Source organism: Bradyrhizobium diazoefficiens (genome assembly GCF_016616235.1).
Classification (GTDB): domain Bacteria; phylum Pseudomonadota; class Alphaproteobacteria; order Rhizobiales; family Xanthobacteraceae; genus Bradyrhizobium; species Bradyrhizobium diazoefficiens_H.
Genome location: NZ_CP067100.1, coordinates 6,834,810 through 6,950,152, shown reverse-complemented (window position 1 = coordinate 6,950,152; position 115,343 = coordinate 6,834,810). Strand labels below are relative to the sequence as shown.

At 60.8% G+C, this 115,343-nt stretch carries 102 protein-coding genes, 1 tRNA gene and 4 pseudogenes (2 of these 107 cut by a window edge); 78 read left to right on the top strand and 29 right to left on the bottom strand.

From position 1 onward, the window contains the following. The 3 genes in view from JJB99_RS32735 to JJB99_RS32725 are tightly spaced (each overlapping or abutting the next) and all read right to left on the bottom strand, a layout consistent with a single transcriptional unit that may run on beyond the window. Positions 1 to 653: the beginning of a DNA methyltransferase gene (locus tag JJB99_RS32735; RefSeq protein ID WP_200496240.1), read on the bottom strand. Its footprint begins 694 nt before the window's first position; only the first 653 of its 1,347 coding nucleotides appear in the window; it begins with the start codon at positions 651 to 653; the stop codon falls past the left edge of the window. Further along, on the bottom strand, positions 650 to 1,249 hold the full coding sequence (locus tag JJB99_RS32730; protein WP_200496239.1) for an RES family NAD+ phosphorylase: 600 nt from the start codon (positions 1,247 to 1,249) through the stop codon (positions 650 to 652). Before JJB99_RS32730 ends, JJB99_RS32735 begins: the two co-directional genes overlap by 4 nt. Continuing rightward, positions 1,246 to 1,866, bottom strand: a complete 621-nt coding sequence (locus JJB99_RS32725; protein ID WP_200496238.1) for an antitoxin Xre/MbcA/ParS-like domain-containing protein — start codon at positions 1,864 to 1,866, stop codon at positions 1,246 to 1,248. The genes JJB99_RS32730 and JJB99_RS32725 overlap by 4 nt, the downstream gene beginning before the upstream one ends. A 216-nt stretch (positions 1,867 to 2,082) precedes the next feature. On the opposite strand from JJB99_RS32725, the gene JJB99_RS32720 reads away from it, so the two are divergent. From JJB99_RS32720 to JJB99_RS32680, 9 genes and pseudogenes are all read left to right on the top strand, one after another. Continuing rightward, complete coding sequence (locus JJB99_RS32720) at positions 2,083 to 2,922, top strand: hypothetical protein (RefSeq protein ID WP_200496237.1); 840 nt, start codon at positions 2,083 to 2,085, stop codon at positions 2,920 to 2,922. Continuing rightward, the gene (locus tag JJB99_RS32715) at positions 2,919 to 4,025 is read left to right on the top strand and encodes a hypothetical protein (RefSeq protein WP_200496236.1); all 1,107 of its coding nucleotides are present in this window, start codon (positions 2,919 to 2,921) and stop codon (positions 4,023 to 4,025) included. Before JJB99_RS32720 ends, JJB99_RS32715 begins: the two co-directional genes overlap by 4 nt. Then, the gene (locus tag JJB99_RS32710) at positions 4,018 to 5,460 is read left to right on the top strand and encodes a hypothetical protein (RefSeq protein WP_200496235.1); all 1,443 of its coding nucleotides are present in this window, start codon (positions 4,018 to 4,020) and stop codon (positions 5,458 to 5,460) included. The genes JJB99_RS32715 and JJB99_RS32710 overlap by 8 nt, the downstream gene beginning before the upstream one ends. Further along, positions 5,457 to 6,824, top strand: coding sequence for an AAA domain-containing protein (locus JJB99_RS32705; protein ID WP_200496234.1), 1,368 nt, complete (start codon positions 5,457 to 5,459; stop codon positions 6,822 to 6,824). The genes JJB99_RS32710 and JJB99_RS32705 overlap by 4 nt, the downstream gene beginning before the upstream one ends. 95 nt (positions 6,825 to 6,919) lie before the next feature. Continuing rightward, positions 6,920 to 9,556 carry a hypothetical protein gene (locus JJB99_RS32700; RefSeq protein ID WP_200496233.1) on the top strand — a complete coding sequence of 879 codons (2,637 nt, stop codon included), beginning with the start codon at positions 6,920 to 6,922 and terminating at the stop codon, positions 9,554 to 9,556. 127 nt (positions 9,557 to 9,683) lie between these two features. After that, a complete protein-coding gene (locus JJB99_RS32695; protein ID WP_200496232.1) occupies positions 9,684 to 10,940 on the top strand; it encodes a DUF6035 family protein in 1,257 nt (418 codons plus the stop codon). 66 nt (positions 10,941 to 11,006) lie between these two features. Beyond that, positions 11,007 to 12,476, top strand: coding sequence for an RES domain-containing protein (locus tag JJB99_RS32690; RefSeq protein ID WP_200496231.1), 1,470 nt, complete (start codon positions 11,007 to 11,009; stop codon positions 12,474 to 12,476). 46 nt (positions 12,477 to 12,522) lie between these two features. Next, positions 12,523 to 13,965, top strand: a complete 1,443-nt coding sequence (locus JJB99_RS32685; RefSeq protein WP_200496230.1) for an AlbA family DNA-binding domain-containing protein — start codon at positions 12,523 to 12,525, stop codon at positions 13,963 to 13,965. Positions 13,966 to 14,220: 255 nt separating this feature from the next. Next, positions 14,221 to 14,980 (top strand): annotated as a pseudogene (locus JJB99_RS32680) (IS5 family transposase). A gap of 458 nt (positions 14,981 to 15,438) precedes the next feature. Here JJB99_RS32680 and JJB99_RS32675 read toward each other — a convergent pair. The 3 genes from JJB99_RS32675 to JJB99_RS32665 form a co-directional block, all read right to left on the bottom strand. Continuing rightward, entirely contained in the window at positions 15,439 to 15,738 is a 300-nt protein-coding gene (locus JJB99_RS32675) for a hypothetical protein (protein WP_200496229.1), read from the bottom strand. Positions 15,739 to 16,665: 927 nt separating this feature from the next. Further along, positions 16,666 to 17,415, bottom strand: coding sequence for a hypothetical protein (locus tag JJB99_RS32670; RefSeq protein ID WP_200496228.1), 750 nt, complete (start codon positions 17,413 to 17,415; stop codon positions 16,666 to 16,668). A gap of 2 nt (positions 17,416 to 17,417) precedes the next feature. Beyond that, complete coding sequence (locus tag JJB99_RS32665) at positions 17,418 to 17,978, bottom strand: RNA polymerase sigma factor (protein WP_200496227.1); 561 nt, start codon at positions 17,976 to 17,978, stop codon at positions 17,418 to 17,420. 157 nt (positions 17,979 to 18,135) lie between these two features. Here JJB99_RS32665 and JJB99_RS32660 point away from each other — a divergent pair, with 157 nt between their 5' ends. The 3 genes from JJB99_RS32660 (at position 18,136) to JJB99_RS32650 (ending at position 19,523) form a co-directional block, all read left to right on the top strand. Continuing rightward, a complete protein-coding gene (locus tag JJB99_RS32660; protein ID WP_246775083.1) occupies positions 18,136 to 18,396 on the top strand; it encodes a hypothetical protein in 261 nt (86 codons plus the stop codon). A 470-nt stretch (positions 18,397 to 18,866) separates the two neighbouring features. Then, positions 18,867 to 19,088: a hypothetical protein gene (locus JJB99_RS32655; protein WP_200496226.1), complete on the top strand. Its 222-nt coding sequence runs from the start codon at positions 18,867 to 18,869 to the stop codon at positions 19,086 to 19,088. 12 nt (positions 19,089 to 19,100) lie between these two features. Next, positions 19,101 to 19,523: a hypothetical protein gene (locus JJB99_RS32650; RefSeq protein WP_200471940.1), complete on the top strand. Its 423-nt coding sequence runs from the start codon at positions 19,101 to 19,103 to the stop codon at positions 19,521 to 19,523. 351 nt (positions 19,524 to 19,874) lie between these two features. Here the strand turns inward: JJB99_RS32650 and JJB99_RS32645 are convergent, their stop codons facing one another. After that, positions 19,875 to 21,032, bottom strand: a complete 1,158-nt coding sequence (locus tag JJB99_RS32645; RefSeq protein WP_200496225.1) for an MFS transporter — start codon at positions 21,030 to 21,032, stop codon at positions 19,875 to 19,877. A gap of 1,846 nt (positions 21,033 to 22,878) precedes the next feature. On the opposite strand from JJB99_RS32645, the gene JJB99_RS32640 reads away from it, so the two are divergent. Beyond that, positions 22,879 to 23,607, top strand: a complete 729-nt coding sequence (locus tag JJB99_RS32640; protein ID WP_200496224.1) for a hypothetical protein — start codon at positions 22,879 to 22,881, stop codon at positions 23,605 to 23,607. A 745-nt stretch (positions 23,608 to 24,352) separates the two neighbouring features. Here JJB99_RS32640 and JJB99_RS32635 read toward each other — a convergent pair. Continuing rightward, on the bottom strand, positions 24,353 to 24,658 hold the full coding sequence (locus JJB99_RS32635; protein WP_200496223.1) for a hypothetical protein: 306 nt from the start codon (positions 24,656 to 24,658) through the stop codon (positions 24,353 to 24,355). Between the two features lie 775 nt (positions 24,659 to 25,433). Here JJB99_RS32635 and JJB99_RS32630 point away from each other — a divergent pair. After that, complete coding sequence (locus JJB99_RS32630; protein WP_246775082.1) at positions 25,434 to 26,330, top strand: C13 family peptidase; 897 nt, start codon at positions 25,434 to 25,436, stop codon at positions 26,328 to 26,330. A gap of 153 nt (positions 26,331 to 26,483) precedes the next feature. Here the strand turns inward: JJB99_RS32630 and JJB99_RS32625 are convergent, their stop codons facing one another. Continuing rightward, on the bottom strand, positions 26,484 to 26,906 hold the full coding sequence (locus tag JJB99_RS32625; protein ID WP_200496222.1) for a hypothetical protein: 423 nt from the start codon (positions 26,904 to 26,906) through the stop codon (positions 26,484 to 26,486). 297 nt (positions 26,907 to 27,203) lie between these two features. Here JJB99_RS32625 and JJB99_RS32620 point away from each other — a divergent pair, with 297 nt between their 5' ends. The 16 genes from JJB99_RS32620 to ccoS all read left to right on the top strand — a co-directional run bounded on the left by JJB99_RS32620 (position 27,204) and on the right by ccoS (position 43,823). Continuing rightward, positions 27,204 to 27,413, top strand: a complete 210-nt coding sequence (locus JJB99_RS32620; RefSeq protein WP_200496221.1) for a hypothetical protein — start codon at positions 27,204 to 27,206, stop codon at positions 27,411 to 27,413. 1,660 nt (positions 27,414 to 29,073) lie between these two features. Continuing rightward, the gene (locus JJB99_RS32615) at positions 29,074 to 30,858 is read left to right on the top strand and encodes an outer membrane beta-barrel protein (protein WP_246775081.1); all 1,785 of its coding nucleotides are present in this window, start codon (positions 29,074 to 29,076) and stop codon (positions 30,856 to 30,858) included. Positions 30,859 to 31,232: 374 nt separating this feature from the next. Further along, entirely contained in the window at positions 31,233 to 31,433 is a 201-nt protein-coding gene (locus JJB99_RS32610) for a hypothetical protein (protein ID WP_200496220.1), read from the top strand. Between the two features lie 104 nt (positions 31,434 to 31,537). Beyond that, positions 31,538 to 32,980 (top strand): PAS domain S-box protein, encoded by a 1,443-nt coding sequence (locus JJB99_RS32605; protein ID WP_200496219.1) that lies wholly within the window; start codon positions 31,538 to 31,540, stop codon positions 32,978 to 32,980. Beyond that, positions 32,970 to 33,578 (top strand): response regulator FixJ, encoded by a 609-nt coding sequence (fixJ, locus tag JJB99_RS32600; protein WP_200496218.1) that lies wholly within the window; start codon positions 32,970 to 32,972, stop codon positions 33,576 to 33,578. Before JJB99_RS32605 ends, fixJ begins: the two co-directional genes overlap by 11 nt. 176 nt (positions 33,579 to 33,754) lie before the next feature. Further along, positions 33,755 to 33,982, top strand: a complete 228-nt coding sequence (locus tag JJB99_RS32595) for a hypothetical protein (protein ID WP_200298244.1) — start codon at positions 33,755 to 33,757, stop codon at positions 33,980 to 33,982. 13 nt (positions 33,983 to 33,995) lie between these two features. Next, the gene (hemN, locus tag JJB99_RS32590; RefSeq protein WP_246775080.1) at positions 33,996 to 35,330 is read left to right on the top strand and encodes an oxygen-independent coproporphyrinogen III oxidase; all 1,335 of its coding nucleotides are present in this window, start codon (positions 33,996 to 33,998) and stop codon (positions 35,328 to 35,330) included. 67 nt (positions 35,331 to 35,397) lie between these two features. Next, entirely contained in the window at positions 35,398 to 35,847 is a 450-nt protein-coding gene (locus tag JJB99_RS32585; protein ID WP_200496216.1) for a DUF6455 family protein, read from the top strand. 90 nt (positions 35,848 to 35,937) lie between these two features. After that, positions 35,938 to 37,563 (top strand): cytochrome-c oxidase, cbb3-type subunit I, encoded by a 1,626-nt coding sequence (gene ccoN, locus JJB99_RS32580; RefSeq protein WP_433995802.1) that lies wholly within the window; start codon positions 35,938 to 35,940, stop codon positions 37,561 to 37,563. Between the two features lie 8 nt (positions 37,564 to 37,571). Then, a complete protein-coding gene (gene ccoO / locus JJB99_RS32575; protein WP_200496214.1) occupies positions 37,572 to 38,306 on the top strand; it encodes a cytochrome-c oxidase, cbb3-type subunit II in 735 nt (244 codons plus the stop codon). Positions 38,307 to 38,318: 12 nt separating this feature from the next. Next, positions 38,319 to 38,483 carry a cbb3-type cytochrome c oxidase subunit 3 gene (locus JJB99_RS32570; RefSeq protein ID WP_200496213.1) on the top strand — a complete coding sequence of 55 codons (165 nt, stop codon included), beginning with the start codon at positions 38,319 to 38,321 and terminating at the stop codon, positions 38,481 to 38,483. A gap of 3 nt (positions 38,484 to 38,486) precedes the next feature. Further along, the gene (ccoP, locus tag JJB99_RS32565; protein WP_200496212.1) at positions 38,487 to 39,359 is read left to right on the top strand and encodes a cytochrome-c oxidase, cbb3-type subunit III; all 873 of its coding nucleotides are present in this window, start codon (positions 38,487 to 38,489) and stop codon (positions 39,357 to 39,359) included. A gap of 93 nt (positions 39,360 to 39,452) precedes the next feature. Next, positions 39,453 to 40,913, top strand: coding sequence for a cytochrome c oxidase accessory protein CcoG (ccoG, locus tag JJB99_RS32560; RefSeq protein ID WP_200500408.1), 1,461 nt, complete (start codon positions 39,453 to 39,455; stop codon positions 40,911 to 40,913). Between the two features lie 18 nt (positions 40,914 to 40,931). Next, entirely contained in the window at positions 40,932 to 41,432 is a 501-nt protein-coding gene (locus JJB99_RS32555; RefSeq protein WP_200496211.1) for a FixH family protein, read from the top strand. Between the two features lie 10 nt (positions 41,433 to 41,442). Beyond that, positions 41,443 to 43,632, top strand: a complete 2,190-nt coding sequence (locus tag JJB99_RS32550; protein ID WP_200496210.1) for a heavy metal translocating P-type ATPase — start codon at positions 41,443 to 41,445, stop codon at positions 43,630 to 43,632. Beyond that, the gene (ccoS, locus tag JJB99_RS32545; RefSeq protein WP_200496209.1) at positions 43,632 to 43,823 is read left to right on the top strand and encodes a cbb3-type cytochrome oxidase assembly protein CcoS; all 192 of its coding nucleotides are present in this window, start codon (positions 43,632 to 43,634) and stop codon (positions 43,821 to 43,823) included. Before JJB99_RS32550 ends, ccoS begins: the two co-directional genes overlap by 1 nt. A 190-nt stretch (positions 43,824 to 44,013) precedes the next feature. Here ccoS and JJB99_RS32540 read toward each other — a convergent pair whose 3' ends face one another. Next, positions 44,014 to 44,160 (bottom strand): hypothetical protein, encoded by a 147-nt coding sequence (locus tag JJB99_RS32540; RefSeq protein ID WP_200496208.1) that lies wholly within the window; start codon positions 44,158 to 44,160, stop codon positions 44,014 to 44,016. 228 nt (positions 44,161 to 44,388) lie between these two features. Here JJB99_RS32540 and JJB99_RS32535 point away from each other — a divergent pair, with 228 nt between their 5' ends. From JJB99_RS32535 to JJB99_RS32485, 11 genes are all read left to right on the top strand, one after another. Further along, positions 44,389 to 45,063, top strand: a complete 675-nt coding sequence (locus tag JJB99_RS32535; RefSeq protein ID WP_200496207.1) for a helix-turn-helix domain-containing protein — start codon at positions 44,389 to 44,391, stop codon at positions 45,061 to 45,063. Between the two features lie 466 nt (positions 45,064 to 45,529). Further along, positions 45,530 to 46,054, top strand: coding sequence for a thermonuclease family protein (locus JJB99_RS32530; RefSeq protein ID WP_200496206.1), 525 nt, complete (start codon positions 45,530 to 45,532; stop codon positions 46,052 to 46,054). Between the two features lie 227 nt (positions 46,055 to 46,281). Further along, entirely contained in the window at positions 46,282 to 46,464 is a 183-nt protein-coding gene (locus JJB99_RS32525) for a hypothetical protein (RefSeq protein WP_200496205.1), read from the top strand. Between the two features lie 417 nt (positions 46,465 to 46,881). Beyond that, positions 46,882 to 47,841: an ArdC family protein gene (locus tag JJB99_RS32520; protein WP_200496204.1), complete on the top strand. Its 960-nt coding sequence runs from the start codon at positions 46,882 to 46,884 to the stop codon at positions 47,839 to 47,841. A 101-nt stretch (positions 47,842 to 47,942) separates the two neighbouring features. Further along, entirely contained in the window at positions 47,943 to 50,051 is a 2,109-nt protein-coding gene (locus JJB99_RS32515) for a ParB/RepB/Spo0J family partition protein (protein ID WP_200496203.1), read from the top strand. Between the two features lie 260 nt (positions 50,052 to 50,311). Then, positions 50,312 to 54,607, top strand: a complete 4,296-nt coding sequence (locus JJB99_RS32510; protein ID WP_200496202.1) for a bifunctional class I SAM-dependent methyltransferase/DEAD/DEAH box helicase — start codon at positions 50,312 to 50,314, stop codon at positions 54,605 to 54,607. A gap of 298 nt (positions 54,608 to 54,905) precedes the next feature. Continuing rightward, entirely contained in the window at positions 54,906 to 55,958 is a 1,053-nt protein-coding gene (locus JJB99_RS32505) for a DUF7146 domain-containing protein (protein ID WP_200496201.1), read from the top strand. 263 nt (positions 55,959 to 56,221) lie between these two features. Next, a complete protein-coding gene (locus tag JJB99_RS32500) occupies positions 56,222 to 56,539 on the top strand; it encodes a DMT family transporter (RefSeq protein ID WP_200496200.1) in 318 nt (105 codons plus the stop codon). A gap of 804 nt (positions 56,540 to 57,343) precedes the next feature. Continuing rightward, complete coding sequence (locus JJB99_RS32495) at positions 57,344 to 58,273, top strand: DUF2493 domain-containing protein (RefSeq protein WP_200500407.1); 930 nt, start codon at positions 57,344 to 57,346, stop codon at positions 58,271 to 58,273. A 232-nt stretch (positions 58,274 to 58,505) separates the two neighbouring features. After that, positions 58,506 to 58,952, top strand: coding sequence for a hypothetical protein (locus JJB99_RS32490; RefSeq protein WP_200496199.1), 447 nt, complete (start codon positions 58,506 to 58,508; stop codon positions 58,950 to 58,952). Between the two features lie 485 nt (positions 58,953 to 59,437). Continuing rightward, the gene (locus tag JJB99_RS32485) at positions 59,438 to 59,758 is read left to right on the top strand and encodes a DUF736 domain-containing protein (protein ID WP_200496198.1); all 321 of its coding nucleotides are present in this window, start codon (positions 59,438 to 59,440) and stop codon (positions 59,756 to 59,758) included. A 453-nt stretch (positions 59,759 to 60,211) separates the two neighbouring features. Here the strand turns inward: JJB99_RS32485 and ftsZ are convergent, their stop codons facing one another. Next, on the bottom strand, positions 60,212 to 61,288 hold the full coding sequence (gene ftsZ / locus JJB99_RS32480) for a cell division protein FtsZ (protein ID WP_200496197.1): 1,077 nt from the start codon (positions 61,286 to 61,288) through the stop codon (positions 60,212 to 60,214). A 98-nt stretch (positions 61,289 to 61,386) separates the two neighbouring features. Next, on the bottom strand, positions 61,387 to 61,815 hold the full coding sequence (locus JJB99_RS32475; RefSeq protein ID WP_246775079.1) for a hypothetical protein: 429 nt from the start codon (positions 61,813 to 61,815) through the stop codon (positions 61,387 to 61,389). A 299-nt stretch (positions 61,816 to 62,114) separates the two neighbouring features. Here JJB99_RS32475 and JJB99_RS32470 point away from each other — a divergent pair. From JJB99_RS32470 to JJB99_RS32460, 3 genes and pseudogenes are all read left to right on the top strand, one after another. Beyond that, a pseudogene (locus tag JJB99_RS32470) lies at positions 62,115 to 62,329 on the top strand (DUF736 domain-containing protein); the annotation flags it as partial. Between the two features lie 529 nt (positions 62,330 to 62,858). After that, entirely contained in the window at positions 62,859 to 63,446 is a 588-nt protein-coding gene (locus tag JJB99_RS32465) for a type IV toxin-antitoxin system AbiEi family antitoxin domain-containing protein (RefSeq protein ID WP_246775078.1), read from the top strand. Next, the gene (locus tag JJB99_RS32460; protein WP_200496195.1) at positions 63,439 to 64,311 is read left to right on the top strand and encodes a nucleotidyl transferase AbiEii/AbiGii toxin family protein; all 873 of its coding nucleotides are present in this window, start codon (positions 63,439 to 63,441) and stop codon (positions 64,309 to 64,311) included. The genes JJB99_RS32465 and JJB99_RS32460 overlap by 8 nt, the downstream gene beginning before the upstream one ends. An 87-nt stretch (positions 64,312 to 64,398) precedes the next feature. Here JJB99_RS32460 and JJB99_RS32455 read toward each other — a convergent pair whose 3' ends face one another. Next, the gene (locus JJB99_RS32455; RefSeq protein ID WP_200496194.1) at positions 64,399 to 65,523 is read right to left on the bottom strand and encodes a Fic family protein; all 1,125 of its coding nucleotides are present in this window, start codon (positions 65,521 to 65,523) and stop codon (positions 64,399 to 64,401) included. Positions 65,524 to 66,506: 983 nt separating this feature from the next. On the opposite strand from JJB99_RS32455, the gene JJB99_RS32450 reads away from it, so the two are divergent. Next, a complete protein-coding gene (locus tag JJB99_RS32450) occupies positions 66,507 to 66,827 on the top strand; it encodes a DUF736 domain-containing protein (protein WP_200496193.1) in 321 nt (106 codons plus the stop codon). Positions 66,828 to 67,056: 229 nt separating this feature from the next. Here the strand turns inward: JJB99_RS32450 and JJB99_RS32445 are convergent, their stop codons facing one another. Together JJB99_RS32445 and JJB99_RS32440 are read right to left on the bottom strand one after the other, a co-directional pair. Beyond that, entirely contained in the window at positions 67,057 to 67,518 is a 462-nt protein-coding gene (locus JJB99_RS32445; RefSeq protein ID WP_200496192.1) for an RES family NAD+ phosphorylase, read from the bottom strand. Continuing rightward, positions 67,518 to 67,949 (bottom strand): antitoxin Xre/MbcA/ParS toxin-binding domain-containing protein, encoded by a 432-nt coding sequence (locus tag JJB99_RS32440; protein ID WP_246775077.1) that lies wholly within the window; start codon positions 67,947 to 67,949, stop codon positions 67,518 to 67,520. Before JJB99_RS32440 ends, JJB99_RS32445 begins: the two co-directional genes overlap by 1 nt. Positions 67,950 to 68,235: 286 nt before the next feature. Between JJB99_RS32440 and JJB99_RS32435 the strand changes: the two are divergent. From JJB99_RS32435 to JJB99_RS32420, 4 genes and pseudogenes are all read left to right on the top strand, one after another. Next, positions 68,236 to 68,447 (top strand): annotated as a pseudogene (locus JJB99_RS32435) (DUF736 domain-containing protein); the annotation flags it as partial. Between the two features lie 1,074 nt (positions 68,448 to 69,521). Continuing rightward, entirely contained in the window at positions 69,522 to 70,997 is a 1,476-nt protein-coding gene (locus tag JJB99_RS32430; RefSeq protein WP_200500405.1) for a coproporphyrinogen-III oxidase family protein, read from the top strand. 20 nt (positions 70,998 to 71,017) lie between these two features. After that, positions 71,018 to 72,208, top strand: a complete 1,191-nt coding sequence (locus JJB99_RS32425; protein WP_200496191.1) for a hypothetical protein — start codon at positions 71,018 to 71,020, stop codon at positions 72,206 to 72,208. A gap of 80 nt (positions 72,209 to 72,288) precedes the next feature. Continuing rightward, positions 72,289 to 72,783, top strand: a complete 495-nt coding sequence (locus tag JJB99_RS32420; RefSeq protein WP_200496190.1) for a GNAT family N-acetyltransferase — start codon at positions 72,289 to 72,291, stop codon at positions 72,781 to 72,783. A 182-nt stretch (positions 72,784 to 72,965) separates the two neighbouring features. Here JJB99_RS32420 and JJB99_RS36575 read toward each other — a convergent pair whose 3' ends face one another. The 4 genes from JJB99_RS36575 to JJB99_RS32405 all read right to left on the bottom strand — a co-directional run bounded on the left by JJB99_RS36575 (position 72,966) and on the right by JJB99_RS32405 (position 75,978). Further along, a complete protein-coding gene (locus JJB99_RS36575) occupies positions 72,966 to 73,613 on the bottom strand; it encodes a hypothetical protein (RefSeq protein WP_246775076.1) in 648 nt (215 codons plus the stop codon). A gap of 93 nt (positions 73,614 to 73,706) precedes the next feature. After that, positions 73,707 to 74,138 (bottom strand): acyl-CoA dehydrogenase family protein, encoded by a 432-nt coding sequence (locus tag JJB99_RS36570; RefSeq protein ID WP_246775075.1) that lies wholly within the window; start codon positions 74,136 to 74,138, stop codon positions 73,707 to 73,709. Between the two features lie 312 nt (positions 74,139 to 74,450). Then, positions 74,451 to 75,224 carry a class II aldolase/adducin family protein gene (locus JJB99_RS32410; RefSeq protein WP_200496189.1) on the bottom strand — a complete coding sequence of 258 codons (774 nt, stop codon included), beginning with the start codon at positions 75,222 to 75,224 and terminating at the stop codon, positions 74,451 to 74,453. Between the two features lie 463 nt (positions 75,225 to 75,687). After that, complete coding sequence (locus tag JJB99_RS32405; RefSeq protein ID WP_200298267.1) at positions 75,688 to 75,978, bottom strand: helix-turn-helix domain-containing protein; 291 nt, start codon at positions 75,976 to 75,978, stop codon at positions 75,688 to 75,690. A gap of 110 nt (positions 75,979 to 76,088) precedes the next feature. Between JJB99_RS32405 and JJB99_RS36565 the strand changes: the two genes are divergently transcribed. Further along, complete coding sequence (locus JJB99_RS36565) at positions 76,089 to 76,364, top strand: DUF2285 domain-containing protein (protein WP_200298268.1); 276 nt, start codon at positions 76,089 to 76,091, stop codon at positions 76,362 to 76,364. A 661-nt stretch (positions 76,365 to 77,025) separates the two neighbouring features. Beyond that, positions 77,026 to 77,154: a hypothetical protein gene (locus JJB99_RS37065; protein ID WP_433995742.1), complete on the top strand. Its 129-nt coding sequence runs from the start codon at positions 77,026 to 77,028 to the stop codon at positions 77,152 to 77,154. Between the two features lie 762 nt (positions 77,155 to 77,916). Here the strand turns inward: JJB99_RS37065 and JJB99_RS36840 are convergent. The 3 genes and pseudogenes from JJB99_RS36840 to JJB99_RS32390 all read right to left on the bottom strand — a co-directional run. Further along, positions 77,917 to 78,679, bottom strand: a pseudogene (locus tag JJB99_RS36840) (HipA domain-containing protein); the annotation flags it as partial. After that, a complete protein-coding gene (locus JJB99_RS32395) occupies positions 78,672 to 78,953 on the bottom strand; it encodes a helix-turn-helix domain-containing protein (protein WP_200500404.1) in 282 nt (93 codons plus the stop codon). The pseudogene JJB99_RS36840 and the gene JJB99_RS32395, both read right to left, overlap by 8 nt. A 548-nt stretch (positions 78,954 to 79,501) precedes the next feature. Next, positions 79,502 to 79,753 carry a helix-turn-helix domain-containing protein gene (locus tag JJB99_RS32390; RefSeq protein ID WP_200298271.1) on the bottom strand — a complete coding sequence of 84 codons (252 nt, stop codon included), beginning with the start codon at positions 79,751 to 79,753 and terminating at the stop codon, positions 79,502 to 79,504. Positions 79,754 to 79,914: 161 nt separating this feature from the next. On the opposite strand from JJB99_RS32390, the gene JJB99_RS32385 reads away from it, so the two are divergent. From JJB99_RS32385 to JJB99_RS32350, 8 genes are all read left to right on the top strand, one after another. Continuing rightward, on the top strand, positions 79,915 to 80,187 hold the full coding sequence (locus JJB99_RS32385) for a DUF2285 domain-containing protein (RefSeq protein ID WP_200496188.1): 273 nt from the start codon (positions 79,915 to 79,917) through the stop codon (positions 80,185 to 80,187). 165 nt (positions 80,188 to 80,352) lie between these two features. Continuing rightward, positions 80,353 to 80,547 (top strand): transcriptional regulator domain-containing protein, encoded by a 195-nt coding sequence (locus JJB99_RS32380; protein WP_200298273.1) that lies wholly within the window; start codon positions 80,353 to 80,355, stop codon positions 80,545 to 80,547. Positions 80,548 to 80,713: 166 nt separating this feature from the next. Then, a complete protein-coding gene (locus JJB99_RS32375; protein WP_200496187.1) occupies positions 80,714 to 81,124 on the top strand; it encodes a DUF2285 domain-containing protein in 411 nt (136 codons plus the stop codon). A gap of 132 nt (positions 81,125 to 81,256) precedes the next feature. Beyond that, positions 81,257 to 81,538 (top strand): helix-turn-helix transcriptional regulator, encoded by a 282-nt coding sequence (locus JJB99_RS32370; protein WP_008561544.1) that lies wholly within the window; start codon positions 81,257 to 81,259, stop codon positions 81,536 to 81,538. A gap of 22 nt (positions 81,539 to 81,560) precedes the next feature. After that, positions 81,561 to 82,442 (top strand): replication initiator protein A, encoded by an 882-nt coding sequence (locus JJB99_RS32365; protein ID WP_200496186.1) that lies wholly within the window; start codon positions 81,561 to 81,563, stop codon positions 82,440 to 82,442. A gap of 289 nt (positions 82,443 to 82,731) precedes the next feature. After that, the gene (locus JJB99_RS32360) at positions 82,732 to 83,196 is read left to right on the top strand and encodes a DUF2840 domain-containing protein (RefSeq protein WP_200496185.1); all 465 of its coding nucleotides are present in this window, start codon (positions 82,732 to 82,734) and stop codon (positions 83,194 to 83,196) included. Continuing rightward, entirely contained in the window at positions 83,193 to 83,705 is a 513-nt protein-coding gene (locus tag JJB99_RS32355; RefSeq protein WP_200500403.1) for a S26 family signal peptidase, read from the top strand. The genes JJB99_RS32360 and JJB99_RS32355 overlap by 4 nt, the downstream gene beginning before the upstream one ends. A gap of 142 nt (positions 83,706 to 83,847) precedes the next feature. Then, positions 83,848 to 84,624 carry a lytic transglycosylase domain-containing protein gene (locus JJB99_RS32350; protein ID WP_200496184.1) on the top strand — a complete coding sequence of 259 codons (777 nt, stop codon included), beginning with the start codon at positions 83,848 to 83,850 and terminating at the stop codon, positions 84,622 to 84,624. Between the two features lie 162 nt (positions 84,625 to 84,786). Here the strand turns inward: JJB99_RS32350 and JJB99_RS32345 are convergent, their stop codons facing one another. From JJB99_RS32345 to JJB99_RS36550, 4 genes are all read right to left on the bottom strand, one after another. Further along, the gene (locus JJB99_RS32345) at positions 84,787 to 85,095 is read right to left on the bottom strand and encodes a hypothetical protein (protein ID WP_246775350.1); all 309 of its coding nucleotides are present in this window, start codon (positions 85,093 to 85,095) and stop codon (positions 84,787 to 84,789) included. Positions 85,096 to 85,834: 739 nt separating this feature from the next. Continuing rightward, positions 85,835 to 87,361 carry an IS66 family transposase gene (gene tnpC / locus JJB99_RS32340; RefSeq protein WP_200496183.1) on the bottom strand — a complete coding sequence of 509 codons (1,527 nt, stop codon included), beginning with the start codon at positions 87,359 to 87,361 and terminating at the stop codon, positions 85,835 to 85,837. Between the two features lie 69 nt (positions 87,362 to 87,430). Further along, on the bottom strand, positions 87,431 to 87,784 hold the full coding sequence (tnpB, locus tag JJB99_RS32335; RefSeq protein WP_128956991.1) for an IS66 family insertion sequence element accessory protein TnpB: 354 nt from the start codon (positions 87,782 to 87,784) through the stop codon (positions 87,431 to 87,433). Beyond that, positions 87,781 to 89,064 (bottom strand): transposase, encoded by a 1,284-nt coding sequence (locus JJB99_RS36550; protein WP_246775070.1) that lies wholly within the window; start codon positions 89,062 to 89,064, stop codon positions 87,781 to 87,783. Before JJB99_RS36550 ends, tnpB begins: the two co-directional genes overlap by 4 nt. On the opposite strand from JJB99_RS36550, the gene JJB99_RS32325 reads away from it, so the two are divergent. The 15 genes from JJB99_RS32325 (at position 88,948) to JJB99_RS32255 (ending at position 106,987) form a co-directional block, all read left to right on the top strand. Further along, a complete protein-coding gene (locus tag JJB99_RS32325) occupies positions 88,948 to 90,729 on the top strand; it encodes a relaxase/mobilization nuclease domain-containing protein (RefSeq protein WP_200496182.1) in 1,782 nt (593 codons plus the stop codon). The two genes, JJB99_RS36550 and JJB99_RS32325, sit on opposite strands and share 117 nt — an antisense overlap. Positions 90,730 to 91,556: 827 nt before the next feature. Next, entirely contained in the window at positions 91,557 to 93,404 is a 1,848-nt protein-coding gene (locus JJB99_RS32320) for an NEL-type E3 ubiquitin ligase domain-containing protein (RefSeq protein ID WP_200496181.1), read from the top strand. A gap of 1,033 nt (positions 93,405 to 94,437) precedes the next feature. After that, positions 94,438 to 96,420, top strand: a complete 1,983-nt coding sequence (locus tag JJB99_RS32315) for a conjugal transfer protein TraG (RefSeq protein WP_200496180.1) — start codon at positions 94,438 to 94,440, stop codon at positions 96,418 to 96,420. A gap of 6 nt (positions 96,421 to 96,426) precedes the next feature. Continuing rightward, positions 96,427 to 96,855, top strand: coding sequence for a CopG family transcriptional regulator (locus JJB99_RS32310; RefSeq protein WP_200496179.1), 429 nt, complete (start codon positions 96,427 to 96,429; stop codon positions 96,853 to 96,855). 200 nt (positions 96,856 to 97,055) lie between these two features. Beyond that, positions 97,056 to 97,976, top strand: a complete 921-nt coding sequence (trbB, locus tag JJB99_RS32305; RefSeq protein WP_433995741.1) for a P-type conjugative transfer ATPase TrbB — start codon at positions 97,056 to 97,058, stop codon at positions 97,974 to 97,976. A gap of 77 nt (positions 97,977 to 98,053) precedes the next feature. Next, entirely contained in the window at positions 98,054 to 98,314 is a 261-nt protein-coding gene (locus tag JJB99_RS32300; RefSeq protein ID WP_246752404.1) for a TrbC/VirB2 family protein, read from the top strand. Further along, a complete protein-coding gene (locus JJB99_RS32295) occupies positions 98,314 to 98,577 on the top strand; it encodes a VirB3 family type IV secretion system protein (protein WP_200496177.1) in 264 nt (87 codons plus the stop codon). The genes JJB99_RS32300 and JJB99_RS32295 overlap by 1 nt, the downstream gene beginning before the upstream one ends. 9 nt (positions 98,578 to 98,586) lie before the next feature. After that, positions 98,587 to 101,028 (top strand): conjugal transfer protein TrbE, encoded by a 2,442-nt coding sequence (gene trbE / locus JJB99_RS32290; protein ID WP_200496176.1) that lies wholly within the window; start codon positions 98,587 to 98,589, stop codon positions 101,026 to 101,028. After that, the gene (trbJ, locus tag JJB99_RS32285; RefSeq protein WP_200500399.1) at positions 101,025 to 101,756 is read left to right on the top strand and encodes a P-type conjugative transfer protein TrbJ; all 732 of its coding nucleotides are present in this window, start codon (positions 101,025 to 101,027) and stop codon (positions 101,754 to 101,756) included. Before trbE ends, trbJ begins: the two co-directional genes overlap by 4 nt. Beyond that, positions 101,756 to 102,139, top strand: a complete 384-nt coding sequence (trbK-alt, locus tag JJB99_RS37060) for a putative entry exclusion protein TrbK-alt (RefSeq protein WP_200496175.1) — start codon at positions 101,756 to 101,758, stop codon at positions 102,137 to 102,139. Before trbJ ends, trbK-alt begins: the two co-directional genes overlap by 1 nt. Continuing rightward, positions 102,136 to 103,365: a P-type conjugative transfer protein TrbL gene (gene trbL / locus JJB99_RS32275; RefSeq protein WP_200496174.1), complete on the top strand. Its 1,230-nt coding sequence runs from the start codon at positions 102,136 to 102,138 to the stop codon at positions 103,363 to 103,365. The genes trbK-alt and trbL overlap by 4 nt, the downstream gene beginning before the upstream one ends. Before the next feature lie 484 nt (positions 103,366 to 103,849). Next, positions 103,850 to 104,533: a conjugal transfer protein TrbF gene (gene trbF / locus JJB99_RS32270; protein ID WP_200496173.1), complete on the top strand. Its 684-nt coding sequence runs from the start codon at positions 103,850 to 103,852 to the stop codon at positions 104,531 to 104,533. Continuing rightward, entirely contained in the window at positions 104,530 to 105,525 is a 996-nt protein-coding gene (trbG, locus tag JJB99_RS32265; protein WP_200496172.1) for a P-type conjugative transfer protein TrbG, read from the top strand. The genes trbF and trbG overlap by 4 nt, the downstream gene beginning before the upstream one ends. Continuing rightward, entirely contained in the window at positions 105,522 to 106,736 is a 1,215-nt protein-coding gene (locus JJB99_RS32260; protein WP_200496171.1) for a TrbI/VirB10 family protein, read from the top strand. Before trbG ends, JJB99_RS32260 begins: the two co-directional genes overlap by 4 nt. Before the next feature lie 5 nt (positions 106,737 to 106,741). After that, positions 106,742 to 106,987 carry a DUF2274 domain-containing protein gene (locus JJB99_RS32255; protein WP_200496170.1) on the top strand — a complete coding sequence of 82 codons (246 nt, stop codon included), beginning with the start codon at positions 106,742 to 106,744 and terminating at the stop codon, positions 106,985 to 106,987. Here the strand turns inward: JJB99_RS32255 and JJB99_RS32250 are convergent. Then, complete coding sequence (locus JJB99_RS32250; RefSeq protein ID WP_349628996.1) at positions 106,954 to 107,943, bottom strand: LysR family transcriptional regulator; 990 nt, start codon at positions 107,941 to 107,943, stop codon at positions 106,954 to 106,956. The genes JJB99_RS32255 and JJB99_RS32250 overlap by 34 nt on opposite strands. Before the next feature lie 10 nt (positions 107,944 to 107,953). Continuing rightward, positions 107,954 to 108,583 carry an acyl-homoserine-lactone synthase gene (locus tag JJB99_RS32245; RefSeq protein WP_200496168.1) on the bottom strand — a complete coding sequence of 210 codons (630 nt, stop codon included), beginning with the start codon at positions 108,581 to 108,583 and terminating at the stop codon, positions 107,954 to 107,956. 781 nt (positions 108,584 to 109,364) lie between these two features. Here JJB99_RS32245 and JJB99_RS32240 point away from each other — a divergent pair. Beyond that, the gene (locus JJB99_RS32240; RefSeq protein WP_283816004.1) at positions 109,365 to 110,090 is read left to right on the top strand and encodes an effector protein NopP; all 726 of its coding nucleotides are present in this window, start codon (positions 109,365 to 109,367) and stop codon (positions 110,088 to 110,090) included. Positions 110,091 to 110,789: 699 nt separating this feature from the next. Here the strand turns inward: JJB99_RS32240 and JJB99_RS32235 are convergent. Next, the gene (locus JJB99_RS32235; protein WP_200496166.1) at positions 110,790 to 111,512 is read right to left on the bottom strand and encodes a LuxR family transcriptional regulator; all 723 of its coding nucleotides are present in this window, start codon (positions 111,510 to 111,512) and stop codon (positions 110,790 to 110,792) included. 448 nt (positions 111,513 to 111,960) lie between these two features. Between JJB99_RS32235 and ald the strand changes: the two genes are divergently transcribed. From ald to JJB99_RS32220, 3 genes are all read left to right on the top strand, one after another. After that, positions 111,961 to 113,073 (top strand): alanine dehydrogenase, encoded by a 1,113-nt coding sequence (ald, locus tag JJB99_RS32230; protein ID WP_200496165.1) that lies wholly within the window; start codon positions 111,961 to 111,963, stop codon positions 113,071 to 113,073. 94 nt (positions 113,074 to 113,167) lie between these two features. Continuing rightward, positions 113,168 to 113,232, top strand: a tRNA-Ser gene (locus JJB99_RS32225). 800 nt (positions 113,233 to 114,032) lie between these two features. Then, positions 114,033 to 115,343 carry the 5' portion of an AIPR family protein gene (locus JJB99_RS32220; RefSeq protein WP_200496164.1) on the top strand. It continues 717 nt past the right edge of the window, so only the first 1,311 of its 2,028 coding nucleotides appear in the window; the start codon lies at positions 114,033 to 114,035; its stop codon lies beyond the right edge, outside the window.

The following is a 115,343-nucleotide window of genomic DNA, read 5'->3' as shown; positions in this document are numbered from 1 at the left end:
TGCGTCGCTGCAACGCGGGCGTCGGTCTCTTTCGGCACGCGCAGCCATGTCGGATTTGACGAGCGGAACGGTGCAACGAGCTTACGGCAGGCGGCGAACAACGCCACGTAGAGCGTCGCCGCCGTGCCTGAGATTCTGTCAAGATGAATCCCGTCCGGCGACTCGGTCATGTTGCCGACGAGACTGCGCCGAATATTCTGCTCAACGCCGCGGATAAAAGCAGCCGTGGATGGTTCGAACCAACCAAGCAAGGCGTCACTCGGGTCCAAAATCGGTGGCGACGAATACGCATGAGAGAGGATCGTCGCGGCGAGTGGCTTCAAATGATCGGCCTCGGTTGGCGGGAGCAATCGTGCGCGCGCGACGATGATCATCACGGGGTTCAGGTCGATGCCGATCGAGCTCAGGCCAAGACCGCTCGCAGCGTAGGTGGTGGTCCCGCTGCCATTCCAAGGATCGAGGATGACCGCACCACGGGGAAGCTCAGCGCTTTGTAGCAACTCTCGCGCAAACACCTCAGGGAAGCCGGCATAGTAGGGAAAGAACCCTTCCCAGCCGGTTTGCAGCAGCTTGTTACGCTTGGGCGAAAGAATGCGAAGTCGTGGCGCTATTTGCGCTGCCTTGCGCGCGCTCATCGGCACTGCGCGTCTCATGGCGTCGCGTATCCGCGCTTGCGGCGAACTGTGATGTCAAGCCGGGTAAGCTCGGTGGGCAACAGCGCTGCCTGGAGCAGGGCTACCGGTGGTGTGCCCGAAAGCGCGGAAAGGCCGCGATCATAGATCGCCACGCAGTCGCCAGTCGTTAGGCGCGAATTAAAAAGAATGCCATCAATGTCATTCATCTCGGCGTAAACTGCTTCGGACAGGGCCTGGCCGGCGCCATGTGCGCGTGCGCGATTGGCATCGGTGTCGATCCCGACTTCGTACGCGCCGCCCCCGCGCAGGTCGAGCAGCACCAACTCTCGGCTAGAACTGATCGAGGTCACGCACAACTGTTCGAGGTGAGGCCGATAGAGAAAGCGTTTTGTCTTGCCCTCAAAGCGGTCCCTCACTACGGCCTCCGCGAACGCAGTCGGGAAATTGTCGGCAGCGTATAGCACCCGGAACGCTCCTGACGGGCTTGAGAAGCGACTCGATCCGAAACCTGCGTTGGCAGGCGTCGAGCGGTGTCGGCTGGGGAGAATGCGCGGCCAGTCGGCGATGCGGGTCTCGATGACTCGCGCGCGAAGTTTGGAAATGACGATTTTCACGCGTAGTCAAATGCGCCTTCCGCCGCGCTCTTGACAAGCGGGAGATCACCATCACGTAGCTTGTCGATCGGTGGCTTGCCGTTCGTCATCCGGTTGGGGGAAACCAGCCATTCCCATGTCTCTTCAGGTGACGTGAAGAATGGTGCGATCACGTCGAGACCTTCAACGGGCCTTCGCCGCTCAAACTGCCGAAGTGGGTATAGGAAGTTGCGAAGCCCCTTCCGCAAAGCAATTATCTTATTCGCCTTTCGCCAGTTATCGAGCGTCCCACGCGAGATATTTAGTCGATTGACCAACTCTCCTGCACCAAGAAGATCGCTCTCGACCCAGTCTGCAGACTTGTCATCCGTTGTAATGGCATCGAGTAACCGACCGCCTTCTGTTGCCGATACGACTGGACCGATTCCACTGCCTTGTAGGACTCGGTCTTTCCGATTAGATGGTCGCGCCAAGGGCTTTCGCTCGCGTCCACGAGCCGTATTTGCCGATGGCGGTACCGGGACGTTTAAGGTCACGGCGAGCTCAAGCAGGCCCGCCATGTCCATCTGCTCGACCTTACTCTCGATGGCCTTGGTCAAAGCGGCTTTAGCTGGCTGCGCCTGTTTAGAAGTGCTCATGGAATATCCTCTGCAAGGCAAAATAGGCAAGTTAGGCAGAATATGCAATAGCGCATGGGGTAACTTCCGTTGGCCAAGCAAGCCTTTCGGGCTCAACCCTCGTCCAGTAATTCGCTACGAGGAAAGATTCGTTGAAGAATCAGTTACTTAGATACGTGGAGATACAAGGATAAGCGTGGTGTTGCATGGAAAAGCGTGGAGCGCTATATAGGAGCCATGCCTCGCGCCCTGACCCTAACTGAACAACTCGCCCGCAATGCCAATCGGCAGCAGGAGGCATATGCCGAGCTGACCAAGGCTTTGGGCGCGAGAGATGCGGTTGGCCGGGAGCGTGCCCAGGCCAAAATCACCGAGCTGTCTGCGGAATATCAGCGTCTCTCAGACGCCCTGCGTTTTAGTGAACTCGAAGCGCGCGATATCGCAACGCCCCGATCGAGCAAGCCTGCCAAACCCCTTCGCGAGCTAGCGCTTGATGCGCTCGACGATCTGGGTGTTCCAGCCGCGCCAGCGCTCATTGCGGATTTGACAGCGGCGCTCACCGGCAATCGGCCTTCGCCTTCGCGCTTCGCCAGCCTCCGGCGTGATGAGGAAAATGCTGCGCGGCGCAACCTTGCAGCGCGCCCCGCCTGGATCTTGCCCGCAATCAGCGCCGCCGAGCTTACCGCTATTCCAAGGCTGCTCACGAGTTCCACCTGGGCTCTCGAGCGCCGAATTATCGGCTCGCGTAGCATGCGTACCGACAATCTACGAATCGCAACCAATCTCGCGCATCGATTGGCTCATCTTCGCGACGTCGGGGCGGCCGAGGCAAAGGGCGTTGAGCGGCTGCTGTTCTCGTTCGCGCGATCAATCCCGGGCGCCAGTGACACGGGTCAGCCGATCGATCCAAAGCGTGTGACCGACGCTGCGCAGGCCGAACTGAAGATGCTCGACGAAGCCGATTTCGCCGAGCGACAGTCCGCTGCTGCCCGGCTCTCGTCGAGTGCCGCCTCTTTCAAGCTTTGGGGTCGTCCTGTCATGGTCGACACAAAGGCAGCCGAAAGGGCGATCAGGTGACTCCAGCCAATGCGCGCCTTTCCCGTCTGCGTGGCGGTATCCCGGCCGTGGAGGTTGGCGCGCGCGGCATTGAGAGCGTGGCGCGCAACGCCGGCTGCACTCGGCTGCGCGCGATTGTCATCGCAGGGCTCACGCCGACCGAGATTGCCAAACACGTACTGCGCACTGAACCCGACATCATGTCGCCGTTCGCGATGACGCTCAGCCAAGCCTATGAGCGCCGCCTGCTGGAGAACGGCGGGACCTCGCTCCTGACCGCCTATCGCGACAAGGGGCACCTTGGGCCGACCGAGGTCAAGATCTCATCGGTGGCCGATCATGCGCCTGGTGACGGGGTGCTCGCCCGCCAGCGGCGGGAACTCGAAACCCAGCGCCTTCTGGACATAAAGCATTCGGGCAATCCACTTGCCCCGAATCTTATTCTCAATCCTCGGCTGCCGCTCGCGCTGGTCGGAGTCACACACGCTATCGAACTCGACTATATGGTCGCGAGCGATGACGCGGTTTCCTACCGCATCGGCGTTATAAAGTCCTACGCAGATCGCGGCGGCAAGACTGACAAGGCCCACATAAGATCCGCGTGCCGGGAAGGGGCGGTGGGGACGCTCGCTTTGCGTCAGCACCTCGAAAGCCGCAATGATGATCCGGATCGAGCCGGTGATCGTATCGATATGGTGCTTCGAGCTCCCGGTTCGTTCGTGCCGCGGCTGTTTGCCTCCATGCGAGCTGAGTCCGAAATGGCATCGCTTGTACGAGCGCTCTCGGCCGCGCCCGCCGACCTCGATGAGGTCGAACGCTTGGTGCCGGCGGGCGCCAATTTCGCGAGCCGCGACGTCATCGACCAGATTCCCAATAACTACCGGTCTAACTGCAAAGAACATTGTGCCTTGTGGGAGCACTGTCGCGCTCAAGCGCTCGCCGCCGGTCAACCAATCATCCTGGGCGACGCTGCTGCCGAGCAGCTTGCCGCGGCGGGCTCGATCACGCGCGCGCTCGACTTGCTGGATGGGCGTGGCCGACCGCCTGAAAACCACGCAGAGGCTGCTCTTGGAGCCGAGCTTCGCGCCGCGGCCCTCTTACTCGATCGGATTGCGAATGGCTGACCTTGTCCATGTAGCAGGCCGCTTGCGGGCACTCCAGCGAGGCCAAGCCGTGCCGATTGTCGCGCAGCGCCAACTCGTAATCCAACCTCATGCGCGCATCCTGACGCTGCTCGCCATGGCCGGCGAGGACACCTCCGTGCATGCTACAGCGCTTGGCCGTTTCGGCTATTCGCCCGAGATTAACGTCGTCGCCGATCCTCGTCGTCGTGACGATCAATATGGTCTGCTACGCTGGCTGTTGCCCTTGTTCGAGAGCTATTATGCCGAGTGCCGTGCAGCCGGGACCTTTCCGCAGATTTGGGTGTCTTCCTCCGGCGCCCTCGGGCATCTCGACACACTTGCCGATCGTCTGCGCTTTACTGATGAAGACGATATCAAACGGCTCGGAACTTTATGGACCTATGCGGGCGAGCGATCGCCTGTGGCCGGGCAGCAGGTCCTAATTGCTGCTACTAAAGCACTCCGCGCGCACTTTGCGACTGGCCAGCAGGAAGCCGAGGACGAGCATCTCGGCTCGCTCCTGACGTGGATTGAGCCGCCCGCAGGGCGCGATATTTTTGCGGCCGTCGCGACCGCGGAGGCACAGCCGATGGCGGAGAAGACCGATCCGCGCTTCGACCGCACGTCGCTTCACCCCGCCATTCAAGACTATAATCGGGCTCGTTCTGCCGGCGAGAGTGAAGCCGTTCTCTCATTCTATCATGCGCGCATTCAGCAGTTGCTCGAAGGTGTGATTCGCCCAATCTATGCAGCTACCCAACGCGCGATGTCACTGCTGACGGCGCCACGCTGGCAGCCCAATCCTGCGCTTGATGCGCTGGCGGACCAAGAGGCACAAGAGTTCGAACGCTTCATGCTGGCGCGCGATCAGGGCTATCTTCTGCCGTATCATGACAAGCCGAAGGCCGGCGCCATGAAGATCGTCGCCCGCGAGCGCGCCGAGTCGAACCTGGAAGCGGGCATGCTTCGCCATGATCGGGCTGCGCGCGAAAAGGGGGTTGTCAGCGGCACCGTGCTCCGCGCGCAGATCGTCGACATTCGTCAACAGAAAGTTCGCGCACGCCTCTTCGAGTATGATTTCGTTCTGTCGAGCCATCAGGACAGCCTTCACCTTCGCGCCGGCGACGAACTGTGGACGCTGGATGATCCGAAGATGTCGTTGCGCGTCGACGGTGCGGAGCGGCGTGGCCCCTTCACCTGGGTCACTGGCAGGGTGCTCGTAGGTAAGAACGCGGCGAAACGCATGTCGCTTGGCACTACGCTCGACTTTGGTCCCAAGGCGCCCAACTGGCAGGAGATCGGCAATGAGCTCGCTCAGATGAGTGTGCGCCTCGCCAACGTGCCTTGGACGCACAGCGACATAACACCGCCAGCGGCGCCGGTTGGCCGGCCGATGCCTGCAGATCTGCTCGCCGCGGTGGAGAGGCTTGCATGACGGACGCCTCCGATCCTCAAGCTGCCGCCAACGCCGCCCTTGAGCAAGTGCTCGCCAGTCAATGGCAGGGTGTCCCCGCGTTGGTGCTGCGTTCGCCTCCTGGCGCAGGTAAGACGGGCGTCGCCCAGCGCGTTGCCCTGCAGAGCTCCACCATGCTCGATCAGCGCTGCATGATTGTGACACAGACCAACGAGCAGGCCTTCGATCTGACGCGCCGGCTCGCCCGAAATGCGCAGTCGTTGCCTATTCACTTGTTTGCCCGGCGAGGCTTAAGCCTGCCGGCCGACGTGGCGAGTTTGCCGAATTTGGTGGTGGTGCATGATGTGCCGAGCCTGCCGCAGCACCCGTCGATAACGATCGGCAACGCGGCCAAATGGTCATGGATTCAAACTACCGAGCCGTGCTTTGACTTGCAGATCGTCGACGAGGCATTCCAACTTCCTGACTATCGATTCCAGCTGATCTCCAATCTCGCCCCGCGTCACGTCCTAATCGGTGACCCAGGCCAGATCGACCCCTTCGTCAACTGCGAGATCGAGCGCTGGCGCTGCGATCCAGCCGGTCCCCAGGTCTCATGCCCAGCGGCATTGGTGAAACGTCATCCTTCCGTGCTTCAGCTCGACCTCCCGGTCTCGCGCCGCCTCAACGACGATACGGTACGCCTCATTCAGCCAGCATTTTATCCGGATATGCCGTTCCGAGCCATGAGTCAGGATCGGTCGGTCCGATTCGACGTTGCCGGGATCATGCCATTCGACGCCGCGCTTGACGCTGCCGCTAGTGGAGCATCGATTGTCATGGTCGAACTGCCCGCACAGATCACGGGAGAGGCCGATGGTGACCTTGCGCAAGAGCTTGTCGCCTCGCTTGCAAGGCTTCTGCGGCGGCGCGCATGGATGAGCGACGACGGTCGGGTTTCGGAAGTGACGCCAGACAAGATCGGTGTTGTTTGCGCGCATGTGAGCCAGGTCAACGCGGTGCGCGAACGGCTGGGCTCCGCGATGGCAGACGTGTTTGTCGAGACGGCCAACCGTTTCCAGGGGATCGAGCGGCCATTCATGTTCGTGCATCACCCCCTGTCTGGGAGGGCAGATGCAACGGCGTTTCACCTAGACGCGGGCCGTCTTTGCGTCATGTTGTCGAGGCACCGTATCGCGTGTTGGGTTTTCGGCCGTCAAGGCATTAGCCAACAGTTGATGCGCTTCTCACCATTGGGCGATCGTGCGCTCGGGATCGACCATGATCCCGAATATCGCGGGTGGCGGGCTCACCTGACGCTTATGGCCGCCTTGGCCCGTACTGGGCGCGTCTTCCCGGCGGTGAACGGACTGGCTCCGTCGACCGTCGGTCAGCTGGCGGGCTGACGCAAGGGCAATTACGGTACCAACATTGAGAGTATCTTCAGCAGACTATTAATCGTTGGGATTTCAGCTTGAACCGGTTACTGCGAGCGGCCCACATGGAACGGCTTGTCCCAAACATCGAAGCTATGGGACCGGGTCCTCTTTTTGAGACCTTCGGTACCCGGTTTCTCTCCCGGTTACTCGACATTCCCCTGGTGCAGCGTGGCGTCAGCGTTAGAGGCAATCCTATCGGCAGGACGGTGGACGCTACGGCTTTGAATGACAGCACAGTGGCCGAGTTCTCGACCGATAAGGGCTACTTTGCCGGCGACAAACCTATGAGTGACTTAGCCCACCTTGCTCACCGGCATCCGTCTGCGAAGCAGATCTACTTAGTTTCGTCTCAAGTCGCCCCAATCGGTTCCATCGATGCCTTCGTCGAAGCGAACAAAAGTCATGGACGAAGTGTGCACGTTCTTGATGCAAGACGAATTGCGGAGGAGATCGTTGACCGGCTAATGGTTAGCGACGATGCGATCGACGACCTGTCCGAGTTCATTCCGGTGCTGGCAACGGTGCGTGATGAACACGCACTCGATCTCAGAGCTCCCCGTCCCGGGTCTCGTCACATCCAAAGGCCCGACGTCGACGCTGCTATCGCCGAGGCCCTTGGACGATCACCATGCATCGCGATTTCGGGTATGGGAGGGGTCGGCAAATCTGAAGCCGCCGCGGCCTATGTCGAGACGCACCGCAGCGAGTACGTGCAAACGATCTGGCTGGACGGTGCGCAGATCGAACGGATCGAGGACCTATCGGCCGTCGCGATCAGAAGAGCGGGAGACGCTCTCAATGTCGTTGGACTTCTCAACAACAGGCGATGTTTGCTTGTCATTGACGACGCTAGGGTAAACCTTGAACCGGCTCAATTGTCGAACCTGTGCGGACAAGGCTCGCACATCATCCTCACTCGTCGTGTCGCGTCAAACAGTTACAGCCTACCATTGTTGACTGAGAATGAGTCCCAATCGCTCCTCGAAGCAGATGACGTTGATCCATGCCCGCGACCAATCTTCGAGAAAGTTTTGGCGACCGCAGGGGGCCATCCGCTGAGCCTGGCGTTGATCAACGCCGCCGTGGCCAATGGTACGAGTTGGCGCGACATCGCAATTGACTGCGAGGAGATCGGAAAGTTTACAGATGGAGATATCAGGCTCTACGAGCGCATTCTCGGTCGCCTGCGTTCGAACCTAGAAGGCGAGCTGGCGGTATTTGCCTGGGCTGACCAGCCGATTTGCGACACCGGGTTCTTAAGATACGCGATTAGGCCTGTCGGCGTCCGCAATCTTCAGTTGAACGCACTCACTGCAGTAGACAGAGCTTCCGTCTTAAGGCTCCATGAGATCGTTTTTGCCGCACTTCGTGGCGGCAGCTGGTGCAGCGATGCCCGAGCCGCTGAACTTGAGGACGCCCTCGAACTATACATAGCGTCGCTGAGTCGAGGCGACACGCACAACCTACAAACCGTCGCGGCAACGCATCGGAGAACACTCGAAGCGAGAATTGCAGCAGGAGATCGTCGGCCTGCCTACTTGTATGCTCTCATATTCGCCTGGGAGGCCGCCGATGCCGACGTGCCATCCCTGCCCGACCCAAACGACCTAGCCCGAGCTATAAGAGATGCTTCCGGGCCAACAAGAGACATGCAGCTGTTGCTCGTCATCGAAACAGTTGAAGCGCTGTTTCGTTACGAGCGCGAGATCGAGGGCTCTACCGAGGCAAAGCGGAAGTACCGCGAACGCCTATCGATATTTGACATTCTCGAGCGCGCTCCTGGCCTCAATTCCCGCCAAAGAGCCGAGATAATCCATCACAGGGGAAAATTGCATCGCTCGATCGGGGATGGCGCCGAGGCGGCAAAGTTGTTCGAGCGGGTGCTTGAAAGCGAAGTTCCGCTCTCCGAGGCAAAGCTGCAACTGGTTCGTCTTTATTCTAAGGAACCGAATCGAAATGTGGAGCGAGCGCAGCAATTGACCGAGGAACTAGTGGCCTCGATCGCCGCCGGCGGCGAAGGTCTTTCGAGCTCGGTGACACTCGGTCTCATTGAAGCGCTTCACTGGGCCCGGGAGGATTGGTCAAACAAGATCTTCGAAGCGAACTATGATCTGTTTATGGCTCACGTGTCGCGCGGGCTGCTGGCGGGTATTCCTCAAGCCTACGAGACATTGGCGTCGATTGTCAGAAATTGGGCATGGACGGATCCGTCGCGCCTGGAGATGCTCTCGGGCCTGATCGACACGGCGTCTGCACATGATATTCGCGAGGATCGCGGCCGTGGCGCATATGCTGAGATCCAGCAAAAGCTCGCCAAGACGCGATCAGGAGAGGCTGCGGACAAGCACCTAAAGTTGGCTCTCCAGGGATTCGAAGCGCTCAACCGGCCGAGTGCGTACCAACGGAGGAACCACGCAGAGACACTGCTGGAGCTAGGCCGATTCCTTGAAGCCGACGCTATCCTTCGCAACATCGTTGACCCGGAGAGCCTACCCTTCGTTGCCTTTTCGTTATCGAAGGCGAATCTTGGGCTGCGTAACTTTAAAGAAGCTCTCGCATTTGCCGACGAAGCTGTGGCTGCCGCAGAAGGCAGGAACGCTAGGTTCAAGCCAAGCTTTCTGGAGCAACGGGCGGCGGTAAGAAGCGAAATGGACCGCAGCGCGCTCGATGGTCCCAGCGTTACTATTAAAACGCCGTAGTGTGCAGCCGCGAGCGCTCTCACACGGGGCTCTACTCGAAATAGTCACCGTTCGCGCTAAGCGTTGGGGTCCAAGAACATCCGCTCCAACTGCTCGATGATCAGACCCGGGAAGGAAGATTCGGTAGATGATCGAGGCGATTCCCCGAAGAACACTCAAGAATGTGATTGACCTTGCATCAATGCATAGCATTACGAGTGATTCGCTCATTGCTATGAGCAAAGATGATTATCAGGTTCTCCGGCGCGCAGCGACTCGCGCCCGGCTCGACAGGAATCCGCGGTATGTCTGCGCGAAATGCGGGTATGCCGTCTATGCTCCGCGCGAAGGCCGCACCGGTCAGCCCTACTGGAAACACCACCCAGGCGCACCGCAAGCCTGTCCCTGGTGGACGGGCACACCGGTGAGCATCGACCTAGTTAGCGCGCAGCAATTCGACGGCGCGCAGGAAAGCCCGCTCCATGCTAAAATCAAGTATATCGTCGGCGAGCTATTGACAAATGACCAACGCACGTCGCCGGAAAGTGTCGTTGTCGACGAGTATCTAATTCGAGAGAATGGACGTCGACGTCCGGACGTGCGGGCGATATATGATGGCGTGCCGCTCGTCGTAGAGGTTCAGCTTGCAACCACGCAGATACCCATCATAGTGCAACGCGAAGACTTCTATGAGAACGCGTCTATTCGGCTACTTTGGCTAACCTGGAACTTTGAGCCACCCACGACCGGCCGATTACTTAGTTCATTTGAGGACATTTTCTATTCTCACGACAAAAACCTGTTCTCAATGGACGATGAAACGATATCGCTCTCGAAAGAGATGCGCGAAGTAGTCTTGCGCGCGTTCTGGGTCGACGGCAACGAGTGGCGCTCGAAATTGGTTACCCTTTTCGATCTCAACTGGATCCAGGGAGGGCGCGCGAACGCAGTGCCCTCGACACCACCTTGGCATCGTGACTTTCTCTCGCGATGGCGCGATGCACTCGGAGAAAAAGGTACGAAATGGAAAGTTCGCGAGGTGCTCTTTATTGAGCTTATCGCGAAAGTGGACGTCGCGTGCGACGTTGAGGACCTTCACAGGCTCGACGTGGATGCGTTGATCAACTGCATGTTGTCGCTGCTCGACGGTCTGCCGGTTGGATCGCGACAGCAGAATCTTGTCGAGGTGCTGAACTCCTTCCTCAATGTGGACCGACGACAGCGTTACGTCCGTTTAATCCGTAGCTTCGCTCGACTCACCAACAGGGACGCTCTTCTTGAGATTGAGAGTGTTCGCAGCAAGATCGTCAAGGCGCGCGCAGTCGCGCAAGATGACCGCCAAAGCGTTTCAGGCAAGATAGCGCTCGCCTTGTTCCCGGAGGTCTTCGCTTTAGCGACGAGTTGATGAATGCTGTAGGGTCTGTCGCGCGGCAGCGACCAAATAAGAGACGGCGGACCGAGGAGATATCGTGTGCAGTCTGAAGATATTGAAGCGCTCAAATCGAAGCACATTTGCTACGCTTGCATTGGTGAGCAGTATCTAAGCGATGAAGTTAGCGCGAAGGGAAAGCAAGCCAAGTGCAGCTATTGCGAAAAAACGCGTCGCACCTTCTCCCTCGATATGGTCGCCGACCGTGTGGCGACGGCGTTCGAGCAGCACTACTATCGAACTTCAGATCAACCGAACGATTACGAACATATGCTCCAGCGTGATAAGGAGCTGAGTTACGAATGGAGCCGACATGGCGACGATGTCGTGTACGCCATTCAAAGCGCCGCAGAAATCTCTAGTGACGCCGCTGGGGACATCCAGTCAATTCTGGAGGAAGAACATAGTGATTTCGACAGCGCGGCAATGGGTGAAGAGACCGAATTCGCCGGCGATAGCTATTATCAAGAGAAGAAGATTAGCGAAGGCGCTTGGCGCGAGGAGTGGCGTCGGTTCGAGAATTCTCTAAAGACCGAGGCGCGGTTTTTCAGTCGCACCGCTGCGGCGCATCTGACGGCAATCTTCGACGGTGTCGACGAGTTGCGGACAGGGCAGGGGCAGCCTCTTGTCGTTGATGCGGGGCCTGAAACGGGTTTCCATGCGCTTTTTCGTGCCCGGGTCTTCCAGTCCGATGACAAGCTCGAGCTGGCGATGTCCCGGCCCGATCAGCAGCTCGGATCGCCGCCGGCCCTATTGGCTGCCGCAGGTCGCATGAATGCGCGCGGCATTTCCGTGTTCTACGGTGCCAACGATCCCAAGGCCGCCATCGCCGAGGTACGGCCCCCGGTTGGAAGCAAGGTTGCTGTCGCGCAATTCAAGATCATACGAAAACTTCGACTGCTCGATCTGACGGCGCTCAAGAATGTGCAGATACGCGGAAGCATCTTTGATTTCGATTTTGCCCGCCGGTTGGAGCGAGCGCAATTCCTAAAATCTCTTAGTGGCCGTATCACACAGCCAGTCATGCCCGACGATGAACCCTTCGAGTATCTGGCAACGCAGGCCGTCGCCGATTTCCTGGCAACTGAATGCTCGGTACCCATCGACGGCATTATCTTTCCATCAGTTCAAGTCGCCGGAGACTTGCTCAACGTCGTTTTATTCCACAAGGCTGCCCGGGTCGAGGCGATGGAAATCCCAAACGGGACTGAGATCAGGGCCAGCACGGGCCACAGCAGCAACGAGGGATGGGAAGACGATTACTCGGTCATTGAGGAGGTGCCACCTGCGTTGAAGGTGGATAAGAAGCAGAAAGACACTCCAGCTTGGCCGGATTTCGCTGCCATGCCCGCGTTAGCGGGCAGAGACATTGGATCCGACCAGCGCGAGCCGGCTCTTCGCGTGATGCCAGACAGCGTTTGGGTGCACCATGTGGAGGGAGTCGTCTTCAAGACTGACGAATATCAAATTCGCCGTCTCCGCTGGGAGAAAGATGATCGATCGCCGTTTTAGATTCAAGCGTTGGGATATATGGCTCTGATCCAAGAGAGCGCCCGCCGTGAAGCGCAAGGTACGAATCGCAGTTGGTGTGATAGTTTTCCTGGCCATGATTCCCGACGACGACCAGTTGCGGGCCCTTGTGACCCGCCCGGGCGAAAGCCTCAACGTCGAGATCAAGCGATGGCTTGATCCGTCCGTACCGGCGGCTGCGTCAAAGATCGTGAAGGCGGCCTTTGCGCTGCGTAACCGCAATGGCGGCTTCCTTGTTATTGGCTTTGATGACGCAACGCTTCAACCCGATATCGCAAATGAACCTCCCGGCGTCCGCGCGAAATTTCACCAGGACGATATCCAAGGACTGATCTCGCGCTACGCTAACGAGCCATTCGAGGTGCACGTTGCGCTTTCCGAACGTGAAGACCGGGTCTATCCGGTCATTTCGGTTCCTCAAGGCGTGCGTGTGCCGGTGGCGGTGAAGACGTCCCTGATCGATGCTGGAAGCAAGTTACTTGAAGTCGGCGACGTCTACTTTCGAACGCTCGCCGCCAACGGCACGCCGAGCACGGCCAAGGCTCGCCCGCAAGATTGGCGCGACATTCTCGAGATCTGCTTCGACAATCGCGAGGCCGATATTGGGCGGTTTCTTCGCCGCCAGCTCGCGGGAGGCGACCTCGTAGAGGCATTGGGCGGACAGCCGACCCAACCGGTTGATAAGCTCCGCGAGCGATGCGCAGCCATCCTTTCCAGCGGTGAAGCGTCGTTTGGCAAAGCCACGGCGGAGCGGGGACTTGATGCCGACGAGCAGCCCCTGCTCGATGGGTTGACCTGGGAGGTCGCACTCGCCATTCATCCCGCCAAGGCGGGTGCACTTCCTGATAGAAATTTCTTCTCGGCCTTTGCCGCAAGCAACCCCAAATACACGGGCTGGCCTGTCTGGCTCGACGCCCGCGCGATGACCGATGAGCGGTCACGACCGGTCGTCCGATCAGGAGCCTGGGAGGCGCTCATCATCGCTCTTAGCGAGCACACGGCCAGCCGCCTTGAATTTTTCAGGGTCGATCCGAAAGGTGACCTTTATCTTCGGCGCCTCCTTCAGGACGACGCTGTGCCCAGGCGCGTTGAGCCTGGCACGCGCTTTGACCCGGTGCTGATGATTTATCGCATTTCCGAAGCCATCGCGGTCGGCCTCGCCGTTGCCAAGGGTCTAGGCTGGGATGAGGCCGCCAGACTCTGGTTCATGTTCCGCTGGCGCAAACTCAGGGGGCGGCGTCTCGATAGCTGGGCAAATCCCATCATTTACGTTCCCGGCGGCGGCCCGACCCAGCAAGACGAGATAACGACATTTATTGAAGTCCCGCTCGCGACCGCGCCGAACGCTATTGCATCCCTTGTAGAGGCTGCGACGCGCGATCTTTTTGTCACCTTCGACGGCACCACGTTATCTAAAGAGACCTACGAGGAGCAGGCGCGACGCCTGCTGGAGCGGCGGCTCGGTCCGTAGCGTGCAAAATCCCGCCGCGCTAGTCGAGCAAGCCGAATTTCAAATCACAGATCAGATCCCGCAGTGTATGACCGTTGCCTTCGAGAAACGCCTTCAGCGTTGACCAGCCAAGGTCTTCGTCAGGAACACCAATGTGCAACCGGGGCTCCTCATCGACGTCAAGATGGCCAAGATCATTGCGGCTAGGCCGTGTGGACTCTTGGGATTCTCAAATCAGCGGGAACGTGATTCAAGGCTTTCTTTTAGGAGGAAGTCTTGGGCGTCATGGATCGGCTCAGTCTGAGCGATGGGCAATGGGATCGTATCTCCGGCTTGATCATCGGTCGACCGGACCAGCGCGGTTCGACGGGCCGCGACAACCGCATGTTCATCGAGGGCGTGTTGTGGATCGTGCGAACCGGTTCGCCGTGGCGTGATCTGCCCGAAGCGTTCGGCGAGTGGAACAGCGTCTTTCGACGCTTCAGCCGGTGGAGTGCCAAGGGGGTCTGGCTGCGTATGTTCGAAGCGCTCGCAGATGATCCGGACTTCGAATACCTGATCGTCGACTCCACCATCGTCCGCGCCCACCAGCACGCCAGCGGCGGAAAAGGGGGGCTCAAAATCAGGCCATCGGACGTTCGCGCGGCGGCCTGACGACAAAAATCCATATTGCTGTCCGCGGTTTGGGCTGTCCGGTCCGCTTCTTCCTCACGGCAGGCCAAGCCGGCGATGCGCCTCAGGCCCAGCCGCTCATCGAGGGCTCCCGGCCGAGGTCGTCATGGGCGATGCCGCCTACGATTCCGATGCGTTGCGATCCACGATCGCCGCAAAAGGCGCTCAAGCCGTCATTCCGAACAACCCCTCACGGGCAATCAAGTATCCGCTCAACAACCCCCTCTATGCCGAGCGTCATCTGATCGAATGCTGCTTCTCGAAACTGAAGCGGTTCAGGCGCGTCGCTACGCGCTACGAAAAGACGGCACGAAATTACTTCGCCGTCGTTGCTATCGCTGCAACTCTGCTTTGGCTAAGGTAATTGTCCACACAGCCTAAGGGTCTTCGCAAGCTTGCCGAACCGATGATTCGGTAGCTGCTTGTTGTCGATGCGGATCGTCTTGAGATCATCGGGATGGACATTCGTTCTCCCGGCGCCCACCGAGCAAGATTCCTTTCTCGATAATGGCCCGGACGAGATCGCGATCCGCGTGCGTCAGATGCCGGAGGTGATCCACATAATCCGTGACAGTCTCGAAAGTACGGCTATCGATGGTGTGCGGGATGCGGTCCTTTTCGAGGAAGCGCTTATAGTCTTGCGATTCTGCCGCCGCAAGACAGGTGGCGGGTTTGTCGCAATCACGAGACCGCCCCTCGCGGGCGTCCCGTCTCGCGCGTACAAGGCGAGGTTAAGCACAGCCTCTCGAGCTGCAGTCGATCACCCTCGACGGACACACCGTCCGTGTTCAGATCCGCCGGACGGTAGAAACAAAGACCGGGCTACTGTGCAGCAGTCATCTGCACAAAAGCCCGGTCTAATCTTACTTTGCTGCGATACCGAACGGCCGCAAAGGACACTTCAGATCCTTTGGAGAGGTTTTCGCTTTGCGTCCGGGGTTGCGACAAAGATGTGGCAATGTCTCGGTCGCGGGTCGCGACTACTTCTTTTTCTTTGAGCTCTTCTTTGCCACCTTCTTGGTTGCTGCCTTCGTGGTCTTCTTTGCCTTCTTCGCTTTCTTGGCCATCTCGTCCTCTGTAAAAAACCGGCTCAGTGAACGTGCGCACGCCGTGCATCGACATGCGCAACGCTGAGACGATATCACAAATGCAAAACTGATACCAAGCGTCGCCGAAGTCGCTCTTGACTCGCTCGCCGGGGCGGTCCGGCCGCGTCCCGCCTTCGACGACCCTATGCTGACGTTCCTGCGGCTGCCGTAGTACATCTTGAATGCGTTCGCTCGAGAGGTGAACGATGACGGTGGCCGCATGATTGCCGCGGCCCGCCTCTCGTCCAGCCGCCCGAAGTGGGCAAAGTCATCGTCTAATTGCCGGACTCGCCGCCTGCACAGTTTTTGTGGCGCAACAGAACGCGCTGCGTGAGGGCCGATGGTCCCGAGTGCATTCTGGGCGAATGCTGGGTCTACGATAAGGACATCGGAGTGTTGCGCGACTATCGGGCCGAATGTTCAAGCGGCGAGCGTTTCTGGCTATATTCCAGACGCGCCCGCCGAAGCGGGCGGCCGCAGGTGGTTGTAGCCAGGACGAAGCATGAGGTGAGCCAAAACTTCGGGATACGAATCTCGCGCCAGTGGGGATCCGCGGTGTAGCGGCGCGAGCATCTCATTTGAAATTGCAATTTGCTTTCCTGGAGCAATCGCCATCGCGCGGTCCGAAATCCAGAACCTGGCTCGCCTTACTGAGTAGCGACAGGCTTGATGGAGGCGTTTTGATGCTTGCGGCGCAAGGATATATCGCAATTTCAGTCATCTATTTGGTCGTCGCCTGGGTCCATTGGCGCTCTTCAAACAAAGCTCACATTGCGACCGGCCAATCGACGGCGAACGAATCGAATGAGCAAGGAGCCAGAGAGTGAACAACGAGACCCTGATCATCTGCGCGAGTTACACCGCCATCGCACTGATCTACTTCGCGATGGCGATTGTTCATGCGGTAGGCATTTAGAAGAAGCCGGCGAGTGAGAGCACTCGCTGGCTTCATTGGTAGCTCTCAGGGCTGGGTTTTGTCGGTATTGGGCGAGCACCGAACACTGCCCATATAACCGAGTTTCTCAAGGTCGATGGACGAGTTAACGTCGCGATTCAATCTTGACATCTCCATGACCTTCGATGGCGATGGCACTGCATGAGCCAAAGACAATGTCCGATCCCTCACTCCGGCGGCTTGAGTCTCTTGGAGTGCAGGAGGGGAGAACATGACATGTCCTTCCCGATCGGCAAAGGAAGCCCGCACTGTCCTGATCTGTAACGCGATTTCGGAAATCTCATTTTGCCTGTTCTTTAGCTCTGCTGTGATTTCCTCTTGCTGCTTCACAAACGCGGCGAGGACATTCGACAGCGATTCCGAGCGCTCCGCCTTAAGAGATTGGTTGATCCAGTGCATCTCGGCGACTTCAGATCGCAACTGCAGCGAGAATACGCTCATCGTAATCGTACTCCCAATGAGAGCGACGCCAGTTATTCCAAACGCCAGACGCAAGCACCATCGACTAGTGAGTATGCCTGCAATGGAGTCTGCAGCAGCGCCGAACCGCCCATGTGAGTGGAGTTCCCGAGGCTTCGGATCGCCCTGAGACTTTCCCGTCAGCTCGCGCAGCGCTAGCGGCATTTCGGGGCGCAGTCCGGCTGCTCGCAGCTCCTCTCGAACGACGGCGTCCGGATAATCGAGGATATCCGTATGATCTTCCGGCGGGTTCGCATCGAGGCGAGCCAAGATTGTTTCGATAAGCGATTTACCCATGTTCACTCCTCCAGATCGGCGATCTTGGTGCCAGACGGCGTCTTGCGATTGACGCGCACCTCGTTTCCTCCAAGCTCCAGAATGATGCGGCGCAAATTCTTCTTGAGCCCGTCCACTTTTTGAGGAGAAACACTCATGGCCTCGGCTATTTCACGCGAGGTTCTCAGTCCTGCGAGCATATGCATCGCCACCTGGTTGGCCCCTGGATCCTGTTGTTCGATGAGTTGCGAAAGACTCGCGATCGACAGCGCGTCGTCTTGAGTGGGACGCGCCGGGAAGCGGATCACCGCTTCATCATCGAAATCGAACAACCTTGCGCCTGGTGACCTCATCTGATCGCTGCGAATGCTCCGCATGATGCCGACGAGATAGACGAAGAGCTCGTATCTTTTTAAGTCAACCGTCCTGGTTGTGAAGCTCCGCGTAATAGCTTCTTGCGCAAGTTGTTCGGCTTCGTGCCGCCTGTTCGCTCGGCCGGCACTCATCCGATAGGCGACAGCGAGGACTCTCGGATAGAGGTCGTCCCAATCGATGTCGTCCACCCAGTCCGGTCGTTTTTGCATTCTTCACCGCCTTGATCGAGGCAATTCTAATGCCCGCGCCCCATCGGGTTCGCGAACAGCTGAATCTCATTTGGGATAGGCGAGCCTGCGGCACGTTTTCATCGCCACTTACACCAAATAAATTCGAGAACATGAAAATCTTTGCAAAAACAGCGGCTTGTTGTTTTGGCAAGAGACTTCCAGCGCTACGGGCTCGGCGATCCGCGAGCTCGGCTTCGAGGTGTTCAGCTACGGGTTCTTCACGAACGGCACCGAGAAGGAGACGCTCATGGTGATCAATCAGCCAGTCGTCAGGTTGCCGTCCAGCCCGGGCGACATCGTCAGCGCGGATGATGACGGCGTGATGGTCGTGCCGAAGGCGACCAGCGCCGCCGTGAAAATCGCAGCACGAATTGAAACGCCGCTTTCCCGGGCGTGAAGTCCGCATGCTCGACATGAGCGCGATCTTCAACGGCGGGGGTAGCATCAGGCGCCTGATGCAGCCGGTGCCGATGTGAGCGCTCGGTCCAGTTGGCCTACCGGGCAGAGCTAGCCGTCGTGTGAGCGCCTGAGCCTCCCTACGAGTAACGCGGTCCGCGGCCCGTCACTTGCGAAACCACGGTTGGTTGGGCTTGTGCGGCCAAGCGCGACGGGAGCATTTGGTATTACCGCAAGCTCAGCGAGACTTTCGATGCCGTCCTGCCGGGCGCGCCGGCTCGGCAACTCGCTCTTACGGTTTTCATCTTCCCGCCTGATCAAATCGGCTCCGCGACGGATCATCCCGACATTGGCCTTTGGGCCTGATCAGGTCCAACGTTTGCGATGACATCTTCTTGTCTTGAAAATCCGCGAGTTCGGATGGATACTTGCCCCAAGTCCTTGGCCATCATTAATCCGAGGAAGACGATCATGGCGATCCAGATCGTGATGGATAGTACTGGCGACAGCCGTTACTTTTTCAATCCAAACGATGCACGAGAGCTCGCAAAGGCGGAGCGGCGGTTCTACGAGCTGACCGACGCCGGCTTCACCGCGGCGGCACGGACAGGTCCGGGTCACGTATCGCAAATGCGATCGTTCGCCCCCAACGCGGAAGAAACCGTCTTCTTCCCCAGGCTGGTCGGCGGGTGATCGGCCCACGCCATGTTTGGCTTCAGATCATCTCATCCGCGTGAACGCCGGCGCGCGAGAGCGATTCGGGCTCTCTTTATCAGACACGGCGCCGAGAGAACTCCGGAGGGCCGCTCGCTGCAGCTCTTGCGGAAGTGGCTATCGCCGGCCCAGCGTGCGCAGTTCGCGGGAAAGGGCTATTTCGAGGTCATCGGTGGCGAGACTGGCAGGCAATATAGGATCTACGCGGGTGGGTCGACGAACGTCTGCGAGGTCGACGAAAAGGGCTATCCGACGCGCGGCCTGTGTTTCATGCCGCGTGGCGATCTGCCGATCGGAGATGTTATGCTTTCCCAAAAGATCGCGCTGGAATGCTGCGAGAACCGCGCGCTCCAGGTGGCCAGGAGGTTCGCACCGACCGGTTTCATGTTCCGGCGAAGCCGGCTCCTTGGTTGAGCGCAACGGCCCTCGCTTGGACATCGGCGAAAGATGTTGCGTAGCGGAGACCAGGACGTGCTGAATTCGATCGGAACACCTGTGAGTGCCCGGATGACCACAGCAACTAAGCTGAAATTCGAGGCTCTACGTCCTGGGTGTCAATTTCTGAGTGCCATCTCCTTCGAGAGGCTCCGACGTGGTGCACACGGGGAGCACGAGATCGATCTTGCGGACGACGCCAGTCGACTCGAACAGGGTCTCGTGCGACTGCCGACCTGGCCGAGGGCGCGACACAGAAGGCGCAGTCCGAATTCGTTTTTCGGCCGAGCGTAGATCGGGCGGCCATTTCCCGTTCCCTGGACCGAAGGGTCAATCCCTCCCATTGGCGAAGCCAAACCAGGCGAACGGCAGCGCGACCACACATAGCGCCGCCATGGAAAAGAATGCCGCCCCGGCATAGGAAGCATATAGTGCGCCTGACAAGTAGATCAGTACTGCCGTTACCAACCCTGAGCCAAAGGCATAGAGAGCTTGCGCAGTTCCGGCGACGCTTGCTGCGACGAGCACCCCCATCATTCGCATGCAAGCGAGATGAAGGAGAGCGAACGTCAATCCGTGTAACGGCTGTATCAAGAAGAGCAGCAACACGGAGGTGGTCACGCCCGCTACGGACCAGCGGACGATTCCGGCCGCAGCTGCCAAGACAGCCGCGCCACGCACGCCAAACCTATCCAGGAGTGCTGGACCGGCAAGCATGAACACCAACACTTCAGCGACCACCGCTTCCGACCACAGGAAGCTAATCGTCGAAGTGCTGATGCCCGCATCGCTCCACCTGATGACTGCAAATGCATCATGCACTGCATGACTGCCATAGATCAAGGCTGATACGATGATCATGATTCGAAACTGCGACAGACTGATCAGCGCTTTCATCTCTGACACAGCAAAGGGCGGCGACCTCTGCGATCGGGCTTGCCCCGGTAGCAATGCAGTGGCGCCAGCGGCGGCGATCAGGAAGGCAGCGTTCATCCAGATAACCGGCGTGAGATCGGCTGGGCTTACGAGTCGTCCGGCGATCAGTGTTCCCAGGACGAAAGCCGCGGAGGCAGCCCCTCTTATCCAACCGTACTCGAATGGTCTTCCGGCAAGCCGAGGCCTCACAGTATTGACCGATAACGCATCGGCGATCGAGGTGGTGGGGGCGAGAGCGGCAGCCTGAGCCAACGCGACAACAAGCAATAACCAGAATGTATCAGCCCAGAGCAACGCGACGGCTGCTGAGGCCGCCACGGCAGCACAGCCTGCGAGCACGAGGCGCAATGACCCGAGCCGATCCCCCAGCATCGCAACTAACGGTCCGGAAACGAGCCGCGTCAGCATCGCGGCGGCGAGGATCAGACCGATCTGCTGAGACGCCAGGGCTCGCGTTTCGAAAAATTTTGGCCAGAACGGAGATGCGGCGCCGAACGCCGCGTACAGGGCAACGTAGAGCACTATATAGACGATTGGTGCGGGAATGCGCACAGGGAGGGCCCTATATCGGTTAGTGTATTGCGTGCACGACCCTGGGGACGGTTCAGGCGAGGAACGCAAACGAATCGGAGAACCGGCTGCGAAAGCGAAGTCTGGCCGTATCGCACCAGTCGGATCAAGTCGATCTACGCTGCTCGGTTCGCCAAATGACGGGCGCCTTGTCAGTTGTACCAGCACTCCGGACGATGCCCAAAAAAGAGTCCTGTACGTCAGTCATGCCGACCAAGGCCGATTACGGTCCGCTCAACGAGTGAGGACGTACCTTGAGTTGCTGATCCCGAGGATCACTTCGCCATCTCCCGAACAAATTATGCCGAATCTTGCCGAAAAGTAATTGGGCGCGCCGGCTCTTGAATGGGGCGGTCATGGAGAGTTCTGCGTTCTCTGCGTTTCCGCGCGTTGCGCTGGTACCGACCAGTTCAATGACCTTGTAGACGCTATCGGGCATGTCGTCCTCCTATTCGCTAGGCGCAGGAAATCTAGCATCGCGATCTCGAAGCTGATGCGTCTCGGAATGCCGCGGCAAAGAGTGCGATTGGCTGTCGCTTTCGTCTTTGAGCAAAAGCAGGACCCGGGCGGCCCTCGTCGAGGGATACGTTCGCATTTCAGCCCCCAAGGACGCTCACATGCAATCTCCTTCCCGCCAGTTAGCTTCAGCACATATTTTAGCCGGCCGCGGTCGTCGCGCCGAAACCGCGTGCCTCGTGTGAAGCTTGGCTCGATGCGCGGGTAAATTGACCCTGGGCCCGCCAGCTGCGGTGAGTGGCAACACGAATGCATGTCTCTTCGTCGCAAGCGTTTACGCCTACGGCGTCGAGATCAATCCACGAGCTGTTGCAACTATCCAGCGGTTGCCCCAGCGCACGATAGAATCGATTCGCCCGATGCCGGGGACCACGTCCCCGCGTGCTGCCATTCGAATCCCATCGGGTCCTTCGAGCACCGCCGTTCCGCCGCGAACCTCAAGGACTGCCCACCCCCCAATAGTCGTTGGTCTTGTCTCCGGGACAGACAGGAGTGGCCCCGCAGGCTCGAGCGAGCCGGTCACAGACATGTCCGCCTCCAAAACCGACGAGGCTGGGTTCGAAGCTTCCGCCGATTGCGCCCCACCCGACGCTTTGGCCAGAGGCTTCGGAGCAAGGCTCGCGCTGACTGTGGAGGGCCGAGCTAAACCGGGCGGTGTTCGCGAGCTTGCTGCTGATGCTATCTTTCGGGCGCTTTCGGCCTTACCGCCTGATTTTGTGTCCGGCAAGCGGCGCGAAGCCGGTTCTATCCGAGCATTCGGATTGAGAGCCGAGATGGTTGCAGGACCATACCAGGCACCAGCCCATCCCAATCCAAAACCTCCAGCCAATGCGACCGCGACGAGCCAAATAGTGGGTTTTGAATGACCGCTGGGTGCCAATAGCGCCAGGACCTCATCTCGATTGGAGGGCGAGAAATCCGATCGGTCGAGCGTGACGGGCCACGGGACCGTCTCGATTATTTCCAAGGTATTGGCATGGTGCAATTGCATGCTCGGGTCCCTTGTGGTCCCCAATGATCATGCCGGGAACTAAACCAACCCTTAACGACCGATGCACCTCAGCACGAATAAGACAGGCGGTTGATCGCGCAGAAAACTCAAGGAGTGATGTCCGGCGGCCGCCGCAACTCGACCACATGACGGTGGAGCTGTGTTTTGCAACCTTCAGAAGCTGGACCCGGATTTGTATTCGGACCCCTGGCTCACGTCAGGAGCACAATGAATCCATGGCCCCGCCAGATTTGAGCCGCATGGCCGCCTATGTCGGTACGAAGGGTCATGCCGGGCGGGGCGCAACACCGGGAGTTTTCGATGTCCGGTTATTTGCGAATGTACTTCGTCAGTTTGGTTCTCGTTGAAACTCTTTCGACGGGCCCTGCGTCTTCTAGTCCTCTTGCGGATATCTTCAATACTGCTGCACCCCAGCCTACGGTGACCTCTCCGCCGCAACCGGAATGCTTGGGACGCCCCGGCAACTCGACCCCGGATAGCCTGCATTGGGTCTACCGAATGGACGGGCACCACAAATGCTGGTTCCTGACCGAGGGTGTGAAGGTGAAGAAGATCGTTCGTCGGCACTTGGCGAAAGATAACACCGCCAGTTTGGACGAGAACGGAGCCGCGCGGCCAAGGCAGAGCGGGGTCGTTGATGCGCGCGCGGAGTTGCTGCGCTCTGCACCGGCCGAGCCGTCTCAGCCGCCTCACCCCGAAGTCAAGGTAGCTGACGCTGCCTCCGATCTCGATACGGGCTCCGCTCGAATGTCGGCGGCCCTCATCGCTGAGCACGGCCAGCCCGCGCACTTCGTGCCGAACCAAGTCGATGTTGAGCAACCTGTCGCGGCCGCGCCGCCCAACGATGTGGTGACTTCGTCCGAACCTCCGACTATTCCGATCGGCGTGCTTGTGCTCACTGCAGAGGCTCGTAACGAGGCCCCGAGCCGGACGGCAACTTGGCTTGGCGTACTACTGATGATGCTGGGGCTGCTCTCCATCTTAAGCTCGAGCCGCTCGCTTCGGCACGCGGTGAGATTGCGCCACTGAAGCGCACTACCAGCTTTACCTGACGCGTCGTCGCGCGGTCGATGAGGTCTAGCTCGCTGGTATAGCCGAATTGCCACACGTACAAAGGTTCCGCACCCATTCATTGAAGTTTGGCGCGGCCTGAGACGGACATTCGGGTACGGTGACGGTCCCCTTTGGGAGGGACTGCATCATGCGGTACAAGATGTTCGTGGTGGACAGCAGCCGGCGCGTGATTTGCGTCGCAAAGCTCGACTGCATGGACGAGCAGGCGGCGAGAAGTCGAGCCGAACAAATGTATGGCGAACACGACGTTGAGCTTTGGGAAGGTAATCGCCTCGTTGCTGAATTTCGAGGTGCAACGTCGACCAAACAATCGAGGCGACCGCTCCGTCCCACATAGACGGCCGGTCTTACCGCCGGGTTAGTTCGATTAGCCATGCCGGCGTAGCAGGTTGCCGACACCTCGCATCGAAGCTCAACGAACTAGAGACGCAGCCGCCAGATGCTCCCAGTACTGTGCCTCTGGGAGCAGTTTCGAACGTTGCTTACCAAGGTCTTCTTACGCGTTTAAGCGCATCTTCCCACCATGGCGCGCGTGTCCAGGAGCGTGCGGAAGGCAACGCATTCATGCGAAGCTCGGAAGCAAGCGTCCCAGTGCCGGAATCCGAACCGACCAAGCGCGAGCACTCTTCTCTTGGCGGTTGCTGAGAACCGAACCATATTGACGATCAGCACGGCGCAAAGGCCGGCTTGTTCGTCGTGCTCAGTGCTGCTTCCCGTTCAATTCTCTCAGTAGGGCATGTAGAAAGTCGCTGGCATGGTCGTATTCGACGCGGCCATCGGCAACCGCGCGGGCGCGCGGACATAGGACATTGCCAACAGTCTCGGGATCGAGTGTGTTGACGCGCTCAGACCACAGCTCGAGTAGACCGTCAGATATGTCGTCGCTAGATCTGAACAGCTTCGTGAGGCAATGCTCGCCGTCGTGCCTCTGATCGTGGTGTGCTTTGGCAGCATAAAAGGCGAACAGACCGCGGAATGCTTCGCGGGAAACAGCGATCCTGACCATTATTCCCCCCAAATCACTGAAGTGTCGCTACATTCTAGCAATCTAAAAAAGTAACCGAAAATAGCACAAGGCCGGATCGGGAAAAATAGGAAAGTGCGTCAGCAAAGTTGCCGCAGGGTTGGTAGCCCGCCCATTGCGTAGATGGAAAATCGGAGCTCGCGGGCCACTTCCCTTTTCGTTGCTTGACTTCTCTTGGGCTGGGACCGCGCTTGTCCCAGGATGGCAGTGTTCTACTTGATTCGGAAGCTGTGCCCGAGGTGCGGCAAGCCGAAGACGGCCGTCCCCCGACGATATAGCGCAGGGCAAGCAGCGCTACGTCTGCACAGTTTGCGATGGCGACCCGCTGCACGATCCCGCAGCGCGCAAGTGGGCCGAAAGTCCGCTGAAGCCCGCGAGGTAGCGCGCGAGTGTAGGCTCAGGGGAGCCGCGGAGCCAGAGCCAAGGCCGATGCGCCCTCAGGCGTGATCTCGTAGCGGTCGGCCTCCCGTTTCATCTAACCCGCGCGCACCATCACTTCCGCCATCTCGACGCGGCACAAACGCGCCCAATCGAGCATTGACGACGCACGGGCAGCGGAGATGACGCACGAAAGTGCTCATCCGGAAGTTGCTCAACTGAAACAATGCCTCGGCGGAGAAGGTGAAAGAAAGAGCGAAACGTGCACCAAGCATCGCAGCAGCTCAAATCGAACGCTGAAAAGGATTGCATGACCTCCGTTGTGGGTCAGTCGCATCATTGAAGGCCAGTTTCGGCGAGGTCCGGTCCAGACACGGAATTGGACATTGAAGCACTCGCTCCGGATCGACGCGAAGAGCCATATCCGGATCCATGCGCGTCCTATTCTGAAGGATGGAAATTTACTGGGTTTCCGCTATTTTGTGTTGAACCGCAGTTCTGTAGCGGCGATCTCGAAACGGTGTTTGCCATGACCTCCAGGTCCTCGATCAGGCGGCTCGGCGCGCCGCTCGTCGCTTTCTTTCTGACCATCTGGCCGTTGGTTGCGCCCGTAGATGCTGTTGAGGACGCTGGAAAGGTTGGCGTCGTGTCGTTTGGTCTATATGGGGATCAAGGCGTGTTTAGATCCGAGGCGACCGGCGCGGCTCAGGTCGTGGCCGGCCGTTTCGAGACTGGCCCGATCGACGTGGGGTACAATTCCAAGAATGGCGGAAGTGCAACGATCGAAGCTCTGACCAAGTCGTTGCAGACGGCAGCCAACCGCTTGGATGCCGAGAAAGATGTTCTCTTTTTGATTCTCACCTCGCATGGCTCTCCTGATGGCCTTGCAATCAAGGCGGGGCGGCTCACAGAAACGCTCACGCCATCTCGTCTCCGCGACATGCTCGCGAAGACAGGTGTGCGACACAAGGTGGTGGTCATCTCGGCTTGTTATTCTGGGGTTTTTATCCCGCGTCTGGCAAATCCAGATGTGCTGGTCATCACCGCGGCCGATGCCAAGCATCCGTCGTTCGGCTGCCAGGACAAGGCCAAGTGGACTTATTTCGGCGACGCTTTTTTCAATGTCGCGCTCCGGAATGCCACTAGCCTGAAGGAGGCGTTTCTCGATGCGCGCTCACTCGTCCGGAAGCGAGAATTGCGGGAACATTTCGAGCCGTCGAATCCGCTCATGGCGGGTGGCGCAAACGTGCTGCCGTTGCTTGTCGGACGCCCTTGAACTACCGGCTGCGAGCGCAGAGGCTAGTGCTCGCGGACGCATCGCCGTTCCGGTCTCCTCCGATAAGCAGACTGTTTGGCGGTCCGCTTAGGCTTCGCATTCCGGCCATGAGCCGACATCGCTCCAATCAAGCGGTGATACTTGTCAGACTTCTTAGCGGCCGTAGGGGAAGCAGCGGTGGCGGTCGAGTGTGAGACCGAAATGCGCTCCCAGCGCAGCGATGGCCGCGTCCTGCTCAGGATAAGGATCGGCATTGGATGCGGCAACGATGATGATCCGGAACCCGCCGCGATCCTTGCCACCCGGTGGCAGCATCGCTGTAGCCAGTGCATTGCCCTCCCTGTCGCGCAACGTGAGGAAAAGCGGCATCTCTCGCTTTACATGGGCCTCGAGGCCGATGTCGCGCTCGATCGCGTTGGGTCGCCCCGGATGCCAGGACTGGACTGCCTTCTCCCGCTCGCGGCGGAAATATTTCTCGACTGTGTGGCTCATCAGGCGCGACTCATGCATCGCTTCACCTTCCGTCTCGATACGGAACCACGTCTTGCCCTTCGGCGCGTCGCAAACATACTGCATTTCGCCCGTCCTGCGATCGACGCAATTCTAGGGCGGCGGGCCTGCAAAGCCAATATGAGACTCGCTCCCGTGTATAGGCGGACACCAAGTTGGGGTGTACCAAGCTGTACCAATCTTGGTTTGGGCACCTAATCATCGGTTTGGTTCAAGTTTAGCCTGCGCAGGATACGGCGTGTGAGAAGCAACCAAAATTGTTCTTGATACGAGGGGCTAAGAGTTCTTGATTGGACGTTGAAGTTCTAGTGAGCCCGAACAATACTAGGTCGACCGGAATAATCCTCTTCAAGGAGCGTCCCGATGCCTGACGTAAGGGAAAAGCAACGCGAAACCCGCCGGAAGATCATTCGTCAATGGGCGAAGCTTCCAAAGGATAAACGGGAGTCTATGGAGGGGATTTCTGAATTCGCCAGGACCGCCGCTCAGCAGAACGAGAACGCATTCGTCCGCAGTCGTCGCGATCCGTATCAGAAGATCATGAAATGGCTATTGCCGCGTGCTCATCTCTGAACGGCTGAGTCCTCTGCACATCCTTCGAAGGCGACACCGTGTTCTTCAGCTTGACCCGATGTGGCGAACGGCCCGCGCGATTTAGGGAGCAAACCACGCACCTCGTCGCAAACCACGTTGAGCTGGATTTTTTGACTCCGATCAGGCGACGGCCGATTTCCGTTTAGGGTCACACCAGCGGCGATCACGCTCGGGCCGACCCATGTCCGGTTGAGCCCAGAGAGCCGACCTACAGATCGCCTCTAGCTTTCGGCAACGGCCAATAGCAGATGATTTTCGGGTAGGATGATCATTGATGATCAGTCCTGCAATGCAAACGCTCGTGTAACGATAGGCAATCGACAACGGAACTCCACGAGCATCCGCGCCTTTGCTCACGAAGTTGTGGCGGAATTCGATAGGCTCTTCAACTCGGCCGACCGCGAGAGGCCGTACAGGCCGCCCCCACCGTTCACCAACATCCGCAACATGTTCTCGCTGCACTGGCACGCTGGTCGAGGCCAGAGAACCGATACCTCGCGCCGTTTACGGCATCCCTGAAGTAATTCGCGCTAGGCGCGCCAATTGGCGATGGATCGGGCTTGCATCAGTTCGCTCCAAATCCCGAATGCGGTGAACCAAAAAATCGCGGACGTTGCAGATTTACAACCCGCGTCGCCATTCGAGATACTAAGCTCATACTGAGCTCGTCCATTGAGACGACCGAAACATATTTCGTCTATTTCATACGAACGGCGGGAAAAAAAGTGTTTGATGTCTATTGCAACGGCAAGCGCGAGCTACTTGTTCTACATAACGGCTCTGCAATACCCGGCGTTTGCTCTCGGAATAAATGGCGCAAGAGCAGAACAAGAGTTCTGAAGGTCAGCGACGAAATCAAGGCAGCCGTTCAGAGACAAGGCTATTACGTTCGCAGCTTGCGGGTTAGCAAGGAGCGATTGCGCGGGACCGACATACGGGACTTCCCCTACTTGGAGAAGGGCTTGACGGTTTCATTTTCTCGAACAGCCTCGCAAGCCTCTGCTTGGCCTTGCTGACCTGCGGCACCGCCTTGTCCTCAATGTTTGTCGGCGTGCCGACTACGATCATGGCCATGCCCATTGCGTCATGGCGGCAGGTCCTTCACGTCCATAGACGCGAGCCTGATCGAATTTTACACTCAGATCTTCGCCATTCTTGCCGCCGAAGGGAGCCGCGCCGTCCGGCAGCATGCCGCTGATTCTAGCGGCATTGTGAAGGCCCGCGCCAAAAGTCGATCGAAGCTATCCCGCCCCTTCCAAAGAGTCATGGTCACTGTGCAGAGGCACGCGTGCGGTCGGAGGCAGGTAGCGGCGCCCCTAGCTGCTCATGTCCGAAAGCAAACGCACGGCTTGTCCGAAGCACGCAAAGCTGTCGCGAATGCGACATTGCGCGCGACAAGCCAGAGGCAATGAAGGCCGCTTTGGCGCTGGCCTGGATCCTGCAGTCGCGAAGGCTGCGTGTGTAGGGCGGCGTAACAGCATCAGCTAACGCAACGAGTTTGGACTGCGATGAGACCATCTGCCCGTCGCAGGCGGTGAGCTTCGACGCATTTCCATCTCGCTGTGTCGCTGATGCATGCGCTGTGGCGACGCGCCTGAAGCAGAGGTCGCACTCGGTCCACCGAACGACGGGAGTGCAAATGGCTGTGTGTCATCATCCTTCATTCGATGATGACGCGCATTGTGAGGTGATGATGCGATTTGGAGTTCTTAACTGGGCTGCCGCAACAGCTGCGCTCGTTGCAAGCGGAGCGGTCAATTCAACAGATCTTAAGCCGGCCGCAAAAGTCCCGCCGAAACTGTGGAGCTGGACCGGAGGATATATCGGCGGACACGCCGCGGGGGGCTACGGCCGGACGTCGTTCAGCGATCCCTATGGCCCATCGATTTACGGGGACGTCGTTGATACGCCTGCATTCCTGGCCGGCGGACAGCTCGGTTACAACTGGCAGAGGGACCGCTGGGTGTTCGGCCTCGAACTGGAAGCGAGCCGTGCTGTCTCGGACGGCACAAACACCTGTCTTGCCTTCTCCAGCGTTGTTGTGATTGCAACCTGCAACGCAGGTCCAAGCGTCCTTGCCACGGGAACCGCTCGTGTCGGGTACGCTTTCGGCCCGCAGGGCCACACGCTGGCCTACGTCAAAGGAGGCGCCGCTTGGCAAAACAATCACGGCGCGATCACCAATCACAACGAATTCCGGGACGGGACCTTTGCCGGATACCCGCGGCATACGACGCAGTTCGATGACGGTTGTTTCGGCGCGACCGTCGGCGTCGGCATCGAGCAGCAGCTCACGCCCGCTTGGTCCGTCAAATTTGAGTACGACTATATGGGTTTTGGCGGACCTCGTGTGGCGACCCCTCCAACCGTGCAGCGTCCGCCCCTTGCTATCATCCCCGCCAGCACGAGCAGCTTATCCAGCGATTATCACGTCGGTAAAGTCGGCTTGAATTACCATTTTGGTGTCGATCCGACCGCGGAATGGGCCGATGCGCCGCTGCACCCCGCAACAGCGACCGCCAAAGCCAAGCCCGTTCTATCTACGGGCGGCTGGTCGCTCGAGGGCGGCTCACGAGTCTGGCTCAGCCGGGGCGCTTTCCAGTGGGACTACACACATGCGCCCCGGTTTCCAGGAGATGAAAGCGTTCCCACTTCAAGGCTCACCTATCAGGGGCTCGACGGCGTGTCCGGCGAGATGTTCGGGCGCCTTGACAGCCCTTGGGGGATATTCCTGAAGGGCAATATTGGCCTCGGACGCTTCAACAAAGGAAAGCGGAACGACGAAGATTCGAGCCTCGGGCAGTGGGCCTATCTCAACGCGTTATCCGGTCAGGCGAACGGACGATTCACATACTACACGGCGGATGCCGGCTACGATTTTCTGCGCGGCAGCAATTACAAAGTGGGCGCGTTTGTCGGATGGACCTCCTACGGCGAGAAGTCGGATTCGATAGGTTGCGTGCAGACCGCTTCGTCCTCGCCGGCCTGGCCATGCACGGGGCCGTTCCAGCGGCAGGGGCAGCTCATCGGCACTCAAGACACCGATTGGAATGCGCCGCGCATCGGCGTTAGCGCCGAGGCTTTGGTGCTTGAGCGCTGGCGCGTGAGCGCCGACATTGCTTACCTGCCGTGGACCGAGTTCAGTGGTCGCGACAACCATCTCCTCCGCCCAGCGACAACGTTCTACGATCAGCGCGGAGACGGTGGCGGAGGCCTTCAGGTGGAAGGGGCGCTCTCCTACTTTCTCACCAAGAATGTCAGCATCGGAGTTGGTGGTCGATATTGGTCAATGTGGACCAAAAAGGACAGCGATGTGATCTACAACGCCAACTGGCAGGGCGGCCGAGATCAGGAGGCTGCTCTTGCGAAATACCGCATGGAACGGTGGGGCACGTTCATCCAGGCCTCCTACAAATTTGATTGAACACCCAGTGGCTCTGCACGGCGATTTTTGACCGGTCACGTGCGGCGGCGATCAGATGAGCTCTGGCAGGCTTTTGGGATCAGCAAGGATCCTGGTGCGAGAGAGATGTCATGTGCAGCCTTCCGATGGGGCCGGCTTCGCTCAAGTGTCAGTGCCATCTGGTGACCCGACGGCCGGTCGACGCGGAAATATTCCAGCATGTCGGTTCGGCCGGGAGCTTGCGATGCAGTTGAGTATCGAGGTGGATAAAAGCCGGACACTGTCCCTGCCTGGGCGTGAAGGGGTTTGCCGAATAGAAGTCCCAGCCAGGGCGCTGGATGCGCGACCGTTGCATGTTCCCCCAGCGGGCGAGGGTATCTTGTGAGATGAAGGCAATGGACGAGCAAGCTGTGTGGGAAGGAATTGCGACGGCCCCGTACGAACGAGCGCTCGAGCTCGCCGTTGTCGAAGGCAATCGCGTGCATGCGCTGGTCTTCGCCTGCCGTCGCACCCCGAGCGGCTGGATCAAGGAGACGACCCGTGAGCGGGTCGTCATTCATCCGACGCACTGGCGTCCTTGGCCCTCGAAAGACTAGTTTTGCTCCAGCCCACCTCTTGTCGAAAGGACGGCCAGCCCTGCTATGAGGCGATCACCGTCCATTCTTACAAAGACGCGTTCGTTTTCGCATCTGGCCACTGAATGACAGCACAAGGCCGATTTTTGCTTCGCTACGGGGCGGCGGCAACCGCCTCCGCTTTCATCCTCTGTCTGCGCCTTGCCTTGCATCACTCTTTCGAGGATCGGACCTTCACCGTGATCTACGTTCCGGTCGTCGTCTTTGCGGCCTTTGCCGGCGGCCGCGGGCCGGCCATCTTCGCCACGCTGCTCTGTCTTGGAAGCAGCGCCTATTTCCTCGGAACCAGCCTCTACAGCGACCCGGCGAACCTGATCGATGTCTCCTTCTTCACCGTCATGGGACCGATCCTCGGCGTGATCGGAGACCGGCTGCGGCAACAGTCCGAAGATGCCCGAAATCGGCAGGCCCAGCTTCAGTCAATCCTGGATACCGTCCCGGAAGCCATGGTCGTGATCGATGAGCGGGGCATCATGCAATCCTTCAGCGTCGCGGCCGAGCGCCTCTTTGGCTGGTCGGCCGCGGAGGCGATCGGAAACAATGTCTCCATCCTGATGCCGGGACCTTACCGACAGGAGCACGATAGCTATCTCGATCGCTACCGCGCCACAGGCGAGCGCCGCATCATCGGGATCGGGCGGATCGTGGTCGGCGAGCGCAAGGATGGCTCGACCTTTCCGATGGAGCTCGCAGTCGGCGAGGCCAAGGCCGGCGCCGAGCGGTACTTTACCGGCTTCGTCCGCGACCTGACGGAACGGCGAACCCAGGAGCGCCGCATGCAGGAGCTGCAGTCGGAGCTGCTGCACGTGTCGCGGCTGACCGCCATGGGCGAGATGGCGTCCTCGCTCGCGCACGAGCTCAATCAGCCATTGTCCGCGATCACCAGCTATCTGCGCGGCGCCGCGACCCTGCTGAAGCCGAAAGAAGTCGACAAGGAGCGCGTGCGCGAGGCCATGGACCGTAGCGCCGACCAGGCGTTGCGCGCCGGCGACATCATCAAGCGCCTGCGTGAGTTCGTCGCCAAGGGCGAGACCGAGCACACCATCGAGAATCCGGCGACGCTGCTCGAGGAGGCCGCGGCGCTGGCCCTGGTCGGGGCCCGGGAACAGGGTGTGCGCGTGTCACTGCGCTGTGACCGCGACCTTCCCGACGTTGTCGTCGACAAGGTCCAGATCCAGCAAGTCGCGCTCAACCTCATCAGGAACGGCATCGAGGCGATGGAAACGACCAGCCGGCGCGAGCTGACCATCGGCGTCACCCGCCAAAACAGGTTCGCCTTCTTCTCCGTCACCGATACGGGCACGGGCATCGCCCCAGAGATTGCCGAGAAGCTGTTTCAACCCTTCGTCACCACCAAGGCAAACGGCATGGGTGTAGGTCTTTCAATCTGCCGAACCATCATCGAAGCACATGGTGGACGCGTCGCGGCGCGTCCCAACGACGGCGGTGGCACCGTCTTTGATTTCACGCTGCCCATCGCCGAAACGGAGGCGGCTGATGAACGATAAGCCTGTCATTCACGTCATCGACGACGATGCTGCGATGCGGGATTCGCTGGCGTTCCTGCTCGACGTCAATGGATACAGGTCGCAGGTCTACGAGACGGCCGATGCGTTTCTGGCCGGCGGCGGGGCCGAGACTTTAAGCTGCGTCGTCTCTGATATTCGCATGCCGGGCATCAGCGGCATCGAGCTGGTTAGGAAGCTGAAGCGCGAAGGAGCAGCCGGTGCGGTCATCCTGATCACCGGCCACGGCGACGTCGCGCTCGCCGTGGAGGCGATGAAGGCGGGTGCTGCGGATTTCATTGAAAAGCCGTTCGATGATGCGGCGCTCTTGGACGCGATCCGCGCCGCGCTCGATACCCGTCCCTCCGCTCCGGGCGAAAATTCCGCGCGAAAGCAGGCCGCGGCACGGCTCGCAGACCTGTCGCCCCGCGAGCGCGACGTGCTGCAGGGGGTTGTGGCCGGCAAGATCAACAAGGTCATCGCGCATGAGCTCAGCATCAGTCCGCGCACGGTCGAGGTCTACCGTGCCAATCTCATGGCGAAGACGGGGGCGCGCAGCATGTCCGAACTGATGCGTCTCGCGCTCGCTGTGGGTCTGTGAGGCTTGGGGGCAGCCCGGCATCGGCCAGCCGCCGGTCGCCGGCCCGACCGATGCCAGTGCTTGCGCCGACGAGGGGCGTCGACTGCAGCGTCGGCGATCGGGCGCGATGTCTGATTGATCTTGCTCAAGGACTTCGCTCCGGTTTTGAGCAACATGTCAGCAAACAGGAGAACATAATGCCCTCATTCGATGTGCGCTTCATCAAGACCGTTTGCGACGATACCGGGCACGAGCATCGTGCGTGTCAGGCCGCGTTCACCGTCGAAGCTCCGTCCCTGACGGAAGCGGTGCGACGAGCGGAAGCCGATTTCTGCCGGCAGAGGCACGTCCATGACTGGACGATCTTCGCGGACGCCGTCGAATTCCGGGCGCCGACCGCGCTGGAGCGGGCATGGGCGTCTTAGCAGGGCGGATACCTTGTCACCCATCGTTCGCCGCTATGCCGGCTACAATGTGCCGCGCTATACGTCCTATCCGACGGCCGCCGATTTCTCAGCCGAGGTTGGCGCGAAAGACCACGAGACCTGGCTCGCCGGCCTCGGGGCGGATCAGGCCGTCTCGGTCTATCTTCACGTGCCTTATTGCCGAAAGATATGCCTGTACTGCGGCTGCAACACCAAAATGGCCGTCCGTGATGACGTGGTCGGCGCCTATCGCCGCGCGCTTGAGACGGAGGTCGATCTTGTTGCGAGCCTGGTCGGGGCAAGGCCCAAAATTGCCCGCCTGCACTGGGGCGGCGGAACGCCCAGCATTCTGGGACCTGACGGCCTGCGCTCCGTCATCGCCGCGCTCCGCCGTCACTTTCCGTTTGCGAACGGCTCCGAGCATGCGATCGAGCTTGATCCACGTCACGTGACTGTCGCGCTCGTGGAGGCCTTGGCGGAACTCGGCGTCAGCCGTGCGAGTCTGGGCGTGCAGGACGTCAATCCTCTGGTGCAGGCCGCGATCGGCCGCCTCCAGCCGCTGGCTGTCATCGAGACGGCCGTCGAACGATTGCGGTCGGCCGGAATCAGAAATCTGAACTTCGATCTGATGTACGGGCTGCCGCTGCAGACAGCCACCTCGATTCGCAAGACGTGTGCGTTGGTCGCCGCGATGGGGCCGGACCGCATCGCTTGTTTCGGCTATGCGCACCTGCCGCGGCTCAAGGCCAACCAGCGGCGTATCGATGAAGCCAAACTGCCGTCGCAGGATCAGCGCATCGAGCAGGCCGAGGCCTTGTCCGAGGAGCTGATACGTGCGGCCTATGTGCGAATTGGCATCGATCATTTTGCCAAGCCCGGCGATGCGCTCGCAAGGGCCGCGGCAGGCGGGACGCTACATCGCAATTTCCAGGGCTATACCGAGGATGCCAGCGGCGTTCTTCTCGGCCTCGGCGCCTCCTCGATATCGACCTTCGCGGACGGCTTCGCGCAGAACGCAGCCGATGTTCCGAGATATGTCGGTGCCATCGCTGCCGGCTCACTCGCCTCGGCCAGGGGGTGCCTGCGCGATGAAAACGACCGGCAGCGCGCGCACATCATCGAGCGGCTGATGTGCGATTTTAGCGTCGATCTCAATGTCGTCGCGCCAAATGCCGAGTTTCGCAATGAAATGGCGAGGCTGATACCGATGCAATCGGAGGGGCTGGTCGAGATCGATGGCGCGAGATTGACGGTGACGCAAGCCGGCCGGCCCGTCGTTCGCGTCATCGCCGCAACTTTCGACACCTATCGATGCGCGCGGGCCGCCCTGTTTAGCAGCGCAATTTGATCTGCATCAACGACAACGTCCCTTGGCCGATGTAACACATCACCGAAAAAGGGACCTAAATCGTCAAATGTTGATTGAAGCGGCCGCCAAGACATGCAGCACATTCTTCGGCAATCTCCGTGACCGCTTGAAAGGTGTCATGGATCGCAGCAACGAGTTGCAGCGGCTGGACCAGCGGGAGATCGAGGTTATCGCGCGCGAGCTGAATCTTTCCAGGACGGAGCTCGCTGCGCTGATCTTGAAACCTTCGGGTTCGCTTCAGTCCCTGAGCAGGCGCCTCTCCCATGCAGGCCTTGCCGAGGACGACGTGGAGGCATCTCACGGTGACGTGCTCCGCGATCTGCGACGCGTGTGCAGCCAATGCGCGTCCAAGGCACGCTGCGCCCGCGACTTGAAGCACGAGCGGCAAGCGACGCCGGCAAAATACTGCCAAAATGAGCAGACGCTGCGGGCGTTGGCGGAGGATGTGCAGCGGTGCGCCCCACAGAATCTGCCGGTCCCCGCCACCCGCAATTGATGTCGATCAACCCGGGCGCCGCGCGTGCCTCCCTGAGCCACTCCTCGAGGATGTCGCACCATGACGAACGTCTCCGCCGGCGCAAAATCGATGACGGTCGGAGAAGCGACGTTGTGGCCGCTGTTTGCGGTGCTCGCATTCCTTTGCCTGATCGGTGCGGGATTCGCGCACGACGCCCCGTTCGCCTTTCACGCCTCGCTTGGCTGCGCCGCCAGCATCGCCGCGGCGTTTGCGATCCTCAATCGCTACTATGATCGCCCGACCAAACTGCCCCCGCAGGAGATCAACGGGCGTCCAAACTACAATCTGGGACCGATCAAGTTCGCATCCGTGGCGGCGATGTTCTGGGGCATTGCCGGCTTTGCCGTCGGGCTGATCATCGCCTCGCAACTGGCATGGCCCGCGCTTAATCTCGATCTGCCCTGGACCAGCTTCGGCCGCCTGCGTCCGCTGCACACGTCGGCCGTGATCTTCGCGTTCGGCGGCAACGTCCTGATCGCGACCTCGTTCTACGTCGTGCAGAAGACCTGCCGCACCCGGCTTGCCGGCGATCTCGCGCCCTGGTTCGTCGTGCTCGGCTACAACTTCTTCATCGTGATCGCCGGCACCGGCTATCTGCTCGGAGTGACGCAGTCGAAGGAATATGCCGAGCCCGAGTGGTACGCTGATCTGTGGCTGACAATCGTTTGGGTGACTTATCTGCTGGTGTTCCTGGCGACTCTGGTCAAACGCAAGGAACCGCACATCTTCGTCGCCAACTGGTTCTATCTGGCGTTTATCGTCACGATCGCCGTGCTCCACCTCGGCAACAACCCCGCGCTGCCGGTCTCTGTGTTCGGCTCGAAGTCCTACATTGCCTGGGGTGGTGTTCAGGACGCCATGTTCCAGTGGTGGTACGGCCACAATGCGGTCGGCTTCTTTCTCACCGCCGGCTTCCTCGCGATCATGTACTATTTCATCCCGAAGCGCGCGGAGCGGCCGATCTATTCCTACCGGCTATCCATCATCCATTTCTGGGCGCTGATCTTCCTCTACATCTGGGCCGGCCCGCACCATCTGCACTACACCGCGCTGCCCGACTGGGTGCAGACGCTCGGCATGACCTTCTCGATCATGCTGTGGATGCCCTCCTGGGGCGGCATGATCAACGGGCTCATGACCTTGTCCGGCGCCTGGGACAAGCTGCGCACCGACCCGGTGCTGCGCATGCTCGTCGTCTCCGTCGCCTTTTACGGCATGTCGACGTTCGAAGGCCCGATGATGGCGATCAAGGTCGTGAACTCGCTCAGCCACTACACCGACTGGACGATCGGCCACGTGCATTCCGGCGCGCTTGGCTGGGTTGGCTTTGTCTCGTTCGGCGCGCTGTATTGCCTCGTGCCGTGGGCGTGGAATCGCAACGGACTCTACAGCCTCAAGCTCGTTAACTGGCACTTCTGGATCGCCACCCTCGGCATCGTGCTCTACATCTCCGCCATGTGGGTGTCCGGAATCCTGCAGGGCCTGATGTGGCGCGCCTACACCTCGCTCGGCTTCCTTGAATATTCCTTCATCGAGACCGTCGAGGCCATGCATCCCTTCTACATCATCCGCGCCGCCGGGGGCGCGTTGTTCCTGATCGGCGCGCTGATCATGGCCTTCAATCTCTGGATGACGGTCAACGCCGGCGAAGCCGAGGAGGCACGCGCCGCCGGCCGGCTCCAGCCTGCCGAATAGGTCGTGCTATGTCCTTCTGGAATCGACACAAGATCTTCGAGAAGAACGCGACCATCCTGATCGGTGGAATCCTCGTGGTCATCGCGATCGGTGGCCTCGTCGAAATCACGCCGCTGTTCTACCTCCAGAGCACGATCGAGGCGGTCGACGGCGTTCGTCCCTACACGCCGCTCGAGCTTGCCGGGCGCAACATCTATGTTCGCGAAGGCTGCTATCTCTGCCACTCGCAGATGATCCGCCCGTTGCGCGACGAAGTGGAGCGCTACGGCCACTACTCGCTGGCCGCCGAGAGCATGTACGATCACCCCTTCCAGTGGGGTTCGAAGCGTACGGGTCCCGATCTTGCCCGGGTCGGCGCCAAATATTCCGATGATTGGCATGTCCGGCACCTGATCAATCCGCGGGCGATCGTGCCGCAATCGGTGATGCCGGGGTATCCATCGCTGGCTGCGACCGAACTCGAGCTTGAGGACGTCGCCGCGCATCTGCGCACCAGCCGCGCGATCGGCGTACCCTATACCGACGACCAGATCGCTCATGCCAAAGCCGACCTCAAGGCGCAGCTCGATCCCGATGGTGCGGATGCCGAAGCGTTCCAGAAGCGCTACCCGAATGCGGCTGTCCGCAACTTCGACGGCAAGGCCGGCCAACCCACCGAACTCGATGCGCTCATCGCTTACCTGCAGATGCTGGGGACGCTGGTCGACTTCAAGCTCTACGACGAAAAAGCCAATCTGCGTTGAAGGCTGTTTGTGATGAAGGTGATTGTCTCCGTTGAGAACGTGGTCTCGCAGTTCGTGCTCAACTTCTGGACGCCGGTCTTCGTCGGCATCTTCCTTGCGATCGTCTGTTACGCGCTGCGTCCCCGCAACAGGGCGCTGTTCGATGCCGCGGCGAAAATGCCGCTGCGGGAGGATTGACGGATGAGCCAGCACAACGACACCGACCACATTTCCGGCCGGTCGACCACGGGCCACGAATGGGACGGCATCGAGGAGCTGAACACGCCGCTTCCCCGCTGGTGGGTGCTGACCTTCTACGCCACCATCATCTGGGCCTTCGGCTACTGGGTGGTCTATCCGGCCTGGCCGCTGGTGAGCGGCTATACGGCCGGGGTCCTGCACACCACCAATCGCGCCGCAGTTACCGCGAATCTGGCCCAACTCGAAGCTTTGCGCGGCGAAAAGATGAAGGCGCTTGGCACCGCGTCTCTTGCCGAGATCGAGAACGACCCGGCCCTCCTGGCCTTGGCGCGGGCGCGGGGCAAGACGGTGTTCGGCGACAATTGCGCGCCCTGTCACGGCAGTGGCGCCGCCGGCGCGAAGGGCTATCCAAATCTGAACGACGACGACTGGCTCTGGGGCGGCACGCTCGACCAGATCATGCAGACCATCCAGTTCGGCGCACGCTCCGGTCATGCCAAGGCGCATGAAGGCCAGATGCTCGCCTTCGGCAAGGACGGCGTGCTCAAGTCGGACGAGATCGTCGCGGTGGCCAACTATGTGCGCTCGCTGTCGGGCCTCTCGACCCGGAAAGGTTATGACGCCGCCAAGGGCGAGAAGATCTTTGCCGACAATTGCGTCGCCTGTCACGGGGACCGCGGCAAGGGCAATCAGGAGCTCGGCGCCGCCAATTTGACCGACAAGATCTGGCTCTACGGCTCGGACGAGGCGACCCTGATCGAGACCATCAGCAATGGCCGCGCCGGCGTCATGCCGGCCTGGGAAGGGCGGCTCGATCCTTCGACCATCAAGGCGATGGCGGTCTACGTCCACGCGCTGGGCGGTGGCAAATAGCAATGCCGGGCGAGGTTTGACCGGTTCACCCAGGTGAAGCTGTTCCGCCCTGGGGGAACGGTACCTTATCGGGGGATTTTGATGGGCGTTCCGATGACCAAGAACGTCACTTCGAAGGAGTTGATGGGTGGCGATGATGATCTGCCGCTCTATGCACCACAGAAGAAAATCTATCCGCAACGGGTTTCCGGCAGCTTCCGGCGGATCAAATGGGGGCTGATGGCGCTCTGCCTCGGCGTCTATTACCTGCTGCCGCTCGTGCGCTGGAATCGGGGCCTCGGCGCGCCGGACCAGGCCGTGCTGATCGATTTTCAAAGCCAGCGCTTCTATTTCTTCTTCATCGAACTGTGGCCGCAGGAGTTCTACTATTTCACGGGGCTCCTGATCCTCGCTGCCTTCACCTTATTCCTGATGAATGCGCTCGGCGGCCGCATCTGGTGCGGCTATCTCTGCCCACAGACGGTGTGGACCGACCTGTTTTACGTGGTGGAACGCTGGACCGAGGGCGACCGCCGCGCGCGCATCAAGGCCGATGCCGGTCCGCTGACGGCCGCGCGGCTGGCGCGGCGCGCGTTGAAGCAGGCGATCTGGCTGATCATCGCCTGGTGGACCGGCGGCGCCTGGGTCCTCTATTTCTCGGATGCACCGACCCTGGTGAAGGATCTCGCCACGTTCCAGGCGCCGGCGATCGCCTACGTCTGGATCGGCATTCTCACCGCATCGACCTATCTCCTGGCCGGCCACGCACGGGAGCAGGTCTGTCTCTACATGTGCCCATGGCCGCGCATCCAGGCCGCGCTTACTGATGAGTGGGCGCTCAACGTCACCTACAAATACGACCGCGGCGAGCCGCGCTGTTCGGTGAAGAAGGGGAGAGCCCAGCGCGCGCTGGGCGAGACGGCCGGTGATTGCGTCGATTGCAACCAGTGCGTCGCAGTCTGCCCGACCGGCATCGACATCCGCAATGGCGCGCAGCTCGGCTGCATCCAGTGCGGCCTCTGCATCGACGCCTGCGATAACGTGATGAAGAGGATCGGCAGGCCGACGCGCCTGATCGGCTACGACAACGACATCAATGTGCAGCGGCGGACATCCGGCAAGACGGAAGCCTTCAAGCCGGTCCGTTCCCGGACGGTGGTCTATGCCGCGCTGATCGCCACGGTTTGCGCGGTGATGCTGCATGCGCTGCTGACGCGCTCGCTGCTGGACCTTAACGTGCTGCACGACCGGAACCCCGTGGCGGTCAAGCTCAGCGCCGGCGCGATCCGCAACGGCTATACGCTGCGCTTCCTCAACAAGCGCGGATTTGATCGCGTGATTGCTGTCGATGTCGACGGCCCCGCCAATGCGCAAATCCACATCGTCGGCTTCGACTCCGTCACGCCGGACCGGCCGATGATCGTCCTTGCGCGCGATGCCACCACCGAGTTGCGGGTGCTGGTGACTGCGCCGTTCGACGACAAATCGGAGAAGACGGCGCCGGTGAAATTCCGCATCACCGACATCGGGCTCGGCGAGGTTGCCTCCGCCACCGATCATTTTGTGACGCCCTGAAATCTGAGGAAAACGGACATGACAACGTCTTCATCCGCCATACGGCCGATCACCGGGCGCTTCGTCCTGATCGCCGTGGTCTCTTTCTTTGCCGTCGTGATCGGCGTCAACGCGGTGATGATGCGGCTTGCCATTGCCACGCTGCCGGGAACCGACGTCGACAGTGCCTATGGCGTGAGCCTTGCCTATCAGAAGGAAATCCAGGCTGCGCATCAGCAGAACGGGCGCGATTGGAAAATCGATGCGCATATCGAGCGCCAGGCCGGCGGGACGGCCCGGCTGACTCTGGACGCGAACGCGCAGGACGGCACGCCGCTTGCCGGGCTGTCGGTCTTCGGCCGGCTCGAGCGGCCGACGGACCGCAGAGCCGACCAGGCGTTTGCGATGATCGAGGCGCGCGGCGGCAACTACCACGGCATTGCGCATGGCGTTGCGGTGGGGCAGTGGGACCTGGTGATCGAGGCCGACCGGGACGGAAAGCGCCTATTCCTGTCGCGCAACCGCGTCGTTTTGAACTGAGGGTGGAGGAATGCAATCGACCATCGATTTTTCGCACTTCCTGAAGAGGTCCGGCCCGGATCGCCTGCGCCTCGATCTCGCGGTCGACGGCATCTGTTGCGCCGGCTGCATGGCCAAGATCGAGCGCAACTTATCGCAGATCCCGGATGTCACCCTGGCCCGGGTCAATCTGACGGATCGGCGCCTGGCGCTGGAGTGGAAGGCGGGCGCGGTGGATCCCGCGCTTTTCGTCGTTCGTCTCGCCGAGCTCGGCTACAAGGCCTATCCGTTCGAGCCGGCGGGCGCAGAGACACGGGAAGCCGATCTCGCGGGCGCGCTGCTGCGGCGCCTGGGTGTTGCCGCTTTCGCGGCGATGAATGTGATGATGCTGTCGGTGCCGGTCTGGTCCGGCAGTGTTGGCGACATGCTGCGCGAGCAGCGCGACTTCTTCCATTGGCTCTCCGCGCTGATCGTGCTGCCGGCGGCAGCCTATTCGGCCCAGCCGTTCTTTGCGTCGGCCTATGCGGCGCTGCTCGCGCGCGGTGTCAACATGGATGTGCCGATTTCGATCGGCATCGTCCTGGCGCTGGCGATGTCGCTGTTCGAGACGGCCACGCATGCCGAGCACGCCTATTTCGACGCGGCGATCATGCTGATCGCGTTCCTGCTGGCAGGCCGCTATCTCGATCAGAACGTGCGGCGGCGCACCCGCGCCTTTGCGAGCAATCTTGCCGCGCTGAAGGCGGAAACGGCAACAAAATTCATCACTGACGAGGAGATCCGCACGGTTCCTGTCGCCGCGATCCGGCCCGGTGACATCGTGCTGCTTCGTCCCGGCGAGCGGTCGGCCGTCGACGGCGCTGTCCTCAGCGGCCGCTCCGAGATCGACCAGAGCCTGATCACCGGCGAGACACGCCCAACGACGGCAATCGCCGGAAGTGCGGTCTACGCCGGGACCGTGGTGCGATCCGGCGCCTTGCGCGTGCGCGTCTCGGCGGCCTGCGAAGCAACGCTTCTGTCTGAAATCTCGCGGCTGCTGGAAAATGCCCTGCAATCGCGTTCGCGCTATCTGCGCCTTGCCGAACGTGCTTCGCGGCTTTACGCGCCGCTTGTCCACGCGACCGCGCTTTTGACCATGATCGGCTGGCTTGTCGCGGGCGCCACGCTCCACGATTCGATCGTGATTGCCATCGCTGTCCTCATCATCACCTGTCCCTGCGCGCTCGGCCTCGCCATCCCGGCCGTTCAGACGGTGGCCTCCGGCGCCCTGTTCGGCTCGGGCGTGTTGCTCAATGCAGGTGAGGCGATCGAGCGGATCGCCGAGGTCGATCGGGTGATCTTCGACAAGACCGGCACGCTGACTCTGCCCGAGCTCGACGTCGCAAATGCCGCGTCAATTCCTGCCGATGTCTTCGATTTGGCCGGCCGCCTGGCGCTATCGAGCCGGCACCCGGTCGCCGCCGCGGTTGCGCGCGCGGCGGGCGCAAAAGCGCCGCTGCCGGGCATCGCGGAGGTGCCGGGGCAGGGCGTGTCCGGCGTGGTCGATGGTGTCGACATCAGGCTGGGGCGGCCGTCCTGGTGCGGCGCCGATGAGGTGGCGAACCAGATTCTCCAGAACGATCCCGAGGCATCCGTCGTCGCGTTTCGCCATGGCTTGATGCGCCATGTCTTCGCCGTCCGGCAGCGGATCCGTCCTGATGCGGCGAACACCGTCTCTGCACTGCAGCGGGTCGGCTTGAGCGTCGAGATGCTGTCCGGCGACCGGGAGCCGGCCGTCAGGGCCGCTGCCGAGACGCTCGGCATTCATCATTGGCGTGCCGAGGTGACCCCGGTCGACAAGATCGCCCGCATCGACGAGCTCGCGCGCCACGGCCACAAGGTGCTGATGGTCGGAGACGGCCTGAACGATGCCCCGGCCCTGGCCGGTGCTCACGCCTCGATGTCGCCGGTCACCGCGACGCATCTCAGTCAGTCGGTGGCGCATGCAGTGTTTCTCGGCGAGCGGCTTGCACCGGTGCAAGCCGCAATCGCCATTTCGCGCCAGGCGGTGCGGCTGATGCGGCAGAACCTCTGGCTCGCGGTGATCTACAACGCGCTCGCCGTGCCGCTCGCCATGGCCGGCCTGGTGACGCCACTGATCGCCGCGGCCGCGATGTCCACCTCGTCGCTACTCGTGATGCTCAATGCCTTGCGCGCGCGCCGGCAGAGGGAAACTGCCTGATGGAAGTCCTGCTCTATCTGGTGCCTCTTGCGATCGGGCTTGGCGCGCTCGGCCTTGCGGCCTTTCTCTGGTCGCTCAGGAACGGCCAATATGACGATCTCGATGGCGCCGCTTGGCGGGCGATCGCCGACGATGAGCCGGCTGAGACATCCTCAACCCCCGCGCACCCGGCGAGCGCCCAGCACCGTTAACACGATCTCCACCGGGACGAAGGCCACCAGCAGCGTCCATTAGGACGCCTGCGCGGCGGACCGAGCGGGATTCGACAGACGGGACGATCGCCACCGGTCAGCCATGGTCGCCCGACCGATCAACAGGAGCTGATCGGCGGCGTCATCCGCCGCCCGCAGTGCCTCTGCGTGGCGGTTACATCGACCTGCCTCAGCGTCTCTCGGGGCAGCCGGTGCCGTGACGCGGCATGAGGCCGGCGCACATGATGATACAGCCGTCCATCATGGCAACCTCGATCTCACGATCGCGCGGCGCACTGGGGATCTCGCGCCATTCGTCGCGCAGCAGGCGCGACAAGAATGCTCTTGGTCGAATCACGGCTGCATTCCGCCATGATGACGAATGGCGGAGATGGTAGCGCAAACATGCGTGAGCCGCCTTGAGCTGCCTAAGGGGCGCATCAACCGTCACAACCGGCAAGATTGCAGGTGCCTCCGGATTTATACTTAGGGGAAAGACACGAGTTTCGAAACGCGGGGAAGCGGGCAGACTGCCCTCATCAATCTTCGAAACCGGAGATATGCCATGCTCAGCGCCGCAGCCGCCGGGTCCACAATCCACGCGCGTCCGGCCGCTGCGGTTCGGTCGAACTCCCCGCCCGAAGGCACGCTCGGCTTGATCGGCGCTTCGGCGCGCTTTGCGCGCAACGCTGAAATTTACGCCGAAGATGATCCGGCTGAATACCTCTATCAGGTCATCTCCGGCGCGGTGCGAACCTGTCGCACGCTGGATGACGGCCGTCGCCAGATCGGCAGCTTCTATCTGCCCGGCGATATCTTCGACGTCGAGGCCAGCGAGGTGCATCTTGCCTCCGCGGAAGCGATCAGGGAGGCGCATGTCGTGGTCGCCGAGCGCAGCGCCGTGATGGCCCAGGCCGAGTACGAAAAGGATGTTGCCAAACAGCTCTGGTCCCTTGCGGTCCGCGAGCTGCAGCGTATGCACGAGCACGCAATGGTGCTGATGAAGAGCGCCGAAGAGCGGGTGGCCGGGTTTCTGCTGGAAATGGCGGGCCGCAATGCCGCCGCTCCTTCGATCGAACTGCCGATGCCGCGTCAGGACATCGCCGACTATCTCGGCTTGACGATCGAGACGGTGTCGCGGACGCTCAGCCAGCTGGCGCAGTCCGGAACAATCGCGCTGGAAACCTCGCGCTGTATCGTCCTCCGCAACCGCGTGGAGCTGAGCCGGATCAATGCCTGACAATCGAAGCTCCGTCCGCGGCGTTTGCTACCAGCTCTTTCGCCTTGTTGGGGTTGGCCCGGAGCACCGCGTCATCAATGGGATCGACGCGGTGAATGGCTCGAAAAGGCGAGGTCGTTACCATCTGATGCGTGCCGGGGACCTCCGCAATCAGCCTCCTGGAACTTTTGGCCGGTCACCCGGCAAATCGAACAGAACAGGGCGCCAGCGCTCACGCGGTGGTCATTCGTCACTCTCAAGCGCGATGAGATTTAAGATGAAATCAGCATCGCGGTTTAGATTGTTGTTTCAGGATCGTCTCCGCGCAAACGCGTTCCGCGTTTGTCGGGAAATCCGCTGCACAGTTTTCCCGATCATGCTTCACGCGCATGACTGCCCGGGCGCTGTGCTCATCTGGGCTCGTTGAAACCGTGTAGGAATTGGCCGCGATTTGACCCGCACAATCTGCGCTGACCACTGGAATCCAATGATCGTAAGCAGAACGCTCGTACTCACGTTCCTGCTCCTGTCCGGGGCGGCCTCGGCTGCAGATTTTGTCGGACAGGCCAGCGTCATCGATGGTGACACGCTGGACATACATGGAACCCGCATCCGGCTTTGGGGTGTCGACGCCCCGGAAAGCAATCAGCTGTGCCGGGGTGCCGACAGCAATTTGTACCGCTGCGGCGCGAAGGCGGCCAACGAGCTCGATAGTTTCATCGCCCGCCGTCCGGTGAGTTGCACCTCGGTTTCCGCAGACCAGTATGGGCGTACGGTCGCGACATGTCTTGTCGGGACTGCCGACCTCGGGGAATGGCTGGTCAGCAATGGTCTCGCGCTCGATTGGCCGCGCTATTCCCACGGCCGCTATTCCGCGGCGCAGCGCGATGCGGATCGTTCAGGCCGAGGGATGTGGGCTGGCAGCTATGTGGAGCCCTGGCTGTACCGCGCGTGCATTCGGTCGGGCGGCACGCCGTCCAATTGTTCGGATGACGCGAACGCACATCCTTGAGTCATCTCGGAGCGAATCAAAGCCTGCACAGCTTGGCCGCACAATCAACGTGTTGGCTAGGGCGTTTTCGAGCGAAGTGGATGCCGGTTCGCGTCAAGAGAACGCGTCAAAACAAGAATCTAGAGCCTCTTCCGATTCCATCGCAGGGGAAATGGCTCTAGCTGGCGCAAATTGGGCGACTCGGGGTAAGCCATGTCCTCGATCTCACCGTTGAGCAAGGGACGAAGATGGTTGCAGCTGCCCGAGAATTGCCAGCTTCAGGATATGCGCTCGAAGTAGACGGCCGACTCAAGGCCGAATTTGCGACGAGGGATGGGGCCAAGAGCGGTGCGGAAGAGCTGAAGAAGCGTTTTCCAATGCTTCGCATCAGAATCTATGACGCAGAGACAAAAACGCGCGAGGAGATCTAAAGTCCGATTGATCGGGACGAATCGTCATCGCGCTTTCGTTTTTGTTTGAGCATGATCTCTGCGCAAACGTGCTTCGCGTTTGGCGCGGGAGAAAACCGCTGCACACTTTTTTCGGATCTGCTCTGGTTTTCCAGGCGCCTGGTCGTTCCATCTGCATGGGATTTGCCGTGCGTCTCCCTGCGGGACCGGGCTGTCGGCTGCGCTGAAACCCCGACCTTTGGCCGGGTTTTCACCCTTCCGGGCTTCCATCCCTGACGCGAAGGCCGGAGCTCGTCCGAGCTCGCAGCGGCACGCCGCTCCTGCAACAGACACAACGCTTCCGCAACAAACATTGAGAGTGAGAGGGCTGGCCGGGTTCGGCCGCGACGGGTTGGAGCTGCGAGAGAGGCTTGCAGCGCCCGTCGCGAAAGATCCGCGATGTCCAGACATCCTCGCGCGCGCACCGGTCAGGACCGGGCAAGCCTTTATGACGAAATCACCGACAAGATCATCGCCGAGCTGGAGGCCGGCCGCGTGCCCTGGGTTCAACCCTGGGGGACGGAGGCAGCAAAGGCGCCGCTGTCGATGCCAAGGAACGCCGCGTCCGCCCGGCCCTACAGCGGCATCAACGTTCTCATCCTCTGGGGGGCGGTGATCGAGCGCGGTTTTTCGGGCCAAAGCTGGCTGACCTTCCGCCAGGCGCTTGCGCTCGGTGGTCATGTCCGCAAGGGCGAGCGCGGCACAACCGTGGTCTATGCCGACCGCTTCGTGCCGGCCGACGAACGGCGCCGTGCGCGTGAGACGGGCGAAGAGGCGCAGGCCGTTCCATTCCTGAAGCGGTTCACCGTCTTCAACACCGATCAATGCGACGGACTGTCTGCCGACGTCGCGACCACCGCGCCAATGCCGCTGCCCGGCATGATCGAACCGCAGGTCGAGGCCCTGATCAAGGCAACAGGCATCGACTTTCGCATCGGCGGCAATCGCGCCTTCTACATGCCGGCAGAAGATTATGTGCAGGTGCCGCCGCCGGCGGCCTATTTCGAGCCGATCAATTGGCATCGGACCGCCCTGCACGAGCTTGGCCATGCCAGCGGTCATCCTTCGCGCCTCAACCGTGATCTCGGCGGTTCCTACGGCACGAAAAAATACGCGTTCGAGGAATTGATCGCCGAATTGTGTGCCGCGTTTTCCTGCGCGTCACTCGGCATCGTGCCGACCGTGCGGCACGCCGACTATATCGGTTCCTGGCTGGAAGTCCTGCGTGAAGACAACCGCGCGATCGTGCGGGCGGCCTCGCAGGCCAGCAAAGCCGCGGATTATCTGCTTGGCTTCCTCCCAGCAGGTAATCCAACTGCTTCGGCCGATGCTGCCGCGGCAGATCAGGAGGCGGCGTGAGCGGAGCTAGCTTGCGAAACAGAGGAAGAGGGCGGCGCCGAGCGCCACGACGGGTTGAGGTCGAGAGAGAGGCTTTCGGCCGCCCGTCGTGGAGACGAAAAATGAGCAAGGCAGTCCAAAAGATCACGCTGTCGCCCTCGCGCGATATTCCCTTCAACAAGCTGGTGCTGAGCCAGTCCAACGTTCGGCGCGTCAAGGCGGGCGTCTCGATCGAGCAGCTTGCCGAGAGCATCGCCCAGCGCACGCTGCTGCAAAGTCTCAATGTCCGCGCCATTGTGGACGCCGATGGCAATGAGACAGGCATGTTCGAGGTGCCGGCCGGCGGGAGGCGCTACCGTGCTCTCGAGCTCCTGGTCAAGCAGAAGCGTATGTCCAAGTCGCAGCCCGTGCCCTGTGTCATTCGCGAGGGAGGCATCGCGGAAGACGATTCGATCGCAGAGAACGATGAACGGGTCGGCCTGCATCCGCTCGATCAGTTTCGCGCATTCCAGACGCTCCGCGACGTCGGCATGAGCGAAGAGGACATTGCCGCGCGACATTTCGTGGCGCCCGCGATCGTCAAGCAGCGCCTGCGCCTCGCCTCGGTCTCGCCGAAGCTGCATGAGGTCTATGCCGAGGACGGCATGACGCTGGAGCAGCTGATGGCGTTCTCGGTGAGCGGCGATCATGTCCGCCAGGAGCAGGTCTGGGACAATGTCAGCCGCTCCGGCTATGACGAGCCGTACCAGATCCGCCGCATGCTGACCGAGAACACCGTGCGCGGGTCCGATCGCCGTGCGCAATATGTCGGCATCGAGGCCTATGAGCGCGCCGGTGGCCCGGTCCTGCACGATCTGTTCGAGCATGACGACGGTGGCTGGCTCCAGGACGTAGCCCTGCTCGATCGTCTTGTCACGGAGAAGCTCAAGCAGGACGCCGAGGTGATCGCGGCGGAAGGGTGGAAGTGGATCTTGGTGGCCGTCGATTTTCCATTCGGCCACACCAGCGGCTTGCGGGAATTGGAGGGAACGCCGGCCGCGCTCAGCATCGAGGAGCAGGGCACGATCGATGCGCTCAATGCCGAGCATGACCGGCTCGAAGCCGAGTATCAGGATGCCGACGAACTTCCCGAGGAGGTCGACCAGCGCCTTGGCGAGATCGAGGCGGCATTGCTCGCATTCGAGGAGCGGCCAATGATCTACGATCCGGCCGACATCGCCCGCGCCGGAGTCTTCATCAGCATCGATTCCGACGGACGGCTGTCGGTGGATCGCGGCTATGTCCGGCCGGAGGATGAACCAACGGTCGATGCCGACCCCGGACAGGGCCGCGCAACGGTTGACGGGACGGAAGCTGTTGCTCCGGTGCAGCGTACCGCCATCACCGTCGGTGGCGCGCCAACCGAGCCGGCCGAAGAGGATGAGGACGATGCTGCAAGACCGCTGCCGGACCGGCTGATCACCGAGCTGACAGCCTATCGAACCCTGGCGCTACGCGACGCGCTCGCCGAGCATCCCTCGCTCGCGTTTTTGGCGGTGCTGCACAATTTCGTGCTGGCGAGCTTCTACAGGTTTGCATCATCCGGCAGTTGCCTCGAGATCGCGGTTCACACGCCGACATTCCCGGCCCAGGCTCCGGGATTGAAGGACAGCGCGCCGGCCAAGGCCATCGACGCCAGGCACGAAGCCTGGAAAGCGCGGCTCCCGAACGATGCGAAGGCGCTTTGGGATACGCTCTGCGCATTGGACGGCAACGCGCAAGCAGCCCTGTTCGCCCATTGCGCGTCGTTCTCGGTCAACGCCCTCTATGAACCGGTGAACCGCTACGCTCAGGGGCGGGTATCCGCTGATGGGCTCGCGCGCAGGCTCGGCCAGGCCGACGTGCTGGCGCGGGCGGTCGGGCTCGACATGGTGCAGGCCGGCTGGAGGCCGAGCGTCGATAATTACCTCGGCCGCGTCACCAAGCCACGTATTCTGGAGGCGGTGAGGCAAGCAAAGGGCGATGCCTCCGCAGAACTGATCGACCATCTGAAGAAGTCCGATATGGCTCGCGAAGCCGAGCGCCTTCTCGAGGGCACGGGATGGCTGCCGGAGCCACTGCGCCTCGCGGATGCGATCCGATCGGCAGAGCAAGACGCAGTCGCGGGTCCGCTTCCCGACTTCCTCGCCGGCGATGAGGACGCTAGCGGTACCGCAGACGACGTTCAGCCACACGGCATTGCCGCTGAATGAAGGTCCGGACGTAGCGCGGCAAACGCGTCGTGCGCGTCATTTGAACTTGCTTCCGAAGCCCGGCATCGCGCCGGGCTTCTCATTTTGGAATGCGGCTGCGGCGCACAGCCTTGCGCGCGGCGTGGCCCGCGTCCTCCTCCTGCGGTGGAGGCAAGGGGTGAGCAGAGTGAGAGATCGGCCGGGACAGGTTTGAGCCGGTCGGGCCTTAGAGAGCGCCCATCGGCCCGATCCTTCCCGCTCTCCTCGAAAGCTCGACGCCCATGATCAATCTGTCCTGCTCCGCGACCGCCGCGGCTGCGTCCTCCATCGCCCAAGCCGCACGGCTCATCCTCAGCAATCTCGAACAGGGGCGGCGCATCGATGCAGCGAATGTTCTGCGTTCCGCGATGGAAAGCGCCTTCGGCGGCTCGGATGCCGCCGGCGCCTGGCATTGGAAAGCCGCCTATGAGGCCTGTGAAGCCGCAACCGTTCTTTTCCTGCGCAAGCACGGCGCCGCCATGCGGACCAAGGCGGCATCGCCGGCAGCGCAGCTCTCGATGCTGGCCAAGGTTGCCAGCCTGCTTCCAACCCATACGCGCAGGTCGGAAGAAAGCGAGGCGCTTCAACAATTCTCGACGCCGATCCCGCTTGGCTTCGTCGCCTGCACCGCGGCCGGCATTGGCAACACAGACCTCGTGCTGGAGCCTTCGGCGGGCACCGGTCTTCTCGCCATCCTCGCCGAGATCTCCGGCGGTTCGCTCGCGCTGAACGAGCTCGCCGAAACGCGCGCCGGGCTGCTCGAGCTCCTGTTCCCAAACGAGACCGTCACGCGCTACGATGCGGCGCAGATCGACGATCATCTCGAGGCCGCTGTTGCCCCGAGCGTCGTGCTGATGAATCCGCCATTTTCGGCTCTGCCCAATGTGGACCGGCGGATGGCGGACGCAGCCCTGCGCCATCTCTCCTCGGCATTGGCCAGGCTTCGCGACGGCGGTCGCCTCGTCGCGATCACCGGCGCAAATCTCGCGCCCGACAATCCAGCGTGGACCGATGCCTTCATCCGTCTCCAGGAGCGCGGCCGCGTGGTATTTTCGGCAGCGATTGCAGGGGCGGTTTTTGCCAGGCACGGGACGGCGGTCGAGACGCGGCTCACGGTTATCGACAAGCAGCTCGCTCCGGTCAGAAATGTCGTTCCAGCATGTCCGGGCGTGGCCCCGGACGCAGCCACGCTGCTGGCATGGGTCCTCGAACATGTGCAGCCGCGGCTTCCGATCACGCCACCTGTGCTCGCTCCGGTCAGCTCGACCGTGCCGGTTCGGCCACCCGTTCGCGCCTTCGCCATGCGGCCGTCGCCCGGACAGCGGCTCGATGATCCGCAAAGTGTTGAGCTCACCTACCAGACGGTGGACTGGACCCCTCCGGACGGAGCTCATCTGACCGATGCCCTCTATGAGGACTACACCTTGCAATCGATCCGCATTGACGGATCGCAGCCGCATCCGACCAAACTGGTGCAGTCGGCCGCGATGGCCTCGGTTGCTGCGCCGAAGCCGTCATACCGGCCCCGTCTTCCGGAAAACGTTGTCGCAGACGGCCTGTTGTCGGACGCCCAGCTTGAAAGTGTGATCTACGCCGGCGAAGCACACGCGGCGTTCCTTGCAGGCGCCTGGACGGTCGATGCGACTTTCGATGTTGTGGCAGCTGCCCGCGACGACGCTTCAGATTGCGTCCGCTTCCGCCGAGGCTGGTTTCTGGGCGACGGCACCGGCGCGGGCAAGGGTCGGCAGGTCGCCGGCATCCTGCTCGACAACTGGCTGAAGGGCCGGCGCCGGGCGATCTGGATCTCCAAGAGCGACAAGCTGATCGAGGACGCACAGCGCGACTGGTCGGCGCTCGGCATGGAGCGGCTCCTGGTCACGCCGCTCTCTCGCTTCCGCCAGGGCACGCCGATCCGGCTGTCGGAAGGCATCCTATTTACCACCTACGCTACGCTGCGCAGCGATGAGCGCGGCGAAAAGCTTTCGCGTGTCCGGCAGATCGTCGAATGGTTGGGCTCCGATTTCGACGGAGTGGTTGTTTTCGACGAGAGCCACGCCATGCAAAACGCCGTGGGCGGCAGGGGCGAGCGCGGCGAGCAGGCCGCCTCGCAGCAGGGACGCGCAGGTCTGCGGCTGCAGCACGCCCTGCCCAATGCCAGGGTGGTCTACGTGTCCGCGACCGGCGCCACGACCGTTCACAACCTCGCTTATGCCCAGCGTCTCGGCTTGTGGGGCGGCGAGGACTTTCCGTTCGCGACACGCGCCGAGTTCGTCGAGGCGATCGAGGCGGGCGGCGTCGCGGCGATGGAGGTGCTGGCACGCGACCTCAAGGCGCTGGGTCTGTATGCGGCGCGTTCCCTTTCCTACGAAGGCGTCGAATATGAACTGATCGAGCATGAGCTCACCCCCGAACAGATCCGCATCTATGATGCCTATGCAGCCGCGTTCAGCATCATCCACAACAATCTCGACGCCGCGATGCGGGCGGCCAACATCACCGGCGAGACCGGGACGTTGAACGCCCAGGCAAAGTCGGCGGCCCGGTCGGCCTTCGAGTCCGCCAAGCAGCGCTTCTTCGGCCATTTGCTGACATCGATGAAGACGCCGTCCTTGATCCGCGCCATCGAGCGCGACCTCCAGGAGGGGCATGCCGCCGTCATCCAGGTCGTGTCGACCGGCGAAGCGCTGATGGAGCGCCGGCTCGCAGAGATTCCGACCGAGGAATGGGGGGATGTCCAGGTTGACATCACCCCGCGCGAATACGTGCTCGACTACCTCGCCCATTCCTTCCCGGTCCAGCTTTACGAGCCTTTCACCGACGGCGAAGGCAACCTCTCGTCCCGGCCTGTGTACCGTGATGGTCAGCCCGTGGAGAGCCGGGACGCCGTCGCGCGGCGCGACCGGCTGATCGAGAAGCTTGCTTCGCTCGCGCCCGTGCCCGGCGCCCTCGACCAGATCGTCCAGCGCTTTGGCACCGACAGTGTCGCCGAAGTCACCGGGCGCTCACGCCGGATCATCCGCAAACACGACCGCCTGATGGTCGAGAACCGCGCCGGTTCGGCGAACCTCGCCGAAACCGCGGCCTTCATGGACGATCTCAAGCGCATCCTCGTCTTCTCGGATGCCGGCGGCACCGGGCGCAGTTATCACGCCGAGCTGTCGGCGCGGAATCGCCGTTTGCGGGTGCACTATTTGCTCGAACCCGGCTGGAAGGCCGATGCGGCCATCCAGGGCCTCGGCCGGACCAACAGGACCAATCAGGCCCAGCCGCCGCTGTTTCGCCCGATTGCGACCGACGTGAAGGCCGAGAAGCGCTTTCTCAGCACGATCGCGCGCCGCCTCGACACGCTCGGCGCCATCACCCGCGGTCAGCGTCAGACCGGGGGCCAGGGGCTGTTTCGGCCCGAGGACAATCTCGAAAGCATCTACGGCCGTGATGCTCTGCGCCAACTCTACCTGCTCCTGGTTCGGGGCAAGGTGGATGGTTGCTCTCTTGAGATGTTCGAGAATGCGACCGGGCTGAAGCTCGTCGATTCCAATGGCATCAGGGATGACCTGCCGCCGATCACGACCTTCCTCAACCGTCTGCTGGCGCTGACCATCGAGCTGCAAAACGTGCTGTTCACCGCCTTCGAGCAGCTGCTGACGGCTCGGATCGAGGGCGCAATCGCGTCCGGACTCTATGATGCGGGCCTGGAGACCCTTCGCGCCGAAAGCTTCGTCGTCACGAATCGGCGCACCATCTACACCCATCCCGCGACCAGCGCTGAGACACGGCTGCTGACGATCGTGCAGCGCGAACGCAACCGGCCGCTCACTCTCGTTGATGCCCTCGCCCTTCTGTCGGACCGTCGCGCGGTCCTGCTGGTGAACGAACGTTCCGGCCGCGCGGCGGTGCAAGTCCCCGCTCCAAGCCTGATGCTGGACGACGGCGAGATCGAGCAGCGCGTCAAATTGGTCCGGCCGATGGAAAGCCACACTGTCCCGTCCAAGGCCATGGGCGAGAGCCATTGGATCGAGACAGACCGTGAGCAATTCAGTGCAGCCTGGACAGCTGAGCTCAAAGACGTGCCGGAGTTCACCGAGAGCACGATCCATGTCGTCGCCGGGCTCCTCCTGCCGATCTGGAAACGGCTGCCAAACGAATCGACCCGCGTCTACCGCCTCCAGACCGACGCCGGCGAGCGGATCATTGGGCGGAAGGTCTCGTCCGCCTGGGTGGCCAACGCGCTGTTGGGTGAGCGGCCGGCGCTCAAACCCGGAGACGTCTTCGCCGCCTTGCTCGAAGGCCGCGCGCTCGTCGAGCTTGCGCAAGGCCTGACACTACGGCGCGTCCGCGTCATGGGTGCGCATCGCATCGAGCTCGCGGACTTCAACGACACCATGCGCGACCGCCTGCGGGCCTATGGGCTGTTCAGTGAGATCATCTCCTGGAAGCTGCGCATGTTCGTGCCCACGGATGCAAGCGGGGCGGTCGTGCTTGGCAAGGTGCTCGAATGCTACCCGGTCGAGCGCATCTGCGAGCGCGAGGCCGCCTGATGCGGCGCGATGCTTTCGAACGGGCATGCCGTCTCGCGCGTGAGGCCGAGGCTGTGTGCCGCCGCTCTCGCTCCAACGCTAAGCGCGAGCGACGCGACTGGCTGCTGGGCGATGTCCACAACCGGCCAGTCCACTCCTTGTTCGTACGGCTCCCCGACTCACCCAAAGGACCGGCCGGCAAGTGGAGCCAAATGGGTGCGCGGCGGATGATGGTGCGCGTTCGCGCCTGGGTGCTGTCTCACAGACGATCGACAGCGTCTCCGCGGCCTGTTGCCAGCGCAGTGCGGGAGGTTGCGTGATGTCCCGCGATGCTTCTGAACTGGCGCGGCGGCTCGCCCGTGAGGCCGATGCGGTCTGCCGTCATTACCTGTCCAATGGACGGCGCCAGGGCCGCTATTGGATCGTCGGCGACGTCCGCAATACGCCCGGCCGCTCGATGTTCGTCCGGCTCAGCGGACCGGAGTGTGGTCCCGGCGCCGCCGGGCATTGGACCGATGCTGCCTCCGGCGAACATGGCGATCTCCTCGACGTGATCCGCGAGAGCTGCGGTTTCGTCGAGTTTCGCGATGTCGCCAGCGAGGCACGACGCTTTCTGCGTCTGCCGCGCACCGAACCCCGCCGCAGCCCAAAGCCCGTTCGCACACCCGTCCCCACCGGATCGGTCGAAGCGGCACGGCGGCTCTTGGCCATGTCGCGGCCGATCCGCCGAACGCTGGTCGAGACCTACCTCGGCAATCGCGGCATCAAGGCGGTCCACGATGCGGGCGCGCTGCGGTTTCATCCGCGCAGCTACTATCGCCCGGACGACGGTTCGCCGACTGAGACCTGGCCGGCGATGATCGCCGCTGTGACGGATCTTGCCGGCCGCATCACCGGCGCACATCGCACCTGGCTCGCCCCGGACGGCTCTGGCAAGGCGCCGGTCGACACGCCGCGACGGGCCATGGGCGGTCTCCTCGGCCATGCCGTGCGCTTTGGCGCGGCCGACGACGTCCTCGCTGCCGGCGAAGGCATCGAGACGATGCTGTCGCTGCGCTGTGCGCTGCCTGCCATGCCCATGGCCGCCGCGCTCTCGGCCAACCACCTTGCCGCCCTTCTGCTTCCGCCGACGCTGCGTCGGCTCTACATCGCCCGCGACGCCGATGCCGCGGGTGACATGGCGGTCGCGGCATTGACGCAATGCGCGAAAGCCGCGGGCATCGAGGCGCTCGTCCTGTCCCCACGGACCGGCGACTTCAACGAGGACCTGCATGCATTCGGGCTCGACGCCCTGCGGGCGGCACTGCGCATCCAACTTGCGCCGCAGGATGTCGTTCGCTTTATGCTGTTCGCCGAGGCCGGGACGGTTTGACTGATCGACCTGCGGCGCCGCCGGCAATTGGCAGATGATCTCGTGTTGTCGATGATGTTGCGGACGCAATCGAGTTTGGAAGGGCGCTCCAGCCGGCCTTGCCCAGCTCTGCCGAGATGCGCGGCGCACTTGGCAGTGACCTAAGCTGCAGCGACCGTGGCACTACCGAATTTGGTAGGTCACCTTTGACCAAAGCAGATCAGTTGATGGTCGTAATCGACAGGCGGCTTGTGCTACGCGACGCCTGATGAAAGGGATATCTGATGGCGTGGCTATACATACTTCTGGCGGACGTGTTCGAGATCGCATGGCCCTTCGTTTTGAAGCGCTCGGTCGGGCTTTCGAAATGGACAACAGTTTTGTCGGGGGTGGTCTTCGCTCTTCCTATTTTTCTTCTATTGGGTGAATCCGTAAAGTGCTTGCCCGCTTCGACGGTTTATGCGGCCTTCGCCGGAATTGCGACCGTGGGGACAGCGATTGTCGGTATCGCGTTTTTCGGTGAGAGCGCAAACCTTGCTCGCCTCTGTTCTGTCGTGTTGGTTGTTGTCGGTCTGGTCGGCGTGAAGCTTTATTCGGAATAGTCTGCACTTGCACCCTGCGTGAAGGGATCAAGACCATCGAGAACCGAATGCGGCTGTCGTGTGCGATCCAAACATGCACTCTGTCGCAGTTGGCGCGCTATGGAAAAACGCATTCCTGATGACAAGACTTGGAATGTCGCTCCCGCAGACACCCCGCACAAGATCCGCTTCCAGCCGGCTCTCCTGTCGCTGGCCCTCGACGAAACTGGTCGTTGATTCCGTCAGGGCTGGTGACGGTGGACATCGAGGCGGGATCTTTCGGGTCGCCTGCTGAAGTCTCGCCGGAAAAGCGATAGGGCTGGCGCTCATTGCTGCTGCCGAAGAGCAACTTACGACCTCGGCTGCGTCAAAGTCATCTCCAGGTGGTCGAATCCAACTCAGCCTTGGGTGCGCAACTCGTGCCCAAGGATATCGCCCGGTTTCTAGCGCGTCCGAGGGCCGCTACGGGAACGCGCCAGGCAATTTGAACGCGCTATCGTCATGACGGGTCATTGCGTGCGGTGCCTGTGCCAGACAGCGCCGCGCCCACGGCCTTCTAGAGGGCGATCGGACGGCAAGCGGCCCGGCCCGGCAATGGCTGCGGTGCGGCTATTTTCCGCCGGCGCTCACGCGCCTTTGCATCGCGAAACAAAATAGCCGCACCTCAGCCATCCTCCGCTTCGCTGCGGCCCTGCGCTTCCACCTGCGCCCTTCCGGGCTTCGGCGGATTGATCGCTCCGGGTTCTGGTCCGTTCCGCCCGCCGTCTGATGATCGCCACGAAGGCCGCGATGGGCGCGGCCGAACGGCAAAGGACCCAAGCCATGATGACCGAACACGACGACAAGCAGTTCGAACCGCCGCACGGCTCATCACCGACCGATCATATCCTCAACGAGCTTCAGCTCTATGGCCATCGCCCCTTTCACGACGAGCCTGACCCACGGCCGCTTCCCGACGCCAAGGCCATCACAGGCGCGATCGCCGACATCTTTGATGCGCTCGTGGCGAGCCTGAGCGACACACGGCTTGAACCCGACCTCGAAGATCTCCTCTGGTCGACCGTCAATCTCTTCCATCGCGCCACGGGCCGCATCGAGCGCGAACTCGACGACAACGAAAAAGCCCAGCAAAAGAGCCAGCGCGAGCAGAATGGATCGGAGGTGCGATCCGTCGAACTGGAAAAGCTCACGGCCGAAGGCGTCACTTTGATCGAACGCCGCAATGCCATGGAGCTGTTTCGCGATCTGGCGACTGATCAATTCGAGCTTCATACCGGCTCGCCCTGGCGCCCCCGTTCCGGGTCACTCGTCAATCATCGCACGCTCACCTCTGCGATGATCGACAGCCGCGATTTCCTCGCTGCCAGACGTCGCGCGGACACCGAGGCGTTGCTGCCGTCTGGACCCAAGATCGCGCTCACCGGTGGGCTCGATTGTAACGACGTCTCCCTGATCTGGGGCCGCCTCGACAAGGTCCACGCCAAGCACCCGGACATGGTGCTGCTGCACGGTGGCTCGCCGAAGGGCGCCGAGCTGATCGCCGCCAAATGGGCGACCAGCCGCAAGGTTCCTCAGATCGCCTTCAAGCCGGACTGGACCAAGCACGGCAAGGCAGCTCCGTTCAAGCGTAACGACGCCATGCTTGCAGTGCTGCCGATCGGTCTCATGCACTTTCCGGGCAGCGGCATACAGGACAACCTTGCCGACAAGGCCAGGAAGCTCGGCATTCCCGTCTGGAAGTTCGGCGGCGCGTAAGCGCCGTCGTTCATCGGCGCTTCTTGATCGAGCACCAAGTTCGCCAGCGCGGATCAGTGCAAATTCTCTGACGCGACCGATATAGCGATCGAGCAGAACGCTTCGTCCTTGTCCGATTCGACGAACGACGCCACGCACTCGCATAGCGGCGCATTCTGCGCTATGATTCTCATCGCGCCGTGGTGGTGGTGGAAGGCGCGAGCGTCATGTCTTTTGTCGCGGAGCCACCACCATGCTTATCATTGCACTCGTCCTCAATATGCTTGGCATCGGCCTGTTCTGCTGGCTGGGTCTCACCCTTGCTGTCTACGCGCTGCCCTGTTTCGTTGCGCTTTCCGCAGGTCTGGCGGCTGTTCACGGTGGCGCGGGCATTGCCTCCGCCGCTCTGCTCGCAATTCTTGCCGGCGCCGTGACCGTTCTCATCGGTCAAACCGCCTTGATCTGGGCGCGATCCACCTTCGTGCGCGCGGTGATTGCCGCAGCTTTCACCGCCCCGGCGGCTGTCGCGGGCTATCACCTCGCCCATGGCCTGTCGCAAATCGCGATGCCATCCTCATTTTGGCAGGCTATCTTCAGCTGGACCGGCGCCTTTGCCGTCGCCGGCATGGCTTGGAGACGGATCACCAGCTTTGCCGGGACTCCGGCATCGGGCGAGGCTTTGCTGGAGGAACATCAGTAGCCCCTCTCGGCCACGACGCGACAAGGATGAGCCTTGGGTCTCGACGGCTGCGGCACCTCGGGTCCAAGCGTTGGCTGGGTCGACGAGCTTGAGCGAGCGATCCTTGCGGCGTTCTCGGGGCGCTTGGCACCTGGCACTTGGCACTTGACCCTCCCTGCGCCTGAACGGAGCGACCTCTTGTGCAGCTCAACCGAGAGGCGCCACAACTTCTTCCGGAGATGCTGTTCAGCGCACGGACCACCTGGCCTCTTGATGGCTCGATCTGGCCGAAGATCGGCTGCGCCTCGATCGCCTGAACGCAACGCCAGCAGCGCGACTTTCTTCCCCTGGGCGACGCCCATTCCTCGCGAGGCAAGAAAGTCGCCCCGCTGGCGTCCTCCGCTGCGCTGCGGCCCGCGGGCGGGTGCGTCGTCGATCGTCTTCGGCCTGTAGATCGCCATCGAGGCCGCGGTGGTCGCGGCTCGAAACAGCAAAGGAGAAGTAACATGGCTACCATCGGTTCTTTCAAGAAGGTCGGCAGCGACTTCCAGGGCGAGATCGTCACCCTCAGCCTCCAGACCAAGGGCGTCCGCATCGTGCCCGAGGCCAACCGCACCAACGAGCACGCCCCGAGCCACCGTGTCTTCGTCGGCCGGGCCGAGATCGGGGCCGCCTGGTCGAAGCGCTCCGAGGAGGGCCGCGACTATCTCTCGCTCAAGCTCGACGACCCCTCGTTCAACGCACCGATCTACGCGAACCTGTTCAGCGACGAGGACGGCGACGGCTTCAGCCTGATCTGGTCGCGGCCCCGCAAGAACGGCGACTGAGGTCGCCAAAAAGCCCCGCCCGGTCCGCCGGGCGGGGCTTCTCTCTCACGTGCGCATCAAAGCATTGTTGAGGCCACTGCGCTTCGGCGCCTCGCGCTGGTCGCCCTTCGCGGTCATTTCCGTGAACGTCTGTCCGGCTTATGTCGTCGGAATTTTGGCTATCGTGCGGTTGGCTCCATCGCGAGTCTATCCAGCACACGGTCGATCTTGAAGAAGGACACCGCATGAACGCGCGCCTACGTTGCGATGGACAAGACCCTGCGATCGGCGCACTCGTTGTCTGTCGATTTGAGGTGCATGACGAACTGGCGTCAATCCGGCTGTCGATACAGCGTCCATCTGGGGTCCCTGCAATACCATTCCGTATGGGATCGAAACTTGATTCCGAAATTCTCCTGCAGTCAGTTGTCGACGTGAGCAGAAACTCACGCAGTACAGCTCGGTCAGAATCATTCAGGCCTGAACCGCTTGCCGCATCCTCGTTGGATTCGACGTTGCTGCATCGAACTGCGATTTTGAATCATTTGGTAGTTGGAAGGTGCTTGTCCCAGCAATGGACTTATTCGCCGAGTCCAGATTATCGATGCCAGTCGCCACGACCGAGACACGGACGAGACCCTCCAGGCGTTCATCGAAAGTGGCGCCGACGATGACGTTGGCGTCCGGGTCGGCGCCTTCGCGAATGCGGCTAGCAGCTTCGTCGACCTCGAATAACGTCAGGTCCTTGCCGCCGGTGATCGAGATGATGAGGCCACTGGCGCGCTTGATCGAGGGGGCCTCGATCAAGGGATTGGAGATCGCGGCCATGGCGGCGGTGAGCACGCGCTTCTCGCCAGAAGCCTCACCCCCGCCCATCATGGCTTTGCCCTTCTCGCGCATGACGGAGAGAACGTCGGCAAAATCGAGATTGATCAGACCTTCTTTGACGATAAGGTCGCTGATGCAGGCCACACCCGAATAGAGCACTTGATCGGCGATGGCGAAGGAATCGTTGAATGTGGTCTTCTCGTTGGCCACGCGGAGCAGATTCTGATTTGGGATGATCAGCAGGGTGTCAACCGCGTTCAGCAGTTCCGCGATGCCCGCTTCAGCAACGCGCATACGGCGCTGGCCCTCGAAGTGAAAGGGCTTGCTGACGACGCCGACGGTGAGAATGCCAAGTTCACGCGCGATCCTGGCTATAACAGGAGCCGCCCCAGTTCCCGTACCGCCGCCCATGCCAGCGGTAACGAACACCATGTTTGCACCGGTTAAATGATCCCGGATCGCATGAATTGCCTCTTCGGCCGCGGCGCATCCTACTTTGGAGTTCGAGCCGGCGCCAAGCCCTTCGGTCACCTTTGTGCCCAACTGGATGAGGCGCTTGGCCTTGGACATGGTGAGCGCTTGTGCGTCGGTATTGGCGACGACGAAGTCGACGCCTTCCAGCCCGGCCGCGATCATGTTGTTGACGGCATTGCCTCCGGCGCCACCGACTCCAAACACAATAATACGCGCTTTCATCTCGCGAATGTCGCTGATGTCGGTCACTTTTACCTCATGATTTCTTCGGCACGTTGGAATGGCGGACCCGGATTGCTACCGAGGAACCTTGCGGTCTGTCTCCACCAGGATCGCAGCTAGATATCCTAGTCCACGTGCGGCCTGTCCGTGGCTGTCGATCGTGCCGACTCGGTCGCCGGTCCGTAGAGCCGCCACCTCGTCCTCAAGCCGCGTCGTCGCCTCTCTAGCGGCATGGCGTCTGCGGTCGCCTGCAGCACTTTAACCATCAGGCGCTCGGCGCGCTCGCGTTCGCGCTCGAAATTCGCGCCGTAACCGGCCGTCCTTGCTTCGAGCTGCACAATTTCCGTCTGCGACGCATCAATGTTTTCCACGAATGGGACGATGTCGCCCGCGCGACGACCACCTCGTGGGCAGGGAGTATGCCTGACTTCAGCGAGATCAACGCTCAGGAGTGCTCTGCCATTATCCGAAAGTGAGCGCGGCGATCGGGCGGCCTCGAGTGAGATTTTCGGCCGGGCACCAAGTGCGACATATGTCTGGGCCTCAATGGGCATCGACTGTTCTCCTAGAACGAACTGGGAGGCAATCGGCTGTTAACCGAAAAGTAATCACAAGGTAGGCTGGGCTGGTTAATAAGTCGTTAACGGCTCAGTGCCGATTGCCACTTGAGTACGCGCGGGCCCAGGCCAAGGCGGCCGAGCGTCGCCCTCATCAAAGCTAACTCGATCAAGCGTTGGTGCGCCGATTGTGGACCGCACGCCAATTTACACATTGCCTTCTCGAAGAGCGATTGCTGGCGACGCGACAGCTTTCGGGAGGCGCACGGTTGGAGGCGTATGCTTGATCGGTAGTCAACCGCACCAACGAGAACGCCCCGAGCCACCGCGTCTTCGTCGGCCGGGCCGAGATCGGGGCCGCTTGGTCGAAGCGCTCCGAGGAGGGCCGCGACTCTCGCTCAAGCTCGACGACCCCTCGTTCAACGCACCGATCTACGCGAACCTGTTCAGCGACGAGGACGGCGACGGCTTCAGCCTGATCTGGTCGCGGCCCCGCAAGAACGGCGACTGAGGTCGCGAAAAGCCCCGCCTGCTCAGCAGGGCGGGGCTTTTCAATTCGAGGTAGTGCTAGTTCGGACCGCCGAGCCGCTCGGGTTCCCCACTGGCTATTCAGTCTGCCGCGCGTCTTTTGTTGGCACCCGTGCCAGACGGCGGGGCTCCAAAGCTCCGCCATCTCAACTCCCAAACTGCGCGCCAGTCGATTGACGACGTCGATGCCCGCCGCTTTGCTGTTGCGTGGATGCGTTTGAATTCGTTGGACGGTCTTCCGCTTCGCCCGCATATCGGCACGAGGAGATCCAGACGATCAGCACGAGGCACCCGGCATGGCCTTCCTAGAAGCCCCGCAAATTACGAGGCAATTGGAGCACTTCCAGTTCCTAAGGCCCTTGGAAATTGTTCAATTGTTTCAATCTCCTACATGATAGATTACCTTGCGCAATATCTTGACATTTGCAAGGTTTTCTATCATATAGAATTTCATGAGAATGGAACCGCAACGCCAGGAGGATAGAGCGACTTCGCTTCTCCGGGCGCGAGGCATGATGCGCCTTTCCGAATTCCTCAACGAAGGTATCACGGCAGCAACCATTTCCCGGATGGAGCGAAAGGGTGCACTCAATCAACTTGCTCGCGGCCTCTACCAACTTCCTGACGCGCTCCTGGACGGCAATCACACGCTCGCCGTTGCCGCGAAACTCGTTCCTATTGGAGTCGTTTGTTATGACTCTGCACTCGCCTTTCATGAACTGACAGACCGTATCCCGCGCTCTGTTTGGATGGCGATCCGCCCGCGCGATTGGCGGCCCAAGATTACACGTCCCCGTATTGAAATCGTGCGCTTCGGTCCTAAGGAGTTCGACAGGGGCGTTGAGCATCACACCATCGAAGGTGTCTCAGTGCCTATCTACACCCCGGCAAAAACCATCGTCGATCTATTCAAGAGCGGCCAGCGCCAAAAGGCGTTCTATAACACACCCGCAGGCATCACGCATGCCACGCAAGCGATGAAAGACGCTCTTCGACTGCACAAGGCGACGCCTTCCGAAATCGCAAAATACGCCGTCGATGCGGGCATATGGCAAAAACTCGTTCAACCGCGTCTTGAGACACTCACAATCGATGCGTAAGCCGCTGAAGAACGTCGGCGCTTCCGTCCGCGCCCGCCTCCTCAACCTTTCGAAAGAACGCAACGAGCCATACGACCTTCTGCTTACGCAATACGCGCTTGAAAGGTTGCTGTACCGGCTCAGCATCAGCAAGTACAAGGAACAGTTTGCACTCAAAGGTGCGATGTTGCTGCGCTACTGGCTCCATGATCCGCATCGGCCAACCCGCGATCTCGACCTGCTCGGCTTCGGCGAGAGTGACCCACAGCTGACGCGTGGCTTCTTCAAGGAAATTTGTGAAGCTCAGGCTGTCGACGGCGTGACGTTCGATACCGGCAGCCTTGAAGTCGATAGGGTCCGCGATGAGTCAGGCTATGGCGGGCTGCGCCTCAAATGCTACGCGACGATCGACGGGGCTCGTTTGCGCATCGTTATAGATATCGGCTATGGCGACGCTACCGAACCTGGACTGAATGAGATCGAACTGCTGACACTGCTCGATCAGCCAGCCCCGAAGCTGCGCGCCTATCCACCCGAAACCGTCATCGCCGAGAAGTTTCAAGCAATGGTGCATCTCGGGTTGGCAAATACGCGCCTGAAGGATTTCTACGATATCTGGGTGCTGACCCGAACCTATGAATTTAAGGACGACCGGCTTTCACGCGCAATCAAAGCGACCTTCACGCGACGCAAGACCAACATCCCCGAAGACCGGCCGGATGCTCTCACGAAGGCTTTCACCGACGACGCGACCAAGGTTCAGCAATGGAACGCGTTCGTTCAGGACGTCGCTATCGATCCTGGACCGCTTGCCGATGTTGTCACCACGCTTGGCACTTTCCTGATGCCGCATGCAGAAAAGGCGCGGAAGTTGAAGGACAATTGATGGAGCTCGCATGATTGCCTGGATCAACATAGCCCGGCGGAGCGCTGATGTGCGAGTTCGATTGTTCCGAGGCCTCTCCTCGCAGGACTACGGATCTGTGATCGTCGCCACGTCGATTAAGGAATAACTCGTGCTGCGACCGCCAGCCGCGTCTTTCGCCAGTATACACTTGGCAACAAGATCTTCGATGTCGCGCAGGGCGGTATCTTGCGAGGCTTTGGTAAGCTTGGCCCATTTCGATGAGTTAAGCTTGCCATCAAAACCCTCGAGCAGGCGCTCGACCATCGCCCGCTGGCGATCGTTGAACTTTTGGTTGGCGTGCTTCTTCCAGAAGCGCGCCTTCCTGAGGACGGACGCAAGGATGGTGTCGGCGCGATCGAAGGCGCGGTCAAGGCAATCGAGAAACCATGCCAGCCATTCGGTTATGTCGAGATCACCTTTCTGCGTCGCTTCCAGGATGTCGTAATAGGCGTTGCGCTCCTGCCGGATCTGAGCCGACATACTATAGAAACGCTGTGAACTGTTTTCCGATCGTGCCAGCGCCATATCGGCAATCGCGCGGGCAATACGGCCATTGCCATCCTCAAATGGATGGATGGTGACAAACCACAGGTGTGCTATCGCTGCCTTCAGCACCGGATCGATATCCTGCGGGCCGTTGTACCAGTTAATGAAGGCCTTCATGTCATCGGGTACCAACGCGGCCTTGGGTGCCTCGTAATGGACGCGCTCGCGTCCCATCGGCCCCAAGACGATCTGCATGGGTCCGGACTCTTCAGTCCGCCAGTCTCCAACCTTGATCTTCGTCATGCCGCTTCGTCCCGTCGGAAAGAGAGCAGCGTGCCAGCCAAAGAGCCGTTCGGAGGTGAGGGGGGCGTTGTATTTGCTCGTCGCGTCGAGGATCATTTCGACCACGCCTTCCACATTGCGTTCGGCGGGCGTCAACGCGCCGATGTCGACACCGAGGCGGCGCGCCAAGGACGAGCGAACCTGGTCGCGGCTGAGAACCTCACCCTCGATCTCGCTCGATTTGGTGACCTCCTCGGTCAGCGCCTCAAGATTGGCCTGTGTTTTCAGCCTGAAGCCCAACTCTTCCATGCGCCCGGTGAGGCGTCCCTGCCGGTGGCGGACAGATCCCAGCCTTTGGGCGATCTTCGCTGCATCCCAATTGAAATGGGGCCAAGCCTTCCGTTCGTGAATATAGGTCGCCATTCGCCGCATCCTTTGCGGAGAATATAGCGGCTATTCGCTGCAATGCCACGTTATTCTTCGCATGATGTGCGGTGAAAGGCGGCGGCATTCACCGCATATGAGGAAAATCAACGCGTTAACGGTGATTGCTTTTGGTGGAAACCATACCTCCGCGAACGGCCGAGCGCTTGATCTTCAGGCCTGGCCGATAGATCGAGCACCCGATCTGCCGGCCGCGACCTTACCGCATGCGATGAATCACCAGATATCCGCCAGGTCGGTTTCGACCAGGGGACGTCTGGCGAGATTGCCCGCCATGCTTACCCGTTCTCAGTCGCTCGCGTCCGCGCCCCTTGACCCCGATCGATCAGTTCATCGGCCCTCAAACGGCTCGGCCGGACCCCTGTTTTAACCTTCCGGATCGGTCCCGCAACGCTTCGAGTTTTGCCGCGCGAAGCTGCTCGCCTTCTTCGACAAGCCGCAGCCCTTCCCGCATGACTTCGCCGGCCGTGGCTTATCGGCCGCTAGCAATCGGATCTTGGATGAAGTTCTCGTAGTGCTTGCCGACGGTGAAGCTGGTGGCCACAGCTCCTCCTGTGGTCATAGCCAGGGGCATCTCATCGCGGCTGGCTCACGGCAAGCGCGTTCGCCCTTTCTTCGCTTTTGTTTCCCTGTCTACGCCTGACCGCAGCGACATCTTGTGCAGCCCAACCGAGAGACGCCACAACTTCTTCCGGGGATGCTGTTCAGCGCACGGACCACCGGGCCTCTTGATGGCTCGATCTGGCCGAAGAGCGGCTGCGCCTCGATCGCCTGAACGCAACGCCAGCAGCGACTTTCTTCCCCTGGGCTACGCCCATTCCTCGCGAGGCAAGAAAGTCGCCCCGCTGGCGTCCTCCGCTGCGCTGCGGCCCGCGGGCGGGTGCGTCGTCGATCGTCTTCGGCCTGTAGATCGCCATCGAGGCCGCGGTGGTCGCGGCTCAAAACAGCAAAGGAGAAGTAACATGGCTACCATCGGTTCTTTCAAGAAGGTCGGCAGCGACTTCCAGGGCGAGATCGTCACCCTCAGCCTGCAGACCAAGGGCGTCCGCATCGTGCCCGAGGCCAAAGGCAGCAACGAGAACGCCCCGAGCCACCGCGTCTTCGTCGGCCGGGCCGAGATCGGGGCCGCCTGGTCGAAGCGCTCCGAGGAGGGCCGCGACTATCTCTCGCTCAAGCTCGACGACCCCTCGTTCAACGCACCGATCTACGCCAACCTGTTCAGCGACGAGGACGGCGACGGCTTCAGCCTGATCTGGTCGCGGCCGCGCAAGACCGGCGACTGAGGTCGCCAACCCCGTCCGGTCCGCCGGGCGGGGCCTTTCTCTCTCCGGGCATCAAAGAAGTGTCGCGAGGCCACTGCGCTTCAGCGCCTCACGCTGATCGACTTTCGCGGTCTTTGTGAACGTCTGTGGATCGTCGGCATCCTTCCGTCTTGCGGGGAAGCACCGCGCCGGTTCGATTCCTCCGACGCCTCTCGTCGCGGAAGACTACCGATCTGTGGTCGTCTCTGACTCAGAACAGACGTGGGTCAAGAACGAATGGCTCTACAGAGATCACGGAGATCCGCGCCGCGTCCTTGTGAGTGTGGTTGATCAGGATGTTGACGTCGGGGGACTGATCTACAGGGACGATGGCAGAGGGAACGCGGAGCAGGGGTGTCGCGAGCGAGGCGTGCCATTGATCACCTCGTTGCTGCGTCCAAACTTCCTGGCGCCGCCAATCGGCGGGCAGATCGCTTAAGCCCAGCGTCTCGACGGCAAGGTCATCTGGCCCATCGTAGCGCACCATCACAAGCGCGGGCATGAGAGCCGGGTCCTCGATATGGACCAGTTTTTCCAATACGCACAGCGCAGGCGACGTGCTGCAGTAGGTCACAGGCCGTCCGACCGTATTCCAGCGTCCGTCAAAAAGCAGGCCATAGCCACCATCGAACATCTTGGCATGCTGTATGCCCGACAAACGCCAAAGCAGCATCAGGCGGCGGCGCCCCAGGCGATCTTGCCGAGTATGGTTTCGACCACGCGGGCGCCAGTTTCGGTTTGTGCTACCGCCAACGGCGACTCGCCACGAAGTTCTGCTAGCGAACGCCGGAGCCATATATTGGCCTTGTTGGCATCGCCGAAAGTCTCCTCGGCAAGTGTCTGTACGCGCAGCAATCGCACGGCCCGGTCGGATTCTTCGACGGTTAGCGGTTGCTTTTTCTCCGCGCGATGCCGGCGCGTTCGTTGCGGAATGACGAACAATTCGATTTCCTGCTCAGTAAGTCCCGCCTTCGCCAGCCCATGCAGCGCGGTCAGGGGAAGCCGCTTTCGCACCGCCAGGGCGAGGTCCGCCTGCGAGCGTATGACCGCTCCAAGGACCGAGCGTCCACCCAGCTTCCTTGCTACGATTTCGACAATGGACACAGGGCCCTCCCGAACGTGGCGGCAATATGCCGTGTAGATAGCGGCATATTGCCGAATTTGCAAGAGCTCCACACAGGCCCGCCTGTGAGGACCCGGACTGCGGACGGCGCCGTCGGGGCAGGGACTTTCGATGCAGGGGCATGTTGGCAGCGCTGGCAACCGCATATCCACGCACCAGGAACTGTCCTGAAGGACAAGTTCAGGAGCGCACCCCCTGGAGCGACTACCTTACCGCGCTTGAGAGCCGAACTCCGGCGATTCGAGCGCGCGGGATCATCGACACTACAGCCGCAGCAACGAGAATGCCCCGAACCACCGCGTCCTTGCCGGCCGGGCCGAGATCGGGGCCGCCTGGTCGAAGCGCAGGGCCGCGACTATCTCTCGCTCAAGCTCGACGACCCCTCGTTCAACGCACCGATCTACGCCAACCTGTTCAGCGACGAAGACGGCGACGGCTTCAGCCTGATCTGGTCCCGGCCGCGCAAGAACGGCGACTGAGGTCATCAAGAAGCCCCGCCCGGTCCGCCGGGCGGAGCGTTTCTCTCTCAGGGCATCAAAGAAGTGTCGCGAGGCCACTGCGCTTCAGCGCCTCGCGCTGATCGACTTTCGCGGTCTTTGTGAACGTCTGTGGATCGTCGGCATCCTTCCGTCTTGCGGGGAAGCACCGCGCCGGTTCGATTCCTCCGACGCCTCTCGTCGCGGAACAATGCGGCAGGATTCGTTGAGCGCTCCAACGGTTCATCCGCTGATGGCCAACTCGACATCAACTGTCATGCATGACGCGAGAGCGCTTGCACTCTGCCGCGCCTGATCGGGCTACTTGTGCAGCGATCAATACAATCACGATGATCACGATAGCATCTCATCGCATGCTGTCGGGAGACAGGCTACAAAGTCGAGACCATCGATGGATCAGCCAACTAGAACTGCGGCAAAAGCGCTGCAGCCCTAAGGTCGGCATTACGAACATCATCCTTGAACGCATGTACGCGTTAGATTCAGAAATAGCCGCCGTTACTCAATACTCGGGTTGTCGTGTTCGGTCGTGTCCACTCGAAGACGTTGATGTCCCTAATCGGACGCCGAGGCGCAAGTCTTCCGTCTTCGGCGCTCGCAGCATATGTTTTTAGGCTCTCTCCAAGCAAGGCGCGCTCGCTTTTGGTGGCACACCAATTGCTACTACACAGTGATGGAGTTCGTTGGGCCGTGTCGCGCAGCGCAAGCATGCAGCGGCGCGCCAATGTCGGCCGCGATTAAGAGGAAACCAGATGAAGCTCGATGTCCGTTTCGAACTTCGATGGCTCCCCGGGGGTGAGGGGGGCCGGACAGAAGATGTGCGCGAGCCCGCTGGACCGGCCCGAGTTCGCCCAGCGATTGCGCTTTCGTCACATCCGGGAGCTCGCGCATCGTTTTTGGAGGAATCCTTCAGCGCCGTGCTTGAAGCATTCTTGGGTGCCGCTTCGCAACAAACGAACAATGTTCGCCTCGGCTGCGACGTCTGATTGTCGTCATCGAACGAACTCAGCCGGTATCGTGCCCTGGCTGCACGCAAACGCTCAAGGAGTCCAAAAAGTGCTCGCGCCAAGCTATTCCGAAGCCCTGGAGTTCGCGATCGACCGGTCGTACGACATCAACATTGACATGTTGAGGTCACGAAATCTGCACCTCGACACGTTTAACGACTATCTCGTCGGTACATATCCGCCTCTTAAGGCGATGGGGGACCTCAATCCCGAAAAGTTGTTGAATCGGATTGCGTCGTCAATCGATCTGTATTTCCACATTCCCTTCTGTCATCAAAATTGCACCTTCTGCCACTTCGGCAAGGAGATCAATCCGCCTCCCGGGCGCATCGAACACTATCTAGCGGCTCTCGAGAAGGAGATGAGTTGGTCGGACAATGCGCTTGCCGGCAGAACCGTTGAGACGGCTTTCATTGGAGGCGGCACCCCTTCACTTTTGACGAACGATCAAATCAAAACGCTGTTTGGCATGATGAGGCAGCACTTTGATCTATCCAAGTCCGAAGTGAGTTTCGAATTGCATCCCTCTCTTGGGAAGCACGTGGATGCGGCAGATCGCGTATCGAGCTTGCTGGGAGGCGGCGTAAATCGCCTGGTTCTCGGAGTTCAAACTCTAGATCCAAGTATCCTGCGCATCCTAAACCGCGGGCACGGTGTCGATGAGGTGATGCAGACCGTAAAATTGCTGAACGACATGCGGGTCGAGAATCTGTCGCTTGATCTCATGTACGGGCTGCCGCAGCAAACGCTCAGAAGCTGGTACGACTCCCTCATCGGCCTTGTGGGCATGGGAATAGAGAAGTTCAACGTATTCCCATTGATGTTCAAATCAACGGACCCCATAGCCCGCCATCTGGCCAACGGTCGATATCAATTCGCCGGGGCTAAGGAGCGCATCATCATGCATTTCATGGCGGAGCACATCCTGACGAGCCTCGGCTATCGCCATGGGCCGATTTTCTATTGGACCAGGAGGTCGCAGCCGCACTCCGTTCAACAGGCCCGCAAATACGATTCCTGGAACGACAATAACCTGGTCCCGTTCGGGGTGAGCGGATTTGGTTATATGAGTGAGTGCCAGTTCTACAACGAGGTCGATTTAGATCGCTACTTGGACAGGGTTGAGGCCGGCGAGAAACCGGTGTGGAAGGGTGCCGTCCTGTCGCGAGACGATCTCATGCGCAGAACGGTGATCTTCGCCTTGCGCAGCAGCGGCGTGTTGCTCTCCCGCTTCAAGCAGGAATTTGGGGTAGCCCTCGAGGAATACTTTGCTCACGAGCTTAGAATCTTGAATGAAGCAGGACTCATCTGCATTTCAAATGATGGCCTGCTTTCGCTAACTGCTTCGGGCATTGTCAATTCGGGCGCAGTGTCGTTGCGGTTTTTCTCGGCCAGTGTGCTGGAGCAGGTCGCGTACAATGACAGCAGGATAAAGGACAAGCGAACCGATCCTCTCGAAAAGCACGATTACTCGCCGGCTGCAAGATACGGGTCAAGCGCCGAGATGAAGGCTGTTTTTCAATGAAGTCGTAGGTATCCTCGGCTATGATCGATACTGGTTCGTTTGCTGCCCCAGAACCGCCGCTCCTGGCTTCGCGGGACATATTTTCTCATCTGACCGATACGATCGATCGCAAGCAGCGAAAACGCCCGCTTGGATTGTTCAGTGATTTTGTCGTCGATCAACTGCCCCACCGTATTGCGGAGATCAAATGCAGTGAACGACCGAGCGAAGCGGTTAAGGCCCTTGGTCGTACCATAAACGCAATGACGGCGGAGATGGACTATGATGCGCTGCTGCTCAGTTTACCGCAGTCCGATTTCGAGGTCGCCAAGACAGACGTCCAGTATCTCGTCAATTCTGCTTATCAGCTGTCCGCGTTTGCCGGCCTCCATCCCTGGGACGCCGAACAGACCCTAGGTGTGGCATTGAGTCGTCTGGCGCGCTTGACTTGTGAACGGCAGCCCAGCATTGGCGTCCTCTCCTATGAAGATATGATCCTTACCAATCCGGTGCAAAGCGACCCTCGCGTCTATTGCCTTGGCGCGGCCGGGGTCGAGGAGCGCGATTTTTGCTTGGGCCATCAACTGATCGAGACCGAATTGCAGTCGGCAATTGAGGCGCTAGTTGAGTTGCGTGATGTTGCCGATGCGGATGCAGCTCAATGTCTTTCGCGATGTCTAGAGCACGTTGAGTCGGCAAATCGTGTACTGACGCGTTTTGATCAACATATGTCGCCGGACCTGTTTGGCCAGTTTCGCGTGTTCTACGAAAAAAATCCTTACAAAAATACACTTGGCCCAAGCGGCCGTTTCTCAGCCCGCGTTGTGGCAGTCTCGGTGCTGCTGATCGGCGAAGAGCTATTCCGCGAAAAGCGCCAATTTTATAAGGACGTATATCGGCTGTCCAAATATTACCCGCAGGAATACATTCGCGAGGTATTCCGTTGGCTGTCGCCAGACAAGGAGAGCACCTGGCTCCAGCCAGGTTGGCTAGAAGGGAAAATGAACTTTCCTGCCTCGGCAACCATTTCGTCCGTGACGGAGCAGGCTCACGGGGAAATCGGAGAGTTGCGCGCGTCTTGCGTTTGTGCGTGGGATCGTTTTACCCGGATGCACCGTGGTGCGGCTTTAAAATACACGGTTGGGCCCGGCCGATCACTTGTCGGCATTGAGGCGTCGGAAACTGTCGAGGCTGTCCTTTCTCAGCGGTTGTTGACTCCGGCGCGTCCGTAAGCCGGACGTTGTATTGTCCTGGCAGACGCAGAGGGTGCCGCAGTTAAGGGCCTCCGTGCTATTCGGAAGGTGATTGGTCAATGTTCCAGGACGAAGTGGTCGTTCGTCGCTTCGTGTCAGCCGACACGGATGACGTATGGCATCTGCATAGAACCGCATCGGAGGATGTTGGTGTGTGTGGCCCGGAAGGTGGGTGGGCGGATGATTTACGCAACATCGGGGAGGTCTACATTGCATCAGGCGGTGACTTCATAGTGGCGCATATTGGTTCCCGTCTCGTTGCCATGGGTGGGCTGAGACCTGTTGATGATGAAGTCGCAGAGTTGAAGCGTATGCGGGTCGATCCCGCGCTTCAACGACGGGGACTTGGAAAAAGGATACTCGGCGCATTGGAGGCGCGAGCCGTTGTGCTGCAATTCAAGTCGATCGTGCTCGACACGACAACGATCCAAGTCGGGGCGCAAAGACTTTATGAGAGCTCTGGCTACGTTCGACGCAAGCAAGGGATGCGACACGGATATGCGGTGATCTTTTACGACAAGCGGCTCACGGGCCAGGATGATCCTTCTGGATGACCAAAGACAAATAAGGGTTGGCAGGCGGCGTAATCCTCTAGCGCTGCAGATGGCGCTACAAAGCAGATCCGCCAATCGAGGCACTCGAGTGAGGGGATGGACAACTGGAGTTGCCTCGGCTGCCCTAGCCATCTCGCAACGTTCCCATTGCAGAGGTCGTGCGAAAGGGCCGTAAATTAGCTTCATGGAAAACCTGGTTGCGCGGGAAGCCCGAGCAGGAGCCGGCCCGCGCTCTGCAGCGTTCCCTCGCTGAAAAAGGCGTGCTGCGCTACCACAAAGCTGTCGCACATCGCCCGCGCTAGATTGTGCGTGGCGTAGACTGATCTGGCTCCGGCGAGACCGCAGGCGATCTTGGCGACTTCGGCGCTGCGTCGTGCGGCATTCGTCGCAGCGAGCCGCATCAGCATCACCGTGGTCGGATTTGCCGGGCCATTGAGCGCTTGGTTCCACAGCTCTTCGGTGGCCTCATAGAAGAAGGAACGGGCGGAGCGCAGCACGGCCTCGGCTCTGGCGATCTCCAGCTGGATGTAGCCGCGCTCGGCCATTGCGGGTGCGCCAGTGATCCAAGGGCCGCTGCCGGCCATGGCGATGACAATGACATCGTCCAGCGCGGAGCGAGCAATGCCGATGCCGACGATCGCAAGCACCTGCGCGGCGAACGCCACGGACGGATAGCGGTAGATCGCTGCATCGAGCGACGCCGGGCCGCCGCGAATCAGGGTCCATTCCTCGGGCACGACGACATCCCTGACGACGAGTTCGTGGCTGCCGGTGCCCTGCAGTCCGATCACGTCCCAATTGGAGCGGATTGTCACTTTGTCGGCCGGCATCACGGCAACACGCGGAAGGCCCTCGCTTGCGCCGCCTTCCACCGTGATGCCGACCCCGATCAGGTCCGCTGTGGGCGAGCCGCTGCCGAACGGCTACACCCCGTTGACGATGAAGCCGTCGGTGCTGCGCCGGGCCGGCTGCAGCGGGAAAAGCCCGCCTGCGTAGACCACGTCGGGTCCATTCGCATAGATCTTGCCAAGCGTTTCAATGGGGAGCGCGGCGAGATAGCAAGCGGCACCGCCGAAGCTCGCCACCCAACCTGCGGAGCCGTCCGCCGCGGAAATGCGCTCGATCATGCGGCAAAACGCCGCCGGCGTTCGCTCCTCGCCGCCGAAACACTTGGCGACCATTGCTCGATAGACGCCAAGCCGCTTAAAGCCGTGTATGATGTCGTCTGGGATCTTCTGCGCGGTGACGAACTCAGACCGGCGCGCCCGGATCTCGGCAAGCAGGCTCGACAGAGTTATCCCGCCTGACGTGCTTCTCGGCGCACGCTTATCCGGCTCTTTTTCCTGGCCGCTCATAACGGCACTCCGCCTGCTAGACGCTTTTCGAGAAAACCTTTCGCATTGCTGCCGAGCATTAAATTCTTCGCCAAGCCGTTAACGAGCCGAGCCGTGCGCATCACGCCTTCACGCATCCTCAGCGCAGTCTAGGTGCGGCCTCATGAAGACAATTAGGGAGCCAGATTCCTTGGTTTCTTCGGAACCCACGGAATGGCACGCCGCGCTCGATTTGACCGTGGGCAACATTAACCGGTCAACGATCCGGCCTAAATCGAATTTCGTCAGATCCCCACCTAGGCCTATGTATGCATTCCGCTTCCTCGATTGGTGCTAGTTCATGAAGTCAGGATCAGTCCGCTCCAGCATCCGTCTGAACGCAGCCCATTCGATATCAGCCATTCCCTGCACTTCGATGCTGTCGTAAAGATTGGCGTATTGCTGGGCGGTGTGACGGGCGACTCCTTCGGTGACAGGCGCAATTTCGGCGCGCGTAGCCTGGATCGCCAGCTGCGCGCGGCAGGACCGCTCGAGATTGTGCATCAATTTGAAGGCCTCGGCGACCGAGCGTCCGCAGGTCACCATGCCGTGGTTGCGCAACACCATCACCAACTTGTCGCCGAGATCGGCGATCAGACGAGCGCGCTCATCGAGATCGAGCGCGACTCCTTCGTAATCATGATAGGCGACACGTTCGGTGAACTGCAATGACCATTGATTGAGCGGCAGCAGACCCTCTTTCAGCGATGAGACTGCAACGCCCGCGATCGTGTGGGTGTGCAGCACGCAAATCGCATCTTTGCGCGCTGAGTGGATCGCGCTGTGAATGGTGAAGCCGGCCGGATTGATGCCGAGCCGGAGGGGGTCGTCGACAATGTTGCCGTCCATATCGACCGTGACAAGATTGGAGGCGGTCACCTCTTCGAAGCGCAGACCGAACGGATTGATCAAAAACCGATCATGAGCGTCGGGAAGGCTGACCGAAATGTGGGTGTAGATGCCGTCATCGAGACCGAGCCGGTGTACCAGCCGATAGGCTGCGGCCAGGTCGATCCGCCTCTCCTGCACTACGTCTCTGACGGCGGACAACGGCGCGTCTCTTGTCATGGCTTCTCAAAGCTTTCCGTTGTGACGATAGGACCAGATCAATGAATTCCTCGGCCGATGAGTGTTCGATCGCCCCGATCGTACGAATACTTGGCCGTGTTATAGCAACCGACGTGCCAGCAAAGATGTTGTGCGAGCCTTGCTTGAACTGAGCAAAGATCATGTGATTCGTGCCGCGTCGACAGAATGCTCGTGGCTCAGTGTCTGGTTCCGGACATAAACGTCGGTGAGCTGAACACCACAGCGCGGATGTTGACTGATAACGTCGCCTCTCAGACCGAACTCGAACGTCCGCTCGAGAATGATGTCTCCAACTGCGATCCGGACTTCAGACATGTCGCTGCACTGCGCAACTGAAGCAATGGAGTAGAACGTAGCCTTCCGGATCAGATCATCGTTCTCGTGTTGAGCGGGGACAGCGTCTCTGTTGTCCCGGGGCGATTGGATATCTGATGTCCTGGGCCTAAGCCCTCTCCCGCTTCTTGCGCTTCGTTCGGACCGGCTTTCGACCCTTAGGTAGCGTCTTGGGGGGCGCGGCTCCTTTGGGTGGCTGAACAAAGAACTCTGATAGTTCAACATCTAGCGTTTCGGCCAGTCGATCGAGCAGATCAATCGTCGGGTTCTCCGATTGTCGCTCAAGGCCGCCCATGTATGAGCGATCGATCCCGGCATCGTATGCCAATTGCTCTTGCGGAATGCCGCGATCAACGCGTATCCGGCGGACATTCCAGGCAACAAGCGCACGAGCTTTCATGCGCAAAAGCAGCCATTGGGCGGGCCATCAAACCACTGGCTATAACCGGCCTATTTCGTTAGATTGCTCGATGAGACAGGCATAGGCTCCAACGGCTGCTGTACACACATATGAAAGAACCGCCAGTAGATCCCGATGTCGCAGATGTGGCGCCGAACGAGACAGCGCTGACAGCCTATGACGAACAGCATGTCGTCACGTACATTCGCCTTCTGCAGGCGCAGGGTGAGGGGGCGGACTGGCGGGAAGTAGCTCGAATCGTCTTGCATATCGATCCGGAGCGGGAGCCGGACCGTGCGCGGAACGCATACCAGAGTCATCTTGCGCGCGCCAAATGGGTGACCGAGCAGGGACGCCTCTTACGAGGCACCGGATTGAGATCGTAAGCCGGAGAGAGCGACCATCCCGCCTTTCCCGACCACACATGGCGGGTGCTGTCCTAATTAGGACACCCGCAATTTGAAACTAGGACAGGAACGCAGGAACATTCCTGGACTTGCCAAGTTTTCCCGGTGCCCTTCCCCAAGGGCAACCCCGATCGGCCCCGGCTCCTCGCCCCCTTGCGAGCTGGGGCCTCTTTTTTAGATCAGATCCTGTGCCCGCATTTCGTTACGCCGCAGAGGGGAATTAGGACGCTGGGAAATTTACGGGCGGAGAAGCAAAAACGCCGCCCGCTTAAATGGTGCGCGAGCGGCGGCTTCCAGCCCCGGGAGGGAGATTGTAAAATCCCGATACCGGTGTGTCTGCAGGTGTCGTGCCAAGGTTCAATGCCCCGCGGCGAGACACTCGCGGAGGAAACTAGGACAGTGCCCATACTGCGCGAGAATTCAAAAATTGATTGCTATGGATGTCCGTATTTTATCCTCAGTTGAGGATCGCAGTGTCCTAATTCGTTAGAAACACCAAGTAAAGTCGGCGCTTAGTCGGCATGACACGCTATTATTTCGACCTGAGAGACGGCGACTATCTGGCCCCGGATGAAGAGGGGGGGGTGACCTTCCCGATCTGGTCGCCCTGCAAAACGAGGCCGCCCGCGCGCTTGCGGATTTGGCACGAGACACCATCCGAACGAGCCGCTCGTTCGGAGCGGCGCGCGGCTTGGTAATTGAGGCTCGGGACGAGAACGGCCCCGTGATGCGGGCTCGATTCCAGTTCGATATCGAGCGCTTGCAGTAAGGCGCCCTCAGTTGGCGGCCTCTCGCCACCCCCTCCAAAACATCCTCCCTCGGTACTCCAACTGGCTCCGTAGCCCCCCAACGCAGCCCTTTCCAGCGAGTTTGGATTGACGACGTAGACAAGTTTTTCCGTCTCAGTACCCAACGGAGGGGGTGGCAAGCAGCCGCCAATTTTTCCCATCATCGCAGGAGTATTGGCGCGCCTCCCTAAGTCGGGCGAGATCTGGCCAGTTGCGGAGCGCAAGCCATGGCTACAGCTGCTAGAGGCAGCTTTCGGCTGATTTATAAGGATGCTCCTACCTCTCAAGTACGGCCTGAACCAGTCGATAGTGGTCTCTTGGAAGCTGCTAGCAAGATGCCGTGGAGCGACGATCAGAAATGAAAGAGGCCGCCCACTGAGACGGCCTTAATCTCGAATGCCCTTAATTGATGGCTGAATCGTCAGACGGTAAGCAATCATCGTGCTTCCATCGAACCTCTCCAAGAGCTCGCCACATGCCGAGCAATGATACTCGCCCTCGGTGCCGCGCTGCGTCGGAAGTTCAAGCTCTAGGCGCCGGAAGCCAGCCCCGCACTCCGAACACGTTACGTCACCCTTTTTCATATGCCACCCGTGAAATCAGAGAGGCACCTTTAGCACGGGATGGCGCGGAACTTAGGGTATACGGAGGTTTATTCGGATGGGCAGCCCATCGACTGAATCCAAATCGGGCCGCGGCGAAATTCAGCTTAGGACACTAAGGGTTAAATACGGACAGTACCCCATGGCGGACAGGAACGGGACGCGAACGGCGTCATTACGATCGAAGCGGCGCGACAGCATGACGGCCTTGCCGGCGACCTCGATCAGTTCGTGTTGCGGGAGGGCGAGGCCAGCCTTGCTGGCGAGCCGCAGCGCAATCTCCTCCGAGGTCTCAATACTGTAGTAGCGGGTTTCCTTTGGAAACTTGGCGATCGAGAGACTGCCGTGTTGGTCGATGACCGAGGTCTTCGGCCGCCCGCCACCGGGGAGGAGCCGGGCCCGAAGATGAGCTGGAGAATCTTCGTCCGTTTCCTCGTCGCGGAGAATGCGCTCGGTGATCTGGAGCAGCTGCCCGAGCTCGATGAGGGCCGGCACCCCGGCGCGGGCCGGCGCCTGGAAAGTTTCGTCGCCGACCCAGCGGAAGCGAAGTGCGCCAAGTCGCGTTTCGTCGGCGACGCCGAGCAAATAGTCACTTTCTGCAAGCGTGCAAACGGCGCGGCCTTCGCGGTCGGCGAGGCGGCGTTCGGTGCGCTGCACGAAACGGCGACCCCAGGTGTCAGGCGCGGAGTCGCCAATGGAGCCGAAAGTCGCCAGTCCGGCAGGGAGCAAAGGCGCCGCGCGTCAGGGCGAGGGCGGGTTCCAGGGAGAACCGGTCCGAGTCATCAAGCCATGCGCCATCGTACTCGAAGAGGATGGTCACCTGGCCTCGAGCACGGTTGCTCCTCGCCAGTCCGATGCGGCGCGTGCGGCCGCCGAGATCGATATGCACCTCGAAGTCAGCCATCGCGTGAGGCTCCGGTCTTGTGTTTGAGATGGACGTGCCTGGGCAGTTCGGCGCTGGCGAGCGCTTGGCCGACGCTGTCGTTGCTGATGTCGGCGACCTTGATCAGGCCGAGCGCCTGGAGAACGCCGGCATAGATGCCGATGCTGACGTTGGTGTCGCCGGCTTCGACTCTCTGCAGCGTCGAGCGGGACGTGAAGGCGCGCTCGGCGACGACGGCCATCGGCAGCCGCCGATGCCGCCGGGCGTCATGGATGTCTGCGCCGAGCTTGCGCAGGGCCCGCCGAACGGCGGCAGGGGGATTGTGGGAGAGTAGGCATTTGCGCCCTTCATGCTACATATCTCGCGAATATGTAGCACGAAGACTCCAAATTTCCTTATCCCAGCAGGGGTCGGTACCTCCGTGTGGGGACGGCTAAGCGTTTCTCCGAAACTGATGCAGGTCTATCGCGATGGCGATCTGACGTCTGACAGTCGAACATCATCGAAACCGTTTTGGGCAAAGAACATCGCAAGCCGGAAAGCATCTTTGATTTCTTGCAGGCCATTACCGCATTTGCCCGCGGCAGGGCTCATCAAGATGCGTTGCCTCGAACTGGAGGGCAAAGCAAGCGCTTGATGGAACGGCCCATTTGATGACGTAAGTGGCGCGGTCGGGAACGTTCGCGCGGCCTCGCTTCCAAGGCCCTATGCATCGCTGCCAATCCCGCGAGCCGGATCGGCGGCGGCGACGCGTATCCACGTCCGGCGCGCTCGTCGGGCCTCCAGCCCGGCTGTCGCGAGAGTCATGGGTTACGATGACTTAAAATGATTTCGCCGACCCGATCATTTCCGTTTAGACGGCTTTGATCGGTCGCTTCGCGCGTCTTCGTCAGGAACTACCAATTCAACGTGGCTGACGCCTAACGTGCTGGCGAGCTCAAAAAGGGTTACGACAGTTGGGTTACGACGGCCGCGCTCCAGGTCACTGATATATTGCTGAGTGAAGCCGGACATTTCGGCGAATTTCTCCTGCGTGAAGCGCTTCTGCTTCCGCAGTCTTGCGAAATTCCGGCCGACCAGCTTGCGCATGTCCATCAGCGCAAGTTGCGTCTTTACATACTATGAGGTTTATCTCCTATAGTATGTATTTCGAGCGGCTCGCTGGTCGGCTAAGTCCCAATGGGGCTAAAATGAGACGTCGGGACAATCTCTGCTGCTAGGGAGATTAGAATCGTTCGCTGTTTATTGGGGTGGTCATGACAAAACCGCAGCTAGATCCTGACGTCGCGGATGTCGCGCCGAACGAGCTGGCGCTGACCGCCTATGACGAACAGCATGTTGTCACGTACATTCGCCTTCTGCAGGCGGAGGGTCAGGGAGCGGACTGGCGGGAGGTGGCTCGTATCGTCCTCCATATCGACCCGGAGCGAGAGCCGGACCGTGCGCTGAACGCTTACCAGAGTCATCTTGCGCGCGCCAAATGGGTGACCGAGCAGGGGCGCCTCTTACGCGGTGCCGGCTCAAAATAGACGAAAATCGCTGACGGGAGACTTGCAGCCAAAGCTATTTTCTCCGGCTAACCGGCGGTCATTCTCATGCACCACGTGGTGCCAAACTAGAGGCTTCCTACAACCGCTTCGTTCATAACTATTGCGCCGCAATCCTTGTTGGCTGCGTGCAATGGGACGGAAGCAATGCCTGAATTCGACTGGCGATCGCCAGATTCGTTCAAGAGCCTGGAGAATGCTGAGATCACTCACATCGCCTGGGAAGGGCTTCGTATGAACGTGGACTATCAACGCGACTACGAAGCGATGATTGCGAATAGCCCAGATGGCGAAGTGAGCGAGGAATTCAGGAGGAGGTGGGGTATCTGCTTTCGCCCATGACCCGCAAAAGTCCTCCAAAGATCAGGTCATTTTTTGGACACCTGAGGTTCTAGCGTCCGTTGTCCCCCTGACAACCGCGCCGCCCGATTCTCACAAATCAGCATCTCAGCCGCTGCTAGACTTTGCTGCCGGAGAGGTATGCCGCGCCGCCGACGGTTGGCATGCGGTGCTGCACATCGGCTCGGTGGAGCATCGCATCTGGTCGAAACAGCCGCTGACGTCAGGCGCCCGCTATGCAGCCGAGTTACCGCTCAATAGCAGTTTCGAGGCGCGGGCGCACGCGGCCACGCGGTTATGGCGCGCGATGAATGGGCGCGCGCCAGGACCTGCCTTCCACCGCATCTCGAAACAGCGGCGCGAACGCTTGTGCGCGGCTCTTCGCGCAGTCGCCGCGCATTTCGCCGGCGCGACCTATCGCAGCATCGCAGAGGCTCTGTTCGGCGAAAAGCGCATCCCCGAGCGTGCCTGGAAAACAGACCATCTGCGCAGCCGAATCATCCGCCTCGTAAAAAGCGGTCTGGCGTTCGTTCGCGGGGGCTATCGCAAACTTCTGGGACCCAAGCGCAGGGACGAGTAGCGCCGTCCCAGGGGGTGCCGAAAATCACCCCCTCAATATTCGGCATCCCCCTCCGAGATCGTGCTTCTCCATGATGACCGCACACACGCCGATGCCGCCACCCGCGGTGCGTTGTCCTCCTGGAGTTCTCAAATGCCCGATCCGATGGCCGGTCTTCCCCCGCGCTTCCTGCGTACACCTGAGGCCGCGCGCTATCTTGGCCTGTCCGGTCGCACCCTCGAGAAGCACCGCACGTACGGTACTGGACCGACGTATCGGAAGATTGGCGGGCGTGTCGTCTACGCCGTCGATGACCTGAAGGCGTGGGCCGACCGGGGCGCCAAGACGTCGACCTCCGATCCCGGGAAGGGGACCGTGCTGCCGGCCAAGAAGCATCCCGCGCTGCGCCCGTATGCGGGCCAGGAACGTCGCTGAAGGCCGCGTTAGAGCAACGACCATGCGACGCAAGCACCATTCCGAGCGAGAGCAGCTTGAGCTCTTTCGGGCATTGCCCGGTGATCTTGCGCCCCGCGACGCGCAGGATCTGATGGCTTATCCGTTCTTTTCGCTGGCAAAGACGAAGCGGATCGTACCGATCGATTTCCGTGCCGGTGCGATCGCAATTCGTGTCGAAGCCGTGCCGGAACATGGCATGGCGACTATCTGGGATGCAGACGTTTTGATCTGGGCCGCTTCGCAGATCGTCGAAGCCCGTGACGCCGGCTCCAAGACGTCGCGGCTGATGGCTGCAACGCCTTACGAAATCTTGACGTTTGTTGGCCGCGGCACCAGCGCGCGTGATTATGATCGGCTGAAAGCTGGTCTCGACAGACTTCAGTCAACGACCGTGCTGACGTCGATCCGACAGCCGGCAGAACGGCGGCGGCATCGCTTCTCCTGGATCAACGAGTGGAAGGAGACGGCCGATGCAAATGGTCGTCCATTTGGCCTCGAGCTAATCCTGCCGGATTGGTTCTACGCTGGCGTCATCGATGACGCGCTCGTGCTCACGATCGATCGCGCGTATTTCGATCTGACGGGCGGACTTGAGCGCTGGCTCTACCGGCTCGTGCGCAAGCACGGTGGTCGTCAGGACGGCGGCTGGAGCTTTGACCTTGTGCACCTGCATGCCAAGTCCGGCATCCTCTCTCCGCTCAAGCACTTTGCGTACGACGTACGTCAGATTGTCCAGCGCCAGACATTGCCCGGCTATCAGCTCGCGCTCACGCGCGATCCGAACGGCACCCAGCGGCTGAACTTCGCGCCGAGGCCTGCCGATCCCTTAACGGCACGCCTGCGCCGGCGCGGTCTCGTCTCAAATTCGGAGGACAACCTGTGAATCAGCTCGTGCTATCGGGGACCGCAACCCTCGTGCTATCGGGGACCCGATCCTCGTGCTATCGGGGACCGGAATCGCGCTTAAGAGCTTGTTTCTTCGCGATTTCCGGCTGCTCTAACTTTACTAACCAGAAATCCCTCGGATTTCTTCTAACGGACCGAGCTGGAAACCGCATCGGAGGCTACTGGCAACCGCAGGCCGTCAATCCTCCTTGTCGGCAGAAGCCGTACAGGCGCTTCACCGTCGCCCAAGCTTACGGCTCCTCATTCCGGTCTCCAGGAGCGGCGGCATGAGCGATCTCACCGAAGTGGAAGTGCTGTGGCTCGAGAAGCGCATCGAAAACCGCATTCGGTTCGGTCGCATCGTCAAGGAACGGAAGCTTGATCGCCACCGGCGCGTCCTGTCATTCGCGCCAGGCAGCATCTTTGGTTTCGTTCGCTGGACGTCCAATGACTTTGGAACGGTCATTTCCCGGATCGACATCCTGCGCGCGGTCGCGCCTGGACAGCGCTGCTCGACCGTCCCTTATGTGACACCCGGCGGAGAGATTCTGCTGCGTCTGTCCGGCTGGCCGAAGGTCGAGCGAGTGCTGCAAATGACCGATGCCGTTGAGGCACTCGGCATCGATCCTGCCGACGTCGCGCCGGATCATTGGCATCACGTTCATAACCGTTTGTCCGTCAACGAAAACCCGCGTCCATATACGAAAGCGAGACACCAGGCGTGGCTTCAGCGGCAAAGGACCATGCGATGACAAGTCCGTGGAAGACCTTGGCAATGATGTTCGCCAGCGCTGCTGCCCTTCTCGCACCGACGGTTCTCGACCTGACACCACTCTTCGTCTGGAATGCATCTGAGAGCGTGCCGATCGGGCTGTATCGTTTGCAGCCTGCGGAAAAGCTGTTCGTGACCGAATTGCTCGCCATTCAGCCGCCGGAGCCGCTTGCAACCTTCCTCGACGTGGGCGGCTATCTGCCGGCCGGGATACCGATGCTCAAACGCGTCCTGGCGCTTCCGGGGCAGACCGTCTGCAGAACCGGGCTCGCAGTGACCGTCGACGCGATCGAAATGGGCGAGGCACGAGATCGCGATGGCCGCGGCCGTCCCCTGCCGAAATGGCAAGGGTGCCGCGTCGTTGGCGAGGACGAACTCTTTGTCATGAACTGGCAGTCCGCCGACTCGCTGGACGGAAGATATTTCGGCTTTCTGCCGGCATCCGCCGTCCTTGGGCGAGCGCTCCCCGTGTGGACCTGGGAGGACTGACGTGCACGTGTTAGGACTCCGATCTTCCATTCCGCTGTTCGGCCGAATGTTGCATCATTCCTCCGTCCCGGCCAACCATCGCGGAACCGTCGCGCGCAGGGCCGGTCCAAAGCCTGCCCCGGACGTTGTCCGCGGGCGGCCGATGGGCCGGCGCCACGCGACCTTACCCGGGAGGAGCACGAACACGGCGGCATGCTGGCGTTCGGTCGGGACCGGCATTTGCGTTGTTGTCGTGTGGTTCTTGGCGCTGACGGTGGGTGACGCCGCTGCCTCCGCCGCGACACGATCCGCAGAGCACATGGCGGGATTTCGTACTCACGACCGGTTTGCGGAGTTCATTGACGAGGCCTCGCGTCGCTTCGGCGTACCGGCGTACTGGATACGCGCAGTCTTGGAGCTCGAAAGCGCTGGAGGTGTGCGGGCCAAGTCCCCGAAAGGTGCCATGGGGCTGATGCAGATCATGCCGGAAACGTGGGCCGAACTACGTCTGCGATACGGTCTTGGCAATGATCCCTACGATCCTCACGACAACATTCTTGCTGGTTCGGGGTATCTGCGCGAGCTGCACGACCGTTACGGTTCGCCGGGTTTCCTGGCGGCCTACAATGCCGGACCTGCTCGCTACGAAGAGCATCTCGCTGGCCGGCCATTGCCGATTGAAACTCTCGCCTACTTGGACAAGCTCGCGCCAAGGATCGGCGGCGACATGTCGGTTTCCAGGGCCATCGCCAACTTGCGGCCGTCGGCAGCGACGCTCTTTGCCGTGCTCTCCGAAACCTCAGAAAACTTCGCCTCGTCGCCGCCCCGCCGTGTGCCAGATCGCGGACCGATCGCAGTCTTCGGCCACGCCATTTCGGCCATTGCGCCCACGGCGATGGGGCTGTTCGTCACGAGATCTGATGCGGAAGTTCGGCGATGAGCGAACGCGTTAGCTCTCATACATTGGCGTACCCTGGAGAAGAATGGACGGTAGGGCGAGGGCAGGGGGAAGGCACGACGTATGCGTCCGTGGGCTGCACATGACGTCGGGCCTTGACGAGCCTAGCGGCCCCGGGAGGCAATGGGCCGAGTCGGCGAGCTTCTACTCTTTGCGGCGCTCAGCTATGGCCGCTTCCGCCTTCGCGATCACTGCTTCGGCGCGCTCTATCGCGGCGCGGAATTCCTCGCTCTTCCAAGTATCGACCGAATGGCCGTCGTCGAACGACTCGTCTGTGGCGTCTTGCGCACGCGAGACCAACTCACGAAGCGCCGCAATGGCCTCGGCGAACAGCTTGGCGTCCGCTCCGTTTCGGGAAGACTGCGTCACCTCTATAACCCCATCACATCGCAATTTTGGACCGCCATGCAGTATCGTTACAAACGACGACAGTTGCAATTGCCCGCTCGTCATCGCTGTCAAGCGGGATTCAGCTGCGCCGTCCTTAGCACTAGTCTTAGCACTAGCGGGCGGGCACCCGGATGAAGGTGCGTCCGCCAGTCGATTTCGACCTCGTTGGCGTCGATCAAATCGCGCCATCGCCTCAGGGTGTGCTGCGATATGCCATGTGCGCGGGCATAGGCTTGCATGCTCAGACCGCACGACTTGTCGCTTCAACGTGCATCGCCCAGAACGCTTGAACGGCTCTGCAGCAGAGGTCCTTCGACACTGGAGTCCGCTTCTTGCGGAGCCGCTCCCGACGTTCCTCACGACGCAATTCCGCACGTGTCTTCAACGTCTCAGCGTGGACCAGGGTTTGCTACTAAAGGACCCTCGCTCACGCGGGCAAGAGTTCGCGAAGGAGTGCGATAATGACGGGCAGATGCCATATGGGCGATGCCTTCGGCCCGCGCTCTCCTCGTCGCTTCGCTCCTCACCGAGCCACCCTACGGGTGTCTCGGCCCTTCGGGTAACGATCGCTATCGCAAACGCTCGGAAACAGTGGGGGCTTCGCAGGTCAACTGCCAAGCCGCGGCGGCTCTTTCGCAATCAATCGGCCACCAGCCGACGTGTTCGGGCCGGCGCTATTCGAGGATCTACCTCAATGACCCGAACTGCATTTTGTCGCAAATCGCCGCGAGTACCGAGAGTCTGTTGGCTTGGAAGCAGCGACCGGGAGAACACGAGTAAGCGTCCGGCCGCTGCACTTCGGTCAGCTCTTGACAGAATCTCTGGCTTTCCACGCCCACGGCAGCAATTCATCGAGGCGGTTGATCGGATGGCCATCGACCATGCGGGACAGCACGTCATGGAGATAGGCGTAGGGCTCGACGTCGTTAAGTTTGCAGGTCTCAATCAAGGAACAGAGAACTGCCCATCGATGACCTCCGCCGTCGCTGCCCGCGAAGAGATGATTTTTTCTTCCGAGAACAACCGGTCGGATCGCCCGTTCGACCGGGTTCGTATCAAGTTCTACGCGGCCATCGTCGAGGAAGCGGGTAAGGGCTGGCCAACGGGCGACGGTGTAGCGTATGGCATCCGCGATCGTGGAACGCTCAGGCACAAGCGCAAATTGTCGATCGAGCCATATCCGCAGATCATCGACAATCCGTTTCGATCGTTGCCGCCGTGCCGCCAGCCGAAAGGGTGGCGACTGGCCGCGGATTTCCTTTTCGATTGCGTAAAGTTCGCCGATCCGACGCAGCCCGTCTTGGGCAATAGGAGATCCTGTGTTGATCAGCACATCATAAAAATAGCGCCTTGCATGTGCCCAGCAGCCAGCGAGGATAACATCCTTGCGCGCGGCCAGCTTCTCGAAGCCGGGATAGCCGTCGACATGCAGAACGCCGCTGAAGTGCTCAAGATGCGAGGCCGGACGCTCGGCTTTGCGGTCCGGCGCGAACAAATAGACCGCAGCCGGCGGCTCCGGTCCACCCCAGGGGCGTTGCTCGCGGGCGTAGACCCACAGCCGTCCTGTCTTGGTGCGTCCGCGGCCTGGATCGAGGACCGGCACCGTCGTGTCATCGGCAAAGAGATGGTCCGACGCGAACACGTTGCTGGCCAGGCGTTCGTGCAACACCTCGAGCCACCAGCAGGCGCCGCCAACCCATCCAGCGAGCGTCGAACGAGGCAGATCGATGCCGTGGCGGGCGAAGATCTGCGACTGCCGATACAGCGGCGTGTGATCGCAATATTTGCTGACCAGCACCTGGGCAAGCAGCGCCGGCGTCGCCACGCCGCCGGCAATCAGTCGGTCTGGAGCTGGCGCTTGCACGACCGTCTCGCAGGTCCGGCAGGCGTACTTGGGACGGCTGGTGCGGATGACGCGCAGCTGCGCTGGTATCCAGTCCAGCATCTCGCTGACGCTTTCACCGATGATATGCAGCGCGCCCCCGCAGCAGACGCAGGTCGCGTTGTCGATATCGAGCCGCACATCCTCGCGCGGCAGATGATCGGGCAGCGGCTTGCGATGGGAAGATCGTTCAGTGTGTTGCTTCTCGACCCGAGAACGGCCCTCTTCGCGCGCGAGATCGCCGTCGAGATCTTCAAGCCCGAGCGCAAGCTGGTCGGGATCGAGGCGCTCGGAACGGCGGCCGAACTGCGCGCGCTGCAACTTCTTGATGATCGATTTCAGACGCTCGATCTCGCTGTCGCGATTCCCGATCTTAGCCGCGATATCGCGAACCAAGCGATGCAGAAGCTCTGTATCTGTCGGGAGATTATTGAGATCGAGCTGCATGTCCGAATCTACTCGAACACGCTGATTCGAAGAAGCAACTTCGTCTTATTTTACGCTGGTTTTTGCGATTCAGCCTGCAAGAAGCGGGCGCCAGAAACGCTCGGGTGCGCGCCAGTCGATGCCCTCGATCAACATCGCGAGTTGTGCCGGTGTCAGCGTCACTGTGCCGCCAGGCTCCGCCGCGCGTGGCCACATGAACGTCGCACGGTCGATACGTTTGGTGAACAGACACAGCCCAGTACCATCCCAAAACAGAATCTTCAGGAGCGAGGCATTCTTCCCGCGGAAGACGAACAGATGGCCCGAGAAGGGATCCTTCTTGAGGTGTTCCTGGATCAACGTCGCAAGTCCGTCGAGACCCTTGCGCATGTCGGTATGGCCAAGCGCGAGATGCACCTTCACACCTGCCGGAACTGCGATCATGATGCCTTCTCCCTCTCGGCGAACTGCCGCTTCACCTCCGCCGGACTGCTGCCCGCTTGCGCAAAGACGCGCCGTCCGTCATCCAGTGCGATCGCCGTCATCCCGTCCGGCGGCTTGACGAGATCGCGCAAGGCCGTGAGTGCCGCCGGCTCATTCGCCGCGCCATCGGCGAGCGTCACCGTTGCGAGTTGCGGTGCCTTGCGAGCGGTCAAACCGAACTCGACCCGCCAGCGGAAGAGCAGGCTGGTGGCGATGCCATGGCGGCGGCAGACCTCCGCCACGGCAACCCCCGGCTTCTCCGTCTCCTGCACCATCGCCCGCTTCTGCTCGTCGCTGAAGCGGCGCCGGCTCGACCGCCCATCCACCGCCTGCGGTGTCAAGCGGTATTTGCGCCGTGCGCAATTAGCAGCGCTGCTTAATTGAGCCCGGGCACTCGGATGAAGCAACGATCGCCAGTCCATTTCGCCGCCGGATTCTTCCAGCCGATCGCGCCAAATGCGCAACGCGTGAGGCGAAAGACCGAGTGCCGCGGCGTACTCGGCATGTCCCATGCCGCTCCAGTTCATCGCCTCGACATGCATGCCCCAGAACGCCCGAAGGGCAATCGGTTTGCTGTCCGTGCGCACGCTGTAGCGATAGCGCGGCGGCCTTTTGCGTCGCTTCGACGGACCTTTCTTGCCCTGCCGTTCAAGCTCTTTGCTGCGCAATTTCCGCAAGTATTCCACGCGTTTGCGCAGATCCTCCGCGCTCACCAGATGGCGCATCCACCGTTCGAATGTCGTGATCGAAAGCTTGCGCCGGCGGCAATATTCCTCCGCGTCCTGATGGCCGCGATACCAGGTCGCAACGTGTGTCGACCAATACGGATTGTTCGCTTTTGCCCAGGAACGGCGAGGCGCCATCGGAGATTCTCCACGCAGCAGAGAACCTGAAATGGAACGAGAACAAAATATCGGAAAGATGTGCAGGATTCGGACGCTTACGACAACGACGGCAGGACGGCGAGATAAAAGGGGCTCGCCGGTCGAACCGCAAGCCATTGGCATGGCTTGGGTCCTGGCGTGCCGGTCGGTCGGGGCGCGTGCCGCGCCGTGCGTTTTCATGAATGCAATCAATAACAATGTCGGCACTGTGGCTGCTTTCGATGGCTCGGAGGCCTGGCAGTGAGCAATGGCGACAGCGATCTGCGGATTCGGCCCGGGCGCATACGCAGCACCCGGGCTCCCAAGCCGAAGAGCTTCATCAATCAATTGCTGCGGGCCGCGAAGAAAGCCGGACACTCCTCGGCTCACGTTGGTGGCAGGCGTTCTTCCGCGGGCTATGGGCGCTCGACGTTTGGCCGCGGCCGGCTCGCTTTTGGCCGCAGCCGGCTGTTCAGCCCGACACGGCGCGTCGTGGTGAAGGCGCGCGTCGTACGTCACAAGGGACGTTCATTCCGCTCGGCGGCGCTGACCGCGCATCTTTCATACCTGAAGCGCGACGGCGTGACGCGGAGCGGCGAGCGAGCCGAGATGTTCGATGCCGCCAGCGATCGTGCTGATGGCGCGGCCTTCGCGGAACGGTGCCACGACGACCGTCATCATTTCCGGTTCATCGTCTCGCCCGAGGACGCCGGCGACATGACCGACCTCAGGGCCTTCACCCGCGACCTCGCCAAACAGATGGAGACCGATCTTGGCACGCAGCTCGATTGGGTGGCCGTCGATCACTGGAACACGGACAATCCTCACGTCCATCTTCTCGTTCGGGGCGTCGATAAGGAAGGAGCCGATCTCGTGATCTCGCGCGACTACATCAGTCGGGGTCTGCGCTCACGCGCCGAAGAGCTGGCTGCTATCGAGCTGGGTCCGAAACCGGAGCATGAGATTCGAAGTGCACTGGAGAGGGAAGTCACCGCAGAGCGGTGGACGCGGCTCGATCGGGAGATTCGGCTGTCAGCCGACGAAACCGGCTATGTCGATCTTCGCCCTGAGAATCCGCGCAGCTCCGATCCCGAAATCCGGCGCCTGATGGTCGGCCGCCTTCAGCATCTGGAGAAGATGGGCCTTGCTGCGTCAGCTGCGCCAGGGGAGTGGATGGTCGGGCTCGAGGCGGAACGTCATCTCCGCGACCTCGGCATGCGCGGCGACATCATCAAGACTATGCATCGCGCCTTTACCGAGCGTGGGGAGGCGCGCGGCGTGTCCGACTACGTCATCGAAGGTGGACAGCCAAGCTCCCAGATCATCGGGCGCCTGGTCGATCGAGGATTGCATGACGAGCTGACCGGCGAGGCCTACGCCGTGATCGACGGAACAGACGGGCGCGCGCATCATGTCCGCTTCCGCGGGATCGAAGCGTTCGAACCTGCGCCATCCGTCGGCGGTATTGTCGAGGTCCGGCGCTTCGGTCCAGCCGATGATCCGCGCCCGACATTGGTCCTTGCGACCCGTTCGGATCTCGATCTTGGTGAGCAGGTCACCGCGAAAGGCGCCACCTGGCTCGACCACCGGCTTGTTGAATCCAACCCCATGCCGCTCGCCATGGGCGGCTTTGGTCGCCAGACGCGCGACGCTCTCGAAGCTCGCACCGAGCATCTGGTACGGGAGGGTCTGGCGGTACGGGAGGGTCTGGCGGTACGGCAGGGCCAGCGCATCACCTTCCAGCGTGATCTCCTGAATACGTTGCGTCGACACGAGCTGGACGAGGTGGCAGCAAGAATCTCGGCGGCGACCGGCCTGCCTCACGTGAAGGGCGCCACCGGCGAGCACGTGGCGGGGACGTATCGTCAGCGCTTGACGCTCGCCTCGGGGCGTTTTGCCATGATCGACGACGGGCTCGGATTTCAGCTGGTGCCCTGGTCGCGCGAGCTCGAGAAAAGGTTGGGCCAGCACGTTGCCGGCACCATGAAGGAGGGCGGCGGGATCGAATGGAGCTTCGGCCGGAAGCGCGACCTCGGCCTGTAGCGATCTTGTCGCCGCCACCGCGAGGCTGATTGCGGTTTGCACGCCATCTCAAGATCACGGACCAGCCTGGCTGGTGATCTCCTATGGTTTCAACGCGGCGCCCTTTGAGCCTGTTCGAAAAATGCAGCTTCGTCTGCTGGAGGAGCGTTACCGCCTGGAACGCTCGACCCCATCCGCAAGCCAACGATTCCGTGTTGATGAAGCGAGCACAATCTACGGCGCTTCACCGGCGACTGAGGTGATGACGTGAGGTCGCTCCATGCATCCACGTCCGCGTTGATCAGGGGGCGACTCCGTGGTGGCATCAAATGTTAGCGAAGCGTCTCAACGACGCGTTTCGCGCGCGTTGCGTCGCGCCGCTATAGACACCAATCATGGCCCGCCGCAGCTCTCGGCAACGAGCCATTGCTTCCTCAATGTGCACTGGGGGCACCCCCCATCGCGGCAGCTTCCATCCACGAATCCCTCGACATAAGCGTGGCTGTTCGGCCAAGGAATTTTTCCGAGCCTCGTCAGCTTATCGACAGCCAAGCCTCATAAGTCAGCACGCATCTGTTCATACTAACGCGGTTTGCTTGATCTCTCCTTGATCTGGTGGCGGATAATGGAATGGATTCCTTTACAATACCAAACGAGTCAGCGACCCCGTGCGGGCGTACTGTGCCTGGCTGCAACTGCCCGCCGAACGAATGTGCATCGTGTTCGGCATCTGGTGGCAAGCCGCTTCTTGATCACCCGCAACACCATTCGACGATAATCACCCTCCACGCTGACAGCTATCGGCTGTTCCGGCGCATTTTCCTGATTTGGCGAAAGAGGCGACATTAATGGACGCAGGGCGGACCCAACGGGACATTGGCATCACTCCCGAAGCTTCCGAGCGCCCCCACCGGCAAGGTTGCCTGTGCGGTCTCGCTCGGACCGCAGCGGAGTGGGTCGGAGCATTGACCAGAGCGCGGGCCTCTGATGCCGGAGAGCCGTCGTCGGACCAACTCCTGGAGGGCTGGGCTGCCGAAGCGGGCCAGCGCGAACACGAAGACCGGCAAGAGGCAGTCAGACGAATGAGAGCTTTGCAGGAGGCGACAGCCAATGCGGGGGTGCCGCAGTCGCTGGAGATTTCGGTGCTGTCTTTGACTAGCTTGCCCGCTGTGCTCCCCACCGGACTCTGTCTCCGGGGTCTACACGTCGGATTCAATCGGCTGGACAGTCTGCCCGATAACCTTCCGGCGACGCTTCGAGAGCTCAATGCCAACGGCAACCGGCTGACCAGTTTGCCCAACTCACTTCCGCCAACGCTTCGGGAGCTCGACGCCAGCGACAACCGTCTTAGCAGCTTGCCCGACCTCCCGGCCGGGATTCGGCGCCTGAACGTCGATGACAATCAGCTGGACAGCCTGCCCGATAACCTTCCGGCGACGCTTGAAGAACTCAACGCCCGCAGCAACCGGCTGAGTAGTTTGCCCGAGACCCTCCCGGCTGGACTCCGGCAGCTCGATGCTGCCCGCAATCGGCTAACCGCGCTGCCCGCCCGCCTCCCAAGCGAGCTCAGTTTCCTTAGCGTCAGCGCTAACGAGCTGACCAGTCTGCCCAACACCTTCCCGGCTGGACTTGTGACTCTCTACGCCGACCACAACCAGCTGACCAGCCTGCCTGAGACACTGCTGACACAGTTCCGCTCTGAGGGCACCATTGATCTGGACGAGAATCCGCTGCCCGATCGGGTCCGGACCAATCTGGCCGCAGTCATCAATGCTGCGGACTATGACGGCCCCCAGGTCTACTTCTCTATGGGCCAAGGAGTGGCGCACGGTCAGGCGCGGCCCCTGGCCGAGGCCGTCGCGGACTGGCTTGACGATGAACCGGCCGCCGTGGCCGCGTGGCAGAGCTTCGCTGCTGAGCCGGGTGCCCAGGAATACTCACGCTTCCTCGACCGGCTGCGGGACACTGTGAGCTATGGCAATGACGTGTTCCGGCAGACGGTAGCAGAGGATCTGCGGCAAACGGCGACCAGGCCGCGGTTGCGCGAGCAGTACTTTCAGCTGGCCATCGGAGCGAGTGAGAGCTGCGAGGATCGCATCACTTTGACCTGGAACGACATGCAGACCGCACGCCTGAATGCTGACGTGGAGGACGGGGCCTATGATGAGCGGCTCGACAAGCTGCTGCAGCAGGGCCGCGTCATGTTCCGCCTGGACGCGTTGCAGGAGATTGCCCGCGACAAGGTCAGATCGCTCCGCTTCGTCGACGAGATCGAGGTCTATCTCGCCTATCAGGTCAAGCTGCGCGAGCCGCTTCAGCTGCGGCACATCGCTCCGGACATGCGCTATTTCGCCGTCTCCCACGTCACCGAGCGCGACATTGCCGCGGCCGAGACTTCGGTGCGAAACCAGGAGGCGACGGGATTCGCGGACTATCTGGCGACCCGCTGGCAACCCTGGGAGACGGTGGTGAGCCGCATCGCGCCCCAGGCCTATGCAGCAATGCAGGAGCGGCTCCTCGATGCGATGGGCACGGAGTTCGACAGCCGCCTGGCGCAACGGCTTGCCGAGAATGGCTTGACCGGCGACGCCGATGCCGAGCGGATGCTCGGCGCCCAGATCAGCAAGGAAATCGCCTGCGAGATCAAGGGCGCGCTCATGCATCAGGTGCTCGCAGACCGCGGCCTCGCGCTGTGAAGCGGGCTCTTTGGGAGACGCCGGCGAGGCTCGACCCTGCTCTGGTTGTTTACGTACCCCACCTTGCGCGGGGTACTCGACTCGACGATGGCTGCATGAACAGAACTGACTTGATCCGACTCCGTCGGATTTGCGGCCGGATAAAGACGACGAAACGGCTCGTGATTCAATGATAGGCCCCCCGCGGCGCATCAGCGCCAGCATGGGAAGCTAGTGCAGGCGCGTCGCCGCCGCGTAAGCGCATTTATGTGAGAGATGCTCCCCGCACTTCCCTAGCTTTCAATTGCTCACAAGTGCGCTTCACAATTCCACGCTCTCGATCGAAAACCTTGCAATGGATGAATCTCTTGTGATTCATTGCTTGGCTTCCTGAAGAGCAGCGAGGTGCTTCACGCGTTCGAACAGCGTATCAGCATTTCATTCAGTATACCCGATCGAAGCCGGGATCACGGTGATCGTACGCTCCAGCATTGGACTGAGCGTGAGATAATGATTGATCTTGTGATCTTAAGGATACCGCAGAGTGCTCCCACCCGCGGGCGAACACAAAGCCCGATCCCGTGCGCCGGAATGCGATTGGGGTCGCTCCCGTTTGCCAACCTGCGCTTTCCTCATCAATGATGCTCTTCCGTCACCATATGTCCGATCGATGGAGTTGCGTCCTTGTGTCGCGTAGGCGTCGCTGGCAATGATTCTCTCGGTCAGTTCGTTGATGGCTCGCGTCCCTACTCGAATGGGCTGATCAGAGGCGAGGGACGACCAAAGGCCTCGATCGCCTTACCGCAACGGCTGTGCCCGCGCCTTTTCCCCTGCCCCCCAGAAGAGGCATCCTCGCGGCACAGGAAGAAACAGCATCGTTGGGCGAGGAGTCGATCTTGGACTACATGACGCTGGCGAGGCGTACGCCCTGATCGACGCGATGGACAGTCGCGCGCAACAGCTTCGCTTCCGTGGAATCGAGGGCGTTCGAACCTGCCCCTTCCGCCGGCAGAATCGTCGAACTCCGATCGTCAATTTTCGAAAGGTGCTCGGGATGTCCGGAACCAAAATCCTGTGGGGACAGGTGATTGTCGTCGGCCTGATCGTCTTGCTGGCGATCTGGGGAGCGACCGAGTGGACGGCCTGGCGGCTCGCCTATCAGCCGGAGCTAGGACGGCCATGGTTCGAGCTGTCGGGCATCAAGATCTATTACCCGCCCGTCTTCTTCTGGTGGTGGTTCGTCTACGACGCCTATGCCCCTCAGGTCTTTGTCGAGGGTGCATTCATCGTGGCCTCGGGGACCTTCGTTTCAATCGCGGTCGCGATCGGCATGTCGGTGTGGCGGGCGCGCGAGGCCAAGAATGTCCAGACCTACGGCTCGGCGCGGTGGGCCGATGCGCGGGAGGTGCAGGCGGCCGGACTTTTGGGTGGGGACGGGGTCGTGCTTGGCAGGTTGGCGCAGGATTACCTGCGCCACAACGGACCGGAGCATGTGCTCTGCTTTGCGCCGACCCGGTCCGGCAAGGGCGTTGGCCTTGTTGTTCCTTCCCTCCTGACGTGGCCAGACTCGGCCATCGTGCACGACATCAAGGGCGAGAACTGGCAGCTCACGGCCGGGTTTCGGTCCCGACATGGCCGGGTGTTGCTGTTCGATCCGACCAATCCAAAATCGTCTGCCTACAACCCCTTTCTCGAGGTACGCCGCGGCGAATGGGAGGTTCGGGACGTCCAGAATGTTGCGGACGTGCTGGTCGATCCGGAAGGGTCGCTCGACAAGCGGAATCACTGGGAGAAGACCAGCCACTCGCTGCTTGTTGGTGCCATCCTGCACGTCCTCTATGCAGAACCCGACAAGACGCTCGCCGGGGTCGCGGCCTTTTTGTCGGACCCGAAGCGCCCGATCGAGGTCACGCTGAAGGCAATGATGACAAGCTCGCACCTTGGTGAGCAGGGCCCACATCCGGTTGTCGCCTCAACCGCGCGAGAACTGTTGAACAAGTCGGAAAACGAGCGTTCTGGCGTGCTCTCGACCGCGATGTCGTTTCTTGGACTCTATCGGGATCCGGTGGTGGCGCAGGTCACGAGCCGATGCGACTGGCGGATCTCGGACCTGATTGCCGATGCTCGCCCGACGACGCTCTATCTTGTCGTGCCTCCGTCCGACATCTCCCGGACGAAGCCGCTCATACGTCTCGTGCTCAATCAAATCGGCCGTCGCATCACCGAAGATCTCCAAGCCAAGAACCGCCGCCACCGTGTCCTGATGATGCTGGACGAGTTCCCGGCTCTGGGGCGTCTGGATTTTTTCGAGTCGGCGCTCGCGTTCATGGCCGGATACGGGATCAAGGCCTTCCTGATCGCGCAGTCGTTGAACCAGATCGAGAAGGCGTACGGGCCCAACAATGCGATTTTGGACAATTGCCATGTCCGCGTGAGCTTCGCAACAAACGACGAGCGGACCGCAAGACGCGTTTCGGACGCGCTTGGGACTGCGACCGAGATGCGAGCCATGAAGAACTATGCCGGTCATCGGCTGAACCCGTGGCTTGGCCATCTGATGGTCTCGCGGCAGGAGACCGCACGCGCCTTGCTCACACCCGGCGAGGTGATGCAGCTTCCTCCCGCCGACGAAATCGTGATGGTGGCCGGGACGGCGCCAATCCGAGCCAAGAAGGTGCGCTACTACGACGACAGGCGCTTTGCCGAGCGCATTCTCTCACCGCCAGAGCCGGCCAGACTGGGGCGGTCTTCCCGCGAAGATAGTTGGTCAAACCTCAAGCTCCCCGTGCGGAATGATTCAACGGTCCAGACCGGAGGGGCCGAAACCGATGCCGCCAACAGCGGTCTGCGCCGCGAACCCGAGCTTCCTGACCACGTCGCGATCGTCAAAGAGACAACCGATGTGACGCCGGCAGAAGAGTTCGCCGTGCTAGACGACGACGATGACGCCGTGCGTCAAGCCCGGCTTCTTCGCCAGCAGATGCGGGGCGTGGCCCGCCAGGCGGCGCTTGACCCGAACGACGGCATTGATCTCTGAGGTCCCATGCGCAACCGCATGAACGTGTATTTCCCGCCGGAGCTTCTGAAGCAGATCTCCGACCTTGCCGATCGCAAAAACATCTCGCGATCGGCCATCGTCGAGGCGGCCGTCATCTCGTTTCTGTCGCCGGATGGAGTCGATCGCAAAGAGGCGGCGTTCGCCCGCCGTCTCGACCGGTTGTCCCGGCAAGTGCAGCGGCTTGAGCGGGATGTCGGGCTGACGGCCGAGACGTTGGCTCTGTTTGTTCGGTTTTGGCTGACGATCACGCCTCCCTTGCCGAACGAAGCCCAGGCCGCCGCTCAGATCAAAGGACGTGAGCGCTTTGAAGGCTTCGTCGAGACATTGGGCCGCCGGCTGCAAAAGGGCCAAAGCTTCTTGCGGGAGATTCCGGACGATATCGTTCGTGAAGCGCCCGAGGAGTCCAGCAACTGATTGCGCCGGCCTTGCTGGCTGCTCCGGCCTTTCTCTTTCTACGCCAGACTACGATGGAGATGATCGCCTGGTTGCAGGAAGGTCATTGGTGGTTTTTCTAATGATCCCCATCCGAGGGCGCTGTTTTAGCCCTCGATCGGTGGGGGCAAGCAGTGGCAATCCATTCTCTTCAGTCGGAGGCGATCTCGCGCGGCGCGCGGATGCTCCGCAGCGCGCTGGGGCTCGCTATCGCGCGCTACCTCGAAGACGATGCGATCGTCGAGGTGATGCTGAACCCTGACGGCCGATTGTGGGTCGACCGGCTCTCCAGCGGATTGACTGACACAGGTGAACAATTATCGGCCGCCGATGGCGAGCGCATCATTCGCCTGGTGGCGCATCATGTCGGGGCCGAGGTCCACGCCGCCGCGCCCCGTATTTCTGCCGAACTACCCGAGACCGGAGAGCGGTTTGAAGGCCTGTTGCCGCCTGTCGTCACGGCACCAGCATTCGCCATTCGCAAGCCCGCCGTCGCGGTCTTCACGCTCGACGACTATGCCAGGGTAGGCATCATGACGGCCGATCACGCCACGGCACTGCGCCAGGCCGTGGCCTCGCGCAAAAACATCCTGGTCGCTGGCGGTACATCAACGGGCAAGACCACGCTCACAAATGCATTGCTTGCTGAGGTCGCGAAGACCAGTGACCGGGTCGTGCTGATCGAGGACACCCGCGAGTTGCAATGCAAAGCGCCGAATCTGGTCGCGCTGCGTACCAAGGATGGCGTGGTCTCGCTCTCGGATCTCGTGCGCTCCTCACTTCGGCTGCGTCCGGACCGCATTCCCATTGGCGAGGTGCGGGGCGCTGAGGCTCTTGATCTGCTCAAGGCGTGGGGCACCGGTCACCCCGGCGGGATCGGCACCATCCATGCGGGCACTGCACTCGGCGCTCTACGCCGGCTCGAGCAGCTTATCCAGGAAGCCGTGATGACCGTGCCGCGCGCCCTGATCGCCGAAACCATCAACGTCGTTGCGGTCCTGTCCGGGCGCGGTGCCGAGCGCCGGCTTGCCGCACTCGCGCGCGTCAACGGCCTCGGAGCGGCGGGGGATTACAGCCTTTCACCAGCAGGAGACTTCACATGAGCAACCGAAACATGAGCCATCGAAACCGAGTGCCGTATTGGAGCGTTTCCATCGCGCTACTCGGTGCGGTCCTGTTCATGAGTCCGCCCGCCTGGGCCGCCGGCTCCAACATGCCCTGGGAGCAGCCGCTCAATCAGATCCTGCAGTCGGTTGAAGGACCGGTCGCCAAAATCATCGCAGTCATCATCATCGTCGTCACGGGCCTGACGCTCGCATTCGGCGATAGCTCGGGCGGCTTTCGCAGGCTGATTCAGATCGTGTTCGGGCTTTCGATTGCGTTTGCAGCCTCGAGCTTCTTCTTGTCGTTTTTCTCATTCGGCGGCGGGGTGGTGGTGTGATGGACGAGCCTGTCGCAGGATTTATCGCGCCGGTGCATCGGGCGCTGACGGAGCCGATCCTGATGGGCGGAGCACCCCGGTCGGTCGCCATCGTTAACGGCACGCTCGCCGCAGCCCTTGGGCTCGGACTGCGCTTGTGGATCGCCGGTCTCCTGCTCTGGGCCATTGGTCACGCGGCAGCTGTCTGGGCTGCCAAGCGAGACCCCACATTCGTCGAAGTGGTGCGCCGTCACCTGCGCGTCCCAGCCCATCTCAACATCTAGAGCTCCCCCATGATGAATCTCGCGGAATACCGCCGATCGAGCACGCGGCTTGCCGATTTCCTGCCGTGGGCGGCTCTGGTCGACGCGGGCATCATCCTGAACAAGGACGGCTCGTTTCAGCGAACGGCCAGATTCCGCGGACCGGATCTGGACAGCGCGGTCCCGGCCGAACTCGTGGCCGTGGCCGGTCGTCTCAACAACGCTCTGCGCCGCCTGGGATCCGGCTGGGCCGTCTTCGTGGAGGCGCAGCGCCATTCCGCAGGAGCGTATCCGCCGGACACATTTCCGGACGTTGCATCGGCGCTGGTTGATGCCGAGCGCCGCGCGCAGTTTGAAGAAGAGGGCGCCCATTACGACTCGAGCTATTACCTGACTTTCGTCTACCTGCCGCCGGCGGAGGATGCGGCGAGGGCGGAGCGGCTTCTTTATGAAGGCGGCAGTCGCACGCCAAGTGCCGACGCGCGCGAAGTTCTCAGCGGCTTTGCCGACCGAACCGACCGCGTGCTGCAGCTTATCGAGGGCTTTATGCCCGAATGCGCCTGGCTCGGCGACGAGGCGACGCTGACCTACCTGCATTCGACGATCTCAATCAAACGGCATCGGGTTCGTGTGCCCGAGATTCCCATGTATCTCGACGCATTGCTCGCCGACCAGCCCTTGACCGGTGGTCTCGAGCCGATGTTGGGCGCGGCACATCTGCGCGTTCTGACCATCGTCGGGTTTCCGACAGCGACCACGCCCGGAATTCTCGATGACCTCAATCGTCTCGCTTTCCCGTACCGCTGGTCGACCCGGGCGATCATGCTCGACAAGACGGATGCGACAAAGCTCCTGACGAAAATCCGGCGCCAGTGGTTCGCCAAGCGGAAGTCGATTGCTGCGATCCTGAAGGAGGTGATGACCAACGAGGCCTCCTCGCTTCTCGATACCGACGCCCACAACAAGGCGATGGATGCGGACGCGGCGCTCCTGGAGCTAGGTTCGGACCAGATCGGAGAGGCGTTCGTGACGGCGAGCGTTACCGTTTGGGGACGAGATGCGCGCTCGGCCGACGAGAGATTGCGGCTCGTCGAGAAGGTCATTCAGGGGCGCGACTTCACCTGCATGATCGAGACGGTGAATGCCGTCGAAGCGTGGCTCGGCAGCCTGCCTGGACACGTCTACGCCAACATCCGGCAACCGCCCATTTCGACCCTCAACCTTGCGCACATGATTCCGCTGTCGGCCGTCTGGTCCGGCGAGGCGCGAGATCATCATTTCAAGGCTCCGCCCCTGCTTTTTGGCAAGACAGAAGGGTCAACTCCCTTCCGTTTCGCGCTTCATGTCGGGGACGTCGGACACACGCTTGTGGTTGGTCCGACCGGGGCCGGCAAGTCGGTCCTGCTGGCGCTGATGGCGCTCCAGTTCCGCCGGTATCCCCAGTCTCAGGTGTTCGCCTTTGATTTTGGAGGCTCAATCCGAGCGGCAGCCCTCGCGATGGGTGGCGATTGGCACGACCTCGGCGGCGCGCTGTCGCAAGATGCGTCCGAGCCGGTCGCGTTGCAGCCATTGGCCTGGATCGACGATACGGCGGAACGGGCCTGGGCCACGGACTGGGTCGCCTCGATCCTTGCCCGCGAGAAGATCGAAATCACGCCGGAGGCAAAGGATCATCTATGGTCGGCGCTGACCTCCCTTGCTTCAGCGCGCCTGCCGGAGCGGACCCTGACAGGGCTGTCCGTTCTGCTCCAGTCGACGACCCTGAAACGCGCTTTGCAACCCTATTGCCTCGGTGGACCCTATGGCCGGCTGCTCGATGCAGAATTCGAGCGAATTGGCGAGGCGTCGGTTCAGGCGTTCGAAACCGAAGGACTGATTGGAACGGGCGCGGCACCCGCGGTGCTGGCCTATCTGTTCCACCGCATTGGCGACCGCCTCGACGGCAGGCCGACGCTCATGATCGTCGACGAAGGCTGGCTTGCGCTTGATGATGCGGATTTTGCCGGCCAGCTGCGCGAATGGTTGAAGACGCTGCGCAAGAAGAACGCGTCTGTGGTGTTCGCCACACAGTCTTTGTCGGACATCGATGGATCTGACATCGCTCCTGCCATCATTGAGAGCTGCCCGACTCGATTGCTTCTGCCGAATGAGCGGGCGATCGAGCCTCAGATCACCGCGATCTACCGCCGCTTTGGGCTCAACGATCGCCAGATCGAGCTCTTGAGCCGCGCGACGCCGAAACGGGACTATTACTGCCAGTCCCGCCGCGGCAACCGCATGTTCGAGCTCGGGCTCGGTGAAGTCGCGCTCGCCTTTGCGGCTGCATCCTCCAAGACGGACCAGGCCGCGATCGATCGATTGGTCACAGAGCACGGGCGCGAGGCCTTTGTGCCTGCTTGGCTCCAGCACCGCGGAGCCGGTTGGGCCGTGGACCTTATTCCCAATCTTGGCAATCTGGAGAAATCGCAATGAGCCCTCGTCGTCTCGCTCTGGCGATCAGCATCGTTGCTGTCTCGCTGCTGGCAACCGCGCCCAGCGGGGCGCAATGGATCGTCTTTGATCCCAACAACTACGTCCAGAATGTCCTGACCGCAGCACGAGAGCTGCAGCAGATCAACAATCAGATCACCTCGTTGCAGAACGAGGCGCAAATGTTGATCAACCAGGCGAAGAACCTCGCAAGCCTGCCATATACCTCGCTGCAGCAGCTCCAGAGCTCCATTCAGCGCACCCAGCAGCTTCTCAACCAGGCCCAGCGCATCGCCTATGACGTGCAGCAGATCGATCGGGCCTTTGCCACGAGCTACGGACCGGCAACCAGCAGCCAATCCGATTCAGCGTTAATCGCAGGTGCGCAATCGCGCTGGCAGAATTCGGTCGCGGCGTTTCAGGACGCGCTTCGTGTGCAAGCCGGCGTTGTCGGAAATCTCGACACAAACCGTGTTCAGACCTCAGCACTGGTGAGCTCAAGCCAGGGTGCAAGCGGGGCCCTGCAGGCCACGCAAGCCGGCAACCAGATCCTGGCACTACAGGCAGCGCAGCTCGCCGACTTGACCGCGACCGTGGCGGCGCAGGGCAGAGCTCAATCGCTCGAATCCGCCCGGCGCGCCGCGGCTCAGGACCAAGCGCGCGAGCAGCTTCGGCGCTTTCTGACGAGCGGCCAGGGTTATCAATCCTCCAGCGTGCAGATGTTTCATTGATGAGCGATCAAAAGGCATTCCAGGCAGTGTCGCTCGCTGTCACGGTGATTGGCGGAGCGGCACTCATCGTCGCATGCACGATCCAGCTACGCGGCCCGGACAAAGTCATCGGTTCGACGCCATCGAGCATAACGGCCACCCGGCCCATGGAATCCGATCTCACCCGCTGCCGTACCGTGACGTCAGAGCATTCTCCGGCGTATCGGGATTGCCAGAGGATCTGGGCGGAGAACCGGCGCCGGTTCTTCCGTCCAGGCGTGAGCTCGATTAGTCCCGCAGCCAACGATCGAGCCGGCTCCCCGGTGCTGTCAGCGCCGAAAGATCAGAGCCGAATGCCCCAAGGCGATCCCTCCGTCGCGTCGCCTGAGGGAGGTAATCAATGACGGGCACGGGAATTATCGATCAGTTCCTCGAGACCTTCACCCGCTACATCGACAATGGCTTTGGGCTTCTTGGCGGCGAGGTGGGTTATCTTGCGACAACGCTGGCTGCGATCGACATCACCCTGGCCGCCCTGTTCTGGAGCTGGGGCACGGATGAGGACATCGTCGCGCGGCTCGTCAAGAAAACCCTGTTCGTCGCTGTCTTCGCCTACCTGATCGGTAATTGGAATCATCTCGCCCGTATCGTCTTCGAAAGCTTCGCCGGTCTCGGATTGAAGGCCTCAGGAACAGGCCTTTCGGCAGGCGATTTCGTTCACCCTGGAAAAATCGCACAAGTCGGACTCGATGCCGGCCGGCCGATCCTGGATTCGATCTCAAACCTGATGGGTTACATCAGTTTTTTTGAGAACTTTGTCCAGATCGTTGTCCTGCTGTTCGCCTGGGCCGTCGTCCTGCTCGCCTTCTTCGTTCTGGCAATCCAGCTTTTCGTCACCCTGATCGAGTTCAAGCTGACGACCCTGGCAGGTTTCGTGCTGCTTCCGTTCGGCCTGTTCGGCAAGACGGCGTTTGCGGCCGAACGCGTCCTCGGCAATGTCGTGTCGTCCGGCATCAAGGTGCTCGTGCTGGCCGTGATCGTCGGTATCGGCTCGACCTTGTTTTCCCAGTTCACCTCCGGCTTCCATGGCGGTCAGCCGACGATCGAAGATGCCATGACTCTGGTTTTGGCCGCATTGTCGCTTTTGGGTCTTGGAATCTTTGGACCCGGAATCGCGAACGGACTGGTATCCGGTGGTCCCCAGCTCGGAGCGGGCAGCGCGGTCGGTACCGGATTTGCGGCCGGCGGGATGGCTGCAGCAGGAGCCGGTCTGGCTGCCGGCGGTGTCGGCCTCGCCGGCGGAGCGATCGCAGGTGCGGCGCGGGGCGGCAGCGCGATCGCAAGCGGCGCGGCGGCCGCCTACCGGAGCGGCGGCATCGGTGGTGTTGCCGAGGCTGCTGCTTCCGCTTCTGTCAGTCCGCTCCGCAGAGCCTCCACGGCGATCCATCGCGGCAGCCAGTCGACCGGCACGACCTCTGCCAGTTCGGGGGAAGGTCCGCCGGATTGGGCGCGGCGCATGAAGCGCGCGCAGACAATCAGCCATGGAGTTTCGGCGGCAAGTCATGCCGTTCGGTCGGGAGACCATGGGGGAAGTGGCAGCTCGATCGATCTGTCCGACGGAGGGCGCTAGATGTCAAAGTGCCCGTTTGCTGAGAAGCCGCACGAACACGACCACAGGACTGACCAGCCAAGTTCAAGCGCGCGCCCTGGGCGGCGCGCCTGGCATGGCCCGGCGTGGCAAGCTCTGGTGCTGGCTTCTCAAGCACTCTCGTTGAGCCTTACGCCCGCGCTTCTCTGGCAGGCCATGCATGAGCAGTCCACATCAATGAGAGCGCCACTGCACGAGAGGCAACAAGTGTTCGAGATGCCGACCATGCAGGATCGGCGGGACGCCCTCGTTACGCTGCCGCTCGGGCATTTGCTGCCTGACCTCCGCGGTTTGTGCTCAAGCGTTCGCCGACGGCAGTGCAGGGCCTGCCGTGTCTCGCGCTGCCTTTGCGTGTTCAGACACGTCGTGCGCGTCGAGCAAGCGACGTGATCGCGCCCCTCCGCACCCGTCGCTTGGCCATCGAGCAAAACGCAACTCGCAATTCCGTTCCTTGGGGAAATCACTGATGTTCAAGAGGTCTTCGGTTCACTACGGGCGAACGCCCGCGCCGGTGACGCCCTACCAGAAGGCGGCGCAAGCGTGGGACGAGCGCATCGGTTCGGCACGTGTGCAGGCCAAAAATTGGCGGCTGATGGCATTCAGCTGCCTGACGCTCTCGTGTGGCCTCGCGGCAGGGCTGGTCTGGCAATCCACGCAAGGAACGATCACGCCGTGGGTCGTCGAAGTCGATCGTCTCGGCCAGGCGCAAAGAGTGGCTCCCGCGACAACCGATTTCGAACCCAGTGATGCGCAGATTGCCTATCACTTGGCTCGCTTTATCGAGGACGTCCGCGGTCTGCCTGCAGACGGCATTGTCCTGCGCCAGAACTGGCTGAGGGCGTACGACTTCACCACTGACCGCGGGGCCGCTGCGCTCAACGAATACGCCAGGAGCAATGATCCCTTCGCAAGGCTCGGGAAGACGCAAGTCTCAGTCGAGGTCTCGAGCGTGATCCGCGCCTCAACGGAAAGCTTCCGTGTCGCCTGGGTCGAGCGCGGCTACGAGAACGGATCGCTTGGTTCAACCGAGCGCTGGACCGCCATTCTGACGATCGTCATTCAACCCCCTCGCGATGCCGATCGGTTGCGGAAGAATCCTCTCGGCGTCTACGTCAATGCAATCAGCTGGTCGAAGGAGCTCGGGCAATGAAGCCGCAATCCTCTCAAGTGGCGACCGGCATCTCTCCAGGGTCATCGGGTAGGGCGGCCGTTTCAGTGCTCGCGGTGCTCGCGTGCATCCTTGCCGCCTGCTCGACCTATATTCCGCCCCAGATCACCTATGACTCCGACGTGCCGCCACTGCCGCCGCTACCGGCCGATGTCGATGATCGGAGCCGGCCACTTCACGTCCCGCCCGCCTGGAACCCGGCGCTCGGCGGCAAATCGGGGGCAAAGGAGGAAGCCGAGCCGGTCGAGAGGGTCGAAGCGGCCAATAGCGCAGCTCGCGTCCAGCCACGCAAACGCGGGTATTTCAACGCCGCGCAGATCTACAGCTTCAGTCCCGGTGCCCTGTACCAGGTCTACGCAGCGCCGGGTCAAATCACGGACATCGCGCTGGAAGAGGGCGAGCAGCTGGTCGGGTCCGGCCCGATTGCGGCCGGTGACACGGTGCGCTGGGTCGTCGGTGATACCGAGAACGGAAGCGGGGACACCCGCCGCGTCCATGTCTTGGTGAAGCCGACGCGCGCCTCGATCGAAACGAACCTCGTCATCAACACGGATCGGCGCACCTATCTCATTGAGCTTCGCTCACGCGAAAAGCCCTACATGCCCTTGGTTGCGTGGTACTACCCGCAAGATCGGCAGGGCAAAAGGCAATCAGCACCTTTGACACCTGCTTTGCCCGACATCGCGCAGCGCCGGTTCCGTTACCGTATCGAAGGTGACAACGCTCCGTGGCGTCCCATTGCGGCCTATGATGATGGTCGCAAGGTCTACATCGAATTTCCACAAGGCATCGTACAGGGCGAAATGCCTCCCCTGTTTGCCCTCGGCCCTGACGGCAAGACCGAGATCGTCAACTATCGGGCCTATGGCAATCTGCTGATTGTCGATCGGCTGTTCGCAGCCGCCGAACTTCGCCTGGGCGGAGAGCACCAGCAGAAGGTCAGAATTATTCGGACCGACGGGAGCTCGACATGACCGACCGTCAGGATGAAGAACAACCGGCCGGCACGCAGCGGACGTCTCAGGATCAGGCAGAGCTGTTTCGGCTCCGGCCGGAATACCCGCGCGTGACCCGCCTTTCGCGCAAGGTCCTGTTGACCGGAAGCTCCCTCGCAGTATTCCTTGTGGCTGGGGCGACCTTCTGGGCACTGCAGAAAAACCAGCCACGCGGTCCCAGGCCAGAAGAGCTCTACAGCACGGATCATCACAACCTTGCGGAGAGTATCACTGCGCTTCCGCAGGATTACGCGAAGGTGCCACGCCAGGTGCCGCAGTTGGGCCCGCCGCTTCCAGGCGATCTTGGCCGCCCGATCCTCTCTGCTCAAGGGCAGCCAGCCGGTACCGCGCAAGGTTCGCCCGATCAGGAGCGGCAGCGAGAGAACCAGGAGGCAGAGGCGGCGCGCATCAGCCGTTTGTTTGCCACCATGAATGCGCGAGAGGCCTCAAATCCGGTTGGCACCGGTCAAGCAGTCGATCGCGCGAACGTGGCTGCGCCAGCGTTCAGCGGCGAGGAGGGATCTGGGCAGAATGCGCAGGACCGCAAGCTTGCATTCGTGAATGCTGCTGTGGACAGGCGGACCACGAGTCCGGATCGGATTACGAAAGCTGCTTCACCCTATGTGGTGCAGGCAGGAACGGTCATTCCCGGAGCCTTGATCACGGGGATCCGCTCCGATCTGCCGGGACAAATCACGGCTCAAGTCACGGAGCACGTGTATGACACGCCGACGGGCCGCTTTCTGCTGATCCCGCAGGGCGCGCGTCTCATCGGTATCTATGACAGCCAGATCAGCTTCGGCCAGTCACGTGTGTTGCTGGTCTGGACCCGGCTGATCATGCCGAACGGGCGCTCCATCGTCCTCGAGCGGCAACCCGGCGCGGACCCATCAGGGTATGCAGGGCTTGAAGACGAGGTCGACAACCACTGGGGTGAACTCTTCAAGGCGGCGGCACTTTCGACCTTCCTGGCCGTCGGCACAGAATTGGGAGCTGGCTCCGATACCAACGGCAACGATAGTGCGATCATTCAGGCGTTGCGGCATGGCGCGGCGGATTCGCTCAACCAAACCGGACAGCAAGTGGTTCGGCGCAGTCTCAACATCCAGCCCACACTCACTGTCCGGCCCGGGTTTCCGATCCGCGTCAATATCAACCGTGATCTCGTTCTGGAGCCATATAAAGGGTGATGCACATGCCAAAACTCAAAATCGGAGCGATCCCAGATGAAAAACCCGTCAAGATCAGTGTTGATCTGCCGGCGTCCGTGCATCGAGATCTTGTCGCCTATGCCGAGACCCTCTCGCGTGAATCGAACCAGTCAGTGGATCCCACCAAGCTGATTGCGCCGATGCTGGCACGGTTCATGGGCACCGATCGCGGTTTCAGAAAGCTCAGGCGTTCAAGTCACCCCTCTGCCGTTGAAGGCGGCGAGGGATAACGTTCGGCCAGGAGATCCAGGAAGCGCATAAGCGCCGGGTTCTCATTGTCCTTTCGCCAGTACGCGTTGAAGCCCATACGGCTTGGTCCAGAGCCGTCCTGGATTTCGCGATAGACCACGCCGGTGAAGTTGGCTCCGACGTCAGCTTCGAGCACCAGACTTATTCCAAGCCCCAGGCTGACGAGACTCTTGATGATACCTCGGCTGACATCATGCCGCTCGATCTTTGGTCGCCTCTCATTGGCAACCAGCTTTGAAACCAGCAGCTCTTCCATATCGCTTCCCGGATCGCGTTGACTTAGAAGGACCGTCTCGTTGAAAAGATCGGTCCAGTAGATAACGGTGCGGGTGAGCAGAGCATGATCCTTTGGAAGCACAACGAGAATGCGTTCGCTCCAAACCGGCAGACTCTTCTGACCGGCCAGCGTACGTCCTCCAGGCACAACGGCGACATCGGTCGTGCCAATGCGAACAGAATCCATCAGGCGCGTGCGCGACTGTTCGGCCGTGGTGAGCGCGACCATGGGAGCTCGCTTCCTGAATTCGGCGAGAGTGGCACGAAGATTGCCCGCAGATATCGAGGTGCAGAAACCCACGGAAAGGTGGCCCGCCTCGCCGCGGCCGCTCGAACGTCCCGTTGCGACCAGCGTGTCGAGCTGCTCAAGGATCATTCGCGACATCTGCAGGATCGTTCGACCGGCCCGCGTTGGCACGACCCCGCCAGTCGAACGGTCAAAAAGAGCCACTCCGACCAGGTGCTCAAATTGACTGATCGAGCGACTGAGCACTGAATGCTGCACGGACAGGAATTCGGCCGCCTGTCGAAAGCTTCCGCAGTCGGCCGCAGCAACCGCGGCTCGCAAGTGATGTAGACTGATATTGGTCGATTGGGCAGGGTGAGACATGTCTCTTGAAATAGCGATCGCTAATGGTTGGGAGGTTGAGCGGGCTGACATACGGTACCCTCTACGCAGCTTTCAGCGCCGGCTCCCAGAGCACAGGTGAGCGGAGTGTTCCGGTGTCGCGGACCCGGGATAGTGCGGCCGCTGAAATTTCGAGATAGCCAGCAACTGCTTGGGTGTTTCCCAATGTCCTTGCCTGGCCGACCCGCCGCAGAGGCCACCCGGCGCGACGCAAGATGCGCTCCATCCGGGCGTCGGTCACCGTGATGATTTCGGTGAGCTGCCTCGAAAGGCCGAATTCGATCATGCCGGCGAAGAGCTCATAGGTCGCGCTGGTCAGCCCGCGCATCGTTCCCCGCGCTTCAGCGTCAACATCCAGCGCGAAGCGGCTGCTTTCCCAGACTGAAGGATTCGCTTCGAAGAGCTGCCCATCGAGCAGTACAGGAAACGTATCACGCAACATGGTTGGTCCAGTCGATGGAAGCAGTCGCACGCACCCCTGAACGCTGTAATTGCTCGATCGCTGAATCAGGTAGACGGGACCGAGTGCGTCGAATTCGTCGATCTCCATGTCTCCGCTGGTCTGAACGTCCCATGCGAGTCGTTCTTTGAAAACCCGGTATCTAAGTTTGTGCATCTCACAAAGGTCTTCAGCAAAGGCTCCATAGAATTCCTGTGTAATGATCTGCATCATAATCGTGCCTCCAAAGCCGCAGGGCGGGCATTGAAGGCGAATTGCTGGGGATGTGCAGCCTCCTCAGTTAAGGAGGGTGTGATAACGAGATCCGACTGGCTAGGTCAGAACCTTTTGGCTGCATAGCGCCACCCGTTCGAGCTCGTAGCGGCGATCATCGCCTGTTCCAGTTCTTCTGCCGATTGAAGCATCTGCTGGATCCGTTCGGGTGGAGTCGTGAGACCACGTTCGGATGGCCTAAGGCGCCGGAGGCGCATGGCCGTCCACGATGAGCGCACCGTGGTGCTGGTATTCCGGTTCCGAGGATATGCCAAGATGAAAAGCCGTCAGCTGAGGTTGCCTTACTCCATCGGTTTACATCCGAGGGTCTTTTTGCTCGTCCAACTCGGCAACAGAACGGCTATTTCGGACAGGTCTCCCGATCCGTCATGCGCGAAGCGATTGCCGTTTGGTCACTGATCGCCCGACTCTTCAAAACCAATTCTTCGAGTGTGAATAATCACGCGTTGTATCCCGGAGCTGAGTTCGATTGTCTCCAGCACGTCAACCAGCTGATATTCTCGCTGCAGTTCCAGGACCCATCCCCGTCAGCTTGCGGTCAGAAAGCCTGATTATCGACTTCTGTGGGGCCCAATCAGCCTGAATCAACACAAGACTCTCTGCGCCTTTAGGAGGGCGAATCCTCATGTACGGTCGAACTGCTGGATATGACGCAACACACTCGTGGACATCCTACGAGGATCAATCGGATTCAGAAGATTTCGCGGACAGGTTCGCGAAAATGGACCTGGGCGCATCGGCGTCCAACTCCTCTTCTGCAGCGCAGTCTTATTCCCTTGTGAGCGAACCTCCGATTGTGGCGATCGACAAGGCGACATTTCGGAGAGAAGCAAAGGTCTTCCAAAATGATGAGGAAATAAGGCGGATCGCCAGGAATCCTCAAGAGTACTCGCGTTTCGTGTCCAAGCGGGCTGAAAACGTCAGAGAGGCTGCAAAGGACTACGGCACGACGAGAGATTCGGAGGACGCGCGGTACTACAGCTACAAACTTGGAGACACAACTGCCGCGCTGCTACGAACGGAAGGCGGATTCAGTATGACCGAGCTCCACGACGACAGGTGGAGGGACTTGTTTCCCGGGCGAACTCACATCACCTCCGTCGTCGATCTGCAGCTTGCCCACCCCCTGGTTGAGAACGCAGGGGACATTCTGCTCGAGCATCAACTTCGGCGGGATGCGGGCGAGGGCGAAGAACCGTTGCTCAAATGGTTTCCACTCAGTGAAGAATCGAAAGCCCGCGCGGCGAAGCTGGGCTTCGTCGAGGTCGACGACTGCAACATGGTCCTTGATCCTACGCAGCATCCCGACAAGTGGACAACGAACAGCGCAGGTGAGTGGCAGCGCGCAAACAAGCCTGAACTCTATCTGGCTAAAGCGGAGGACGGCGAGCGCGATGATGCCACTGTAGCAAGCTCGGGGTACGAGTATGAAGATGACTACATGTGATCGGAGAGCGATCGAAACCGCCGCGGATTGAGAAACTGATCGATCTCCTCTGTTTTTCGATCCTCGAAGAGCTCGCAAACCATACGCGGAGACGGCAGTGCGCGCCTCGAGCGCGGCTGCTCATCCGCCGCACGATGTGCCCTGGGTCTCTCCATAGGGAAGACCTCGCTACGGCCACGCGCGCTCAATTTAGGCGGGAACGCTGCCTTGTTAGAAGGAGCAGAACGGGTCGGCGCGATCTTGCCCGCGACCTAGAATTGCGGCCCGCTACTGAGATCTTCCTGTCCTCTGCTGGTGTGTGCTGAATCACCTCGGGTCCAAAGGAATCAGGGCGCGCCAAGTAGGTCGCAGAATGGATTTGCGCCAGGTTCGCCTCCAGGATTTGTTTTCTGAGTATGGACGCCGCTAAGACGATGCCGGAACGCTGAGACCAGCGATGGCGTGACGTACGGAAGGCATCGTTGGTTGAGCCGAGGCCAGCAACAGATCCCAGTTGCCTGTAGCAAAGCATTCTGCAATCGGCTGAACGCTCTTGCGATCACAATTGCCGGGTCTTATGACCCAAGCCATCCCAAGAGCTTGAGTCAGCGTCAGAATTCGTCTCCATTCCACTATGGCCAGTCCTCCAAAAGCATCATTGGAAAATCGATTGGGGAAGCCTCCTGAAGCGCCCAATCCAACAATCGGCCAAAGCGGTAGCTAGAGTTTTCGACCAGCCGCAATATAACGCGCGACCGCTTGGGTCGTCGATCGAACGCCCAGCTTGGCCTTGGCGTTGTCCAGGTGAAACGCGACCGTATGGTGAGAGATGCCCATGATCCGGCCAATTTCCCAGGACGACTTGCCCTGAGCGGCCCAATCCAGACATTGGATTTGCCGCCGAGAAAACGTGACACCATCAATCTGATCGCGGTCGCGCAGCTTACGTTGCGCGTGTGCATGGAAAGTCGTTGCTATAAAGGGAAGTATTCGAGCATGCCGGCGTACGGAACGTCCAAAGGACGCATCTCGTTCACTGGCAGCAAATGTGATCGCGGCAACCGCGACGCCGCTCTCATGAATCGGAACGGTGAAGCCGCAGCGAATCCCAAATCGGGCGGCCTCCTCGAAAAGCTGACGCGCAGGCTCCGAATGTGCTTCTGGTCCGAGACCAAGGCCCCACTCAAAGGCCTTGTCCCGGCGAACAGATTGCATAATCACAGGATCGAACCGATGATACCGCTGCTGGACGTAATGCGAGGTCCAGCTTGATGGATAAGTCGAAATCAGAAGCGGCTGCGCACCTGGTCTGGAAGGCAAACCGAGGTAGGCGAAAGAAGACAGCTCAAGCGCGGCGGCAGTTTCGGCCATTCCGAGCCTAAGGTCATCAACGTCATTACTTTCGATGAGTTGATCGACGAAAGCCTGAAAAATGTAGCGCATTGTCCTTCTCGCTGTAGACACTCGAATGACTTTCGCCTCGATCAACAAATTCACATGGCGGGTTCAAGTCACTTCGTCGCGCACGGACAAGTCCTGTGACGTCTTTCAGGATCATGCGCGAACGCGGCGAAATCTGATCGCCTGCCTCCAATGATGAGATCAAGTCGGCTCGGGTCAAGTCGTGCTCGACATCTTGTGATTGTTTTGATGCAGCGTCCTATAGCCGCGCGATCGCAGTGGCAAATGGTTTTCGCTCGCCACGAGAATGTGCTCCAGTAATCCGCCGCTTGCAGCGGCGCATCGGCGGTCGCCGTGTCCGTCTCGTTTGCTTCTTTGAAATCCTGCGCGATCGCGCAAAGAATCGCGGAATTTCCGCGCGACTTGGCTCCACTTTCGCAAGTTTGCACCGCGATTCCCACTAGAAGGGGCCGTCAAAGAGGAGATTCAAATGAAAGTCGGTGTTCCCAAGGAGATCAAGACGCACGAATACCGCGTGGGCCTGACCCCTGGGGCTGTCCGCGAGTACGTGGCTGCAGGCCATAGCGTGCTGATCGAGACGGCGGCTGGCGCTGGCATCGGCGCAACAGACGATCAGTATCGCAAGGCTGGCGCAACGATCTTGGACTCCGCTCGGGAGGTCTTTGCGTCGAGCGAGATGATCGTAAAGGTCAAGGAGCCCCAGCCTTCGGAATGGACCCAGCTGCGAGAGAACCAGATTCTCTTCACATATCTGCATTTGGCGCCGGACCCGGAGCAGGCTAAGGGCCTCATAAAGTCCGGATGTACCGCCATTGCCTACGAGACCGTGACTGGTCCGGCTGGCGGGCTTCCGCTGCTTGCGCCAATGAGCGAGGTTGCGGGCAGACTTGCGATCGAAGCAGCGGGCGCGGCGCTGAGGCGCTACTCAGGTGGGCGGGGGCTATTGATCGGCGGTGTGCCCGGTGTGCAGCCGGCCCGTATCGTTGTGATCGGAGGCGGGGTTGTTGGTGCACATGCCGCACGGATGGCAGTGGGACTGGGTGCCGAGGTCACGATCCTCGATCGTTCGATTCCCCGGCTTCGCGAACTGGACGAACTATTCGAGGGGCGCGTTCGCACTAGGTTCTCGACCATAGACGCCGTTGAGGAGGAAGTCTTTGCAGCGGACGTTGTCATCGGTGCGGTGCTCGTTCCCGGCGCCAGCGCGCCGAAGCTGGTCAGTCGCGGCATGTTGAGCTCGATGCGCAAGGGCTCCGTCATCGTGGACGTAGCTATCGATCAGGGCGGATGCTTCGAGACCTCGCGTCCGACGACGCATGCGGATCCAACCTACGAGGTGGATGGCGTCATTCATTACTGCGTCGCCAATATGCCCGGAGCTGTCCCGCTCACCTCAAGCCAGGCATTAAACAATGCCACGCTGCCCTTTGGTTTGGCTCTCGCCAACAAGGGATTTGCAGCCGTGCTTGAGAATCCGCATCTGCGCGCAGGCCTGAATGTCTATCGGGGCCGGCTAACTTATAAGGCCGTGGCCGAGAGTCTCGGGCTGCCCTTCTCACCGATCGAACAGGCCGCGGCCTGATCCCCAGAGGCTCCTTAGGGGGCGTTTTCCTCCCTGACTTTGGCCACTCCTTCGGGAGTGGCCCTTTTTTGAGGGCGGAATGGCACAAGTCTGCGCAAGACGGTGTGACATGTCCTCCGAAGGCAAAGGTCACACGTTCGAATCGTGTCGGGTGCGCCATCTGGAAAGCCGGAATAGAAGGCATCAGCGACTTAGGCCCTCACCGTGTCACAGCGAGAAAAAACCTGGCCACGATCAGGCAACGAGGCAAGAAATGGTAGATTCAAGTCAGGCGGACAGGCCCAGGCGCCATGTGAAAATCCTTCCTTCGAAGGAAGGATGCGGACGCTTGGGCCAGGAAATGGAGATTCGGGCGGACCGCTCCGAATTGCCGGCCGATAGCGCCGTTCTCAAGACCATCAGATTGGCCGACTTTATTACGCGCTACCGCAAGGAAGTAACGCCTAAGAAGCGCGGCAGGAAGATCGAAGACGGGGTGCTCGCACAATTATGGCGACCGCCGACTGGCTTACATCTGCACCAATCCCGGGCACACTTTGCATGTGGATGTTCAATTGGCGAATGACGAAGTGACAGATAAGCGATTTTCGCGAATGCGACGGTCGCTGGCGCCATTCCGCGCAGTTTGGCCATTTCCGCAACCACATTGGCTCTATCGGGAAGAGTTGCTGCAAGCACGCTGTGGAGTGATCGCAGATAGGCAAGCTTGATCCTTGTCCGTCATAAGACTCTCCTAACGTCCTATTCCTCACCCCCCTACCGGCCACCACACTGAGGCCGGATTGGCCGCACTAATCTTGTTCGGTAGCAGCGCCACGAACGCGCCCCGCTTATGCAGATAGCGGACATAGGTGGACGGGCCGTCAATAGGGCAGGTTGTGACCCCATGCGGACGTTGGCTATTGCTTTCAACCACGAGTCGCGGTTGATTGCTACAACACCACCATACTGCGGAACCCATGGCAAAGAACGATAGCATCCTCATTGACGGCATCATCGCCCAGAGATTGGCAGACAAGAAGCCCTCGAACGATGTAGGCGAGGTTTTTGAGTATTTCAGCTTTGAGCAAATCCTGAAGCAATACGACTTATCAGACGAAGAGCTGGAAGCGGGCTGGGTGGACGGCCAGCATGATGGCGGCATCGACGGCTTTTTCATTTTCGTCAATGGCCATCTGGTCTCCGATACGACCGCAGCGTGGCCCCGGTCCAACGCGCAAGTCGATGTCGTCGTGATTAGCTGCAAGCATCACGATACATTCAAAGAGCAGACCTTGAACAACATGCTGGCGACCATCCAGGAGCTGTTCGATCTTTCGATTGGTGCAACAAACTTCAAGGGTAAATATTCGGCCGAGCTATTGAAGGCGCGCAGCTTGTTGGCTCGCACCTATGAGAAGCTCGCAATAACGAATCCCAAAATCACTCTCAATTTTGTATATGGTTCGCGAGGTGACACCGGCAAGATCGGCGAAAGTGTCAGCGCTCGCGCGGAGCAAATACGTCACCTCGCGGCCAGCTTCTTCAGCGACACCGTCGCAACCTTCACGTTCATGGGTTCGACTGAACTGATAGAGCGATACCGACAAGTCAAACAATTCACATTAGAGCTGCCATTTCAAGATCATCTGGCGGGGCCGGCCGGTGGTTATATCTTGATTGCCAAGCTTATCGATTACTACAATTTCATCTGTGATGCGCAGGGTAATCTCAGACGGTATTTGTTCGATTCCAATGTCCGCGACTATTTGGGAGAGAACAAGGTCAACCTCGACATCGCGGCCTCGCTCGACGACGAGAATGGACCTGACTTTCTCTGGCTGAACAATGGGGTGACCATCCTCGCCACCAATGCGGTCATACGTGGGGGCAAGAACATGATGATGCAAGACATCCAGGTTGTTAACGGTCTGCAGACGACCGAGTCGATATATCGACACTTTCGCTCTGGCTCGAGCCGATCAGCTGACAGGACCGTGTCTATAAAGATAATCGTCTCCGGCGAGGAGCAGTTGCGCGATCAAATCATCCGCGCGACGAATAATCAAAGCGCCATCGAACAGGCCGCCCTGCACGCGACGGACAAGATTCAAAGAGACATTGAACAAATTCTCGAACGCCACGACTTCTACTATGAGCGTCGCAAAAACTACTACAGGAACATCGGAAAGCCGCCGGAGAGATTTGTAACTCCAATGTACGTTGCCGCAGGATACGTGGCGATCATCATGAAGCAGCCTGCACGAGCGGCACGGCTTAAATCACGCTTC

Bases quoted from the DNA above. Each gene is read 5' to 3' on its own strand.
- JJB99_RS32725 (WP_200496238.1), bottom strand. From the start codon at position 1,866: ATGAGCACTTCTAAACAGGCGCAGCCAGCTAAAGCCGCTTTGACCAAG.
- JJB99_RS32720 (WP_200496237.1), top strand. From the start codon at position 2,083: ATGCCTCGCGCCCTGACCCTAACTGAACAACTCGCCCGCAATGCCAAT.
- JJB99_RS32710 (WP_200496235.1), top strand. From the start codon at position 4,018: ATGGCTGACCTTGTCCATGTAGCAGGCCGCTTGCGGGCACTCCAGCGA.
- JJB99_RS32705 (WP_200496234.1), top strand. From the start codon at position 5,457: ATGACGGACGCCTCCGATCCTCAAGCTGCCGCCAACGCCGCCCTTGAG.
- JJB99_RS32700 (WP_200496233.1), top strand. From the start codon at position 6,920: ATGGAACGGCTTGTCCCAAACATCGAAGCTATGGGACCGGGTCCTCTT.
- JJB99_RS32695 (WP_200496232.1), top strand. From the start codon at position 9,684: ATGATCGAGGCGATTCCCCGAAGAACACTCAAGAATGTGATTGACCTT.
- JJB99_RS32675 (WP_200496229.1), bottom strand. From the start codon at position 15,738: ATGTCGATGCACGGCGTGCGCACGTTCACTGAGCCGGTTTTTTACAGA.
- JJB99_RS32670 (WP_200496228.1), bottom strand. From the start codon at position 17,415: ATGGGTAAATCGCTTATCGAAACAATCTTGGCTCGCCTCGATGCGAAC.
- JJB99_RS32665 (WP_200496227.1), bottom strand. From the start codon at position 17,978: ATGCAAAAACGACCGGACTGGGTGGACGACATCGATTGGGACGACCTC.
- JJB99_RS32655 (WP_200496226.1), top strand. From the start codon at position 18,867: ATGGCGATCCAGATCGTGATGGATAGTACTGGCGACAGCCGTTACTTT.
- JJB99_RS32650 (WP_200471940.1), top strand. From the start codon at position 19,101: ATGTTTGGCTTCAGATCATCTCATCCGCGTGAACGCCGGCGCGCGAGA.
- JJB99_RS32640 (WP_200496224.1), top strand. From the start codon at position 22,879: ATGTCCGGTTATTTGCGAATGTACTTCGTCAGTTTGGTTCTCGTTGAA.
- JJB99_RS32635 (WP_200496223.1), bottom strand. From the start codon at position 24,658: ATGGTCAGGATCGCTGTTTCCCGCGAAGCATTCCGCGGTCTGTTCGCC.
- JJB99_RS32625 (WP_200496222.1), bottom strand. From the start codon at position 26,906: ATGCAGTATGTTTGCGACGCGCCGAAGGGCAAGACGTGGTTCCGTATC.
- JJB99_RS32620 (WP_200496221.1), top strand. From the start codon at position 27,204: ATGCCTGACGTAAGGGAAAAGCAACGCGAAACCCGCCGGAAGATCATT.
- JJB99_RS32615 (WP_246775081.1), top strand. From the start codon at position 29,074: ATGGCTGTGTGTCATCATCCTTCATTCGATGATGACGCGCATTGTGAG.
- JJB99_RS32610 (WP_200496220.1), top strand. From the start codon at position 31,233: ATGGACGAGCAAGCTGTGTGGGAAGGAATTGCGACGGCCCCGTACGAA.
- JJB99_RS32605 (WP_200496219.1), top strand. From the start codon at position 31,538: ATGACAGCACAAGGCCGATTTTTGCTTCGCTACGGGGCGGCGGCAACC.
- fixJ (WP_200496218.1), top strand. From the start codon at position 32,970: ATGAACGATAAGCCTGTCATTCACGTCATCGACGACGATGCTGCGATG.
- JJB99_RS32595 (WP_200298244.1), top strand. From the start codon at position 33,755: ATGCCCTCATTCGATGTGCGCTTCATCAAGACCGTTTGCGACGATACC.
- JJB99_RS32585 (WP_200496216.1), top strand. From the start codon at position 35,398: ATGTTGATTGAAGCGGCCGCCAAGACATGCAGCACATTCTTCGGCAAT.
- ccoN (WP_433995802.1), top strand. From the start codon at position 35,938: ATGACGGTCGGAGAAGCGACGTTGTGGCCGCTGTTTGCGGTGCTCGCA.
- ccoO (WP_200496214.1), top strand. From the start codon at position 37,572: ATGTCCTTCTGGAATCGACACAAGATCTTCGAGAAGAACGCGACCATC.
- JJB99_RS32570 (WP_200496213.1), top strand. From the start codon at position 38,319: ATGAAGGTGATTGTCTCCGTTGAGAACGTGGTCTCGCAGTTCGTGCTC.
- ccoP (WP_200496212.1), top strand. From the start codon at position 38,487: ATGAGCCAGCACAACGACACCGACCACATTTCCGGCCGGTCGACCACG.
- ccoG (WP_200500408.1), top strand. From the start codon at position 39,453: ATGACCAAGAACGTCACTTCGAAGGAGTTGATGGGTGGCGATGATGAT.
- JJB99_RS32555 (WP_200496211.1), top strand. From the start codon at position 40,932: ATGACAACGTCTTCATCCGCCATACGGCCGATCACCGGGCGCTTCGTC.
- JJB99_RS32550 (WP_200496210.1), top strand. From the start codon at position 41,443: ATGCAATCGACCATCGATTTTTCGCACTTCCTGAAGAGGTCCGGCCCG.
- ccoS (WP_200496209.1), top strand. From the start codon at position 43,632: ATGGAAGTCCTGCTCTATCTGGTGCCTCTTGCGATCGGGCTTGGCGCG.
- JJB99_RS32535 (WP_200496207.1), top strand. From the start codon at position 44,389: ATGCTCAGCGCCGCAGCCGCCGGGTCCACAATCCACGCGCGTCCGGCC.
- JJB99_RS32530 (WP_200496206.1), top strand. From the start codon at position 45,530: ATGATCGTAAGCAGAACGCTCGTACTCACGTTCCTGCTCCTGTCCGGG.
- JJB99_RS32525 (WP_200496205.1), top strand. From the start codon at position 46,282: ATGGTTGCAGCTGCCCGAGAATTGCCAGCTTCAGGATATGCGCTCGAA.
- JJB99_RS32520 (WP_200496204.1), top strand. From the start codon at position 46,882: ATGTCCAGACATCCTCGCGCGCGCACCGGTCAGGACCGGGCAAGCCTT.
- JJB99_RS32515 (WP_200496203.1), top strand. From the start codon at position 47,943: ATGAGCAAGGCAGTCCAAAAGATCACGCTGTCGCCCTCGCGCGATATT.
- JJB99_RS32510 (WP_200496202.1), top strand. From the start codon at position 50,312: ATGATCAATCTGTCCTGCTCCGCGACCGCCGCGGCTGCGTCCTCCATC.
- JJB99_RS32505 (WP_200496201.1), top strand. From the start codon at position 54,906: ATGTCCCGCGATGCTTCTGAACTGGCGCGGCGGCTCGCCCGTGAGGCC.
- JJB99_RS32500 (WP_200496200.1), top strand. From the start codon at position 56,222: ATGGCGTGGCTATACATACTTCTGGCGGACGTGTTCGAGATCGCATGG.
- JJB99_RS32495 (WP_200500407.1), top strand. From the start codon at position 57,344: ATGACCGAACACGACGACAAGCAGTTCGAACCGCCGCACGGCTCATCA.
- JJB99_RS32490 (WP_200496199.1), top strand. From the start codon at position 58,506: ATGCTTATCATTGCACTCGTCCTCAATATGCTTGGCATCGGCCTGTTC.
- JJB99_RS32485 (WP_200496198.1), top strand. From the start codon at position 59,438: ATGGCTACCATCGGTTCTTTCAAGAAGGTCGGCAGCGACTTCCAGGGC.
- JJB99_RS32475 (WP_246775079.1), bottom strand. From the start codon at position 61,815: ATGCCCATTGAGGCCCAGACATATGTCGCACTTGGTGCCCGGCCGAAA.
- JJB99_RS32465 (WP_246775078.1), top strand. From the start codon at position 62,859: ATGATGCGCCTTTCCGAATTCCTCAACGAAGGTATCACGGCAGCAACC.
- JJB99_RS32460 (WP_200496195.1), top strand. From the start codon at position 63,439: ATGCGTAAGCCGCTGAAGAACGTCGGCGCTTCCGTCCGCGCCCGCCTC.
- JJB99_RS32455 (WP_200496194.1), bottom strand. From the start codon at position 65,523: ATGGCGACCTATATTCACGAACGGAAGGCTTGGCCCCATTTCAATTGG.
- JJB99_RS32450 (WP_200496193.1), top strand. From the start codon at position 66,507: ATGGCTACCATCGGTTCTTTCAAGAAGGTCGGCAGCGACTTCCAGGGC.
- JJB99_RS32445 (WP_200496192.1), bottom strand. From the start codon at position 67,518: ATGCTGCTTTGGCGTTTGTCGGGCATACAGCATGCCAAGATGTTCGAT.
- JJB99_RS32425 (WP_200496191.1), top strand. From the start codon at position 71,018: ATGATCGATACTGGTTCGTTTGCTGCCCCAGAACCGCCGCTCCTGGCT.
- JJB99_RS32420 (WP_200496190.1), top strand. From the start codon at position 72,289: ATGTTCCAGGACGAAGTGGTCGTTCGTCGCTTCGTGTCAGCCGACACG.
- JJB99_RS36575 (WP_246775076.1), bottom strand. From the start codon at position 73,613: ATGCCGGCCGACAAAGTGACAATCCGCTCCAATTGGGACGTGATCGGA.
- JJB99_RS36570 (WP_246775075.1), bottom strand. From the start codon at position 74,138: ATGAGCGGCCAGGAAAAAGAGCCGGATAAGCGTGCGCCGAGAAGCACG.
- JJB99_RS32410 (WP_200496189.1), bottom strand. From the start codon at position 75,224: ATGACAAGAGACGCGCCGTTGTCCGCCGTCAGAGACGTAGTGCAGGAG.
- JJB99_RS32405 (WP_200298267.1), bottom strand. From the start codon at position 75,978: ATGAAAGCTCGTGCGCTTGTTGCCTGGAATGTCCGCCGGATACGCGTT.
- JJB99_RS36565 (WP_200298268.1), top strand. From the start codon at position 76,089: ATGAAAGAACCGCCAGTAGATCCCGATGTCGCAGATGTGGCGCCGAAC.
- JJB99_RS32390 (WP_200298271.1), bottom strand. From the start codon at position 79,753: ATGGACATGCGCAAGCTGGTCGGCCGGAATTTCGCAAGACTGCGGAAG.
- JJB99_RS32385 (WP_200496188.1), top strand. From the start codon at position 79,915: ATGACAAAACCGCAGCTAGATCCTGACGTCGCGGATGTCGCGCCGAAC.
- JJB99_RS32380 (WP_200298273.1), top strand. From the start codon at position 80,353: ATGCCTGAATTCGACTGGCGATCGCCAGATTCGTTCAAGAGCCTGGAG.
- JJB99_RS32370 (WP_008561544.1), top strand. From the start codon at position 81,257: ATGCCCGATCCGATGGCCGGTCTTCCCCCGCGCTTCCTGCGTACACCT.
- JJB99_RS32365 (WP_200496186.1), top strand. From the start codon at position 81,561: ATGCGACGCAAGCACCATTCCGAGCGAGAGCAGCTTGAGCTCTTTCGG.
- JJB99_RS32360 (WP_200496185.1), top strand. From the start codon at position 82,732: ATGAGCGATCTCACCGAAGTGGAAGTGCTGTGGCTCGAGAAGCGCATC.
- JJB99_RS32355 (WP_200500403.1), top strand. From the start codon at position 83,193: ATGACAAGTCCGTGGAAGACCTTGGCAATGATGTTCGCCAGCGCTGCT.
- JJB99_RS32350 (WP_200496184.1), top strand. From the start codon at position 83,848: ATGGGCCGGCGCCACGCGACCTTACCCGGGAGGAGCACGAACACGGCG.
- JJB99_RS32345 (WP_246775350.1), bottom strand. From the start codon at position 85,095: ATGACGAGCGGGCAATTGCAACTGTCGTCGTTTGTAACGATACTGCAT.
- tnpC (WP_200496183.1), bottom strand. From the start codon at position 87,361: ATGCAGCTCGATCTCAATAATCTCCCGACAGATACAGAGCTTCTGCAT.
- tnpB (WP_128956991.1), bottom strand. From the start codon at position 87,784: ATGATCGCAGTTCCGGCAGGTGTGAAGGTGCATCTCGCGCTTGGCCAT.
- JJB99_RS32320 (WP_200496181.1), top strand. From the start codon at position 91,557: ATGGACGCAGGGCGGACCCAACGGGACATTGGCATCACTCCCGAAGCT.
- JJB99_RS32315 (WP_200496180.1), top strand. From the start codon at position 94,438: ATGTCCGGAACCAAAATCCTGTGGGGACAGGTGATTGTCGTCGGCCTG.
- JJB99_RS32310 (WP_200496179.1), top strand. From the start codon at position 96,427: ATGCGCAACCGCATGAACGTGTATTTCCCGCCGGAGCTTCTGAAGCAG.
- trbB (WP_433995741.1), top strand. From the start codon at position 97,056: ATGCTCCGCAGCGCGCTGGGGCTCGCTATCGCGCGCTACCTCGAAGAC.
- JJB99_RS32300 (WP_246752404.1), top strand. From the start codon at position 98,054: ATGAGTCCGCCCGCCTGGGCCGCCGGCTCCAACATGCCCTGGGAGCAG.
- JJB99_RS32295 (WP_200496177.1), top strand. From the start codon at position 98,314: ATGGACGAGCCTGTCGCAGGATTTATCGCGCCGGTGCATCGGGCGCTG.
- trbE (WP_200496176.1), top strand. From the start codon at position 98,587: ATGATGAATCTCGCGGAATACCGCCGATCGAGCACGCGGCTTGCCGAT.
- trbJ (WP_200500399.1), top strand. From the start codon at position 101,025: ATGAGCCCTCGTCGTCTCGCTCTGGCGATCAGCATCGTTGCTGTCTCG.
- trbK-alt (WP_200496175.1), top strand. From the start codon at position 101,756: ATGAGCGATCAAAAGGCATTCCAGGCAGTGTCGCTCGCTGTCACGGTG.
- trbL (WP_200496174.1), top strand. From the start codon at position 102,136: ATGACGGGCACGGGAATTATCGATCAGTTCCTCGAGACCTTCACCCGC.
- trbF (WP_200496173.1), top strand. From the start codon at position 103,850: ATGTTCAAGAGGTCTTCGGTTCACTACGGGCGAACGCCCGCGCCGGTG.
- trbG (WP_200496172.1), top strand. From the start codon at position 104,530: ATGAAGCCGCAATCCTCTCAAGTGGCGACCGGCATCTCTCCAGGGTCA.
- JJB99_RS32260 (WP_200496171.1), top strand. From the start codon at position 105,522: ATGACCGACCGTCAGGATGAAGAACAACCGGCCGGCACGCAGCGGACG.
- JJB99_RS32255 (WP_200496170.1), top strand. From the start codon at position 106,742: ATGCCAAAACTCAAAATCGGAGCGATCCCAGATGAAAAACCCGTCAAG.
- JJB99_RS32250 (WP_349628996.1), bottom strand. From the start codon at position 107,943: ATGTCAGCCCGCTCAACCTCCCAACCATTAGCGATCGCTATTTCAAGA.
- JJB99_RS32245 (WP_200496168.1), bottom strand. From the start codon at position 108,583: ATGATGCAGATCATTACACAGGAATTCTATGGAGCCTTTGCTGAAGAC.
- JJB99_RS32240 (WP_283816004.1), top strand. From the start codon at position 109,365: ATGGACCTGGGCGCATCGGCGTCCAACTCCTCTTCTGCAGCGCAGTCT.
- JJB99_RS32235 (WP_200496166.1), bottom strand. From the start codon at position 111,512: ATGCGCTACATTTTTCAGGCTTTCGTCGATCAACTCATCGAAAGTAAT.
- ald (WP_200496165.1), top strand. From the start codon at position 111,961: ATGAAAGTCGGTGTTCCCAAGGAGATCAAGACGCACGAATACCGCGTG.